Here is a 106,590-nt window from a genome sequence, read left to right as displayed (position 1 = left end):
GAATAATTCAAGTGAATTTGTTTGAAAGAAGAACTTTAAAAGCTTTATTTTCACCCGATAAAATACCCATAAAACAAGAGGAAGCTCATTTGAGCTTCCTCTTGTGAAAAATTGTGGGACAGCAATGGCTATGGCACCCTTTTTTAATAATAAGACTTTAACCATTAAAACGCATCGACAGGTCAATGGCTTTGACATCTTTGGTTAGTACGCCCATCGAAATATAATCTACGCCTGTACTCGCCACTTCACGTAAGTTATCAATGGTGATATTGCCTGAGGCTTCCAGTTTACAGCGACCAGCCACATGTTTGACCGCATCAATCATTTGCTGCTGACTGAAATTATCCAGCATCACGATATCAGCCTCGGCTTCTAGGGCCTGATTCAGTTCATCCCAGGTTTCAACTTCCACTTCAACTGGTTTACCCGGTGCAATCTGGTGGGCCATGGCAATCGCCTGGCGAATGCCGCCGGCTGCCATAATATGATTTTCTTTAATCAAAAAGGCATCGAATAGGCCCAGACGGTGATTCTGACCACCACCGACAGCAACAGCATATTTTTGGGCAATACGTAAGCCTGGCAGCGTTTTACGGGTATCTAAGAGCTTGGTATGCAGACCGTCCAACTCTTTGACATAGGTTGCTGTTTTGGTCGCAACTGCAGACAGCGTCTGTACAAAGTTCAGGGCAGGGCGTTCTACAGTCAGTAGGCTACGTGCAGAACCGGCCAGTTTTAGAAAAGCTTCATTGGCAGCGACATGATCGCCGTCATTTTTTAGCCAGATCACTTCTACACTCGGATCATAGGCCTGAATCAGGGCATTGACCCAAGGCTGACCAGCAAGAACCATTGCTTCACGGCTAATAATCGTGGCAGTCGCCTGTTCATCTTCAGGAGTCAGCAGGGCAGTAATGTCACCATCGCCAATATCTTCGGAGAGTGCCTGTTGAATATTGATCTGAATCGACTGTTCTAGCAAAGCCTGAGATATGCTCATGAGTATTTCCGTATCTTTTTTAGCCGTGAAAAATTGTGCGTTATCTTAACACCGTTACATTAAAATGAGCGATTTTTCATACAGCCTGCCGGGATGAATTGAGATTTGCCTATGAAAGTTTTAGCATTAAGCCGGCTGCAATCCTGATATTGCAGATTTTATTTTTGTACAGGACAGTTTTATGCAACAGGCAGCTGAGTTTCAAATCCGGGACGGGCAATTGCTCGGGGCGCGCCAGATCCCTTCTCCAAATTTTAATCAGCGGCCTGAACATACCGACATCCAGTTACTGGTGATCCATAACATCAGTCTGCCGCCGTCACAGTTTGGTGGTGGCTATATTGAACAGTTTTTTCAGAATCAGCTGGAGTGGTCAGTGCATCCGTATTTTCGGACTATTGAAGGCATGCAGGTGTCGGCGCATCTGCTGATTTTGCGTTCTGGTGAAGTGCTGCAGTTTGTGAATTTCAATGACCGAGCCTGGCATGCAGGTCGTTCTAACTATCTGGCCAAAAAAGAATGTAATGATTATTCCATCGGGATTGAACTGGAAGGCAGTGATGACCTGCCGTTTGAACAGGCACAATATGATGCCTTGGTCAAAGTCACCGCCTGTTTGCAAGACTATTATCCAAAAATGCAGCAGCATATTGCCGGACATTCGGATATTGCACCGGGACGTAAAACCGATCCGGGACCATATTTTGACTGGTGTGCTTTTCGTGCCCAGTTACAACATTATAAGAACCCATGACCCTTCAGGAAGTCATGTGATTAAGCAATGAACTTCTTTTGCAAGTTTCATTACAATAGGCCCAAATTAATTATTAGGTGAATAGGATGGCGCTTTGGCGTTCGACCGTAATTGTCAGTGCGATGACCATGTTGTCGCGGGTTCTGGGATTGGTCCGGGATGTGGTTTTACTGAATGTATTCGGTGCCGGTAAAGATTTCGATACCTTCGTGGTGGCATTTCGTATTCCAAACTTTTTCAGACGACTCTTTGCAGAAGGGGCATTCTCCCAAGCCTTTATTCCGGTACTGACTGAATATAAGACCAGTCGCACCCATGCAGAAGTGCAGATCCTGATCAGCCGGGTCTTTGGCTGTCTGGCTACCTTCATGACCACCCTGACCATGATTGCCATCATTGCCGCACCGGTGATCATGTATATCTATGCGCCAGGGTTTCATGGCGATGAAACAAAGTTTGCGCTGGCCACAGACATGTTCCGCCTGACCATTCCCTACCTGCTGTTTATGTCATTAACGGCTTTTGCCAGCAGTATTCTTAACAGTTATGGCTCTTTTAGTACGCCAGCCTTTGCTCCGGTTTTATTGAATATTGCCATGATTGCCGGTGCGCTCTGGCTCACTCCTTTTATGGCAGAGCCGATTATGGCGCTAGGCTGGGCCGTCGTCATTGCCGGGATTTTGCAGCTGGCAATCCAGATTCCAGAGTTATGGCGTAAAAACCTGCTGATTCCACCGAAAGTGGACTTCAAGCATGAAGGGGTGGATCGCATCATGAAACTGATGCTACCCGCTTTATTTGGTGTATCCGTCACCCAGATCAACCTGTTACTGAATACGGTTTGGGCTTCTTTCATGCAGGACGGTTCAGTGTCGTGGTTATATAGTGCTGAACGCATGACCGAGTTGCCATTGGGTCTGATTGGCGTGGCAATTGGTACCGTGATTCTGCCGTCTTTATCCACACAGCATACGGAAAAGAATCCGGAAAAATTCCGCGACATGATGGATTGGGCAGCGAAAGTCATTGTGCTGGTGGGTCTACCAGCCAGTATTGCCTTGTTCATGCTGTCAACACCGATTATTCAGGCATTGTTTGAACGTGGACAGTTTACCTTTGAAGATACCCAGATGACTGCCTTGGCACTGCAATGTATGAGTGGTGGTGTGATTGCTTTTATGCTGATTAAAGTCTTTGCTCCCGGCTTCTATGCCCAGCAGGATACCCGTACACCGGTACGCGTCGGTTTAATGGCGGTAGCAGCCAATGCGATTCTGAACGTGATCTTTATTGGTTTCTTTAAGCTGATTCATTGGGAAGCGGAGCATATGGCACTAGCACTGGCTTCGACCGGTTCAGCCATGGTCAATGCGGGTCTGCTGTATTTTTATCTGCATCAACGCAATATTTTCCGTTTTGGGGCACACTGGAAAAAAATCTTTATGCAATTCATGTTTGCCAATGTGGTGATGATTGCAGCCTTGGCCTATGCACTGAGCTGGTACAATGGTGATGTATCACAGTGGATGCGTGTACTGGAAGTGCTGATTTTATGTGTGGTAGGAGTCGTGGCGTATTTGGCCGCATTGGTCGCTGCTGGTTTCAGACCACGCCATATCAAACCGTAATTCATTTTGGGCGCATAAAAAAACAAGAGCCAAATGGCTCTTGTTTTTTCTGTAGGAAACTTTTCCTTAAGCAGAACTCAGTCGCTAGACCTTGCCGCGAGAAAGGAAACCAACAATGGCAAGAATAACGGCAATCACCAATAAGATAATTGCGAAATCCTTAGATAAGCCTGCTACTCCACCGAAACCAAGTAGACTGGCAATCAAGGCAATCACAGCAAAAATAATAGCCCAGCGAAACATATCAATTCTCCATGTGTTTTTATTCTCAAATCCAGTATAGGAATATTCGATTTTGGGCACTGTTAGTGTTTTGTTGATGTACTGTCTCTGATTTAACAATAGTTTACGTGATATTAATAAGATTCATGTCCCTACATTTCCTTTGTTGAGACTTGGTATAATAAGCTGATTTTTACCATAGCCGTTTTGATTATGTCTGATGCCTTACGTCCATACTTCTGGAAAAAATATAGTCTCACTGAGCTGACGCCAGAAGAATGGGAAGCGCTTTGTGACGGTTGTGGGCTTTGCTGCCTGATCAAGCTGGAAGATGAAGACACCCACGAAGTCGCCTATACCAAAGTGGCTTGCAAATTACTGGACTGCAAAACTGCCCGCTGTTCGGATTATCCGAACCGGCTGCAATATGTGCCGGATTGTATCCAGCTGACACCTGAGAAACTGGACACTATTCACTGGTTACCCTCAAGCTGTGCTTATCGCCGAGTTGCTGAAGGGAAAAGCCTGCCATCCTGGCATTATCTGAAGACGGGTTCACGACAAAGCGTGATTCAGGCCAAAAAATCCTCTGCTGGTCGCTGCTTAAGTGAAGTCGATATTGATGAAGATGAAATTGATGAATATATCGTGCGCTGGGTGCGCTAATGATTAGCGCAATCCAACCCCGTCAAATGATTAAATAAAAAAATTAAGCGGCCTGTTGTAGCAGTTGCTGTGCTGAAGACCCGGACATAGGACGATAAAAATAAAAACCTTGTCCGATCTGGCAATCACAATTGATCAGCGTGTCCAGTTGTTCAGTATTTTCAATACCCTCGACCAATACATCCAGAGAAATACTGGAACCAATCTGGGTAATGGCTTTGACAATGGCCAGCGCAGACGGATCATTGTTCATGCGTTCTACAAAGTTGCGATCAATCTTGATGCAGTCGACCGGATATTCCTGCAAACGGGTCAGGGAAGAATGACCGGTACCGAAGTCATCCAGAGAAATATGAATTCCATGTTTTTTCAGCAGGTTCAGTGCCCGGATCACATAATTGGCTCCGCCTTCAGACAAGCTCTGCTCGGTAATTTCCAGCTCAACCTTATGCGCAGGAATATTGAATCGGGACAGACGAGCCAGAAATTTCTCAGCATAGTCATCGCGCAGGAATTCAACTGGAGCTGCATTGATTGAAATTGGCAGTATATCCAGACCTTCGGCCTGCCAGCGGCTCATATCCTCAAAGACTTTTAGCTGCATGGTTTCACTGATGCGCGAAGCCAGATCATAGTCCTGGAACGCTGAAAAAATATGAGAGGGTAACTGGATCTGATGCTGTTGATCCTGCCAACGCAATAAGGCCTCAAAACCAATCACCTCACCATCGGAGAGACGGACCTTAGGCTGATAATAAGGAATGATCTGATCCGCATGAATAATCTTGCGTGCCAGCGTCAGTTGTTTGGTCATGTTTTCCAGTGACCGGAACATCTCCTGATTAAACATGCGAATCCCGCCACGACCACTATTTTTCAGATCATTCAGGGCAATATCGGCACATTTCAGCAGGTTGGAACTATTCTGGGCATCACGCGGATAAACGGTACAACCAATACTCATGCCGATACTCATACGATGGCCGACATAACTCACTGGTTGTTCTAGTTGAGCATAGGCCAGTTGTGCGGTATTAATCAGCTGGGCTTCGTTTTCCAAGTTTTTGACCAGAATGGCAAACTCATCTCCGCCCAGACGGGCAACGACTATATTGTTGGAGCCAAAACAGGCCTGAAAACGCTTGCCCAAGACATGCAACAAATGATCTCCGGCAATATGACTCAGGGTGTCATTGATATGCCGGAAATAGTCCAAGTCGATCAGGAGCAGGCCAACCATCATTTGCTGTTGCTTGGCTTTTAGCAGCACCTGTTTAAAGGTCTTATAAAAGGCATTACGATTATACAGTCCGGTCAGTTCATCACGCTGAATCACGGCTTTTAAACGGCTTTCGGCTATTTTTTGCTGGCTGATATTGCGTGAAACACACAAGATATTTTGGGGAGTATTATTTTCGTCCAGAACTGGAGTCAGCAAATGATCCCAATATTCTGGGTCCTCATTCTCCGTCTGGGCTTTTTCTACAAAACGGCTATTTAAGCCTTGAGCAGCCTGTTTTAAAGCGCGTTGTCCGGTTTTTTTAACTTCAGCGGGTAACAGGTTTAACCATAAATGCGGGGCAGGCTGCTGTTCAGGATCAATCCCTAACTTATGACAGGCCGACTGATTGATATGACGGATCTCGCCTTGTGGAGACATCACTTTAATACAGTCGACACTGGCATCCAGCATGTTTTTCTGGGTAGAAATGACCTGAGACAGCTGTTGCTGAATCTCAAAATATTCATGGATGTCTGTCAGTGATACCGACCATTGCAGCAGATGTTCCGCGGTATGCTGAAACTTAATAGCCAAGGCACACATACGGTAGCTGGAATCAGCCGATTTAATCCGGCACTGGGTATTAAAGCCTTGTTGCTGATTCAGTGCAGCATGCCATTGCTTAGAAAACGCTGGTTGATCATCTGGATGAATCAGGCTTTGCCATTCTTTAGGACCATATTTACTTAAATTGGTGCCTAAATAATCCGAAAGTGCCTGATTAAAATATTCAATATTATCTTTGCCCAGCACCCAGAGTGGATGTGGCACATCATTGATTAGGTCCTGTAATAATCTGTATTTTGCCTGTTGCTCATTAGAAGATTGTATCGAGGTTGAAATAAGCGACTCAGCGCATTCTGCAGTTGTTCGTCTAGATTTATTATGCTTCATGCATCCCCACCGATACCACCCAAAGAGCATCCAATCAGTTGCTCAAGTCCATTCTAATTAATATGAGACAATGTGAAATTTACAAGGTTATTCACCTGTAATTAATCATGTTCTATTTATCTACTTTTCATAAGATTAATCCATTCATTGTAAAAAAAATAGAGCTTTCTTACATAAATTAAATTTTTCTCATAAATGTTTGAAATATTGGAATCAAAACTACCGGTGTTAGAATGAAAGCAGAATTTAATTTGAGCCAATAATAAGATGTCAGACAGTCATATCCCGCTTCCAGAACGCTTGCGGCCTCGCGACCTTACAGAAATTATCGGGCAGGATCACTTGCTTGGAGAGAATGCACCTCTACGTCAGATGATTGACCAGGGGCATTTACCATCGATTATCTTCTGGGGGCCACCTGGAGTAGGTAAAACCACAATTGCCTTGCTACTTGCCCAAGCGGTGGACCGGCCATTTATCAGCCTGTCTGCACTTAATACTGGTGTGAAGGAGTTGCGTGAAGTCATTGCAGAAAGTGGTGATCTGCTGACGCCCGTGGTGTTTATTGACGAGATTCACCGTTTTAATAAATCCCAGCAGGATGCACTGCTGAATGCCGTCGAAAAAGGCAAAATTACCTTGATTGGTGCGACGACGGAAAATCCATCTTTTGAAGTCAATAGTGCCTTGCTGTCACGTTGTCAGGTCTATACCTTAAATGCGCTGAGTGATGAAGCGATTCAGACTTTACTGACTCAGGCGATTCAGACTGACAAATTTCTGCAGGAACGCTATATCCAGATTGAAGAATTTGACGTCTTATTGCAGTTTGCCGCTGGGGATGCGCGTAAGGCCCTCAATTTGCTGGATCTGATTGCCAGTACCTTTGAGGCTGACCAGGAAAATATCATTACCAATGCGATTGTGGTCAAAGTCGCACAGCAGAATATTGCCCGTTATGACAAATCTGGCGAACAGCACTATGATCTGGTTTCGGCCTTCATCAAGTCGATTCGTGGCAGTGATCCGGATGCTGCCCTGTACTGGATGGCGCGTATGCTCAAAGGTGGTGAAGATCCGGTCTTTATTGCCCGCCGTATGCTGATTGCAGCATCAGAAGATATTGGCAATTCCAATCCGAATGCCTTGTTGCTGGCGGGCGAATGCTTCCGCTCAGTTCAAGCGATTGGCATGCCGGAATGCCGGATTATTCTGGGACAATGTGCGGTTTACCTGGCGACTAGTGCCAAAAGTAATAGTACCTATCTGGCGATTAACAAGGCGATGGATCTGGCTGAAAAAACGGCCAATTTGCCAGTGCCTTTACATCTACGTAATGCACCGACCAAAATGATGAAAGAGCAGGGCTATGGGGTAAATTATCTGTATCCGCACAACTATCCGGAACATTTTGTCCTGCAAGATTACCTGCCGCCTGAGCTGAAAGGCACCAAGCTGTACGAATCGGCACGTAATAAGCGTGAAGTAGAAGGCGAACGTCTGCAACAACGTCGCTGGCAGCAGGAACAACAGCAGCAATAAGCAAAAAAAAGCCCAATTCAAGGAGAATTGGGCTGAAATAGGATGTCTTGGGGGAGATACATCCTAGAGGGTAAGGGTATAAATCTGGTCAGCAACATCAGATGGATTGCATCTGCTGGGGATGTTGCTGGGATGCAGTAATATTAAGGCATGCATTGAATAATGTAAAAACGATCATTTTTATTAATAAAATTCATTTTTTCGATCATAAGATTAGACAATAAAAAACCGGGTTATTAACCCGGTTCTTTGAAGCACTATTAGTGCTTAGATATCTTCAAGATTGATACCTAAACGTGCTGCAACTTCTTCGTACGCTTCAACCACGCCGCCTAGGCCTTGACGGAAACGGTCTTTATCCAGTTTTTTCTTGGTGTCTTTATCCCATAGACGGCAACCGTCTGGAGAGAATTCGTCACCCAGTACGATACGGTCGTGGAACACACCAAATTCAAGTTTAAAGTCAACCAGAAGCATATTACCCGCTTCGAATAATGCTTTAAGCACATCGTTCACTTGGTAAGTCAGTTCTTTCATTTTTGCCAGTTGTTCAGCAGTCGCCCAACCTAAAGCAATCGCTTGAGATTCGTTCACCATTGGATCGCCTAGCGCGTCATCCTTGAAGAACAATTCGAATGTAGGAGGCGTTAATTCTTTACCTTCTTCTACACCCAGACGACGGCATAAAGAACCCGCAGCATAGTTACGTACCACACATTCTACTGGAATCATTTTAAGTTTTTTCACTAACACTTCAGTTGGTGTCAGCAGTTTCTCAAAATGAGTTTCAATACCAGCAGCAGCCAGCTTTTCCATGATGAAGGCGTTAAAACGGTTATTCACCTTACCTTTACGATCCAGTTGTTCGATTTTTTCGCCATTGAATGCGGACGCATCGTCACGAAAAACTAAAATCAGGTGGTCTTCACTGTCCGTGGTATAGACAGATTTCGCTTTACCAGTATAGAGCAAGGTTTGTTTTAACATGAGGGAACCTTCTACAAAAAAAAATGCCTAGAAAATGTCTAGGCTGGCCAATTTTGGTAAATCTGGTTTAACAGTTCTGCTGCTTTTTCGCGGTCGGCAAAACTGTTATCGGGATTAAACACAGCCAGGGTGTTACTCGAACCTGCGGGAGAGAGTCTTAAAACATAGGTTTGCTGATCAACCTGAATCGTTACTTCATAACGATCTTTATTTTGACCAACGATAGAATGGTTAAGGCTGCTAAGCGTGGCAAGAGTGTATTGCCATATTGTAGCAGCATTTCCATCAATTTTGAGCAGTGGATTTTGATTTCCGTCAGTGACTAATTGCGGCTTTCCTGAAAAATTTTCTTGAGTTTCATCTGCTTGAGTTGAATTTACTGGCTGTGCAGTAGGGCGTGGCATCGCAAAGCGGTTACCACGCTGATTTTCAAGCTTTGGTGCATTTTCCAGGGCAAGCGGATCCACTGTCGGAGCAGGGTACAAAGGCGTTGCAGGACGAACCATTGACCCTTCAGGATATTGTAATGGTTGCAGCGTGGTTGTTTCTTTATAGTCCAAGGTACCGTTTTTAAAGGCCATTGAACTACAACCTGCTAAACTGAATACTGAAAGTGCCAGGGTAAGTCCTAAACGTAATTGCATAATCGTTGCTCTTTATTTAATGACGCTCGCTTCTACAAGTGCCTCATGAAGCGGAGCGCGATATTGTTCTGCAAGTGGTGTTAATGGAAGGCGAATACCTGTACCAATTAAGCCCATATCATGGAGAGCCCATTTCACAGGAATTGGGTTTGATTCGCAAAATAGAATATTGTGTAAATTTGCAACCTGAGCATTGAGCTCTTCAGCACGTGCAGCATCGCCTGCAATGGCTGCAGCACATACTTCACTCATGACTTTAGGTGCAACGTTGGCAGTCACAGAGATATTACCTTTGGCACCATGACCCATTAACTCATAGGCAGTTGCATCATCACCTGAGTAAACGGTCATGTTTTTACCTGCCAGACCTTCAATCAGGGCAGCACCACGGGCTACATCACCTGTTGCATCTTTAATGCCCACGATCTGTGGAATATCTGCCAGACGGATCACGGTTTCATTAGCCATATCCACGCCAGTACGGCCTGGAACGTTATAAAGAATTTGAGGTAGGTCAACCGCTTCAGCAATGGCTTTATAATGCTGGTATAAACCTTCCTGAGTCGGTTTGTTGTAGTAAGGAGTAACCAGCAGGGCAGCATCAGCGCCAAGTTCTTTGGCTTCCTGAGTCAGCTCGATTGCTTCACGAGTCGAGTTTGCGCCTGTACCGGCAATGATAGGAATACGTTTGTTGGCAACACGAATGATTTCTTTGATCACTTGAGTGTGCTCGCTCATGCTGAGCGTTGATGCTTCACCAGTAGTACCTACAGCCACAATGCTGTTAGTGCCTTCTGCAATATGCCACTCAACCAGCTTCTCGAGACCCTTCCAATCTACGCTGCCATCTTCAAACATGGGGGTGACGATTGCGACAATGGAACCCTGAATGGTCTGTGCTTGCTGAGTCATTTTAAAAAACTATCCTATTTGTCCATCCGAAGAGAATGAGAAAACATATTTGGGATGGGTTTGTATTTTGATTTGTAGCAAATTCAATAGATTTGCACTGAATTGAATATTGCTTATGCAAATTATGACTGATCAAACGCATAAGAACAATATGCTTTAGTAAAAGCCACTGAATTCTTTATACAAAGCCTCTAGGCAACAATCAAGTTTTAATCGTTATGATTTTTTGCTGTCCAAATCATCCTTTATCCTCCAGCAGTATGAAAGCTAATGAATTCATTTTTTCAGGAAAAAATACAAAGAATAAGTTACTTAAGTGAATTAAATAGATTTAGAAAACATTCTTTTATGGCGTTTTAGGGGAGTATTAATATTTATATTCGATGAATTAAGAGCTAAAATATATCGAACAATAAACCTCATTTATGAGGAATAAAAAGCAAAAATACCTGAACTAATCTTTTTTTCGTATTAGTGATCGGCCCCGAATTTTTCTCACTGTTGAATTTCCGGGTTTGATGTATAAGTCTAAATCCAAAAATACTGGGATTTTAATACTTCTCATTAATTGCTTTTTTGACTTTATCGAACAGCATCTTAAGGTCATCAATTTTCTGGATTTTTCAGTATATCCGAGCAAATTGTTCAACTTATTGGTAGTTAATTCTATTTGAGCGCTCATAGATGATGGCCTCTCTTTTGAACGCTGATTGAACAAGGATATTCCAATGGAAAAATCAGACAATAAGCACGCGATCATCACGGTAGGGATCTGCTTTCTGATCGCTGTGATTGAAGGCCTGGATATTCAGGCTGCCGGGATTGCCGCTGCTGGTATTCGTGAGCACTTTGGTCTGGATAGCTCACAATTGGGTGTGTTTTTTAGTGCAGGGATTCTGGGCTTATTGCCTGGTGCACTGGTCGGTGGTCGATTCGCGGACCGTATTGGTCGTAAGAAAGTTTTAATCTGGTCAACCGCAATTTTTGCACTATTTACCTTATGTACCGTGTGGGTGAACAGTTTCCACAGTTTGCTGGCAGTTCGTTTTCTGGCGGGTGCGGGTCTTGGCGGTGCAATGCCAATCTTAATCACGCTGGCTTCTGAAGCCGTGGCTCCACAAAACCGTGGACGTGCCGTGGGCCTGATGTACTGTGGTATGCCAGTGGGTGCTGCAATCTTGTCTTTAATCGCAGCAACTGAATTCGGTGCAAACTGGAAAAATGTTTTTTACTTAGGTGGTTTATTACCCATCATTGTGATTCCACTGATGATGTTGTGTCTGCCTGAATCTAAAGAATACATAAAGGCACAAAACAAGACAGCCGCAGAACGTGCAGCATCTCCTCAGGGTTCATTCAAGGATCTGTTTAACTCTGACAACTTGCTTCGTACGCTTTGCATCTGGGTGAGTTACTTCTTCACCCTGATGGTGGTGTACATTATGTTGAGCTGGTTGCCATCATTGTTCATGGAACTGGGCTTCACCCGTAAAGATGGTTCAACTGCACAGTTCTACTTTATGGTGACTGCAACGATTGGTACCGTGATTTTGGGTATGCTGACGGATCGCCTGAAAAAAGCGTATGTCATTCTATTGATGTACGGCGGTATCCTGGCGGGTCTATTAGCGTTGAACGGTGCAAGCTCACTTGAGCAAATGTACATGGCCGCAGCACTGGCAGGTGCCTTTGTGATTGGCTGTCAGGGTGTACTCTATGCCTTCGGTAGTATCGTTTACCCAACTGAAGTACGTGGTACAGGGGTAGGTGTTGCTTCCGCAGTTGGCCGTATCGGCGCCATGCTTGGCCCTGCAATTGCGGGTCAGCTACTGACAGCAGGCTTCGGTGCAGCAGGGGTGATCTCGGCAGCGATTCCATGTATCGTAATCTCTGCGGTATGTATGCTACTCCTGGTCAGCCGTACCAAGGTTTAAAAATAAAAAGATGAATATCCGAAAAGCCTGCACTGATGCAGGCTTTTTATTTTCCAGTATCAGTTCAGCTTAAGACAAATTCTTTCTATGTTTTGGAGAGCAATAGCTTTTACAGTTAACTCATCATGCGTTTTATCAGAATGCAGAGTCATTCTATTTTTACCTAAAGGGCTAAAAATTTTCTTTAGTTTTAAGCTATGCTTGGATGCAAACTCAGATTTCAAGGGATGAAAATGATGCAAAATGCGGCGCTGATTGTGGTGGATGTACAAAAAGGATTTACCCCAGGTGGAAATCTGGCTGTTACCAATGCCGATCAGATTATTCCGAATATCAACCGATTGGGGCAGTACTTTCAGAATATTGTACTGACTCAGGATTGGCATCCGGCAGAGCATATTTCCTTTGCAGACAATCATCCTGCTCAAGCAGCCTATGACACGATTCAGCTGGATTATGGTTCTCAGGTACTCTGGCCGAGTCATTGTGTACAAGGAACTGAAGATGCTGAATTACATCCGGAGCTGAACCTTCCACAAGCCCAACTGATTATCCGTAAAGGCTTTCATCAAAATATCGACAGTTACTCCGCCTTTATGGAAGCTGATCAAAAAACCAGTACCGGTCTGGCCGGCTATTTACGTGAGCGCGGTATTGATACCGTATTCATCGTGGGTATCGCGACTGATTTTTGTGTGGCCTGGACTGCGATGGATGCCTGCAAACTCGGCTTTAAGGCCTATGTCATTGCGGATGCCACCAAAGGTATAGACCTGAACGGTTCGCTACAACATGCCTGGCAGGACATGCTGGCACAGGGTGTAAAACGGATTTATCTGAAAGATATTATTAATGCTGCCTAAGCGCTGACTTAAGGCGATTAGGGCCATTTGCCATTATGCAATGGTTTGTTTACTTTGAGGCATCCACAGATGCCTTGATTTCTTTTTCATGACACTTGGATTTTCCCATGTCAGCACTTCTTCAATTTAGCCAGTTTGTCCAAAAGACCTTTGCTCTATGGGTCATTCTGTTTTCAGCCATTGCCTTGATGCTGCCGGATCTTTTTGTCTGGTTACGCGCCTATATTCCCTGGATGCTGGGTCTGATCATGTTCGGCATGGGCATGACCATGACGCCAGGTGATTTTAAAAGTATCTTGCAAAGTCCCAAGGCCGTTGCGATTGGGGTCGTGGCTCAGTTTATGGTGATGCCAGGGTTAGCCTTTTTGCTCTGTCAGCTATTCCAGCTTCCGGCTGAAATTGCGATTGGTGTGATTCTGGTAGGCTGCTGTCCAGGTGGTACGGCATCAAATGTGATTACCTATATGGCCAAAGGCAATACAGCCTTGTCTGTGGCGTGTACTTCGGTATCAACTTTATTGGCACCGCTTTTGACTCCGGCAATTTTTTATCTGCTGGCCAGCCAATGGATTGAAATTAATGCCTTATCCATGCTGATTTCGATTCTGCAAGTGGTGCTGTTTCCAATCATTTTAGGTTTGATTGTCCGTGCCCTTCTAAAAACCAGGGTAGAAGGCTATATCCAGGTAATGCCAGTAATTTCGGTGATTGCCATTGTCGCAATTGTGGCGGCAATTATTGCCGGCAGTAAAACCCAGATTCTGGAATCCGGGTTAATGATTTTGGGTCTTGTGGCTTTACACAATGGAATGGGCTACTTATTGGGTTATTGGGCAAGCCGAATATTGAAACTGGCAGAAATCGATTGTCGCGCGGTTTCGATTGAAGTGGGAATGCAGAATTCTGGTTTAGGGGTAGCGTTGGCTGCGACCCATTTTGCCGCGTCTCCCATCACTGCGGTTCCAAGTGCTATTTTCAGCCTATGGCATAACATTTCTGGACCCGCCTTGGCGACGTACTGGGCCGCCAAAAGTAAGACAATTGAATCTGCATCAGCACAAGATACTTCCGCAGATAGATAACATCCTGACTGCTGAAGATTTTATTTCTCTCATATAAAAAGCCCGATATTCAATCGGGCTTTTTGCTTTCTGTGACTTAGGACGCTTTAGACTGTTTCGATTTGAGAATCTCGGTTCTGAAGCTTTGCGCTAGTTCAGCACTTTCCGCATCCATCCCATTGACCACAAAGGCATGACGGGTCAGAACATTGGTCGGATTTGGCATGCTGACCAGCTCAAAGTGGTCCGCGATTTGTTTCAACAGGGCATTAGGAACATGCAGTGCACTTTCCTTAGCGACTAGTTGCTGAACCAGACGTTCTGCAGCCTGAACGGAATTAAGCTGCATTTCTTCAACGGCTGAAGAAATTGCGCTACGTGTCTGCAGGACAAAACGTTTTTCTTCACGATAACGCTTATACAGGACTTCCGAAAGCAACTGGAATACTGAACTGATCATGGTCAAACAGGCGAGGGCATCTGGCTTGTCTGCCGCAATACTGATACTGGCGCCTTTTTCATCAAACTTGTGCACGGTACAAATATCTGTGCTATTCAGTTTGTAATGCTGGATGCACAGTTCAGTCGCTTTATTCAGGAAAATCTGGCACAGGTTGAAATAAGGAACTGATACCGTTTTATTCACGCTATCCAGCAACTGTTTTGGATCATAGAACTGAATGTTCAAACTCAGGCTATCGGTATCCAGGACCACCGGTTTGCTGTCTTTTTCTTTCGGTTTGTTTTTCAGGGCTTGCTGTGCCTGGGCAATGGCGAGGGCAGCATTATGCTTTTCCTGTTCCAGTGCCTGAGTCAAGGTCTGAATCTCGAATTTCAGTCGCGATTCATTATTGATACGTGCCAGATACTCGGTACGGCTTGGACGCGCTACCGCACGATAACCGACCCAAAGCAAACCATGAATAATGAAAGAGAACAGAATGGCGAGCCATTGAGTCCGCAGAATTTCACCAATACTTGGCTCAATCAGGGTGATTTCGATCACACCGACTTTTTTCTCGTTTTGCAGGGCATCTCGGACAAAAACTTCCCCATCACGGGTCTTGGTCAGTCCACCAGTGGCTAAAACCTGACCATTCGCATCCAGGATACGAATTGAAGCAACGCTTGGGTTAGTCGCATAACGGTTGGCCAGAAGTGCCAGAGAAACGCGGTTCGCCGGTTCAAGCTCCGCCAGGCTGTCTGTGACCAGTTGGCTCGTCATGAGCTGTCCCTGGTTGGCACGGTTATCATTCAGTTGGTGAGTCGTTGCCAATACCAGTAAAAAGGTATGCAGAGCAAAACTTACAATCAGTAGGCTAGCAAATAGCCCTTGTCTAGGCGCATTCAACGTAAACTTCCAAGGCAATTCTGTTCAATTTCGATTATGATTCTAACAATAGTTGTAGCTCAGACCCGAGTCAATTCATGCGAGAAATCATTCTTATATCATTCTTAGGACCCGACCAGCCTAATCAATTTACACGATTAATGCAGGTTTTGTCCGCTCATTCCTTACAGATTCTAGATGTGGGGCAAGCGGTCATTCATAATCAACTGACCTTAGGTATTGTTGTATCGTCTGATGACCAAACTGCAACAGCATTAGCCATGAAGGAAATCCTGATTCTAGCACATGATATCGGGTTAACAGTGCGCTTTAAACCAATCTCTGCTGCTGAATATGAACAGTGGGTAAGAGAGGGTGGCCGCACGCGTTATATCGTAACGGCATTGGCCCCGGAATTAAATGCCTCTCATCTGCAAGCCGTGACCAAAATCGTGTCGAGTCAGGGCTTCAATATTGAAACCGTGACCCGTCTTTCTGGCCGTCCTGAGCTGGATGGTTCCAATACTGGCCCTAAACGTGCCTGTGTACAGTTTGGTCTGAAAGGCCAGATGCTGGATGCAGCAGCCATGCGTGCAGCCTGCTTAAGCCTGTCGAATAACCTGAATGTCGATGTGGCAGTACAGGAAGATAATGCTTACCGCCGTAACCGTCGTCTGGTCTGCTTTGACATGGACTCGACCCTGATCGAGCAGGAAGTGATTGATGAGCTGGCGATCGAAGCTGGTGTCGGTATCCAAGTCTCTGAAATTACTGAACGCGCGATGCAGGGCGAGCTGGACTTCCAGCAAAGTTTCCGTGCTCGTGTTGCTTTATTAAAAGGCATGGATGCATCGGTATTGCCAAAAATTGCTGAGCGTCTGACCGTGACTGAAGGTGCAGAACGCCTGATTTCAACCCTGAAAGCACTGGGCTACCGTACCGCAATTCTGTCTGGTGGATTCCAGTATTTTGCAGAATATCTGCAAGCCAAACTGGGAATTGATGAAGTTCATGCCAACGTTCTGGATGTGCAGGATGGCGTGGTGACAGGCGAAGTCAAAGGTCATATTGTGGATGGCGCACGCAAGGCTTTATTGCTCCGTGAAATTGCCGACAATATGGGAATTTCTCTGGAACAGACCATTGCTGTAGGTGATGGTGCCAACGACCTGCCAATGCTTTCAATTGCGGGCCTAGGTGTGGCTTTCCGTGCCAAGCCTTTGGTTCGTCAGAATGCCAATCAGGCCATTTCCAGCGTGGGTCTGGATGGTGTGCTCTACCTGCTCGGTGTACATGATAAAGATCTGAGCCGCGCGTAACACATAGCTTTTCGGTGAAATCCAACGCGGCCTTAGGGTCGCGTTTTTTTATATTTTTAGCTTAACTTTTATCGAGGGACGGCGCAGCTTGTCTATAAATACCCCGATCATCTTAAACGGAAAATATTTTTTTTAAGTCGATGAAAGGGCATATGATTTTGTAATGACACGCCAACATCGACGCAGCAATTGATCCACAAATACTGTGAAAATAAAAAATGTAATGACAAAATAATATCGCGACAGAGTATGTCGTAAGGGGAGAAAACAGGACTTTTTTTATGCAAAAAACTCAGCATAATGCATGCATAGAGATACAAATCGACACATTCCATTTTATTGATTTAACGAAATTCAATAGGTAGGACGGTTGCAATATCAAGCATACACACTATCCTTTTGGATGGAGGGGTTTATATGGTAACAGCGAATCTAGCAACTCTCGTAGGCTTTAGTTTAGTCGCCGCGGCTGTGCTTGCTGTTTTCTTCTCGCCTTATCGTCGCTGGTTAAGTTTTATGGCTGCGGGAATGCTAGCCTGGGGCCTGATCGAAGTGATTCGAGTAGGTACTCAAGCCTTGTTTGAGCTCCCGATGACATATAGCTATCTGACAGCTTTAACGGCCGTGATGGTCGTAGTGACCTTACTGTTATTGCGTGAAGATCGACGTGCAGAGCGTGCTTTGGCTAAACGCCGTTATATCGAACATACACCAGTGTATGAAGATGACCAGCAGCAGCTATCTAGCCGTTAAGTTCTCTAATATCAGCGAAATAATGCACCTGCGGGTGCATTTTTCGTTTAGAAATATGATACAAAGTCCTGCATCTGCCTGGCTTTGATCTATGCTAGGATATTTGTCAATTTTCGTACAATTAGAATAGGCATAATTCCATGAAACTGTCCTCCATTCCTGTGCTCAAACTTCCTTTGGTTGACCTCAGTACCGATCCACTTGATTTGCTGGTCGCAGGTCTTGCATTACGTATGAAGCAGTTAGCACGTACCAGCCCGAAATTTATTGAATTGGTACATGAACGCCAGTTCCGTATTCAGATTGGAACAGATGAAGGAATGGCACGTCAGATCGTTGTGAATAATGGTCATATTGATACTGTTTCAGGTGATGCAGAAAAAGCTGATTTTGTACTGCAATTTGCTGACAGTGAACAGGGCGTAAAAACGTTGCTCAAAGGTGATCCGACTGCATTCATGACCGGTATGCAAAGTGGCACGATTAAAATGGAAGGTGATTTTGGTCTGCTGGTCTGGTTTAACCAGGTTGCGAAAATGATTCCGCCTAAACTGCCAAAACCGGTCAAAGAAAAAGTGAAAATGGCACGCCAGTTTATTAAAGAGAAAACTGGTAAATAACTCCTAATCCCCCTGCTTTAATTAAAGGAGGGGCTAGGGAAGGATTATCATAAAAAAGCCCTCATCAAGAGGGCTTTTTTCATTTTGGAACAATGACGGTTTATTCAACTTCCAGATTAAACGTTACCGGCCCATCATTGACCAGATGCACTTTCATATCGGCCGCAAAAATACCGGTTTGTACATTTTCGAACTGGCTCTGCGCATATTCAACCAGCTGTTCATACAAGACCTTGGCATCGCTTGGCGGCATGGCGGGACCAAAGTCCGGACGTAAGCCTTTTTGGGTTTGCGCCATCAAGGTAAATTGGGACACCAGCAGTAAACCGCCACCGGCCTGACTGACATTCCAGCCCATCTTGCCCTGCTCATCATCAAAGAAACGGTATTTCAATATCTTATCAATCAGTTTTTTACCTTTTTCCAGATTGTCTTCTTTACCTAAACCTAGAAAAACCAGAATACCTTTGCCAATTTCTCCGGTGGTTTCACCATCGACCACGACTTTGGCTTCCAGTACCCGTTGTAATAATGCACGCATAATCAATTTTAGTCAGATTCAAAATTGCCGCCATTGTAGCAAGATCAGACTCATCTGTTATTAAGTTAATGTCTAAAAAATGGGCTTAATTGATTGATTAGCATTGATAATATTTTAAACTATCTAAAAACACGATCATAATCATAAAAATTATCTGTTTTATCTATTTTTTGCTCTCAAGTATCTTAGCTGCATGCAGGAAAGGTATTAAATTGAGAGATTTAGAAATGTTTAAGCGTTCATTACTTGTTGCAATGCTTGCAACGGTGACAGCTGCACAAGCTGCACCATTAACCAAAGATAACGGGGCACCAGTCGGTGATAACCAGAACTCGATCACTGCGGGTCCACAAGGTCCAACTTTGCTGCAGGATGTACAACTGGTTCAAAAACTGCAACGTTTTGGCCGTGAGCGCATTCCTGAACGTGTCGTACACGCACGTGGTACGGGTGCTTATGGTGAATTCGTTACGACGAAAGATCTGTCTGATTTAACAATTGCTTCTTTATTCAAGGCCGGTACCAAAACTCCAGTTTTTGTGCGCATGTCTACCGTCATTCATGGTAAAGGTTCACCAGAGACCCTACGTGACCCGCACGGTTTCGCCATCAAATTCTATACCCAGGAAGGTAACTGGGACTTGGTCGGTAACCAGACACCAGTCTTCTTTATCCGTGATGCGATCAAATTCCCGGACTTCATCCACGCGATGAAACCAAGCCCCGTCACCAACGTACAAGATGCCAACCGTGTGTTTGACTTTCTGTCTAGCCAGCCTTGGGCAACCAACATGCTGACTTATGTTTATGGCAAGCAAGGTGTCCCAACCAGCTACCGCGAACAGGACGGTTTTGGTGTACATGCCTACAAACTGTATAACGACAAAGGCGAATACAAGTACGTGAAATTCAACTTCCGCTCTAAACAGGGCGTGAAGGGCTTGAATGTCAAAGAAGCGGCTGCACAACAAGGTAAAGATTTCAACCACTTGACCAACGATCTTTATAACAACATCTATGCAGGTAATTTCCCGAAATGGGATCTGTATATTCAGGTGCTTGATCCTAAAGATCTGAACAGCTTTGATTTCGATCCGCTAGACCCAACCAAAATCTGGCCAACCAAACTGGTTCCAGAAGTGAAAGTCGGTACATTGACACTCAACCGTATGCCGAAGAACTTCTTCAATGAAACTGAACAGGCTGCATTTGCACCAGGTAATCTGGTCCCAGGTATCGAACCCTCTGAAGACCGTTTGCTTCAAGGCCGTATCTTCTCTTATTCAGATACACAAATGTATCGTCTAGGTGCGAACCATCAGCAAATTCCGGTAAACCGTCCTGTGGTGAATGTGAACAACAATAACCAGGAAGGTCACATGAATGTGTCTGAACGTGACTCTGATGTGAACTACGAGCCAAGCCGTAAAGAGCCTAAACCGGCGACTGAAAAAGCACGTGCAGTTGAAACACCATTGACTGGTCATGTTCAGCAGATCGCTACTAAAGAGCAAAACTTCAAGCAAGCAGGTGACTTGTACCGTTCATATACTGCCAAAGAGAAAGATGACCTGATCATGAACCTGGCGGCTGATCTGGGCAATGTCAAAGATTCAGAAACCAAGCACATCATGTTGTCTTACTTCTATAAGGCAGATGCTGACTACGGTATGCGCATGACTAAAGCTGTAAATGGTGACATCTCAATCGTTAAAGCCAAAGCTGCAAAATTAAAAGACTAATCCCGATTGGTCTTGAAGAACTGGTGACTAGGGCCTAGCGCATCACCTCCAAAAAGTCCTGTAATACTCCAAACCTTTCCTGCACCCTAGGGGGAGTTTTACAGGCACTCTGTTTTTTATTCCATCTCAGGTCAATTGAGTCTTTCAAGACTTAAATTTTCCTTTCGATTTCTGTTGGAGTTCATCATGAAAGTTCTGCCATATACATTTTTAGCCAGTATTCTTGCCTTTAGTTCCGCATTCGCAACTGCTGCTGAAGTGAAGAATGTCTCCCCTGCAAAAACTGCGGCAAGCGTTCAGATGACCTCACAACAGGAATTGATCGATCTGTTTTTTGCTGCGGCTAAAATCGGCAATAGCGAAGTGATCAATGAATTTTTAAAGCACGGCTTTCCAGTCGATGTACGCAATCAAGATGGTTATACCTCGTTGATGATGGCAACCTATTATGGCCATCAGGATATTGTGACCACCTTACTGGCCAAAGGGGCAGACCGCTGCGCCCGGGACAACCGTGGCAATACAGCCTTGATGGGTGCCTTGTTTAAAATGGAATTTGCCATTGCCAAACAGCTGCGTCAGGTCGACTGTGATGCCCAAGCCAAGAAAACCGGGCAAAAAACCACAGCTGAATTTGCCAAGGTGATCGGTCAGGAAAAGCAGCTACAAAAAATTATCAAGGAACAGGAAAACGGGCTGAAAGCAGTCAAATAACTGTGTGGGAAGCAGTTTATTTTCTTGAACTTTTGTCGATAATTCAGCTAGCTGTACGTAAATCCTGCAATATTGCCTAAACTTTTATGCTTTAATGCGGGATAAGCACAGCGATATTTCCCTTAGTTATGGCTCCAATTATCCACTCTTTGTTAGATACTGACTTGTATAAATTCACCATGCTACAAGTGGTATTACACAAGTTTCCACAAACGCATAGTGTCTATCATTTCCGTTGTCGCAACCTGGAAGATACGGAATATCCGCTGACGGATATTCTGGATGATTTGAATCACCAACTGGATTTGCTGTGTCAGCTCAAATTTAAAGAAGACGAATTACAATATTTACGCAGCCTGCGTTTTATCAAAAGCGATTTTGTGGATTATCTGGAACTATTCCAGCTCAAACGCCGTTTTATTAAGGCCACCATCGACAATGAAGGCCGCCTGGATATTACTATTGAAGGCCCCATGGTTCAGGCAATGATGTTTGAAATCTTTGTACTGGCCATTGTGAATGAACTGTATTTTAGCCGCATTCGTACATCTGAAGTGCTAGCTGAAGGTGAGCGCCGTTTAAAAGCTAAAATTGAACTTTTAAAACAGTATGATGCCGCGCAGAACCCGAATGATCCACCATTCCTGGTCTCGGACTTTGGTACCCGCCGTCGTTATAGTTTTGACTGGCAAAAGCATGTGGTCGAAGAATTTAATAAAGCTGCACCGCACGTATTCCGTGGGACCAGTAATGTGTATTTAGCCAAAGAGTTGGGTATTACCCCGATTGGCACCATGGCACATGAATTTCTGCAAGCCTTTCAGGCGTTAGATGTGCGTCTGCGTAATTTCCAGAAAGCCGCCCTGGAAACCTGGGTACAGGAATACCGTGGTGACCTTGGAATTGCCTTGACCGATGTAGTCGGTATGGATGCTTTCCTGCGTGACTTTGACCTGTACTTTGCCAAACTGTTTGACGGCTTGCGTCATGATAGTGGCGATCCCTATGAATGGGGTGACAAGGCTTATGCTCACTATAAAAAGCTGAAAATTGACAGCAAAACCAAAATGCTGACTTTTAGTGATGGCCTGAATCTGGAAAAAGCCTGGAAATTGCATCAATACTTTAAAGATCGCTTTCAGGTCAGCTTCGGGATCGGCACCAATCTGACCAATGACATGGGGCAGACGCCGCTAAATATCGTATTGAAACTGGTGGAATGCAACCGTCAGTCGGTAGCGAAAATCTCCGATAGCCCAGGAAAAACCATGACGGATAATGATACTTTCCTGGCATATTTGCGTCAGGTGTTCAATATCTCAGAACCTGCCTAAAAATCTCTGCTTGATTCAAAAAACCGCTTCAATCATGAGGCGGTTTTTTCTTGGATGATGGTCTTTCTTAAATCAGCTTTAGCTAAAATTATGCTAAGGATCTAGATAAAAACAACATAATTGAAAAAATGAGCTGTGCTAAGATCAAAAGGATTTGACCGCAATGACAACTACTAAGATGACAGCTTCCGCCTTTGACTTTGGTCTGCTGATTGAAGCAGAAGATTTGGTTCCACATTTGGGAAATGAAAAACTTCGAATTGTTGATTTAAGCCGGGCGTCGGTTTATGAACAATTGCATATTCCACATGCCTTACATCTGCAACCCAAGCTGCTGGTTCGTCAGGAAGAAACAGCCATGGGCCTGTTACCGGATGCAGAAGGGCTGGAAGCTTTAATTCGTTACCTGAATATTTCTCCTGAACATCATGTCGTAGCTTATGATGATGAAGGCGGTGCGTGGGCAGGGCGTCTGCTCTGGAACCTGCATTGCATGGGCTTTGAAAATACCAGTTTACTCAATGGCGGCATTCATGCCTGGCTGGGTGCGGGACTACCGACTTCATCAGATCAGGAAACGTTTATACCTGTCGATCATCTGGTTCCAGTCAATCTTGAAAGAAAGGCTGAGTTTCAGATTGATTATGATGAATTAAAACAACTCATTGAAAATGAAAAAATTCAGGTATGGGATTGTCGTACAGAAGATGAATACACTGGCCTGCGTCTGGCTGCGCGACGCGGTGGTCACATCCCGGGCGCACGTCATTTTGAGTGGAGTACTGCCCTTAACCGGCAAAATCATTTAAAATTACATCCTTTACCACATACTCAGCAGCGTCTGGAACAACTGGGATTTGATCTGGATCAGCCGGTTGTGGTGTATTGTCAGTCCCATCACCGTTCAGGTCTGGCTTATATTCTGGGTCGCTTATTCGGCTGGAATATTCGAGCCTATGATGGTGCGTGGAGTGAATGGGGCAACCGCCTCGATAGTCCAATCGCTACAGGAGAGGTGCCATCTTGAGCATCACATCGCGTCTAAAACAACAACTGTTTATCCAGGCCCAAAAAGTGGTGCCACAGCATCGCCTGTCCCGTGTGGTGGGAAAAATTGCAGCCAGCGAAAATCCGCTGGTAAAAACAGCCGTGATTGCAGCGTTCAAGACCAAATACGGGATTGATATGTCGATTGCTGAGCAAACCAATGCCCTGAAATTCAAATCATTTAATGATTTCTTTACCCGTGGATTAAGAACTGGAGTGCGTGCGGTCGATGCTGATTCAACTGCGATCGTATCTCCGGCAGATGGCGCGATTTCCCAACTGGGTAAAATTGAAAATGGCGATGTGTTTCAGGCCAAAGGCCAGAAGTTTACGGTTGAAAACCTGATTGCTGATCCGCAACTAGCAGAACCATTCAAGAATGGTGAGTTTGCGACGGTGTATCTGTCACCACGTGACTATCATCGTGTTCACATGCCATTTGCCGGAACTCTAACAGAAACTTTATATGTGCCGGGTGAACTGTTCTCGGTCAACCAGACCACAGCCGAAAATATTCCAGGTCTGTTTGCCCGTAATGAACGTATGGTATGTCTGTTTGATACCGAACTTGGTCGTATGGCAGTGGTTCTAGTTGGTGCGATGATTGTGGCTGGTATTGAAACTGTGGCGACTGGCAAGGTAAAACCATCTGGTCGTATCGAGCTAAACCAGCACAATTTATTCCTTGAAAAAGGCGCTGAACTGGGTCGTTTTTACCTAGGTTCAACCGCCGTTATCCTGTTTGAGGAAAACAAGATGCAATGGGATGAGAAATTTAAAGCCAATTCAACCGTATTGATGGGTGAGGCGTTGGGTCATACCCTATAAAAAGCTTTTAATCTCCTGTTATGTTGCTTCCCCCTTTGAAAAAGGGGGATTGAGGGAGATTAAATATTCTAATTTCCTCCTCTTGCGTTTCAATTCAAAGCAGTGCTTCAAAGCTTGCTTAGGAGGGAATCTCATGATAACAAATATCCCTTAGATTCTTTCCCTTTGAAAAAGGTGAGAAGCCTTGCTTCGCAAGAGGGAGTTAAAAAATTAAAATCCCTCCCAACCTCCCTTTAAAAAAGGGAGGAGATAAAAGATTCAAAAAAAAGCGCCATCTGGCGCTTTTTTATTTTCTAAACTTTATCGTTTGACAACGATCGAATCGATACCACTGTGCTGTAAGGTTTGCTGTGCAATAATCGCAGATTCTGCTGAATCATAAGGTCCAGACACGACACGATACCAAACCTTGCCATTTTCCACACTGCGGACTACATCTGCAGATAAACCGTTGAGAATGATTTCTGCACGGCGGGCATCTGCCTGATCCGGGTCATCAAAACTACGAACTTGTAAAATATAGCTTGCAGAAGCAGGAGTTGGGGCTTCGGTTGCATCCAGACCTGGCTCAGTTGCTGTTTCTGATTCATCAACTTCAGGCCTTGGTGCCTCTACAATCACCACTGCTTCCTGATTTTTTGCTTCAGGAACCGCCTCTTCAGGAATCGGTGTCACTTGCTGCTGTGGCAACAGATCATAAAAACGGTAGTCTTTATTGGTATCTTCTTCTTGAGAATGTTCAGCCGTAGCCTGGTTTTTAGGTTTAACAGGTTCCCATGGCTTCCACAGCATGAGTGCCATTAAAAAACTTAACACGATTAAAATGATCACGAGTGTGCCGAGCCAGGTAGGAATAAGTGGCTTTTTAGGCTTATTCGGTCTTTCAGATACACCGCGCTGCGTTTTTCCAAACACTTGGGATTTCCTCTTATTTATCGGGGCAAATAGAAAAGGCATAACAGCAGTTATGCCCCTACTATGACTTCATCCTATGTGATCGTGATAGAAAAGTCATTATCTAGATCACAAATCACACAGAATTTTAATTTATCTACATCTTCAAGCACATAGCTAAAGTTACAAAATATTTATTCAGCAGATAAACGGCAATGACTAGCATGCTGACTTCGAGCAGAGCTCTTCGTCTTGCGTTAATGTAAAAGCAGTGCTTTACATTTTTGCTTCGAGCGGAGCTCTTGCCTTGCGAGCATGCAAAACAGTGTTTTGCTTACATGCTCTCAGGCGCAGATACACCAAGCAGTTCCAGACCGTTACGCAGCACCTGACGAACATTTACAGATAACAGTAAACGTGCCTGAGTTAATTCTGCATCATCGCCCAGAACCTTGTTGTCGTTGTACCAGCCATGAAACAGCGCAGCCAGCTCTTTCAGGTAGTTACCAATCTGATGTGGTTCATAGCTGTTTGCAGCACGAACGACAATCTCTGGATAAGCTGCCAGTTTTGCCAGAATTTCAGTTTCTGCTTCCAGCTCAAGTTTGGCTGCCAGACCACGTGCAGTGGTTGCATCAAAGTTCACGCCTGTAGATGCTGCCTTTTCTAACATACGGCAGATCCGCGCATGCGCATACTGGATGTAATACACGGCATTGTCCTTGCTTTGAGATACGGCAAGGTCAAGGTCGAAGTCAATGTGCTGTTCAGATTTACGCATGACATAGTAGAAACGCGCTGCATCATTACCGACTTCTTTACGCAGGTCACGTAAAGTCACGAACTGGCCTGAACGAGAGGACATCTGTACCATCTCTCCACCACGCCACAGGCTGACAAACTGAACCAGAAGTACAGTCAGTTTTTTCGAGTCATAGCCCAGAGCATCAATCGCTGCTTTTACACGTGCGATATAACCGTGATGGTCTGAACCCCAGATATCAATGATATCGGTATAGCCACGTTGTAATTTGTTTAGGTGATACGCAATATCAGACGCGAAATAAGTGGTTTGACCATTACGGCGTTTCACTACGCGGTCTTTTTCATCACCAAATTCAGTCGACTTGAACCAGATGTTGCCATCTTTTTCATACAGGAAGCCTCGCTGATCTAGAGTTTGTAGCGCTTCATCAATTTTTTCAGTCAGAGTTGCTTCGCTGAACCACTGGTTGAAAGTCACCCCGAATTCACCGAGGTCATCTTTAATATCATCAAGGATGGCTTTTAACGCAGCTTGATGGAATACACGGTAACCTTCATTTAATAAAGTTTGTGAGTTGAAGATCAGGCCATCAATGTGTTTTTCTTTATCGCCTGAAACAACCACTTTATTGCCTTCAGCATCCGGTTCGGCAGCATACTGTACGTCTTCAGGGACATCTTTATAAACGTCTGCAACAGGGCGAACATAGATATCGCCGTCTTTATCAATAATGCTTTGTGCGATTTCTTTAACGTAATCACCTTGATAGGCATTTTTCGGGAACACCAGTTCCTGACCTGTCAATTCTAAATAACGCAGATAAGTTGAAGTCGCCAAAATATCCATCTGACGGCCAGCGTCGTTGACATAATATTCACGGTCAACTTTGGCACCTGTCGCTTCAAGCAGATTTGCAACAGTCATACCATAAGCAGCGCCACGACCATGACCTACATGCAGGCTGGAAGTCGGGTTCGCAGACACAAATTCAACCTGAACGCGTTTTTCCGCATTGGCCTGGGTACGACCATATGTTGCCTGTTGAGCCTGAATCTGATCCAGCACAGCAAAACGCTGGTCTGCATTTAAAAAGAAGTTAATAAAGCCTGGGCCTGCAATTTCTGCCTTGCTGATATCCGCCACTTCAGGCAGGGCAGCAAGAATTTTTTCTGCTAAATCACGCGGTTTCATACCCGCAGCTTTAGACGCGATCATGGCAATATTTGATGCAAAGTCACCGTGGCTGCGGTCTTTGGTACGCGTCAAATTACTTGTATTGTTCCAGTCAGATGGGAGTACGTTTTGTGCCTGTAAAGTTTGCACTGCATGATCGAGAGCTGCTTGGATTGCCGTATTCATAATCAGTCGAAAATAGATATCGCAGAAAAACAGCAAATATAGCAAATTTCCGACTCTTTAGGTAAAACCATTTATGGGGAATAAAAAATATACGATTAGTAGTCTATAGTTTCTATCCATCGGTCGGTCATCAATGAAGGATCACATGAGAAAGAGGGGAATAAATAAGTTGCAAATTTTGCTATAAAAAAATGAATCATCCAGCAATCAAAATGGCCTATATTAGCCTGATTGAAACTATAAAAAGAGTCAGCATGGATTCAAAACAGCGTCCGACCATCATCGGCAATATTCCCAAACTTCCAGCCAAATGGGCCTTGGTCATTGTGCCTTTTATCTTGTCCTGCCTGATGAGTGGAATTATTTCCATGATTAACATGCTGCGCAATCTGGGCTGGATTGAGGGCTTTATGGCCCTCTGGTTTCATAACTGGATGATTTCCTGGGCGATTGCTTTTCCGATTGTGGTGACGCTTTTACCTTTTGTACGCAAATTTGCCGGCTTGCTGGTCGATATGTCAGGAAATCAGCCACCCAAATAATTGTTTTCTATCCATGAGAATTAAGAAAGAAGTTCTAGAAGGTAAAAAGCATTCACTAACAGATGGGCTCTCTAACTAAAAATCAATTAAATCAGATGCTCGACTGCAGCACGGATGATCCCAAGGATCAGACCAATACAGGCCCCGACCACGACACCATTGACCCGGATCATATGCAGGTCACCACCGACTTCGTTTTCAATCTTGTCGATCATCTCAGTCGAATCCCATTCATGAATACGTTCACTGATAAAACGGATCACTTTCTCACTGTACTGGTCACTCAAATCGACAGCGATACCACTGAGACGGTTATTCAGCAACTCACGCACTGAAGTATTTGAAATAATATTTTCACCGACTTGCTGAATGGCGACTCGCAGATTCTCCGCAATCCCCGAATCCGACTTTTGCAAATCTGCTTTGATGGCATCGCATAAAATGACCACTGCACCACTGATAAAATTTAGCACTTGCGGACTGTCAAGCAGGGCATCTTTAGTTTCATTCAGTCGCTGGCTGGCCATACTTTCAGAATCTGCCAATTGCTGCATCAATTCTTGAGCTGTTTCTTCAATTTTAAGCCGCCACGGATGGTCGGGATCTGCCAGCATGGCTTCCACCCGCTGAATCACCGAATCGATACTGCGTTGCTGCACATCAATACCGATCCAGCTGGCGCCTTTAGCCAGACGCCAGACGCCCATTTCCTTGAATAAAGTGCGGGTCAGCTCACGGGTTTGTTCTGGATGTGAAGTCATCCAGGCATGTACCACATCTAGGCCGCGTTGCAGCACATCCTGATGGAAATCATTTTCCAAAACAGCGCGCAGCATTTCGCTGGCCAGGGTATTGATCTGGGTGTTTTTGACCCATTGCACACTGTTGCTCTGGATAAACCCGGCGATCTGTTCCTGCCCGACAAATTCAAATACTTTGGGTACGGTCTGCTGAATCACTTGTGTGACTTGAGCATTATTCTGCGGATTGGCCAGCCAGCGGCCAGCAGCCAGACTTAAATCGGTACTGGCCAGACTGCGCTGCACAATTTGCGGGGAAAGGAAATTTTCCTGCACAAAGCGCCCCATAGATTCGGCAATCCGGGCTTTATTGCGTGGAATAATTTCAGTATGGTCACGTAAAAATTTTGGAATCGGTAGCCGGCCAAAAGGATTGCGGAACAGCACGGTAATTGCATACCAGTCCGCCAGACCACCGACTACACCTGCTTCGGCAGAGAGCATCAGAATATGAATCAGCCAGACATATTCAGGCAGCAGTTTGGCAGTAATCATCAGCGCCAGCCAAGCCAGTACTGCGACGACCAGTGCAATAGTCGCAAAACGTTTACTGCGTTGTAAGCTCGGTGACGGCTGCTCTTTCTGCATAAATCATCCTGTTATTAGGGCGTGGCCGGCTGCGGTTGGAGTACTTGGCCGGATGGACTTACTCCATATTTAGCGCCAAGTGATTGTAAAATCAAGCGGGCATCAAAGGCATCTTTCGGCTCCTGACCGGCTTTAAAGCACTCAATGGTATAAGCCACTTGAGCAGGATCTAAAGTGACAGTATAGGGCTGGTCATAGAATGGATCGGGCCAGAATCCCGGATAGCGACGGGAATAACCATAAGGACGATAATAACCGTATGGATAGACGCTAGGCGCCGGATAGACAATCGCCTGACGCGGTGGTTGCTGGGTACGGTTGCTTGGATCGTTCAGTACCCGGAAAAACTGGAAACCGTTCTGAACTGTGGTCTGCGCGGCTTTCAGCAGGGTAATTTCTTCGGCTGTACCGAAACTCATATTAGGTCGCGCCTGAAAACTGATGCGATAAGTGTTGGCATTCAGTGGAGTAGTGCTGTACTGGCCGAGCTGGTCAAAGGTAAGCGGCTTGGACGGTGTCGTTGCACAGCCAGAAAGCAGGGCAGTCGTCGCAAGGGTCAGGGCAATGACGGTTTTTTTCATCTTCGTTCTCCTGATAGGATGATCCAGCGAGTTACAGACCTCTAGAAGCTGCTATCTGGCTGGGTCAGGAAACTCAATTCTTCCTCGGTGGATTCACGGCCCAGAATCTGGTTGCGATGTGGGTAGCGTCCGAAACGGTCAATAATGATTTTATGCTTGATTTCATATTCGAGGTTTTCTGGATTGCCGAGGCGCTGAAATAATTTTAGCGCAAATTCATGGATTAATTGAGACTCGCTATGCATGAAAGGCATATAAAGAAAGGAACGTTGCTCCGGACTCAGCTGTTTGTCCAGATCCTGGCTGATGGCTTCCTGAGCCAGTGCCAAAGCCAGACTGTCCTGAGCAAAAGCACGCGGCGTATCCCGAAAAATATTACGTGAAAACTGGTCCAGAACAAGGATTTCTGCTAACCGGCCGTCAGCATTCTTACGCCATGACCATAGTTCAGCTCTACTCGCCTGTTCCAGAATATCGCCAAATTTTTCCTTCAAACTTTGGTCGAACTGGTCACTTTTGGCAAACCAGTTGGGTTGAGTCTCAGGACTAAACCAGAAGTCTAAAATATCTTGATAATTCATATTGTTTACAATTTATTAGCATTTATTTGTCAATAAAATCACAAATTTCACATGTCTTATAGAGAAACTTTGTGTTAAAAATTTGCCCAACTAAAAATCAATGGTTTGCTTGAAAACTAGGCAGGGCAGCATGTGCTGTCTGGAAATCGCGGTATACTAAGCTAAACCGATGATTCTATTTTAATAGTTACCCCCATTAAGCGAGATTGTAATGAGTCAACCTGAATCGACTGCCCATGATGTATTACCGGAATGGGTAGATTCGTCGCTCATCAAAGGAATGCTGCGCGGTATCGAGCGTGAGAGCTTGCGTATGCAAAGCAATGGTTTCCTGTCGCAGGAACCGCATCCTCATGCCTTAGGTTCAGCTCTGACACATCCGCATATTACGACCGATTATTCTGAAGCCTTGATGGAGTTTATTACTCCACCGAAAGAGAGTATTACTGAAGCTCTCAACTATCTGACCGACATTCATGCCTTTGTACACCGTCATCTGAAAAATGATGAAAAGCTCTGGCCGATGTCTATGCCATGTATGCTCGACAGCAAGGATGAAAATATCCCGCTAGCGCAATATGGCAGCTCCAATATTGGTTTATTTAAAACGCTGTATCGTCATGGTTTAGGCGTGCGTTATGGCCGTCGTATGCAGACCATTTCCGGGGTTCACTATAATCTGTCTTTCCCGGATCATTTCTTTATAGCGCTCCAGGAACAGGAAACTGATGAAGAGCTGCGCGCTTTAAGTCTGCAGGATTATCGCAGCCATCGTTATATGGGGCTGATCCGTAACTTTATTCGTTTAACCCCATTGGTGATTTTTCTGGTTGGCGCCAGTCCAGCCGTTTGCCAGTGTTTTATGACCGGACGCGATCACCATTTATTCCCGCTGGTACGCGGTACTTTATATACGCCTTATTCGACTGCATTACGGATGGGTCGTTTTGGCTATCAGAATTCAGCGCAGAAACAGCTCGGTATTCACTACAATAATCTGCAGGATTATCTGGAAGGTCTGCAAAAAGCGGTCAGAACACCGTACAAACAATTTACCCGTCTGGGGCTGGATGATGCCAATGGTCAGCCAATTCAGATCAATGATCATGTGCTGCAGATTGAAAATGAATACTACAGTCTGGTGCGTCCAAAGCAGGTACCTAAAGAAGGTGAAACTCCATCGCAAGCCTTGCAAAATCGCGGGATCGGCTATGTTGAGCTGCGTGCTGTAGATGTCAATCCGTATAGCGCGATCGGGATCAATGAAGATACTGCCGGCTTCCTGGAAGTAGTGGCACTGTACTGCTTATTGCAAGACAGCCCGGCATTGCTGGATGCCGAACAGGAAATCATTGACCAGAATCAGGCTGAAGTGGTCAATCGTGGCCGCGCCTATAACGCTGCGATTATGGAAAATGGCCAGCGCTATATGATTGAAGACTGGTGTAATTTACATTTGCAACGTATGCAGCCACTGGCTCAATTGCTCGATCAGGCTTATGAAACTGATCTATATAGCAATGCTATGCAAGCCATGCAGATCCGTGTCGATGAAGTTGATGCGACCTTGTCAGCCCTGATTGTCGGAGATATTCGTAGCCACAGCAGCATGTGGCAGTTTGGTCAGCATTTGGCCCATCAGCATAGCAATCTCTATGAATCACATCGATTAAGCAAAGAAACACTTAAATATTTCAATGAATTGTCACAAAAGTCATTGCAGCAACAACAGCAGCTCGAGCAAGATAACACGATCAGTTTTACTGAATATTTAGCCCAATATCGATAATAAATAAGAGGATTAACCATGCAATGGGGTTATCGCTTCGTGAGTGGTGTGTTGTTTTTGGCATCTGTTGCCGGGATGGCATTTGCTTTATATCTTGAGCATGGACAGGGCCTGAACCCTTGCCCATTGTGTGTGTTTCAACGAATCGGATTGATCGGACTAGGGATTATTTCCCTGATTGCCTTGCTGCATAATCCGAAATCCAATGCCATGAAGCGTGGTTATGCTTTCTTAGGCTCGCTGAGTATCTTATGGTCAGTCGGTGTCGCTGCACGGCATGTCTGGCTACAGAACCTGCCCCCAGATCAAGTGCCGAGCTGTGGCCCAGGTCTGGATTACTGGCTGGAAACTTTGCCGATGAAATCGGTATTACAGCAGGTATTAAACGGTTCAGGTGAATGTGCCGCAATTGACTGGACGTTCCTGGGGCAATCTTTACCGGTCTGGTCATTGGTGTTCTTCAGTATTTTATTGCTGATCAGCCTGTGGCAGTTATTTCGCAAATATCAGACTGCGCCCGTCAAACGTCTAAGAGATAAATACTGATTTTCAAAATTGGAATCAAAAAAGCCAGTCTACAGACTGGCTTTTTTTTATCACTCTCTTAGAGGCGAACCAAATTTTTTACCTTCAATCAAGTTAGGGCAATGCCTTCAATACTGTCCAGATCGGTCACGTATTCATGAATTTGCGTATAGGTTTCATCTTCCACACTTGGATAGAACCAGCGCACAATCTGTTCGGCCACCAGTGGATGATACTGAATTTCAAAATGATTCAGTCCATAGAAAATCGCCTTATGTGCGTCGGGTACTTTCAGATCAAAACGCGGATGAGGATGTTCGCCCAAGGCACTTTTGACACTGACCAGATAATCGCCAATCACATTAAGCGTTTTGTTGGTATGGTGTTCAAACTCGATCGTACCTGCCACCAGATAGGCATCAATATGCGCAGGAATCGGGGCTGGTTTACGGTTGTCGTCCATAAAGCCAATCCGTACCGGATTATGTTCCCAGTCATCATCCCGGACGCTGCCATGACGTAAGTCTAGAATTCCGTTACTGCGAATATTCACCACATGTCCCACAATTTTCACTAAAGGAAAATGTCCGAGCTTTTCCTGCAAACTAAAACCAAAACGTTCCAGTACCGCACCATGATGCGGTGAGCCCAGACAGACCAGATTTTCTACCATCGGAATCCAGTCATAGACATTTTGTTTGCCATAGAATAAGGCGCTGCGTGACACCAGACCGCCCATACTGTGTCCGATCAGATCAATACTGGTAATTCCTGGATTACGTTTGACCAGATCCTGCAAGGCATTGGCCAGACTGCGGCCATTGGCTGAAATGCGGCGTCCGGTATTGTAGTTCAGGTACAGCATGGTGTTATGGTCACGCTGTGCCAGTAATTTTTCTCCAATGCCCGGATATTTGCGGGTTGACCAGTCCAGATGGTTCATGCACAGACCATGCACAAATAGGGTAATGCGTCCGGTTAGCTCACCTTGTTGCAGAGAACCATAATGATCGTAAATGAGCATCGGCAGGGCGAGAGGATTCTGATATTTCAGCAGATAATCGCCAATAATCCCGTTCAGGGCACTGACCATAAAATGCATGGTCGGGGTCAGGGGTTTATTATGTAATTTTGGGAACCTTTCAATAATACGACGCAGTCCAGGCGCAATCAGGGTATTGCCATAATGAAAGATCATGTCATAAGACATTTGATACAGACGTACGATATAAGGAATATTCTGGAAAGTTTTGGAATTTTTTTCACTCAGCCCGAATACGCTCATTAAAATTTCACGCTGAATCGATTTAATCAGCTCCTGTACTACATCACTAAAGCGCATGGTGACCAATTGTGCCAGGCCTTCCAGGACATCTGCCTGGCTAAGCGGAGTTCGATCCCATCGACAATAGGTTTCATGCAATGGCGTTAAACTTGGCATTTGATCCTATCCTTTATATGAGCCGTAGACATCTTTCTTTTTTGAGCACTTCGCGGTATAAATTCTTTTTTTCAGTATTCTTGATTCTCAATTTATTCGGAATACTCTTAAAATAGCGAGAATTGCATAACATTAAAGGCTTTTTTGTCAGACAATTTAAGCAATTAAGTGGTTATAAAATGAAGTGTATTTCACACTTTTAAATTAAATTTTGACATTTTGTTTGTTTTTATTGATTGCCGATGAATATCATTTACCTGCATGGGTTCAAGAGTAGTAGCAGCTCAATTAAAGGCCAGTTATTGGAACAATACTGTGCCAAGTACCCAGATATTCAGGTGCATTTACCGGATTTAAACATGCCGCCGATGGCTGCAATTCAGAAGATTGCTAAATTGATCCAGTCGATGGATCAGGTGGCATTGGTCGGCAGTAGTCTCGGGGGATTCTATGCGACATATCTGGTCGCTCAAGCACATGTGCCGGCTGTACTGATCAATCCGGCAATGCGACCATGGCAGCTGTTTCGTGAACTGTTTGATGATGAATTGCCCCTGCAGGTTCATCCGAACTGGTGCCTGAATGACGCAGATCTTGGCCAGCTCGAAGCCATGGCGCTACCAACTGCACAAGATGCAGACAAAATATTAGTGCTGTTACAACAAGGCGATGAAGTTTTGGATTATCGTGCAGCACATCGCTATTATAGTTCAGCTCGTCCACCTGCACTGCTGATGACCGAGGCCAATGGCAGCCATGGCATGGATGATTTTGCGGAGAAAATTCCGCTGCTCTTACAGTTTTTATCCGACTGCATAAAAAAGGAAACCGAATAACGTGTCTCAATATACGGCTCAATCTCTTGAAGTTTTATCTGGTCTAGATCCGGTCCGTCGTCGTCCCGGCATGTATACCGATACCTCTCGTCCAAACCACTTGGCGCAGGAAGTGATTGATAATGCGGTCGATGAGGCACTGGCGGGACATGCCAATAAAGTCACGGTCACGGTGTATAAGGATGGTTCATTATCGGTTGAAGATAATGGCCGTGGTATGCCCGTCGATATTCATCCGGAATATGGTCAGAGCGGGATTGAAATTATCCTGACCAAACTGCATGCCGGTGGTAAGTTCAGTACTGATAACTATCAATTTTCTGGCGGTCTGCACGGGGTGGGGATCTCGGTCGTCAACGCGCTTTCTAGCCGCGTAGAAGTTGAAGTTCAGCGTCACGGCAACCTGTATAAAATGGCCTTTGAAAATGGTGAACCGACTGCACCACTAGAAGTGCTGGAAGGCAAGGCACCGAAACGTGCCACAGGGACAACTGTTCATTTCTGGCCGGAAACCAAATATTTTGATTCTCCAAAATTCGCGCTTAAAGCCTTAAAACATAACTTAAAAGCCAAAGCGGTATTGGCTGCTGGTCTGCAAATTAACTATATCGACCAGATCAATGATGAAAAGATCACCTGGCAGTTTGAAAATGGTCTGGTCGACTATTTGATGGATGAGCTGGAAGACCGTGAAATCATTCCGGCTCCTGCTTTTGTGGCGACAGGTGATGCTGAGCGTGCCAGTGCAGAATTTGCCATCTGCTGGAACGTGGAAGGTGGAGAAAGTATTCAGGAATCCTACGTCAACCTGATTCCAACCGCACAAGGCGGTACTCACGTGAATGGCTTACGTTCAGGTGTGACCGATGCCATGCGTGAGTTCTGTGAGCTGCGTAACCTGTTGCCACGGAATATGAAACTGTCTGCAGAAGATGTCTGGGATGGGGTGAACTATATCCTGTCACTGAAATTCCAGGAGCCACAATTCTCTGGTCAGACCAAGGAACGTTTATCTAGTCGTGAAGCCTCAGGCATTGTGCAGAATATTGCCAAAGATGCGTTTGCGCTATGGTTAAACCAGAATTCAGACATCGCTATGCAACTGGCAGAAATGGCGATTTCTAAAGCGGGTCGCCGTCTGAAAGCGGCCAAAAAAGTTGAACGTAAGAAGATTGTCGCTGGTCCGACTTTACCTGGGAAACTGTCAGATTGTGTGGGACATGATCTGGATCAGTCTGAACTGTTTATTGTGGAAGGGGACTCTGCAGGTGGCTCGGCCAAGCAGGCACGTGACAAGAATTTCCAAGCGATCATGCCGATTCGCGGGAAAATTTTAAATACCTGGGAAGTCTCTTCGGATGAAGTGCTGGCCTCTCAGGAAGTGCATAACATTGCAATCGCGATTGGGGTCGATCCAGGTTCAGATGACCTGTCTGAACTGCGTTATGGCAAGATCTGTATTCTTGCCGATGCCGACTCGGATGGCTTGCATATCGCGACTTTGTTATGTGCGCTGTTTGTAAAACACTTCCCGATTCTGGTCGAAGAAGGACATCTGTTTGTGGCGATGCCACCCCTATTCCGTATCGATGATGCTAAAGATGTGCACTATGCGCTGGATGAAGATGAACTGGAAGGCATCCTGAAAAAATGTAAAACTAAGAATCCGCAGATCACCCGATTCAAAGGTCTAGGTGAAATGAATGCCAGCCAGCTTCGCGAAACAACTTTGGATCCAAATACTCGCCGTCTGGTGCAACTGGATCTGGATGATGTGCACCTGACTTCAGGTTTACTGGATAAACTGTTGGCCAAAAAACGTGCCAGTGACCGTAAAGACTGGCTGGAACAGAAAGGTAATCTGGCGGATATCGTTGTTTAAAATGATTTGCTGCTAATATCTATTAAAAAGCCCGCAATCGCGGGCTTTTTTAACAACTCAATTTAAGACTCAACTTTTAAATAGTGTCCATCTGCATAGACATTATGTCCAAAGCCACAACCTGAACTGCCATTGTCCTGTTTTAAAATCACCTGTTGTCCCTGTTTAGGATCAAAAGCAAAATTGAGATTAATTTTGCAGTCATCTGATCGATAGGTCGTTTGATTTTTATTAACAGGCATTGTGGTTTCAAATTCACCTATATTTGGACCATAAATCATGCTATTTAGTCCCATATAGAGGCCATTAAAATGAATCTGATAAGAATTTTTAATCCGTTTGACTTGAATGGTATTCCAGTGACCGAAGCCAGCATGCCGTATATAAATGCCTGCCAAGTTTTGAGTTTTTTGCGGAGGAGGAAGCTGTTTTAAATTAAATTGACTGCTTTTGGCCTGAGGAAAGACTGAAAACCAGGCCCGTGCCCATTGTGGCTTTCCTGATTTAAAATAGCTTAAGCCAACATTATTAAAAGCAGTGGTAATGGCATTCTCGGAAAAAGATACACCGCTATTTTCACTATGCATTGCACAAAAGGCAGACCAGGAAGCTTGCTGTTGAAATTGTCCTAGCGCATTTTGATACTGTTTCTGATCATAAAATTTTCTTCCCGAGTTGGCATAGCTTTTCACCTTGGCACATTCGGATCGGAGTTCAGTTTCAAAGTCTGAATTGGCGAAACTAAAACTACTCAGGGAGAGAATACTGATAAAGATAAGCCATTTATTCATAATTTTACTCAACTGACATTATTCTGGTTTTAATAGAAAATTTTATCTATCAGTAATTTTTCTAACAGATTATTGATCCAATTAGATTAAGTTTTACATAAAAAATAAAATATTTTGGTTTAATTCAGGTTGAGTTGCATCAATACCAGATCGCGCCATTGTCCAAATTTCTGTCCAACTTCCGGCATATAACCGGTTTGTTTAAAACCTAATTTCTCATGTAAGGCAATTGATGCATGATTTTCATGGTCAATGGCACCGACCATGACATGGATAGCATTTTGCCGCGCATGTTCAATCAGCTTGAGCATCAAAGCTTTACCCAGACCTTGCCCAATAAAGTCTGCATGAATAAAGACAGAATGTTCAACAGTGTGTTTAAAGCCCTGAATGGGTCGAAATATAGAATAATCCGCATAACCTGCAATTTGCCTGGATGCTGAATGCTCAGCTACTAATAAAGGAAATTGCTGAGCATTTAATTCATTCAGCATGTTCTGAAAATCCTGGATCGTTTTTGGCGTGCTATTCCAGGTTGAGGTTCCGTATAAGATTTCAGCATTGTAGATCGGGAGTAGATGTTCCAAATCTTGAATTTGAGTAGGACGAATAACAAAGCTCATAAGCAGATGCCAAAAAAGAAAGAGAATATCTAACCATAACCTGAATTTAGGCAATAAAAAAGCAGAACCGAAGTCCTGCTTTATTCATTCTAAAAACTTAGAAGTGGTATTTAACCAATGCGCTGACATCGTGTTGATCAACGTCAGTACCGAATTTGTTATTCCAAACAGAATGTTCAATACCAAGGTAAAGTTTAGTCTCAGGAGAGATATGCTTACCAACGTTCCATTTATATTGTGAAGTCCAGTTCAATTCGCTTTTGTGATCAGGACCTTCAGCGGTTGACCAGTCCAGGAAAGCATCTGCCAGGAACTCTTCGCCACCAATTTTAAATGGAACTGCATAAGTGATCGTCATTTGATAATCGTCTTTTTGCAGGTCATTGTCAGCTTTGTAGAAGTTAATATTCGCATAGCTAGTATATGGGATATCAAGTGCAAAACCGATCCCGTATAGGTAGTTATTAAAGTCACTCGCACCGCTATTGCCTTCCCAAGTAGTCGCAATAAGCACGTCTTTAATTGGGCCAAGCTCAAGCTTTTGACCAGTGACTGCACCTAAACTTAAACGCGGTGCAACTTCGAAGTAAGTTTCATTACCGAAGTCATTATTGGTACGGTCAGCAAAGGCAAAGATATCACCATATTTTAAACCAGCTGCATATTCAGCAGTAATGGTTGATTGATCAATTTTTTCATTACCAGCTGCAAATGGTGCTTTATAGTTTTCACCATATAAAGCTGACAGACTAAAATCCTGCCAAACTGCTGCCTGAGTGAAAGCTGCTGTTGAAGCCAATGCACAAAGTGCCGCGATTTGTGTAAATTTCATTTAAATATCTCCCCCGAGAAAGCAGCTTAAGGATACAGATTAATAAGTAAAAATAAAGTCAAAATTGATCACTGACAGAAATATTTCATCGTCCTGAGCTGATGATAATTTGAGATATTGGGAGAAGAAGGTTTATAGGATATTTGAAGCGAGTTAAATTTTTATATTTAAATTAATTTTAAGAATTGAGACTCAATTTTGAAGCTGATTAAAGTAATTACATAGATCTTTTATGAACAGGGCAAAGACTGCTTTAATTTTGGGAAGGTCATGTGAATAGTATTTCGATTGTTCCAAATCTGGAAGGTCAATCACGATCCGGTAAGCAGTTGTCACGATCGGTTGTCCTTTTGCTAAAAAAATCAAAATATCACTTGCATATTTTCAAGAGAGGACCGATATTCAAAGTATAGGAACACGGTTCTGCAGACTCAAAAATGTGTTCATCATTCAATCTGGAGGGTTTTATCCAAAGCGATTTGAAGATTTGAAATGCAATATAAAACAGCAAGCTATACACGTGCCAAGATAAAAATTCTGCACTAAAAAGTTAAAATGATTTGAGGATGGTATTTTATGAACATTGAACTCCGTACCGATAAAAACATTCGCAATAGTGATCGTCTAATTACTTACGTTCGTACCGAATTAAATCAGGAATTTCAGCGCCACAGTGAGCGTATTACCCATTTCTCAGTGCATCTTAGCGATGAAAATGCCGCCAAAGGAGGCGATGATGATATTCGCTGCATGATCGAAGCACGTCCTGCCGGCTTGAAGCCAATTGTCGTGAACCATCATGGTCATAATGTTGATACTGCCATTCATGGTGCCATCGACCGTTTAAAACGCAGTCTGGAACATGTGATTGAGAAAAAAGATAACGTACGTAGCACTCCGCTAAAACTTGCGGAAGAAGATACGGGTACAGATCTAGAACAATAAATAATTCGCAGATGAAAAAGGCCCCTACGGGGCTTTTTTCAATTTTAGATAAAATAAACGAATGAGAACAAAACAAATCCCGCTTTATTCGGCATAATAGTGAAAAACGAATTTGAAGTGAGCTCCATCATGTTAACTGCGCAACAACAGCTTTTTGTGCAAGCACTCGAAGAACTCAATCTGGGTCAGGTCAAACAGCTTTTGGCAGATGGACTTAACCCGAATTTTATTGATCTGGAAAAAGGCCCAGTTATTTCCATCTGGTCGGATGGTCTGTTCAAATGGTGGGAAGAAGTGTGCGAAGCTTATGAAGCGGGCAGTCCCTTAACTGCCGAAGAAAAACAGCAACGTCTGGACGTACATTTACAGATTCTGGAAGCGCTGATCCAGGCCAAAGTGAATCTGCATCTCTGGGATGCTGAAGAAGTTTATGGCCCGCTTTGGGATGCGGCCAGTGCAGCCTGTGTACCTGCAGTGCAGCGCCTATTAGAAGAAAAAGTCAATCCGAACAGCAAGGATGAAGAAGGATTAACCATTCTGTCATCGATTAGTGATTTATTCTTTGATTGTGATTTTGATGAAATTAACTGGGCAGAAGCACTGGAAGAAGAAAAACAGACCCTAGAATTATTGCGTAGTCATGGCGCAAAAATGACCAAGGAATTACATTAAATTTTAAGAAAGAGCTCCAGCAAGATGAAGACAACTTTAAGAATATTGGGTTTGATGGCACTGACGGGTGTAAGTGCACAGCTTTGTGCTGCAGTTGAATTTGACCGACCAGGTGAAGGTTTGGGTACCAGTACCGTGCCAGTGGGTCAGTTAGCTTGGGAACAGGGTTTACCGAGTTTCTCTTATAGCGAAGCGACTGTGGATGGAAGCAAGCTGAAACAAACCACTTTAAATGCCGACGTCTTGTTGCGTACCGGTTTGACTGATGATCTGGAATTACGTTTAGGCTGGGCTGGTCCGGCCTGGTCACAAACCAAGTTCAATGGTCAGACTGAAGAGGATGATGGTTTAGGCGATGTTAGTATTGGCCTGAAAAAAGCCATTGATCTGGATGATGAAAAACTCAGTATGGCGCTGATGGCTGAAGCTATTATTGCCACAGGTAATGCTAATTTTAGTAATGAAGAAGATATTTATAGCCTGAGCTCAGCAGTTGCTTATCAATATAATGATTTGGTGAATACTGCACTGACCATGCGTTATGAATGGCAGGATAGCAACTGGGCAATTACTGCGATTCCAGCTTTAGGCTATCAGATTACTGAGCGCTGGTCAGGTTATTCGGAACTGATTTATCGTAAAGCCGAAAGTCAGAATAATGAATATGCACTAGGGACTGGCGTCATGTATGCATTGAATGATCATGTACAACTTGATGCCAGTGTTGGGGTAGATCTGGAAGGTCAGAATAAAGGTTACTTCTCAGGCTTGGGCGTATCATTCCTATTCTAAGCTGCTCTTATTCCGATATGACCAAAGCACTACAGTTTAAGATCGGGAGAAAAGTTTTTTCTCCAGTCTTATTGGGCACAGTGTTGCTTAGTAATATTGCTCAGGCAGAAGCGCCTTTGCTTTCGCCTGAGCAGGCTTTTCCTCTGAGTATCAGTTCAGTCACTCAGCAACAGACTGAACTTAGCTGGGAAATTCCACAAAACTATTATCTTTATCAGCATAAGGTAGAGCTAAAGCAGGGAAGTCAGCCGATGACCTTGCAATTGCCACCTGCTGAAGATCTATATGATGAAAACTATGGTCATACCCAGGTTTATTATCAGCAATTAAAAGTTCAGATTCCGACACAGGCGGGTCAAACTTATCAGGTTAGCTGGCAAGGCTGTGCCAAAGACCGGCTTTGTTACCCACCCCAAACCATTAAATTCAAGACTGACCTATCTGGTCTGGTGCAATATGAATCTACTGGCTCGGGTAATAAACGGTTACTGGATCTAAGTAGCTCCTCCTCACAGCACAACCGAATTCTGGAAAATTCTGCTGATGATCTAGAATCAGGAAATACAGACAGTAAAATCGTTGAAGTCATTTCTACACGATCCAACAGCGACTCGGCACAAGACCAGCAATGGTCTACACGTCTGGCTGAAAGTTCGCTGGCTTATGGATTGCTGTTATTTTTCGGCTTGGGCATTTTGCTGGCATTTACGCCATGCTCTTTGCCGATGCTGCCAATTCTGACTTCATTAATTGTTCGTGATAGCAAAGGCATCAAGGCCTGGATGATTGCCCTAAGCTTTGTAAGCAGTATGGCCGCAGTCTATGCGGTATTAGGCTTGATCGCGTCTTCAGCCGGACTCAACTTTCAGCGCTGGTTACAGCAACCTGCCACCCTGATGGCATTTAGTGCATTATTTGTGGTATTTGCCCTCAACCTGTTTGGCCTGTTTGAAATTAAAATGCCACAGCGTCTGACGCAACGTCTGGACCGGGTTCAGGCGATGCAGCAAGGGGGAACTCTGGTTAGCGCTGCGATCATGGGATCTGTTTCTGCCTTGCTGGTTGGGCCTTGTATGACGGCACCATTAGCCGGTGCTTTATTATTTATTTCCCAGACTCAGAACCAGTGGCAAGGCGCAGTGCTGTTGTTTACGTTGGGTTTCGGTATGGGCACCCCGTTGCTGCTGGCCAGTATTATGGGGGCACGTATTCTACCTCGAGCCGGGCACTGGATGAATCAGGTGAAAGTGCTCTTTGCTTTCATTATGCTAGCTTTGGCCTTGTATTTTATTCGTCCGCTGATTTCAGAAGCGGCATTGCAGTGGCTGTCGCTAGGGCTGGGCTTAAGCTTTGTAGCCTATGTTCTGGCACGATTATTATGGAAAAATACCGGACTGCGCTGGCTCTATATCATCTGTTTGGCTATTGCAGTGCCTTATATTACATATAGTCAGTATCAGCATAGTCAGCGTTTTTTTGTTGAAACTGCCCAACAACAGGCGAGTTGGCATATAGCAAAAACGGCCACTGAATTTGAACAGTTATTGGCTACAGTACCGCAAGGGCAGAAGGTCATTATTGATGTCTATGCTGATTGGTGTGTGGCCTGTCAGCCGATTGAACATAAAGTATTAAAGGCAGTTGCTGTCCAGCAGGCCTTAGCCCCTTATTTTCTGATCAAGCTTGATCTTAGTCAGTATGATGCTACGCATCAGGCTTTACTTAACCGATGGGAAATTCTGGGACCACCGACCTATTTATTTCTTGATACTCAGCAGCAGGAGATTCGCAGCTTACGTTTGACTGGCGCATTTAGTAAAGCAGAATTATTGGCACAGCTACAGCTTTTAGAACAGCTCTAGCATTCACTTTAAAGCTTTTCTGGTACATGCTTTAAAGTGAATAAGGCCGATAAAAATATCAGGCTGGTTGAACTTTCAAAGGTTCCAGATAAGATTTCACCTGATTCCGTCCACTAGCTTTGGCCTGATAAAGGGCTTGATCGGCCTGGCTTAAAAGTTGTTGCGGGCGTAATTCAGGTTTTGAAATAGCAATGCCAAAGCTGGCCGTCACTGGGATCAATTGTCCTTCATCACTAAAAATCTGTAGTTGCTGGATCGCGCTTCGGCAACGCTCTGCAACCTGCTGAGCTTTTTCCAGGCTGGAATTATTCAGGACCAGAATAAATTCCTCACCGCCGAACCGTCCCACCACATCACTCTCACGCAATTGCTGGTTCAGTACCGCACTGACTTGTACCAGTGTTTCATCGCCCTTGTGATGTCCATAGTAATCATTAATCTTTTTGAAATGATCCAGATCCAGCAGCACCAGGGCATAGTTAAAAGTTGCAGTACTATTTAACTGATCCAGACATTGATTAATGCTACGGCGGTTAAACAGATTGGTCAGAGGATCGATCTGGCTGAGATGGTTAATCAGCTGTTCGCGATAGCGCCATTGACTGAGTAAAATCTCAAATAAAATCATGCAGATAGCAAGAATCGGCAGGATAAAATACAGCATTGATAACAGCCAGAAGCTATTATGGAAAAACTGGTCCTGAATATTAAAAAGTGGTGAATAAGGCAGTTGTTGGTTAAAGCTTAGATAGGCACAAGTTACCAGAAACAGTGAGGCCGGAATCAGCATGCTATAGACCAGTCTCCGGTGAAACAGGACTAGACCTACCGTCATCAGGCAAACATAGGCAATTGTGGCTACCGGGCTAATCACGCCTACGATATATGCATCCCGACACAGGGACACCACAAAGATGCCCACTGCCAGATAGGGAAAATATCGTTCTATCAGTGCATTGCCCTGAAATTTATAACAGGGATAAATCAGAAGAACCAGCGCCAGTAAAAATAGGCCATTCATGTGAATCTCTGAACGAACGACATCAATATGGACATGCTGCCAGTATTGCGGATGTGACAGGACAAACAGGTCCCAGCTTAGCCAGCTGATATGTATGCCACAGCCCAGTGCCAGCATCAGGATACACTTTTTCAAAATTCCCCAGTTCATCACCACTTCATCTTCGATCAGATATTTCTTGAGTCGATGATTCTGGAATTTTTGTAATACTGCTGACATTCGCTTCATACAACAGGTCTGACCTTTATTGTTATTGCTAAGTTTTTAAAAGATGGAAAAATATTGCTTTAATTATTTACAGAAATATAACATAAAATTAATTCATTGATAATCAGTAATATTTATCAAAAATTAAAAAAAAGGAGAAAAATTAAGCTGGAAATTTATTGTTCTAAATACGCAATGAAGTGTTTTATTTAAACCCATTATTTCATTATTTAAAGTTTATTAAGCTATGTCCATTCCCGAACAATGAACGGACCAGATTAAGCAATGAAAATTTTACAGATTGATTCCAGTATTTTAGGCGATGCCTCTATTTCCCGTCAGTTGACTCAAGCTATTGTGGGACAGCTTCAACAGAAACATGGTGAGGCTGTTGAGCTTGAATATCTGGACTTGGCTGCACAGCCGATTCCACATTTAACTGCCGAAATTTTGATGGGTCAAAATCTTGAGCAAGCGGCTTTAGGAGAACAGATTTTACAGCAGTACTTACAGGCGGATATCGTGGTGGTTGGGGCCGCTATGTATAACTTCGGTCTACCTTCTACCTTAAAAGCCTGGATTGACCGCATTAGTGTGGCAGGGCGTACTTTTAAATATACAGAAAATGGCCCAGTGGGTCTGGCAGGTGAAAAGAAAGTCTATATTGCCAGTAGCCGCGGTGGTGTTTATGGCGAACAAAGCCCAGTCGATTTCCAGGAAGCTTTCCTGAAAACTGTATTTAACTTTACTGGCGTAACTGATGTGCACGTAATTCGCGCTGAAGGCGTCAATATGGGTGATGTAGCGAAACAGCAGGCAATTGAAACTGCGATGACGCAAGTAAGCCTGATCTAAAAAGCGATAGATAATCACTAAACAGAAAAGGTCAGCAATCGCTGACCTTTTTTATGGCTTCTTTTAAATTTCTAGTCTTGATCTAGACGATGAGCAAATTCTGAAAGATCCGCTAGCGCTTGTCGAGCCTCTTCAAACCAGGCACTAAACATCTGAAAGTTATGCCACATCCCGGTATATAACTTGAATTCAACCTCGACACCAGCCTGTTCCGCTTTTTCCTTGAAGCGTGTGGCATCATCCAGCAGAATTTCTTTAGACCCCACCTGTATATGCATCGGTGGCAAACCACTGAGATCGGCAAAAAATGGGGAAATCTCTGGATCGCCACGATCCATTGCACTCGGTACATAATACTGAATCCCGGTCTTTAGGGTTTCAATCGACAGCAGGGCATCATGCTTTTGATTATAGCGTAGTGATTCACTGGTCAGGGTCAGATCAAGGAAAGGGGAAAGTAGAATCAGTCCACTCACCTGTGGCAGGCCTTCCTGCTGTAATTTGAGTGCCAACGCCAACGCCAGATTAGCGCCACACGAATCTCCGGACAGAACAATGTCCTTAGCCTGAATGCCCTGATCTAATAACAGGTTATAGACATCAAACACAGCTTCCAAAGGTTCAGGATAAGCAGATTCAGGAGCCAGAGGATAATCAATATGCAGTACCTGCATCTGGGTGCGAGCGGCAATCTGGGTCATAAAGGCACGATGGGTATTTAAGGAACCGAGATAAAAAGCACCACCATGAATATGGAAAATCAGCTGGCTGGATTCCTGCTGTGGTTTGATTTCCTCGGCATGTACACCTGCCAGCCGGAGCGAACGGATTTGTACGGACTTATCTTGCGGAAAAATCTTGCACATCTGCTCCAGTGCGACCCGTAAGGAGCTTGGAGGAAGATTGAACCGACTAGGCGCGCGGATGGTCGCTTTTAAAAGACTTTCTGTAATTAATTGTTTCGTCACGGGGCTAATCTTCATCTTCTTTCCATCTTTTTCTGCTTTTATTGATTATGTGGATTATTTACCAACAATATTTACAAGGTTACACTAAATAGTCACAGGTAAAAATTGCAAAAATGTTGTGACTTTTTAATACTACATCGGTCTATCTCAGACTAGGGAAATGAAGAAAAATGAAAAAAATTACGCTAATGTTAGGACTACTCGGCTTATCTGCGCTGGCCAATGCTGCAGATCCTTTAAATGGTACCGTTTGGAAAACGATTGACGACGAAACCAAACAACCAAAGGCTATAGTAAAATTTACTGAGCAAAAAAATGGGACATTATCTGCAAGCATCCAATCGGTATTAACACCGGGTGAAGAAAATGCTTGTACAAAATGTGAAGGTCCGTATCACAATAAATCGCTGAAAGGTTTAACGATTGTGAAAGGCCTGAAAAATACAGGCGGAACCAGCTATGACAGTGGTTCGATCCTAGATCCAAAATCTGGTAAAACTTATAAGCTGAAAGGCAACCTGACAGATGGTGGCAAGAAGCTTGAGCTGCGCGGTTATATCGGCGTGTCTGCTTTAGGTCGTAACCAAACCTGGATTCGTGCCAAATAATAGATCATGACCGTTCTCTAAAAACTACCATAAAAAAGCCTGACAGAAGTCAGGCTTTTTTTATTCTTCCAGATCATCTGGGATGATTAGTCTTTTAGCTTTTGATAAGCGGCTTCGTCAAAACCAGCGATAAAACCAGTTGCAGTCTGTAATACCGGACGTTTGATTAAGCTGGTATGAGTAGTTAAGGCGGTAATCAGATTATCTTCACTGGCAAGGGCATTTTCCTGCTCTTCAATAGTAAGTTTACGCCAGGTGGTGCCTTTCTTATTCAGTACCACATCTTGACCTAAAGCATCTAGCCAGGTTTTAACCGTATCCGCGTCGATCCCCTGTTTTTTATAATCATGAAATTCGTAAGCCAGTCCCAATTCATTAAGTAAATCAAAAGCTTTTTTCATTGAATTGCAGTTTTTAATGCCATAAATCTTGAGCATGCTCGCTGTATCCCAAACAGTTTATTTATTGATGGCTTAGCTTAGCTGAATTTATGCCGATCGCCTATGTGCTTCCAAGAAGCTTGTTTTTAAGCAATATTTAAAAGACATGTCATTCGATTGACATCGTTTAAGAGCAGAATGGGTATTAAAAAGTAAATGGTAAAGTTTAAGAATAAGAAAAAAATGAAGGTACTGAAATGAGAAAACCCGCATCTAATCATCCTGATTATGCGGGTCTCAATACAACGTCCGTTGTCACATCCATGAAAAACAAGCTAAATCTGATAGTTTGTTTTATTTTCTTCCTACGGCGTCCTGTCCTTATAGTGTCATCCTGACATATCCCTGTGCCGTGTGAGTATCATGCGCTGTTAGGGTCTGAAGATAAACCTGAAAATACGTCATGTAGTGTAGGTAATAAACCTTAATTGAGTGAACGAATGTTCACTCAATCTTTCGGTCAGTTTTAGATTTTATAGTCAATAATCACGGGTGCATGGTCACTAAACCATTCATCTTTATAGACCCAGGCATTTACAGTACGGTCTTTCCAGTCCGGTGAGCAGGCCTGATAGTCAATCCGCCAGCCCACGTTCTTGGCGCGGGCTTGACCACGATTCGACCACCAGGAATATAGCTCGGCTTCTTTACGGACTTCGCGGAACGTATCGACATAACCTAGTTCATCATAGATATGATCCAACCATGCACGTTCATGCGGCAAGCAGCCCGATGCTTTCTGGTTACCGGACCAGTTTTTAATATCGATACGTTTATGCACGATATTGTAATCACCACAGACAATGATGGATTTGTCTTCATCGCGCCATTGTTTCAGGATCTTTTTATACTCTTCCAGAAAGTGATCTTTACGTGCCTGCGCTTCATCGCCCGAAGAACCTGAAGGTAAATACAGCGAACAGATATGCGCTGTTTTTTCCAGACCCAAGTCAAATTCTGCCGAGATAAAGCGACCTTGAGAATCGGCCAGTTCAAAACCCAAACCATCGGTAATGGAAACAAATGGCAGACGGCTGTAAATCGCTGTACCCGCGTAACCTGGACGCTCGGCAGGGAACAGGTGGGTATACCAGCCTTCAGGCTTAAATTTATCAGTCCACTGCGCATGGGTGATCCGGCTTTCCTGCATGCAGATCACATCGGCATCAGACTGTTCGATCCACTCTAGCAAGCCCTTGCTGACAGAGGAACGTAAACCGTTGACATTAATTGAAACGACACGAAGAATTTTTTGATCACCTGGATAGCTACTCTTTGGTATCATGCGCAAGTCTTACCCTTAATTAATGGATTTAGGAGCACCTCATGTCAACGCCAGCTCAGTTTAACCCGCAAGCTTTTATCGAACTCGCATTATCACGTGGTGTGCTTAAATTTGGTGAGTTTACTTTAAAATCAGGACGTGTGAGTCCTTATTTTTTTAATGCTGGCTTGCTCAATGATGGTGAAGCCTTGTCACTACTGGCTTCTGGCTATGCTGCAAAATTAACTGAATGTGACAATGTTGAAGTGATTTTTGGACCAGCATACAAAGGCATTCCTTTTGTAGCAGCTACAGCAGTGGCACTATCGCAAAATCATGGCGTCAGCGTGCCATGGGGCTTTAACCGTAAAGAAGCCAAAGATCACGGTGAAGGTGGTGTGCTGGTCGGTGCTTCAGTGGAAGGGAAAAAAGTCTGGATCATTGATGATGTGATTACAGCCGGTACTGCGATTCGTGAAGTGGTCACTATCCTGAAAAATGCCGGTGCGCAAATTGCTGGTGTACTGGTTGCTCTTGACCGTCAGGAAAAAGGCCAAGGTGAATTATCTGCTATTCAGGAAGTACAAAAAGAGCTGGAAATTCCAGTACATGCACTGATTACTATGAAAGATTTAATGAATTACCTAGATGCAAAAGGCGATAGCGAAGCATTGGCGAAAATGGAAGCTTATCGTGTGAAATACGGAATCTAAAATCCAATTCACCACATGAAGATGTATAAGCCCTAGTAATCTAGGGCTTTACTTTTTATGGGAAGAGAAGTTCTGTTCAGGCGACTGTATTTAAAAGAAATATAAATAATAAGATAGAAATTTTGATCTAAATAAACCTTGAATTCGATAAATTATATTATCTTCTTCAAAATTAAATTCTATCTAAATATTCTTCTCAATATATAAATCTTGATCAAAATTATTTTATCTAAAAAGAACAATATTTTTAAAAGAAACTCATTAAAGAATGAATTACCCCCCATAAAGTCCCTTTACAAATAAAATGAATAAGGTAGTTATGGTCATTGTTTACAAATTGTAATCTGCCTATATTAAAATAAACATTACGTAATTAATTATAAGAATTTCATAATTTTAATTGATTTAAAATAAGAGTACTAGGAATGGATTACTGGAACAGTGTTTTATTTATATCGATTATAACGGTGGTAGGTTTAGCCATTATTGTCATGCTGGTGGGCTGCAAGATGTGGAAAAACCTGGTGGTGACTTTACTGATCTCGACAACGATTGGCTTTCTGATTATATGTACTATTAACTTTATCTTTGGGGAAAATCTGAATTTGTCCTGGATTCCTGATCAGAGCTGGCATCATAAGATCACTTTGGAAATTGCTCTGATGAGCTTACTGATTGGCGGGGTCAGTACCTTTATTATTATGCTGGGAACCATGATTTCGAAAAATAATCGTTAAATCATAAAATTAGATGTATTTAGTTGAAAGATAATGCATTTATAAGCAAGGTATTATTATTTTTATTCAGGTTTTAATCAATTTTCTAAACGAGATAAAATACTCAGGGTGAGTATATATACTGATTTGATTTAGAAGATATTAATCCTCGTGTATTTCACATTTTTTGCAGTCCAATAAGACGCCCAGTTTTTCTTTACGGCCTTGTTCGGTCATGACCCAAGGACGGTTTTGCCAAGGTGGATCATGCCGCACATGCTGACCATGACCACAGGCCAGTTCAGCGACCCAATGATTTTCTTCATCCAGATGAAAGCCGACAATTGCCTGCTGCATGATAAATGCTCTTGTTGATTAAAGTATTTAAGCATTTATACAAAATTAGTCATGCAAAATCACCATAAACAAAAGAAACTGCACAGGCTATACTCCTTGCTAATGTATTTTTAAGAAAGAGCACAGAGACATGCGCATACTTGTTGTGATGGATCCCATCGAAAATGTAAACCTGAAAAAAGATTCAACCATGGCCATGTTATGGGCAGCTGCACGCCGTGGACATGAACTGGGTTATGCATTACAGCAAGATTTATATATCGATCAGGGGAAGGCCTTTGGTTTGATCTCACCATTACAGGTGTTTGAAGATTATGACCATTATTATGAATTAGGTGAAAAGCGTAAGGAATCCATCGCGGCCTATGATGTGGTGTTGATGCGTAAAGACCCACCTTTCGACATGAATTTTGTTTATACCACTTATATTCTGGAACAGGCAGAACGTGAAGGAGCATGGATTATCAACAAACCGCAAAGCCTGCGTGACTGCAATGAAAAGCTGTTTGCTACTCAGTTCCCGCACCTGCAAGTTCCGACTTTGGTAACGTCGCAACAAAGCCTGATCCGTGAATTTTTAAAAGAGCATGTTGATGTGATTGTAAAACCATTGGATGGTATGGGCGGCACCGGAATTTTCCGTCTCTATCAGGATGGTATCAATATTGGCTCAACCATTGAGATTCTGACCAACAATGGTAACCAGCCGATTATGGCACAGCGTTATATTCCTGAAATTGTAGAAGGGGATAAGCGTATCCTGATGATCAATGGCGAACCAGTACCGTATTGTCTGGCCCGTATTCCGCAAAATGGTGAAGTGCGTGGCAATCTGGCAGCAGGTGGTTTAGGTCAAGCACGTCCATTAACTGAGAATGATAGAGCCATTGCAGCGCAAGTGGGGCCTTATCTCAGAGAAAAAGGTTTGGTATTTGTCGGTCTGGATGTGATTGGCAATTATGTCACTGAAATTAACGTCACCAGTCCAACCTGTATCCGTGAAATTGATACTCAGTTTGGTACCTCCATTGCAGATGACCTGTTTGATGTACTGGAAGCCGGTCTGGGTCAAGCCTAAGCTTTCAATAATAAAAAAGAGCCTCGTCTGAGGCTCTTTTTATTGGCCATAATGCTTGAATAAAAGCAGGGTCATTAAGATTCCTAATATAGAGAGGCTGGCGGTAACTGCCGCGATATAAGCCCAATTCTGTGTAGTCGAAACTAGTGCTGCGCTTAAAGGCGGCACAAAAAATTGAGCACAGGCTGAAAGCTGTAAAACCAGACCCACACTGGCTGCTGCGGCATTGGCACGCGGGGCATGCTGCAAAGTAATGGCAAAAACAGTGGTCGGGATAATTCCACCAATCAGTGAAAACAGTACAGCACTTATAAACTGTAAGTCGAACATGAGCCATGAACTGGCTGCAAAAGCCAGAAAGCTGCTGCACAGCATGGCTGTAAATCCGGTACTGAATAGCGTCTTGGGTTTCCAGCCACGTTGTAACAACATACCTGCGCCAAAAGTGCCGCCCAGATTGGCAAGTACCACGATTGAAACCAGAACGCCTGCAACTTTTAAATCAATACCATGTTCGACGTACATGCTGGGCAGGAACCCGGTCACGGTAATCCACTGACTGGTATAACAGGCAAAAATAATAGCTAAACACAGAATGGGTGGATGGGTAAGGGTAACTTTGACAATCTGCCAGAATGAAGTATTTGACGGTACTGGTTGAGGAATTGTGTTAGATGCAAATGCCATTGAATCTATTCGCAGGTATCGTTTAATGATGCCTGCAATAATCAAGCATAGACTGCCGAGAATAGCCCAAATATTCTGCCAGTTCAGGTATTCGAGTAAAACAGGAATACTAAAAACAGCAAGACTGACACCGACACCCATATAGGAACTCCAGAGTCCCATTTTAAAATTCAGTGTTTCAGGCCGACTGATCCGTTTTAAAATTGCAGGCGCGCACAAGGAAATAGTTAAAAATCCAATCCCTTCGGTAAAGCGGAAGAAATATAAGGCTGTGGCATGCTGAATCCAAAGGCCAGCGATACTGCTCAGTCCTAAAATGATTAACGCCAAAATCATGCAGCGCTTTAAACCCACTTTTTCCGAAAAAGCACCAATACAAAGGGCGAATAGCATCCCGGCCCCTTGTACTAAAGATAGGGAAAACCCGGCTTGCGTAAAACTTAAGCCTAAATCCTGTTGCAGAATAGGAATAATAGCAGACAGTTTGCCGACATGCATGGCCGCCAGATAACCGGCTAAAATAATCCATAGATCACGAATTGATATTTTTGACATCTATAATGCTTGAATCCATTTAAGGAATATGCAGATCAATTTGAAAAAAATTATATAGATATAGGGATAACATAAAATTTTATTCAGATTTATATGATTTAGGCATAAGTTAATAGGATGAATTAAATGGAAAAATAGCCAGTAATTAGTGAAAAATGTATAGATTTAGGAAGTAGGTATAAAAAGATTAAATGAAAAATATTTAAAAATTATGCTTATATTTCACTTAAGTCTAAGGAAAAATGCAGACCTTATAATAAAACTAGTTTAAACTTCAAATTAGTATGAAAAAAACAATGAAACGCTTGTTGAAATAAGGTAAATAAACTTTCAAGGGCAAGCGTTTGTGATTACAATTGATGACTTAAATTAGACCTCCTGTTTCATTTTTTAATTGAAGAATTAGACCGTGACCGACGCTCAGCAAAAACAGCCTAAACATGTCATGATGATGGCCGCAGGTACGGGTGGACATGTGTTTCCAGCGTTAGCCGTTGCAAAAGATCTACAACAACAAGGAATTGAAGTGTCCTGGTTGGCAACACCAGCGGGCATGGAAAACCGATTATTAAAAAACCATAATATTCCAATTTATCAAATCGATATTCAAGGTGTGCGTGGCAATGGTTTTGTGCGTAAAGTCTTGGCCCCGTTTAAAATTTTAAAAGCCACTCTTAGTGCTATGAAGCATATGAAACAGCTCAAAGTCGAAGCTGTTGCAGGCTTTGGCGGTTATGTGGCAGGACCGGGTGGTCTGGCAGCGCGGATCCTGGGTATTCCTGTAATTATTCACGAGCAAAATGCAGTCGCGGGTTTTACCAATACCCAGTTGTCACGGGTCGCTAAAACGGTATGTCAGGCTTTTCCTGATACTTTCCCGGCACAAGACAAAGTAGTGACCACCGGTAATCCAGTACGTAAAGAAATTACAGAAATTTTAAATCCGTCCTGGCGTTATCAGGAGCGGGAAAAAGCTGGCCAGCCACTACGAATTCTGATTGTTGGCGGTTCACTTGGGGCACAAGCCTTAAATGAACGTGTGCCGGAAGCCTTGAAACAGTTGAATGTGCCGTTAAATGTCTATCATCAGTGTGGTCAAAATCACGCTGAAGCAACGCGCGCACGTTATGCAGACAAACCCGCCTCCTTACAGGTTGAAGTTCAGCCTTTTATTGAAGATATGGCCCAAGCTTATAGCGACGCCGATCTGGTCATTTGCCGTGCCGGTGCACTAACGGTTACTGAAATTGCAACTGCCGGTGTAGCCGCGATTTTTGTACCGCTACCAAGTGCGGTTGATGATCACCAAACTGCGAATGCCAAATTCCTGGCCAATCAGCAGGCAGCCAAAATCTGCCCGCAGGCTACTTTGACGCCAGACAGTTTAAAAACCTTATTAGAGCCGATGCTTGACCGTCAGGTATTGATGGAAATGGCGGTAAAAGCACGCCGTCAGGCTCAACCCGATGCGACCCAGCATGTGGTCCGTTTAATTCAAGAATTGTAATCCGAGTAAATTATGTCTCCAGTAACCCCAGCAGACCAAGCAAAGAAATTAATTAAAGTCCCGGAAATGCGCCGGATCAAGCATATCCATTTTGTAGGGATTGGTGGTGCAGGGATGTGCGGGATCGCGGAAGTACTGAAAAACCAGGGGTATAAAGTTTCTGGTTCAGACATCAAGGCCTCTAAAACTACGGCTCAATTAGAAGAAAATGGTATCAAGGTCTATATCGGCCATGCAGCCAGCAATATTAAGGGTGCCAATGTCATCGTGGTATCTACCGCGATTGATAAGGAAAACCCGGAAATCAAGGCGGCTCTTGAAACCCGTACACCGGTAGTCCGCCGTGCAGAAATGCTGGGTGAGCTGATGCGTTACCGTCACGGGATCGCGGTTGCAGGCACTCACGGTAAAACCACAACCACCAGCCTGATCACCTGTATGCTGGCAGAAGAAAATCTGGATCCAACTTATGTGATCGGCGGTTTGCTAAACCGTACCGGTGTGAATGCCGCTTTGGGTGCAAGTCGTTATATCGTGGCAGAAGCCGATGAATCAGATGCCTCATTCCTTTATCTAGAACCAATGGCTGCCGTGGTGACCAATATCGATGCTGACCATATGGATACTTATGGCGGTAGCTTCGATGTTTTAAAAGATACCTTTATCCAGTTTCTGCAAAAACTGCCATTCTATGGTTTAGCGGTTGTGTGTGGTGACGATGCCAATATCCGTGAAATCATGCCACGTATTGGTCGTCCATTACTGACTTATGGTTTTAATGAAGATAATGACATTCGTGCCGTCGATGTCGTACAAGAAGGTATGCGCAGCCACTTTACCGTATTACGTAAAGATCGTGAGCCGCTACGCGTGACTGTGAATCAGCCGGGTCTGCACAATGTACTCAATGCCTTGGCTGCAATTGGGATTGCAACGGATGAAGGCGTATCCGATGCAGCTATTTGCCGTGCACTGGAAGGCTTCAGTGGTGTAGGTCGTCGTTTCCAGGTACAAGGTCAATTCGAACTTGAAGGCGGCGATGTGAAACTGGTCGATGACTATGGTCACCATCCAAAAGAAGTAGAAGCCACTATTAAAGCGGCTCGTGCCAGCCATCCAGATCGCCGTCTGGTGATGATGTTCCAGCCGCACCGTTTCAGCCGTACCCGTGACTGTTTTGATGACTTCGTAGAAGTGCTTTCACAAGTTGATCAGCTGCTCTTACTTGAAGTGTATCCGGCAGGGGAAAAGCCAATTGTAGGTGCAGATAGCCGCGCATTGGCACGTAGTATCCGTTTACGTGGGGAAGTTGAACCAATCCTGATTGATCCGGTTGAGGGGAACCTGAGCCAGGTGATGAAAAAGGTATTGCAAGCAAATGACTTGTTATTAACCCAAGGCGCAGGTAATGTTGGAGCAATCTCAATCGAACTTGCTCAAAATCATTTATATGTAAAGTAAAATAGTCATGTTATGACTGATTGAACAGATTCAAAAAGTTTAAGGATATAAACGTGTCAAATGCTTCAAAATTCGGAAAAGTTGCCGTATTGCTGGGTGGTAAATCTGCAGAGCGTGAGGTTTCGCTAGATAGTGGAACCGCCGTACTTGAGGCATTAATGCGTTCTGGGGTCAATGCAGAAGCGTTTGATCCACAAGAGCGTAGTGTTACCGAGCTGGTAAATTATGATCGTGCGTTTGTGGTATTGCATGGTCGTGGCGGTGAAGACGGTCAGATTCAGGGTGCGCTGGAATGGTTGAATATTCCATATACCGGTACAGGCGTACAGGGTTCTGCCATTGGTATGGATAAAGTCAAAACCAAACAGGTTTGGCAGGGTTCAGAATTACCTACTGCGCCATATCGTATCGTGACCAAGAACTCGAATGCGCAAGAAATTGTATCTGCTCTAGATTTGCCGCTGATCATTAAGCCTGTACACGAAGGTTCGAGTATTGGCATGAGTAAAGTTGAAAAAGTAGAAGACTTTGCTGATGCGATTGCCAAAGCCACTGAACATGATGCCGTGGTTATGGCAGAGAAATGGATCACAGGCCGTGAATTTACCATTGTAATTCTGAATGGTCAGGCCCTACCTGTCATTCGTCTGCAACCGCCAGAAGATGTGGCTTTCTATGACTATGAAGCTAAATATCAGCGTAATGATGTGGAATATGGCATTCCATGTGGCTTAAGCGAGTCTGAAGAGAAAGAATTGCAAGCCTTGGCTCTACGTGCCTTCCAGGCGGTGGGTGCAAGTGGCTGGGGCCGTATTGATGCAATGCAGGATGAACAGGGTAATTTCTGGTTGCTGGAAGTGAATACAGTTCCGGGGATGACCAGTCATTCTCTGGTACCAAAAGCGGCAGCAGCCGTCGGCTATAGTTTTGATGCGCTCTGTGTAGCGATTCTGGAACAAACATTAAACGGTGCGGCACACTAAGTTATGGCTCAACTCCCAGCAACCATGCGCCGTAAACGTGCTGCGATTACCTCAATTCACGACAAGCCGCCGACACGCAAAGAAAAACTGACCAACCTAGGTGGTTGGGCCTTGTTGTGTGTCGCGCTGGTGGTGCTAGCTTTTGGGATTTTTGGCCTGTATAAGGTGATGACGGATGCTCAGGTAGCAGAGCTGAAAGTGGCAGGAACGCGTACAGCAGCTGAAGAGCGTCAGGTCATGCAGTACGTTTCACCGATTGTGACTGAAAACTATTTTACTTCGGACCTGGAATCGATTCGTGACCGTGCACTGGAATTGTCTTGGGTGGATCGTGTCGTGGTATCTCGTGCCTGGCCAGACAAAATTCATGTCCGGGTAATGCCGCATCATGCCATTGCACGTTGGGGAACAGGGCGTTTACTAAGTGACAGTGGTGTGATTTTTACGGAAGTCACACCCAAGAATTATCAGGCATTACCGTTACTACATGGGCCGGCGAGCCATGCAGAAACCATGATGCGACGTTATAATGAAATCAATCAGTTATTTTTACCACAAGGTATTCGTTTAAAAGAATTATATTTAACTGAACGAATGACCTGGTTTATGCAGTTTGATTCAGGTTTGCGTGTGATTGTCGATAAAGACCAAACCATGAGCAAGTTGCAACGTTTGAGTCATCTGTCCTATAGCGAACTAAAACCGGTATGGTCGAAAATTTCAGCGATCGACCTGCGTTATCGCAATGGATTGGCGATTCAATGGAAAAATTCAATTCCGCCTAAAATTGTAAATGGTCAATTTATTGTAACCATTAATGACACGGGCGTTGAGAATAATGTAACAGTAAAGCCATAATGACCGGCTTTAAAAACTAGAGGCCTTATAAAGCCATAAATCTAACAAACACGTAATGGTAGTAGTTAATAATGAGTGAAGCTGTTCCCTCGGTTGTGGCGATTGACATTGGGACACACAAAGTTTCAGTTTTGATTGGTAAGGTACACGCGCCAGACAATATCCAAGTGATTGGGATGGCGACCGCTCGTAACCGAGGCATGAATAAAGGAAAAATTGTCAGTCTCGATAAAGTCATTACCGCCATTAAAAACGCCGTACAAGAAGCGGAAGATATGGCTGAATGTCGTGTGCATTCTGCGTGGATTTCGATCCCAAGTGCTGAATTAAAAAGCTTTTATGCCTCGGGTCGTACCACCATTGATAATAGTGAACATTCAATTACGACCAGTGAAGTGGTGCGGGCACTTGAGCTGGCCAAAGCCAGTCATGTCACCTCAGATCATTATCTGGTGAGTGCGGTGCCTTTGGGCTTCGAGCTGGATGATGCACCTGAGTGGGTACTCAACCCGATCCGTATGTCGGCACATAGCATGACCGGGCATTATCATTTGATGATGTTACCGATCAGCACCATGCAGAATATTGACCGCGCTTTAAAAGGGGCCAATATCGGTGTGGAGAAAATGGTGGTGTCCTGTCTAGCTACTGCTGAAGCCAGCCTGCTGAAAGATGAAAAAGAATATGGCGTGTGTCTGGTAGATATCGGTGCGGGAACCACCAATATTGCTGTTTATTTGGATGGCCGTTTGGCGTTAACCCATACTATTCAGCGTGGCGGTGAACATGTGACCCGTGATATTGCAGCAGTTTTACAGACCACGACAGAAGAAGCAGAACGTCTGAAATTGCTCTATGGCTGTGTTGACCTGAAAGTGGTTAAACCAGAGCATATGATTCAGTTCCAGGGCATTGATGGACCACAAACCATTAGCCGGATTGAACTGACTGAAATTATCATGGCGCGTTATGAAGAAATCATGGGTCTGGTGCGTGATGAACTGGTGAACCATGGCGCGATGCAGGGACTGTATCATGGTGTGGTGCTGACTGGTGATGCCAGTCAGATTGAAGGTATGGTCAGCTTTGTACGCCGTACCTTGGGTGTATCTGCACATCTGGGCAATCCGCCGGTACAGGTCTATGCAGATGAACAGCACCAGGCGGCTTTACGTCGTTCCCAGTACGCAACAGTGGCTGGTTTGCTGATGTTTAGCCAGAGTGATACCCAGGAAACCCTCGTTGAGACCGAAGACGGGGACAAGTTATCAGTAACACAGCGCATTAAACGGGCATGGTCAGGTTTTAACGAAACGTTAAAAGCGATCTTTTAAGCGATTTTTATTGTGAATATTGTTGGGAAGTTGTAGTTAATCGGGCTTGTACTTGACAAGTGCTTGCTTGAGCAGCATTCTTAAAAACAATTTTTATCAAGATTAAGGCAGTATACGGGCTTAGTGACTGCCAATTATGAATTAGGAATTTTATAGGTCATGGCCTCATTTGAATTTTTCGAAGAAGATCATAGCGATAGCAATGGTCAAGCCCGTTTCACTGTATTTGGTGTAGGTGGTGCGGGTGGTAATGCTGTACAGCATATGTTGCAGTCCGATATCCAGGGCGTAAAGTTCGTCTGTGCCAATACAGACAAACAGGCACTGGATCGCATGGAAGCCGAATTTAAAATTCAGCTGGGCGAGCAAAGTACACGTGGTCTGGGTGCTGGAGCAAATCCACAGGTCGGTCAAGCGGCAGCAGAAGAAAGCCGTGAACTGATCCGCCAGCAGCTTGAAGGTACCGATATGGTATTTGTCACCGCCGGTATGGGTGGTGGTACAGGTACCGGTGCTGCGCCAGTCGTTGCTGAAATTGCTAAAGAAATGGGTATCCTCACTGTTGGTGTCGTAACTACACCATTCAACTTTGAAGGTAAACGCCGTCTGCAATCTGCCGAGAAGGGGATTGAAGCGTTAGAACAGCATGTAGATTCTCTGATCATCATTCCAAACCAGCGTCTATTGAAAGTCTTCCGTGATATTTCAATGAAGGATGCATATAAAAAAGCGGATGATGTACTGTTGAATGCGGTACGTAGTATCTTTGACCTGGTGGTACGTCCTGGTCACATTAACCTTGACTTCGCCGATCTGAAAACTGCAATGAGTACACGTGGTTATGCCATGATGGGGGTAGGCTTGGGTCGTGGTGAAAACCGTGCACGTCAGGCAGCAGAACAGGCGATTCGCAGCCCATTACTGGATAACGTCACCATCATGAATGCCAAAGGTATTCTGATTAACGTGACGGGTGGTGATGACGTAACCTTCGGTGAAATCGAAGAAATTACTGATGTTGTAAACCAGATCGTGGATCTGGACGAAGGTCAGGTCTTCTACGGCACAGTATTTGACCCTGATGCTCGTGATGAAATCAGTGTAACGGTGATTGCGACTGGTTTGACTCGCCATGCTGCAGATTCGGTTGAGCCGACTAAACGCGCAAATGTACAGGCAGTACGTCCATCATCATCACAGGCAGTAGTTGAAGATGATGATGTACCGGCAATTCAGCGTCAGCAAAATGAAGCAGGTGCAGCAGCTAATCCTGCCGCTTCAGTTTCTAGTCCGCGTCCAACGCCAATGAGCATCCAAGATTATCTTAAAAATCAACAGCGCAAATAATATGTAACAGCATGTGTTTACGATGATTGCACAGAAAAGGTGGCTTTAGAGCCACCTTTTGTTTTTTATCAATGGCCAAATATGCTAACGTATAGCGGTTTTATTGGTGAACAGATGATAAAAAGCATGTTGAAACAACGTACCCTGCAACGTATCGTGAAAGCGAGCGGAATCGGTCTTCATAGTGGGCAGAAGGTTATGATTAACTTTGTGCCACACCACGCCGATGGGGGCATTGTGTTTCGTCGTATTGATCTGGATCCACCTGTCGATATTCCTGCAGATGCCTTATTGATCCAGGAAGCCTTCATGTGTTCGAACCTGGTTCAGTCAAATGCCAAAGTGGGTACGATTGAGCATGTGATGAGCGCCATTGCAGGATTAGGTATTGATAACCTGATTATTGAAGTGTCAGCTTCAGAAGTTCCCATTATGGATGGCAGTGCCGGACCTTTCATTTATCTGCTCATGCAGGGCGGCTTGCAAGAACTAGATGCACCAAAGAAATTTATTAAAATTATTAAACCTGTTGAAGCCCTGATCGATGATAAACGGGCGATTTTCAGCCCACATGACGGCTTTCAGCTAAATTTCACTATTGATTTTGATCATCCTGCCTTTAAAAAAGAACATCAATCTGCCAGCATCGATTTTTCTACAGAAACCTTTGTTTATGAAGTCAGTGAAGCGCGTACATTCGGCTTTATGAAAGACCTTGACTACTTGAAAGCCAATAATCTGGCTTTGGGTGCAAGCTTGGAAAATGCCATCGGTGTAGATGAAACCGGCGTAGTCAATGAAGAAGGTTTGCGTTTCTCGGATGAGTTTGTACGCCACAAAATTCTAGATGCAGTTGGTGATTTATACCTGCTAGGCCACCAGATTATTGCCAAATTTGATGGTTACAAATCAGGGCATGCTTTGAATAATCAACTATTGCGTAACGTGAAAAGTGACCCAAGCAGCTATGAAATTGTAACATTTGATGACGTAACTCAATGTCCAATTAGTTATGTAACTGTGACATAAGTCCTTGTCTTTGTGTCTTTGTGTTATAACTTAGCTGCATCTAATGTGACACCTGTCACATAAAAATAACATTGGAATTTATTACATCTCATTGCAATGTTACTTTTTATTGCTTGCCAAACGTAGTAAAGCTTGGCTAAGCTTAGGGTCGCTTATAAAGTCAGCAGCACCGCGAAGTAATTCCTGTGTTTCTGGACTCAAGGCTCTTTCAGATTTTTCTGGAACCGGTTGAACAGGGGATGGATTCCTTAAGCAAACCTGGATTTTAGTGAGATCTTTTAATTCGTTTATTTGAGAGAGTTGTGAGATGTATTGCTTTTGAAGATAGGCCAATTGAGAAATCATGGCTTGGTTTTCACCAGTAATCGTTAACACACCATTTTGATAGCAGGCAACTTGCCATTGTTCGGGTTGAGGCAATAGCGGTTGTACGAGTTTCGTAAGCTTCTGCCATGCAGAAACTTGTGATGAGAGAAACGAAAAGTTTCCTGTTTTTATCTGTTTTCTTGTTTTTTGAAAGACGTTGACAGGTTCCGACATACATAATTCCTACATGTTTATGTCTTAATCTTATGCGCTTCTTAAAGTGGATATCAAGGAAGAGATCTTCAAGAAACTCGATTAGCAGTTTAGAGAGGTTTTTTATGCATATGCCTATGCGACGTATCCTATTGGCATTTTCTATTTCGGTTTCAGCTGCTTCAGTAGCTTTTGCAGATTTAGTGGATCTGAATCAACAAGATGCTACACCTGACCGTCTTGAGCAGTTAACACGTACTTTATCGCAGGGTTCTTATACCCATCCTGAAGATATTGATATTCCCGCACAAACCAAATTAAATGTTCAGCTACGTGAAAAACCGGTTGAACTGAATAATCAGACCATTGCCCAAAAATATGGCAATTCTTCATCTAGATCTAGCAAAGTTGCATCTTCAAATAATCCTTATTCGTGGTTAGTGGCTCATCCATTACCCGACATGAAACGTGTCAGCTCAAATTTTGGCGGCCGTACCATGGGTGGTCGTGCTGAAAATCACTCAGGTCTAGATCTGGCTGCTGCAAGCGGTACCCCGATCTATGCAACTGGTCCTGGTATCGTAACCAAATCGGGTTGGGGTACAGGTTATGGTCAGTATGTCGAAATTAACCATGGTAATGGATACCTTACTCGTTATGCCCATGCTTCACGCTTGATTGCACGTGTGGGAGATCAGGTGCAAGCCGGTGATCATATTGCGAATGTAGGTTGTACAGGTCGTTGTACTGGTCCTCATCTACACTATGAAGTAGTAAAAGACGGTCAACGTAAAAATCCTTCAACTTATTTAGCAATGTTGCCTTAAGCGTAGCTTTGCTCAAAATAACTGAAATACTTTAATACGTCTGATACTTGATACTCATAAAAAATCAATCAAACCGCTTTTAAGGCAATTAGACTGAACATTTCTTCCAGGGAGTAGAGAAGGAGTTCGGTCTAATTGCTTTTAGATATTATATTATCACCGAGAATTATAACTGTCGTATAAAAAATCGCCATTATTGACTTCTTTTTGTTACTTTGTGTAAGAAAGTGTCAATGTATATTTAGATAATAAATAGTACTCCAGAACCGCATTCAGCCAAGGCCATACCTGTATAAGCCGTAAATATGATACATATAAGTGATCAATTTGGCTTTCAGGAACTGTAGATTATGGCGTTTTATGGAGATACCGACGCTCAAGAAACCCAAGAATGGCAAGACGCTTTTGACTCCGTTTTGCAACACATGGGAACCGAGCGCGCCGCCTTTTTACTTGAAAAACTTTATCAACGCGCAATTGCCAAACATGTTCCTATTCAGCGTTTAAATACTCCCTACTTAAACACTATTTCTGTAGAAGAACAACCTGCGATGCCGGGCGACCAGGACATGGAGCGCCGTATTCGCGCGCTGATCCGCTGGAATGCTTTGGCAATGGTGCTTCGCGCAAATAAAACCGGTGATGACCTAGGTGGTCACTTGGCCAGCTTTGCTTCATCTGCCACTTTATACGATGTGGGTTTTAACCATTTCTTCCGTGCCAATAACGACAGCTTCGGTGGCGACCTGATTTACTATCAAGGTCACTGTGCCCCGGGGATTTATGCCCGCTCATTTCTAGAAGGCCGCTTAACTGAAGAGCATCTGAATAATTTCCGTCGTGAAGTCGGCGGCAAAGGTCTGCCTTCTTATCCTCATCCTTACTTGATGCCAGACTACTGGCAGTTCCCGACGGTATCGATGGGCCTGGGTCCAATCATGTCGATCTATCAGGCGCATATTCAAAAGTATCTGATGAACCGTGGCCTGATTAAGGAAGAAGACCGTAAAGTCTGGGCTTATCTGGGCGATGGCGAAATGGATGAGCCGGAAAGCTTAGGCGCGATTTCACTGGCGGGTCGTGAGAAGCTGGACAACCTGATCTGGGTGGTGAACTGTAACTTGCAGCGTCTGGATGGCCCGGTACGTGGTAATGGCAAGATCATTCAGGAACTTGAATCATTGTTCCGTGGTGCTGGCTGGCGCGTGATTAAAGTTGTCTGGGGTCGTCATTGGGATCCGCTACTGGATAAAGACAAATCTGGTGCACTCAAAGCGATTATGGAAGAAGCAGTAGATGGTGATTATCAGCGCTATCAGGTGAAAGGTGGTGCTTATGCACGCGCACATTTCTTTGGTAAATATCCAGAAGCAGAAGCTTTGGTCAAAGACCTGAGCGATGAAGATATCGATAATCTGAACCGTGGTGGTCATGACCCGTACAAAGTCTTTGCTGCCTATGCAGAAGCGACCAAGGCCAAAGGTCAGCCAACGGTCATTCTGGCGAAAACCGTAAAAGGTTATGGTCTGTCTGATGAAATTGAAGCGGTGAATAAGACCCACCAAATCAAGAAAATGCAGCTGGAATCATTGAAATATGTACGTAACCGTTTCAACTTGCCATTTACTGATGAACAACTGGAAGAAATTCCATTCTACCGCCCAAGCGAAAACTCGCCTGAAATTAAATATATGAAGGCACGCCGTGAAGCACTGGGTGGTTATCTGCCAGCACGTCGCAAAGAAAGCGAATCTTTACCAATTCCTGAGCTCTCTGTTTTTGATGCTGTGCTCAAAGGTTCAAACGGTAAAGAACAGTCCACCACCATGGTCATGGTTCGTCTCATCTCTGCCTTATTAAAAGAGAAAGCAATCAAGGACCGTGTGGTACCGATCGTGCCAGATGAAGCGCGTACCTTTGGTCTGGAAGGGATGTTCCGTCAATTGGGGATCTATGCAGCGCATGGTCAACAATATACCCCTGAAGATCAGGAACAGTTGATGCATTACCGTGAAGCCAAAGACGGTCATATGTTACAGGAAGGGATTAACGAAGCCGGTGCGATGAGCGCATGGGCAGCCTTGGCGACCAGTTATTCAACCAATAACCTGCCAATGATTCCGATGTACATGTACTACTCGATGTTCGGCTTCCAGCGTATTGGCGATATTGCCTGGGCCGCAGGTGATGCACAGGCGCAAGGTTTCTTGCTGGGTGCAACCGCTGGCCGTACTACCTTAAATGGTGAGGGCTTGCAGCATCAGGATGGTCATTCGCATATTCTGGCCAACACCATTCCAAACTGTGTCTCTTATGACCCGTGCTTTGGCTATGAGCTTGCTGTGATCGTGCATGATGGTCTGCAACGTATGTATGTGAATCAGGAGCGTGTGTTCTATTATCTGACCCTGATGAATGAAAACTACGAACATCCGCCAATGCCGCAAGGTGCAGAAGAAGGCATCAAGCGTGGTATGTATCTGCTGGAAGAAGACGAAAAAGCGACGGTTCAGTTGATGGGTTCAGGCGTGATTCTGCGTGAAGTGATCAAGGCCGCAAAAATCCTGCGTGAGGAATATCAGATTCATGCCAATGTCTGGAGCGTGACCAGCTTTAACGAACTCGCTCGCGATGGTATGGCATGTGAAGAATATAACCGCCTGCATCCACTGGCTGAAGAAGCGAAAGAACCATGGGTATCTCAGCAGTTACGTGACAAGGACGGTATTGTGGTATCGGCCACTGATCACATGCGTGCCTATAGCGAACAGATCCGTGCCTATCTTCCAGATAGCCGTCCATTCGTAGCCTTGGGTACCGATGGTTATGGCCGTTCAGATACCCGTGGCAACCTGCGTAGCTACTTTGGTGTCGATGCTGCACATATTGTCGTAGCAACCTTGAAGAAGCTGGCAGATGAAGGTGAAGTCGATGCACGTTTAGTGAAAGATGCGATCTCTAGCTTTGAGTTAGATACTGATCGTCCGGTGGCTTGGGCGCCACAGGCGACCCCGGAACTGCATGCTGTTGCTGACTACAAAGAGGAGAACTAATCATGCAAATTACGACTCCAGATATTGGTGTAGATAAGGCAACTGTGGCAGAAATCCTGGTGAAGGTGGGTGACACCATCGCTGTAGATGAAAGTATTGTGCTGCTGGAATCGGATAAAGCCTCTGTTGAAGTGCCAAGCACTTCAGCAGGTGTGGTCAAAAACATCCTGATCAATCAGGGTGATGAAGTATCTGAAGGTACTGTCTTGATTGAACTGCAGGCTGAAGATGATGCCGGTACGGTAGAAAGTCAGGAAGCTGATGCTGCTGACAAAACTTCGGAAAATACCCCAACTGAATTGCCTGATGAGGAAATTCTGCAGGAAGTGGCGACACATCAGCCTAAAGCCTCTAGCCAAAGTGAACAGTCCTCTCAATCGGCTTCTACATCTACTGTAGAAGTGAAATTGCCGGATATTGGCGTAGAAAAAGCCCTGGTGGGTGAAATTCTGGTTCAGGTTGGCGATGAAGTTGAAGTTGATCAAAGCCTGGTCGTGGTTGAATCGGATAAAGCAACAGTTGAAGTACCAAGTACAGTTGCAGGTACTGTAGAAGCGATTCATATTCAGGAAGGTGATTCAGTCAAAGAGGGGGTGCTGATTCTGACAGTGAAAACTGCAGATTTAGCACCAGCTGCTGAGCAAGCAGCGCCTCAAGCAGAAGAAAAGCCAAAAGCTCAAGCAACACCTGAAGCCAAAACTGAAACAGCACCACAACAGGCGGCATCCCCTGCAGGCGATATTGAAGTAAAAGTACCTGACTTGGGTGTAGACAAGGCTGCTGTAGCAGAAATTCTGGTACAGGTCGGTGATACGGTGGAGAAAGACCAGAGCATCATCGTGGTCGAATCGGATAAAGCGACAGTAGAAGTGCCGAGCACGACTGCCGGAGTGATTAAGGCGATTCATGTTGAGCTGGGCCAGAGTGTTTCTGAAGGTGTGGCACTGATTACGATTAAAGCTGAAGGACAAGCATCACCTGCTGCAGCTCCAGCGACAAAATCAGAAGCACCTGTAGCCAAAGCTACACCTGCACCAGCCGCAGCGCCAAAAGCTGACACTGCTGCTGCGACGCCTGAAACGCATAGTGCAGACAAGCTCACCAAAGAGCAGAACGCTGCCAATGCCAAAGTTTATGCTGGTCCTGCTGTGCGGAAACTGGCTCGTGAACTGGGTGTGGTATTGGCAGAAGTGAAAGCTTCTGGTCCGCATGAGCGTCTAATGAAAGAAGACCTGTTTGCGTATGTGAAAGATCGCCTGACTGCACCGCAAACAACAGTTGCACCTGCGGTAGCTGCAGCTCCTGCTGGCTTGCCAAAACTGCCTGATTTCAGTGCTTTTGGTGGGGTAGAAGAGAAAGCCTTGACGCGTCTGCAACAGGTTTCGATTCCACAGTTATCTTTAAATAACTACATCCCACAAGTGACCCAGTTTGATGCAGCCGATATCACTGAGCTGGAAGCTTGGCGTAATGAGCTGAAAGGCAACTTCAAAAAAGAAGGTATTGGCCTGACCATCATGGCTTTCATTATCAAGGCTGTAGCTTATCTGCTCAAAGAAGAGCGTGAGTTTGCCGGTCACCTGTCTGATGACGGTAAATCGGTATTGCTACGGAATGAGATCCATATGGGCATTGCGGTTGCGACGCCAGATGGTCTGACTGTTCCTGTATTACGTAACCCGGACCAGAAGTCGATCAAGAAGATCGCTATTGAGCTCGGTGAGTTAAGCCAGAAAGCGCGTGATAAGAAATTATCACCTAAAGATCTGCAAGGTGCGAACTTCACCATCACCAGCTTGGGCTCAATTGGCGGTACAGCATTTACGCCGTTGGTGAACTGGCCGCAAGTGGCGATCTTGGGTATTTCTCCTGCGACCATGCAACCGGTATGGAATGGGGAGGGCTTTGATCCACGTTTGATGCTGCCACTGTCACTGTCTTATGACCATCGCGTAATTAATGGTGCCGATGCTGCACGCTTTACCAATAAGCTGACCAAGCTGTTAAAGGATATTCGTACACTCTTGATCTGATTCATGAATGTATGAAAATAAAAACCCTGCTCCGGCAGGGTTTTTTTATATGACAATTTGTAAATATAAACACGGTTGGCTATAATGGGCGCACTTCATTGGGGAGTAGCCGCCTTTTGCGCAAAGCAGAAGGGTGATGGTCAACATATTTGCTCAACAGGGCATGGTCATCATAGCAAAGAACCAAATAAGCTTCTCGAAGCTTTCTTTTGTTGGCAAGACCTTTGATTTACCATTCTGCAGATTTTGGCTGGCGGGAAGGGTGAATCATCGGTAGAAAATGCCAGCCAGAGAAAGACCGCATGTACGAATTCCTGCTTTCCACGGCCATCGTTGCACTTGCCGAAATGGGTGATAAAACCCAGTTACTGGCTTTGCTTCTTGCAGCACGTTTCCGCAAACCGACACCGATTTTAATTGCAATTTTACTGGCAACCCTGATTAACCATGGTCTTTCAGCAGCCCTGGGGCAATGGGTCACTACCGTTATTGGGCCAGAAATTTTGCTGTGGATCGTGTCAGTCGGTTTTATTGGGATGGCAATCTGGATGCTGATTCCGGATGAATTAGGGGATGAAAACGACAGTATCAATAAATGGCAAAAGTACGGCGTGTTTGGTGCGACTTTTGTGCTGTTCTTCCTGGCTGAAATTGGCGATAAAACCCAGATTGCGACAGTGGCACTGGCAGCACGTTTTGACAGTGTGCTTTGGGTGATGATGGGTACTACCGTCGGAATGATGATTGCCAACGCACCTGCGGTATTTATCGGTGATAAACTGGCGAATAAACTTCCAATCGGCCTGATTCATAAAATTGGCGCCAGTATTTTCTTGATCATCGGTGTCGGCACCTTGGCACAACATTATTTATTTTAAAAATAAAAATCAATTTCGTATAAATCCTGAGCTAAAAACTCGGGATTTTTTATTGTGAAATTGTGCTCAATTTGCTGATAAATAAAGTTATATATCCAGTTTTATTGATTGTAAGTTCATTTAATTCCCTATATGTTATATGCCTATAGAAAAACCATCCTAAACGAAAAAAATTGGGGATTACTGATGGCCTTCGAGCGCACCACATCGCAAGTCTTGTTTGATAATGGGACACATAAATGTATTAGTTTTACCAGTCTCGTTAAAGGTGAAGGTGTCCAGGCAAACCAATTTCTGATTTTAGACAATGAGCGTGCTGCAGTACTTGATCCGGGCGGTGATTTAACTTATGTACCGTTGACCATGGAACTGAACCGCTATACCCGGTTAAGCAATCTGGATTATGTGATGGCATCGCATCAGGATCCGGACATTATTACGTCCATGCCGCGCTGGCTGGTCTATACCGAAGCCAAAGTCGTAGCTTCCAAGCTCTGGGCGCGATTCTTGCCGCATCTGAATTCAGCCTTTATGAGTGACCGTATGAAAGGTAACTGGCTGGATCGTCTGATTGAATTGCCGGATCATGGTCAGATCATTCCACTCGGTCAATCCAGCATTATTGCTATTCCAGCGCACTTTTTACATTCAGTCGGTAATTTCCAGTTTTATGACCCGATTGCCAAGATCCTGTTTTCGGGTGATATGGGGGCGTCAATGGTCGAGGATGCTTCAAAGCCACTGGAAAATTTTGCAGCGCACATTCCGAAAATGAAAGGATTTCACCAGCGCTATATGTGCAATAACAAGGTGATTCGTTTATGGGTACAGATGGTACGTACCATGGATGTAGACATGATTGTGCCACAACATGGAACACCATTTGTGGGTAAAGAACAGATTAACCAGTTTCTGGACTGGATTGAAACACTGGAATGTGGCACTGATTTAATGGATGAAACTGTTTTTACTTGTCCTGAATAGTTCAAGAAAATTTTAAATTTTTTCTTGAGTAGAAAAACAACATTTTTTATATTTTCCGCCGGCAAAAAAACTGTTTTTGATGACGAGAATTTATAAGAAATGTTGTCTCAAGTTCCTACACAAGATGCATGTTTAAGTTGTGGCGCATGTTGCGCCTATTTCAGGGTTTCATTTTATTGGGCAGAGGGGATTCCCATGCCCGAGCACTATACTGAGCCTGTCACCTCGGTCTATTCATGCATGGCGGGAACCAATCAGAAAAATCCGCGCTGTGTTGCGCTAGAAGGCAAGATTGGCGAGCAGGTGAGTTGCGGCATGTACGAGCTACGTAGCTCATCCTGTAAAGAAGTGCAGATCGCTGATGCCCAGTGCAATAAAGCACGGATGGCACACAATATGATTCCATTCATCCAGATTGAGCCGGATGAAGCCGAAAATGATGATAAATTCGAACGGGTGAGCTAAATTCAAACTCAAGATTTAAAAAGCAGGGTATGGACTCTGCTTTTTTTATGGGAGAAAAAATTAGTAAGGGATTTTGTAAAGCAAATAAATATGATGACTACTCTGGCATATTTAAATTGTTGATTGAATAGTCAAATTTACAGGTTTAGATATTCGGATTAAATCTAAGTCCAGATTTAGACAAAATAAATTTTGCAATTGCAATGAAATTTAGAGCTAAATTTGTTTATAATAGCGCACGGAAATTACCAGTGAGACTGTTATGTTGACCATCGTTCAAGACGCGTTAACCTTCGATGATGTCCTATTACTCCCTGCCTACTCTACTGTTCTCCCAAAAGATGTCTCTCTAAAGACACGCCTGACTCGCGGCATTAACCTGAATATCCCACTTGTTTCAGCAGCTATGGATACTGTGACTGAGTCACGTATGGCAATTGCGATGGCACAAAATGGCGGTATCGGTATTCTGCACAAGAACATGGATATTGCTGCCCAGGCCGCAGAAGTACGCCGTGTGAAAAAATTTGAAGCCGGTATGGTGAAAGATCCGATCACAGTTACCCCAGAAACTACAGTACGTGAACTGATCGCTGTGACTCAAGCGAATAACATCAGCGGTGTACCCGTAGTTAAAGACGGTAAAGTGGTTGGTATCGTGACAGGCCGTGATACACGCTTTGAAACCAATCTGGAACAGCCGGTCAGCAATATCATGACTGGTCAAGACCGTCTGGTGACTGTGCGTGAAGGCGAATCGAAAGAAAACATTCAGGCCTTATTGCAAAAAAACCGTATTGAAAAAGTTATCGTTGTTGGCGAAAACAACGAATTAAAAGGCTTGATCACGGTAACTGATTTCCGTAAAGCGGAACTTTATCCAAATAGCTGTAAAGATGATTTAGGTCGTCTACGTGTAGGTGCAGCAGTCGGTACTGGCGCTGAAACACCAAGCCGTGTAGAAGCACTGGTTGATGCTGGTGTAGACGTGATTGTTGTGGACACTGCACATGGTCACTCTGCGGGTGTGATCGAGCGTGTACGCTGGGTCAAACAGAACTACCCACAAGTTCAAGTGATTGGCGGTAACATCGCCACTGGTGATGCTGCGCTTGCATTGCTTGATGCGGGTGCGGACGCAGTGAAAGTGGGTATCGGCCCTGGCTCAATCTGTACAACTCGTATCGTGGCTGGTATTGGTATGCCACAAATCTCCGCAATTGATTCTGTTGCGCGTGCATTGAAAGAGCAGATTCCATTGATTGCTGATGGTGGTATCCGTTTCTCTGGTGATATGGCAAAAGCGATTGGCGCTGGTGCAAGTACCATCATGGTAGGTTCATTAATGGCGGGTACTGAAGAAGCACCGGGCGAAGTTGAATTCTTCCAGGGCCGTTACTACAAAGCTTACCGTGGTATGGGTTCTTTGGGTGCGATGGCCGGTGCGACTGGTTCTGCTGACCGTTACTTCCAGGATTCTAAAGCCGGTGCTGAAAAACTGGTTCCTGAAGGTATTGAAGGTCGCGTACCGTACAAAGGCCCAATGGGCAATATCGTGCATCAGATGATGGGCGGTCTGCGTTCTTCTATGGGCTATACTGGTTCTGCAACCATTGATGATCTTCGTCAAAATGCCAAGTTTGTGAAAATCACATCTGCCGGTATGTCCGAGTCTCACGTGCATGATGTAACCATCACCAAAGAAGCGCCAAACTACCGTATGGGCTAACTTTCGTTGATTGTTTACTTTAAAAAAGCCGTCATCCTCATGACGGCTTTTTTGTTTTGGTGTACAGTGTTGCACAATGAAAAAGGATGATGTAAATCACCCGCTAAGAAGTGAGACAAAGCATGAGTTATTTTGGTACCGATGGTATTCGTGGAAAATTTGGTGAGTTACCCATTACACCTGAATTTGCCCTGAAATTAGGTTTTGCGGCAGGAAAAGTATTAAAACGAAATAGTAAAAAAAACAAACCATTGGTGGTACTGGGTAAAGATACCCGTTTATCTGGTTATATTCTGGAATCTGCGCTACAGGCAGGACTCAATGCGGCAGGTGTTTATGTGCATCTGCTTGGACCTTTGCCAACCCCAGCCATTGCCCATTTGACCCGTGCTTTGCATGCCAGTCTCGGTATTGTCATTTCTGCATCACACAATCCGTATTTCGATAACGGGATTAAGTTTTTCTCGAGTGAAGGTAAAAAACTGCCTGATGCTTTGCAGGATCAGATCAACCAGGAACTGGAAAAAGAACTGGTGATCGAAGATAACGCGAACTTGGGTAAAAGTTTCCGCGTGAAAGATGCCAATGGCCGTTATATCGAATTCTGTAAATCAACCTTCCCATACCATTTAGACCTGAATGATTTAACGATTGTGGTCGATTGTGCCAATGGTGCAGCTTACAGCGTTGGCCCTGCGGTTTTCCGTGAACTGGGTGCTAAGGTTATTTCCATCTATGATGAACCGACCGGTCTGAATATCAATGAGAACTGTGGTTCAACTCATCCGGAAAATCTGCAAAAAGCAGTGGTTGAGCATGGTGCTGATTTAGGCATAGCCTTCGATGGTGATGCTGACCGCGTGATTATGGTCGATAAAAACGGTGAGCAAATTACCGGTGATCATATTCTGTATATTCTTGCGACTCAGGCAAAAAATAAGCCAGCTGGGATTGTTGGTACCTTGATGAGCAACATGGCGCTGGAACTGGCCCTCGAGAAAGCTGGGGTAGAGCTGCTACGTGCCAAAGTCGGTGACCGTTATGTACTGCAAGGTCTGGAAGAAAAAGGCTGGTCGATTGGTGGTGAGCCATCAGGCCATATCCTGACTTTGGACAAGAGCACCACAGGCGATGCGATTATTGCTGCGCTGCAAGTCTTAACCGTGATGGTCGAGCAGAAGAAAGCACTGCACGAGTTAGTGGCTGATTTTAAATTATTGCCGAATGTCTTGGTGAATGTACGTCTGAATACCATGTTTGACCCGTACTCAGTGCCTGCTTTGACTGCAGAATTTAGCAAAGCTGAAGAACAGCTCAAAGGCCGTGGCCGTTTACTGATCCGTAAATCAGGGACTGAACCGGTGATCCGTGTCATGGTGGAAGGCGAGGATCTTGCAGAGGTAACCACACTGGCAAATTCATTGGCTGATGCGGTACGTGCCAACGCCGCTTAAATGGGGGAAGAGTGAATGAGCGATCTGATTAAGGATCTAAGTGAACTGCGTCTGAACTACCAAAAAGGCGAGCTACATGAAGATCAGGTCAATCCCAATCCGCATATGCAGTTTTTGCAGTGGTTTAACCATGCACTTGCTGCACAGCTGCATGAACCTTATGCCATGTCATTGGCAACTGCAAATGCACAGGGTCGTCCGCATGTGCGCACAGTGTTGCTGCGTGGTGCGACTGAAGCGGGTTATGATTTCTATACCAATTATGATAGTCAGAAAGGTCTGGATCTGGCCGAAAACCCGTATGCAGAATTGCTGTTTTACTGGCAGGAACAGGAACGTCAGATCCGGATTAGCGGTAAAGTAGTTAAAATTTCGGAAGAAGAATCAACTGATTATTATCATAAACGTCCGCGTGAAAGTCAGATCGCTGCTCATATCAGTACTCCGCAAAGTGGTGTGGTTGCGAGTCGTGAAGAACTACAGCAACGTTTCTGGAATCTGCATCAGCAGGTTGCCAATCAGGAAGAGCTGGATAAACCGGTATTCTGGGGCGGCTATCGTTTGCAGCCGGACTATTATGAATTCTGGCAGGGGCGCCCCAACCGTTTACATGACCGCCTGAGTTATGAAAAAATCGATGGGGCGTGGAAACTACAACGATTGATGCCATAACAATGCCTAAACTTGAAATCAAGCAAAGACCTTTACTGACACGCCCTGAATCTTTTCAGGGCGTGCCTTCATTTGTAGCTAACATTCTGGCACGCCGTGGCGTGGAATCTGAACAGGAGCTGGAGCTGAAACTCAAGCATCTGCTGGCTCCGACCATGAAAGGCTTAACGGAAGCGGTCCAGCTGATTGATCAGGCTATAGATGCCGGCCAGAAAATCGTAATTGTCGGTGACTATGATGCTGATGGGGCGACCAGTACCACACTGATGGTACTTGCTCTGCGTGATATGGGTGCTCATGTCGACTATCTGGTTCCTGACCGGTTTAAGTATGGTTATGGCCTGACACCTGCGATTGCGGATCTGGCTTTTGCTAATTTTACGCCGGATCTTTTAATCACAGTGGATAACGGGATTTCCAGTCATGAAGGCGTGAAACAGGCGCAAGATCATGGTATGCAGGTGATTATTACCGATCACCACTTAACTACCAAGCCTACCCCTGCAGCAGAGGCTGTGGTCAATCCCAATCAGCTGGGCTGTGATTTTCCAAGTAAGGCTTTGGCGGGAGTAGGGGTAGCTTTTTATGTCTTGGCGAATCTATCGACTCATCGTAAAAAGCTGGGTAAATCTTCAACGGTTATTACCAATTATCTGGATCTGGTCGCTTTAGGCACTTATGCAGATGTTGCAAGTCTGGACTATAACAACCGTATTCTGGTGGATGCCGGCTTAAAACGGATTCAGCAGCATCTTTGTCGTCCTGGCATCAGTGCCTTGCTGGAAATTGCTGGTCGTGATGCTGCCGCGCTCAAAGCGCAGGATCTGGGTTTTGTGCTTGGTCCACGTATTAATGCTGCGGGTCGTATGGAAACCATGGATATCGGGATTGAGTGTCTGCTCGCTCCTGATCTGGCAACCGCTTATCCACTCGCAGAACAGTTGAATCAGCTCAATGTCGAACGTCGTCAGGTAGAAGGCAAAATCAAGCAGGAAGCTTTGACTGAACTGGAAAAAATCCAGCTGGATGAGAATACTTTGCCAGCCGCGCTGATCATGTTTGAACAGCACTGGCATCAGGGTGTGATCGGGATTGTGGCGGGGCGTTTAAAAGAACAGTTCCATCGTCCAAGTATTGTGTTCGCAGCAGATGAAGATGGGATTCATATCAAAGGTTCAGCACGTTCCATTGAAGGGATTCATATCCGGGATAGTATTGAACGGATAGCAGAGCAGTATCCGCATCTGGTCAGCCATTTTGGTGGGCACGCGGCCGCAGCGGGACTAACTATTAAAAAACAGCATTTTGCTGAATTTAAACAGGTCTTTGAACAGCGGATTGCAGAGATGGATGAAAGCCTATTTACCGCTACGCTGTGGACTGATGGGGAACTACCGGCATCAGCTTTCCAAATTGAAACGGTCGATTTACTGCAAAACTTAAGTCCATGGGGACAAAAGTTTCCTCAACCGATTTTTGAAGGCATCTTTAAGATTCTGGATTACCGCTGGCTCAAGGATGTACATCTGAAATTACGTGTTGCCTTAGAGAATGGGCAGGTTGTGGATGCGATTGCCTTTAGTGCCATCGATAAATACAAGTTTGATCCGATGAAGCAGCATGTTCGTCTGGTTTATGAACTGGATAAAAATGTCTTTAATGGCAATGTCAGCCTGCAAATGCGGATTATCCATTTAGAGCAATAGGCCATAAAAAACCGCTCGAGTGAGCGGTTTTTTGACTTCTAATCGGAGAGATTAGAAGCGGAAAGTACCATTGATACCAAACGAGTCAATACCGTCAGTTGTGTGGTAATTTACACCTGCTGCAATAGTTGGCGTAAAGAATTTTTGAGCTTTAATACCGAACAGTGTATCTGAACCATCTGCAGTAGAATCAGCAATAGATAGACCTACACTGAGAGTTGGATCGATATAAAGATCAGCAGCTAAGCGATAGGTTGTTTCATCACCAATATAAGTTAAACCTTCAAAATTGGTGAAATGATTGCCAATTTGAGTCACGTATTTGGCACGTAAAGATAATGCAGTGTCATCACCTACAGTAAGTGCATTTGAAAGATTTGCGGTGAAACCATAGTTTGCCACTTGAACTGGGTCTACGCTTTCATTTGCGGCACCTACTGCTAGCAACAAGCCAGTAACTGGTAGGTAACCTACTTCAAGCGCATAACCGGTATTATCGTCACCTGCAAAATCAACTTGGTTAATAGTACCGCTTACATAAAATTGAGTATTTGGAATATAAAACTCACCACTTACACCAAACACATCAATATCTTCATCGCCATCACCGCTTGCATTTGCATAACCTAAGCCAATATTGCTTGCTTTATTTAGGAAAGCCGCTTCTGCAAGTGGAGAGTTCTTAACTTGAACATCATTTAAATAATATTTTCCATTGATGAAAAATGTATCTAGATCCCCAAGGTTATCGATATCAGTGTTTTCATACCCTACATTAAGTTCAGCTTGGTAAGCATGTGCAGTTCCTAGGCTAGCAAGAAGTGCTGTAGCAAGAGCAAGTTTCTTAAACATTTAGATTTTCTCTCTTTGTTATAAAATATGGCTGTTTTATTAACAGTTGTAACAAATTGTACAGATAATAATCGCCCCGTCAATGTGCAAAAACTACCTAAATGCTTGTTTAAAGTGCAATAAAAAACCCATCCGAAGATGGGTTTTTTATAATGAAATTTCTTAGTTTGGATTAGAAGCGGTATTTCGCAGCTAGACCAAATTTGTTGTAGTCTTGGTTACCAATTTCACCAAAACCTACACGGCCTTCTAAGCTCACTTGTTCATTAAAGAATTTACGTGCACTTACACCAAATTCATTTGAGTCATATGGGCCATTGTCTTTGCTTTGATAATCAGCACCAACACTTAAAGTTTTGTCGATGAAGTAGTCAGCTTTTAAGTTGTACTCATCCAGGTCGCCAAAGGCAGCGCCAGCTTCAAGGTTAATATCTTTACCATTGCTTAAGGTAGTCACATATTTAGCACGTAAAGTTGGATCTACACCGTCATCATAGTCATTGTCATAACCTTTCACACCTGCTGCAATTAACAGACCTGGTGCAGGTAAATAACCGACTTCAGCACTATAAACGGTTTCGTCAAAATCAGGTGCATAGTCGTATTTAGAATCATCACGACCTACGCTACCACTCAAATAAAAATCTGAGTTTGGTACGAAGTATTCAGCACCTACACCATAACGGTGACGTTCTGAAGAGTCGTAATCATCATATTGATATTGAGCTTTCACATTACTTGCACGATCAAGGAAAGCTGCTTCGGCTAATGGTGCATTACGTGTTTCAACTGGATTAAAGTAGTATGTGCCATCAACACCAAAAGAGCCGCTTGAGCTACCATTATCCGGGTCTGTTAGGCCTGCAGATGCACCCACTTCTACTTGATAAGCATGAGCTGCTGTACCTGTAAGAGCTACGGCTGAAAGTAATGCTGAAGCGATTGCTAGTTTTTTCATGCGGATACTCCCCTCTGAAAAATATGGCTAAAATTAATACACTTTTTGTTACAACTTTAAGTCTAGACCAATTCCAATAATCGTCAATCAAAGGAAAGTTACTACATTGTGAGTAAGGTAATATTATGTAATTTTCATTTAATAACTAATTGAATTTAAAAACTAAAAATGAAATGTTTTGTTTTATTAAAAGTGTGTAGATATTGTGGAATGTATTGAAAATGCTATTTTTTATCTTATTTTGTAGGGGTTTTAGGGTTTTAAAATGAATCAAAAACTGAGTATAAAAATACAGCGAAATATATTTAAGAATAGAATGAGAAAGTATTAAAAATAATATTTAGCTATTTTATCGGGCTGACAAATTTTGTAATTAAAAAATGTGCTAGTGACATTTTCTTGCTTAGCTTTAAAGATGGATTTATCGCTATAAATTGGCGAAATAGACTGTGATATAATATTAACCTAAGAATTTATACCTAATTTTGATTGAGAGTAATTCACGTGGAAATTAATCCGTATCTAAACCAATTAAAAGACTTAAACGAACGTGGTCAAACACTACGGGGGTATCTTTGACTACGATCTGAAAAAAGAGCGTTTAGAAGAAGTCCTGCGTGAATTAGAAGACCCGGCAATCTGGAATGACCAGAGTCGTGCTCAGGCCATGGCCAAAGAAAAAGGCGAGCTTGAAAATGTACTTAATGTACTGGACGGCTTAACGACCCAGCTTGAAGATGCCCAAGCAATGCTTGACCTTGCGGTTGAAGCAGATGAAGAGGCCATGCTGGAAGATGTGCAGGCTGAGCTGAATGCGGCTGAAGAAGGACTGGCGAAGCTTGAGTTCCGTCGTATGTTCAGCAATCCGATGGATCCAAACCCTTGCTATGTGGAAATTCAGGCAGGTTCCGGCGGTACCGAAGCACAGGACTGGGCATCTATGCTGCTACGTATGTACATGCGCTGGATCGAACGTCATGGTTTTAAAGCTGAACTGATGGAAGAATCTGATGGGGATGTTGCCGGTATTAAATCTGCGACGATTCGTGTCGAAGGTGAGTATGCTTATGGCTGGTTGCGTACCGAATCTGGTGTACACCGTTTAGTGCGTAAATCACCATTTGACTCGGGCAACCGTCGTCATACGTCATTTTCTGCCGTGTTTGTCTCACCTGAAGTAGATGACAATATCGAAATTGAAATCAATCCTTCAGATGTCCGTACCGATACTTACCGTGCATCAGGCGCGGGTGGTCAGCACATTAACAAAACTGACTCTGCCGTGCGTTTAACCCACATTCCAACCGGTATTGTGGTGGCTTGTCAGAACCAGCGTTCACAACATGCCAACCGTGACCATGCCTGGAAGCAATTACGTGCCAAGCTATATGAGCTGGAAATGAATAAACGTAATGAAGCTGCACAGGCATTGGAAGATTCCAAGTCTGATATCGGCTGGGGTAGCCAGATTCGTTCTTATGTCCTCGATGATTCACGTATCAAGGATTTGCGTACAGGGGTAGAAAACTCTAATACTGGCGCAGTTCTGGACGGTGATCTGGACAAATTTATCGAAGCAAGCCTGAAACAGGGCCTGTAAGAAATCGTTTAAAAGCTGGCGTAACAAAGCTTTAACAGACTGTGACTCTTATATCTAAATTATTCGATATATAAATCGAAAAAATACGATATAATGATCACAGACGCTGAATGAAGTTTCGTTGCGCCACTGATTGTGATGTGCCTATGGACCTTGATCTAATTTTTAAAGCCTTAGCCAATCCGACCCGTCGACAAATTCTGGAGTGGTTAAAATCTCCGGAGCAATATCTGTCTGCGGAAGAGTGTGGTGGCTTTCAACGTGGGGTCTGTGCAGGTCAAATTGAACGTTTGGGCCAGGTTTCACAGTCCACCATGTCCAATCACCTGTCGGTATTACAGCAGGCTGGCCTGATTACTGCGACCAAGCATGGACAGTGGTCATATTTCTCCCGCAATGAAACTTTGATTCAGCAATTTATCGAACACCTACAACAACACCTTTAACAGGTGGGAGTAACGATGGCTGAATTAAATTCTCCTTTAACGCTCGGTGCGTTAGAGCTTAAAAACCGTGTCATCATGGCGCCGTTGACCCGTAGCCGCGCAACTGCTGATCGCGTTCCAACCCCCATGATGGTTGAGTACTATGCGCAACGTGCAAGTGCTGGCCTGATCATTTCTGAAGCTACAGTGATTTCCGAAGAAGCCAACGGTTATTTAAATACTCCAGGACTGTTTACCGATGCTCAGGTCGAAGGCTGGAAAAAGGTCACTCAAGCGGTTCATGAGAAGGGCGGTTTAATCGTTGCCCAGCTTTGGCATGTTGGTCGTGTATCACATCCGGATCTGTTAAATGGTGAAACACCAGTGTCTGCAAGTGCAGTACAACAGGCGGGTCATGTCAGCTTGTTACGTCCAAAACGTCCATACGTTACGCCACGTCCCTTGGAAGTTTCTGAAATTCACGCGATTACCGAGCAATACAAACAAGCCGCGATTCGTGCTAAAGAAGCCGGTTTTGATGGTGTTGAATTACATGCTGCCAATGGTTATTTGATTGACCAGTTCTTGCAAAGCAAAACCAATCAGCGTGAAGATGAATACGGCGGTTCAGTCGAAAACCGTACACGGTTCCTGCTAGAAGCAACTGATGCACTGATTGAAGTATGGGGTGCGGATCGTGTAGGGGTGCATTTTGCTCCGCGTGGTGATGACCATGACATGGGTGATAATGATCCACGTGAAACATTTGGCTATGCCATGGAGCAGCTGGGCAAGCGCAAGATTGCCTTCTTCTTTACCCGTGAATATCTGGCTGAAGACAGTATTTCCGAATATATGAAAGAGCGTTCAGGTGGAGTACCTTATATTGCCAATATGCAACTGAGTCGTGAAGATGCGATTGAGCTGTTGGCAGCTGAAAAGGCAGATGCAGTCGCATTTGGTAAAGCCTACATTGCAAATCCTGATCTATACGAACGTCTGCTTGATAATGCACCGCTTAATGAGCTGAAAATGGAAAATATGATCGGCAGTCAGGTGGCTGAAGGTTATATTGATTATCCAACTTTGGCAGAAGTTAGAGTATTAAGCACCATAGAATAATTCGAAATAAGAGCCACATCGATTAACATGTCGATGTGGCTCTGTTATATTTTGCCGATTGAATCTGTTTTGGGGCGCAATGTGGCTACTCCATTCTGGTATAACGCAGCCTTGGCGCTAGCGAAACCGCTTTATCAATCCCGTATACGTAAACGTGCGACCAGTCCGGAACAATTAGAACAAGAACTGTTGGAACGTTTTGGTCCTTTCCAGTCCCCTAAAAATCTGCAGGCGATCTGGTTTCATGTGGTATCCGTAGGGGAAACCAATGCCGCTCAACCTTTAATTGAACATTACTTAAAACTTGGGCATCCGGTTCTAGTGACTAATACCACCAAGACTGGGCAGGCACGTGCTAAATCACTTTTCTTGAAAGAACCTTATTTAGACTTATTCCAGGCTGTATATTTGCCAGCTGACCAGAAAACCCTGATTCGTGATTTTTATCAAAAATATCAGCCTAAATTGCTGTTATTGATGGAGACTGAGCTCTGGCCAAATCTGATTGACCAGGCACCGAATTTTAATGTGCGTTGCCTATTATTGAATGCCCGTCTTTCTGAAAAATCTGCCAAAGGCTATGGCAAAGTCAAAGGCCTAACCCGTGGCATGCTTAAGAATTTAACCGGCCTTTTGGCTCAGGATACAGCAACCCAGCAGCGTTATATTGATCTAGGTATAGCTTCAGAAAAAACTCAGGTCTTGGGCAATATCAAGTTTGATATCACGGCACCGCAGCAATTTATTAATCATGCTGCCCAATTGAAACAGGAATGGTCTCTGCAAGGCCGGAAGATCATTACTCTCGCCAGTACGCATGCGCCTGAAGAACAGCAATTAATGGCTGAACTTAAATCTGCGTTAGATGCAGATTCGACATTAGTTTGTATCGTGGTGCCACGCCATCCGGAACGTTTCGATGAGGTGTTCCAAGCTGCACTATCCTTAGGTTTAAGAACCCAACGCCGTAGCCTGGAACAACGTATCGAAGAAGATACTCAGGTTTATCTGGCGGATTCCATGGGCGAGATGTGGCTCTGGTATGCCTTGAGCCAAGCCTGTTATGTTGGTGGTTCCCTGAATGAACCGGGTGGTGGACATAATATTCTGGAGCCGATTGCGCTGAATGTTCCAACGATTCTGGGTAAAAACTATTTTAACTTTCAGACGATTGTCGATGAGTTTGTCCAGGCGCATGCCGTAGAAGTGGTGCAGGATGCTAAGCAGGCTGCTGAGACTTTGCTAGAAATTCTGAATAATTCAACTAAAGCTGAAAGTTTGAATACTGCTGCACAAAAGATTATGCAGCAGAATCAGGGTTCACTTGAAAGGCATATTCAGGCGATTGATCAATATCTTTGATTATATTCTGATTTGTGAAGAAGCCGATTTTCATGGATTGACTGTATAAGGTTAAAACTAGGCTTTATCTTTATAGATTTAATGCTAGGAACTCTTCTTTCTTTTACTTTTGTTTCGGCAAAAGTAACAAAACCATTTGTCATCCACAAAACTCGTCATATACCATCTTTTTGCAAAGATATCGCAGAACCTATATCAGGCAAAAAGAGTCCTGCCTCGGACAGTTGTGGATGACGTTTCCGCGTATCCCGTGATGGATTTGTTGAGTTAATTTTTTATGAATATCGTCCTGCTTGATCCCCGCCAAACTGAATCTGAACTGTGGTCAATTACGTCAAAGCGGCAGCTGGAACATTTGCAACAGCACCTGGAGATTCAGGTTGGCGATACGTTGAAAGTTGGGATTCGGGAAGGGAAACGGTATTTAACTGAAGTTGTCGAAATTTCTGAAAAAGCAGTTTTATTGAAACCGATTCAAGAAGAATCAGTCCCTGCAAAGCTGCCTGTTACCTTGATTGTGGCCTTGCCACGCCCTAAAGTTTTGCGCCGTCTGATCATGGATGCTGTGACCATGGGCGTTGAGAAAATCATTTTATTGCATAGCTATCGGGTGGATAAAAGCTATTGGCAGACCCCATTTTTGCAGCAGCTGAATCATTATATCGATCTCGGGCTAGAACAGGCAGGAGATACGCTTGCTCCGAAAATTGAGCTGTATAAACGCTTTAAACCTTTTGTTGAAGATATTTTGCCGGGACTCATTACAGCAGACTGTCCAGCCTTTGTTGCACATCCTTATGCGGAACAGCCGATGCCATATGCACTTCAGCATACTTGCACGATTGTCATTGGCCCCGAAGGTGGCTTTATTCCGTATGAAGTTGATTTGCTCATAAAAAACGGCTGCCAAGCAGTGCGCCTTGGCAACCGTATTCTCCGTACTGAAACGGCGATTTCATATGTTTTAGGTCGACTGTTTAGCGCGAGCTGAGGCATCTTCATGGCCATCGCCACGATAGACTTTCACTTCCTGCACCGGATATGGAATCGAAATATTATGTTCAGCAAAGGCTTGTATCACCCGTTCCTGAACTGCACTGATTGAGGTGCCTATGCCTGTTTCAGTGGTATTGACCCACCATAAGGCTTTGAGAGTAATCGAGAAGTCTGCCAGTGCAATCACATTGACGCTAAATGCAGGTTGACTCAGGATGGTCGGATCTTTATCCAGAATTGCAGTAATAATATCCTTGGCTTTCTGGATATCATCTTCATAACCGATCCCGACCGAAAATTCACAGCGGCGACGGGTATAAGCAGTATTCACCGTGACTGCACTGGTATAGACCGTAGCATTTGGAATTACGATACGACGACCATCTGGCGAGCGTAAAAAAGTTGCACGAATCTGGATATCTTCCACGGTACCCTCCAGACCATTCACGATAATGTCATCGCCAATTTTGAAAGGTTCACCCAGCAAAATCAGTACACCTGAGAGCAGATTCTGGAAAATATCCTTAAATGCGAAACCGATCGCCACCGAACCAATCCCAAGCGCACTCATCAGCTGACCTGGGGTGAAACCTGGAATTGCAATCACCAGCCCGATTAAAACACCGAAGAAAACAATCACGGTACTACCGACACGGTTCAGCACCAGTACCAGATTCTGTCGGGTATAAGTACGGTTTTCTAAAGTCTTACGGACAAAAAACTTAAACAGTTTTGACAGTAACCAGAAAATGACAATGACTGTCAGTGCGATGCAGAAATAAGGCACACGCTCCCAGAAACCCTCCATGATCTTGTCAATGGTGCTATAGGCATCATTGTACTTGGAGGTATGTTCGATCACGGTTTGGGCAGTTTTTTCAGTCGCCTGATGCAGGAGCTCAGTCGTCCCTTCAGTTACCTGGCTTAAAGTATTCTCTTGCTCAGCCACAAAAACTCCACAATTTAAATTTCGCTTATTTTGCCTCAACTACAGCAAAAAATTAACAACAGCGAAATTTATACACAATATATTTATGCAAAACAGACACAACTGTCTTAAAAGAACTCAGTCGTTTTTTGTTTCACTTCACTTGGGATTCTTGAAGGTTCACCTTCACTCATATAAGAGAATAACGCAGTCGTCGCCAACAGGCTGAGTACGGTAAAAATGATTACCAGCCAGGCCACAATTTTTTCCCAGACGGGGCTTGTACGTATCGGGCCATACTGATTGCTGCCTCTTGTTCCTGGAAAAAGCAGGATATAAATCCAGACAAACAGATTGATCAAAGGCACGAAGAATAGCAGCATCCACCAGCCACTGCGGTCCAGATCGTGTAAGCGTCGTACTGTAATCACAATACCGAAATACAGATAGACCAGCATGATCGCTAAGGCAAACAGGCTGGACAGGCCGTGCAGGGAGATTTGCCAGTTTGAATCTACTGATAGGCTGGCAATGTTCACAATATCAATACTTAAACCTAGCGCAATACTGCTGCATAAGAAAATAAACTGTAAAAATGCAGACCAGGCAATAAAACTCAAACGTCCAAATCGGCCCCTGATCGATAGGGGATGATCTGCTGCAGGAAAAGGAGGAGGGAAATAGGAAGGTTCAGTTGAATTCATGGGCAAGATCCTAAGCCTGTATAAAATACAGCGAGAGTGGGCGACTCATTTTATTTGACGATAGCAATATCTAGCTGACTTTGGCCATAGCTGAGCATTATCCGAAGTTATTCTGATTGAATTTGAATAAATAATCTACGACGAAAGCATGATTGTCGGATTTGAAATATGCAGTACATACTGCCATTATGCATAAAAAACAATCAACAAAATGCCATCAAGCTCTCGTGATGAGATAGAACAAGATCAAGGAAGCGAACAATGAAAGAAATCTATCCAGTACCAGTAGAATTTAAGAAAACCGCACGTACCACTGATACAGAGTATTTTGAGCGTTATCAGCAATCCATTGAACAACCGGATCAGTTCTGGGCTGAACAGGCACAGCGCCTGGACTGGATCAAACCTTTTACCCAGGTTAAAAATACCAGTTTTGATAAAGACAATTTTAAAATTGAATGGTTTGCAGATGGCCAGCTCAATGTCAGTGCCAACTGTCTGGATCGCCATCTTAAGGAACATCCTTATAAACCGGCGATTATCTGGGAAGGGGATCATCCATCCCGTCACAAGATTATTTCTTTTCATGAGCTTTATGATGAAACCTGCCGTTTCGCCAATGTCCTGAAAAAGAACGGAATTAAAAAGGGCGACCGGGTGGTGCTGTATATGCCAATGGTCTCGGAAGCCGCAATTGCCATGCTGGCCTGTGCCCGGATTGGTGCAGTGCATTGTGTGGTGTTTGGTGGTTTCTCACCTGATTCTCTGGCCAGCCGGATTGAAGACAGTCAGGCCAAAATGGTGATTACCGCAGATTCGGGCATGCGTGGGGGCAAAGCCATTCCACTGAAAGCCAATGTGGATGAAGCCCTGAAAGTCGCCGGTACCGAATCGGTTGAACATGTCATCGTTGTACATCGCACTGGCAATCCGGTGGAAATGCAACAGGGGCGTGATCTCTGGTATCACATGGAAATTATGACCGTCAATGAGATCTGTCCGCCTGAGCCGATGAATGCGGAAGATCCGCTGTTTATCCTATATACCTCGGGTTCAACCGGAAAACCTAAGGGCGTACTGCATACCACAGGCGGCTATCTGACTTATGTGAACTGTACTTTCCGAGAAGTTTTTGACATCAAACAGGATGATGTGTTCTGGTGTACTGCCGATGTCGGCTGGATTACCGGGCATTCCTATGTACTGTATGGTCCGCTCTCTAATGGTACGACTACGGTCATGTTCGAGGGAGTGCCGCAATATCCGAGCTGGGCACGTACCGGACATATCGTCGACAAGCACAATGTGACCATTCTCTATACTGCACCGACAGCCATTCGTGCCATGATGCGTGAGGGGGATGCCTATGTACGGGAAAGTGATCGTAGCAGCCTGAGAATTTTAGGTTCGGTCGGTGAGCCGATTAACCCGGAAGCCTGGAACTGGTATTACTCGGTAGTCGGTGAAAGCCGCTGTCCGGTGATTGATACCTGGTGGCAAACCGAAACTGGTGGCTTCATGATTACGCCTTTACCAGGTGCGACCGACCTGAAACCGGGTTCTGCAACCCGGCCATTCTTTGGTGTGCAACCCGCCATTGTCGATGCAGAAGGCAAGGAAATTGAAGGGGTGGCAGAAGGGAATCTAGTAATTAAGGATTCCTGGCCAGGTCAGATGCGCACCATCTGGGGTGACCCAGACCGCTTTATTGACGCCTATTTCTCGACCTATCCAGGTACCTATTTTACCGGTGATGGTGCACGTCGTGATGAAGATGGCTATTACTGGATTACTGGTCGTGTCGATGATGTACTCAATGTTTCCGGTCATCGTCTGGGTACGGCAGAGATTGAAAGTGCACTGGTGGCCCATGAAGCGGTTGCCGAAGCGGCTGTTGTCGGTATGCCGCATGACATCAAAGGTCAGGGGATTTGTGCATTTGTCACCTTGCAGGCAGGGACTGAAAGTACTGAACAGCTGCGCGGTGAACTGGTAGCTTGGGTACGTAAAATTTTAGGGCCAGTGGCAACGCCAGACGCCTTGCACTGGGCACCTGCTTTACCTAAAACCCGTTCAGGTAAAATCATGCGCCGGATCTTAAGAAAGATTGCTGCCAATGAGCTGGACAGTCTGGGCGATACCTCGACTCTGGCTGAGCCACAAGTCGTGGATCAGTTAATTGCTGAAGTGCAGCGTAATCAGGCATAAGTTTAAGACTTTTAAATACCGGCATTATTTGCCGGTATTTTGTCTCAGGAATAAGCTCTGCATGCTTTCGAATATAGTGCCAAGCTGCAATCTGCTAAGCTAAAACCATGCTGAACTTAGGTCAAAAGAATGAATGTACGACAACAATATCTAGATCAATCTCCACTGCAAATTGCCCAGCAACTGACAGAAACTTTTGCCCAAACAGCCGCAGCTCGTGACAAGCAGGGCGGTAATCCTAAAGCCGAGCGTGATCTGATTCGTCAGAGCGGTTTACTGGGCCTGTCTATTCCAAAACAGTACGGCGGTCAGGAAGCAGACTGGCAGACAATTTTTAAAACCATTCAAATTATTGCCCGAGTCGATAGTTCATTAGCACATGTTTATGGGTTTCATCATTTGCTGATTGCAACGGTTCAATTATTTTCCCAACCGGAACAATATGGCCCATGGTTTGAACAGACCGCTCGGGAAAACCTGTTCTGGGGCAATACCCTAAATCCACTGGACCGTCGTACTACCGCAATAAAAGTTGCTGAAAAAGAATATATTTTTGATGGGCATAAAAGCTTCTGTTCGGGCTCCATTGATTCCGATATCTTACTGTGCTCAGGCTATAACGACGCTGGAAAATTACTGATCGGGGTAATTCCAACAGCACGTAAGGGTGTAAGTTTTCTCGGTGACTGGAATAATATGGGTCAACGCCAGACCGATAGCGGCACCAGCCATTTTGAGCAGGTCAGAATTCATGAAAATGAATTGCTGTTAAATCCCGGTCCACTGAGTTCACCGTATTCAAGCTTACGTCCTTTGATTGCCCAGCTGATCTTTGTACACATGTTCCTCGGTGTAGCAGAAGGTGCGTTTGAAGTGGCTAAACAAACCGTACAGACTCAAAAAGCCTGGTCTAAATCACTGGTAGAAGAGGCTGTGAATGACCCTTTTACCCAGAAGCATTTTGCCGATTTTTATGTGCAGCTGGAAAGCGTGCGTTTGCTGGCTGATAAAGCGATTCAAACCTTACAAGCTGCTTGGGATCTGGGCAATGATCTCACTGCCGAGCAGCGTGGTGAAGTTTCAGTGGCGATTGCTACAGCCAAAATCGCGGCCACCAATACATCTCTCTATATCACCCAGAATATTTTTCAGGTGATGGGCGCGCGTGCGACCACAGCCAAACTGAATCTGGACCGTTTCTGGCGTAATGTTCGCACCCAGACCTTGCATGATCCGGTAGATTATAAATATCAGGAAGTTGGGGAATGGATACTGACCGGGAAAGTGCCTGATCCAAGTTTTTATTCTTAATATGAAAATAAAAAGCCTCCAATATTGGAGGCTTTTCATATTAGATGAAGTGATAGTTTCTTCTAAATCTGCTTAAAGGCTTCTATGGCTCGTACACGAGAGGCTTTTAAATCGACAATCGGTTTTGGATAATCCAGTTCCAGATCAGGATTTTTGGCATAAGGTTCATGAATGGATTTGGCATCCAGATGCGCCAGTTCAGGCACCCACTCGCGGATATAGTCTCCATTGGGATCAAACTTCAGGGACTGGCTGACCGGATTAAAAATCCGGAAGTAGGGCACAGCATCCATGCCGGTTGATGCGCACCATTGCCAGCCGCCATTATTCGCAGCCAGATCGCCATCAATCAGATGCTGCATAAACCAGCTTTCACCCAGTCGCCAGTCGATCAGCAAGTTCTTACACAGGAACATCGCAGTAATCATCCTGACCCGGTTATGCATCCAGCCAGTTGCCAGCATTTGCCGCATGCCAGCATCGACAATTGGAATTCCGGTCTGGCCTTGCTGCCAGGCAGCTAGATCTTCGGGGGCATTGCGCCACTGGATCTTATTGGTATTTTGCTTAAATGGTTGGTGTTTGGAGACACGTGGAAAATCAAACAGGGTCTGTAGATAGAATTCCCGCCACAAGAGTTCATCTAACCAGGTCTGCTGACCCACATCCTCAATCTGGAAATAGCCATCCTGAAAAAGAGCTTGCATACATTGGCGAATGGAGAGAATACCGATATTCAGATAAGGGGAAAGACGGCTGGTGCCATCAACTGCTGGCAGATCACGAGCGGTTTTATAATGAACCATTTTGTCCTCGATAAAATCATCGAGCAGATCCAAGGCAGTTCGATCCTCCGCAGGCCAAAGTTGGGCAGCATGCTCTACCACATAATCCGCTGAGAATTTTTCAAGATCAACATTGGGGAGCTTAGTTGATAATTGGATTGGATCTTGAGTTTCAATCTCAGGATAGCAGGTGGGTACATCCAGAATTAGCCGTTCATAGCACTTTTTCTTAAAGGCACTATAGACCTGATAGGGTTGATTGGACTGGTTCCGGATACTGCCGAGGGGAAACAGGGTGCGGTCATGATAGAGCTCGATCCTGATTTGCTGCTGTTCTAGTAATTGCTGCACCTGAGCATCACGTTCCAGTTCATTGACGCCAACTTCGATATTGGCATGCAAGCTTTCAATTTTCAGGGTTTGACACAGATTCAATATTTCTGGCGCTAAATTTTCCCACAAAGGAATATTCAATATGATCAGCGGGATATTCAGTTGCTGTAGCTGCTGTTTTAAATATTTGAGCCGACGCAGATAAAAATCAGTTTTGATCCGGGCATCCTGATGCAGTTGCCATTGTTCGGGAGAGAGGACTGCTAGCGCAATGCAAGGTCCTTGCTGAGTAGCATGCCAGAGTGCGGCATGGTCATGTATACGGAGGTCTTGGCGGAACCAGATCAACTGCATGGGAATAACGTTCTGAATCGGAATCAGATTATTTTATTCATTCCACCTGAAAATTCTGTATAGAAACGTAGATATGGGCAGAATGATCAGTTAAAAAACCGCCTATGGTATAAGCGGCTCTTTCATTTAACGCTGGTGAATATTTTCTAAGGTATCCACCAAGGTACGCGTGGTCTGGTCAATTTCATAATTGACTTCATCACCTACTTTGGCATTTTTCCAGGTGGTCAGACGCAAAGTTTCGGGAATCAGATCAATCGAAATTTCACTATTGGCGCGATCGACGCGATTGATGGTCAGGCTGCAGCCGTTCAGACCAATAAACCCTTTCAGGAAAAAGTATTTGATATTGCCATCTGGGATCTGAATATCGATATGGTAGGTTTCACCGCGATGTTCCAGATTTTTAATGATCGCTGTGCCTTCAATATGTCCATACAGATTATGCCCGCCATTTTCTGCACCGACTTTGGCAGAGCGTTCGACATTCACTTCATCACCTACTTGAAGAGATTTTAAGGTGGTGAGGGCAAGGGTTACATCGGAGATATCGAAGTGAATCTGGTTTAGCTTCTGATCAATAGTCGTTACGGTGAGGCAGACGCCGTTGATCGCAACACTGGCGCCAATAAAGACATCCTGAAAAAACTGATTTTCGTTGCTCACGATAATGGTAATGAAGCCATTGCCCTGGCGAATATCCACGACTTTTTCCAAGCCTTGTACGATACCGGTATACATAATTTAAATTTCTATCTCATCGAGTTTGGCTTCATTCTAGTCAAGAATGAAGCAGGCGGCTATCTCTATGCCGAGAACACTGTGTTGCACAAAAAAATCCCTCAAGCCGAGCCTTGAGGGAATGAATCGTTATGCTGAGCATTATTATAGTTTAAACGAGCTCAGCTTCTTGTTCTTCTTGTTCTTCTTGTTGCTGTTCAGCTTGCTGCGTTTCGAGTTCACGCACGAGTGGCAAGACTTTTTCACCGAAGTATTCCACTTCTTCAATAAAGTGCAGGAAGCCTGAAAGAACCAGATCAACACCGACTTTTTTCAGTTCGATGATACGTTCCGCAATCTGCTCTGGCGTACCGATCAGGTTGGTACGGAAGCCATCGTTATATTGCACCAGATCTTCAAACGTAGATTTGGCCCAGTTACCTTCACCTTCTTTACTGGCTGCGCCCGCTTCACGCGTTGCCTCACCGAAAGATTTCACCGCCTGAACATTGGCCTTGGCCACGATTTCTCGCAGTACTGCTTGCGCTTCCTCTTCGGTATCACGTGCAATCACAAATGCATTTACGCCAATTTTCACAGAGTGGTTGTTCGCTTTGGCTTTTTCACGAATATCATCGATCTGTTTTTTCAGCTCTTTAGGTGTATTGCCATTGGTGAAGTACCAGTCAGACACGCGAGATGCCATATCGCGTGCTGCCCGGGAACTTCCCCCCTGGAAGATTTCAATATACGGTTTTTGTACCGGTTTTGGACTCAAGGTATAGTCTTGGAACTGGTAGTATTTACCATCAAAACTAAAATTGTTTTGGGTCCAGACCCCTTTCAGGCTGCGAATAAATTCTTCTGAACGTGCATAACGTTCGTCATGTTCCGGCCATTCTTCACCAATTGCATCAAACTCGCCACGGAACCAGCCACTTACGACATTAATCGCAATCCGGCCATTGGTGAGATGGTCAATGGTGGCCAGCTGCTTCGCTGCCAGCGCAGGCTTCCATGGGCCCGGCAAAATCGCGGCAATCACTTTTAAACGTTCAGTTTTCGCCAGGATGCCATGACTGAAACTCACTGATTCATGCTGGTTTTCAGCGTTATAGCCCGCAGTAAAACGGATCTGGGTCAGGGCATAGTCAAAACCTGCTTTCTCAGCAGTTTGCGCCAGACGGACATTATAGTCATAGCTCCAGTCAGTACGCTGTTCAATGTCGCTGACCACCAGACCGCCACTGACATTTGGAACCCAGTAAGCAAATACAATATTTTTATCTTGAGACATTATTCTTACCCTCTGAATGAAGCGGCTATTAAGCCACTTGAGTCTTTGGCACTTTCTTGCTGTGCAAACGGGATTCTGCGGCATCCAGACTTGGTACTGCAGCTGAAGGTAAAACTTCTTCCTGTTCGATTTGCTTGTTGATGCCTAGGTTCTGGTTGGCTTGCTGAGATTTTTCTTTAATAACCTCAGCACGCTGCCCCTTTGCTGGCGCCCATTCAAGGATTGGTAGGGCACGAGCCACTGCCAGGGTAATACGGGCACGGAGTAATTCGCTGTGAATGGTGTATTCAGGCGTAAAGTCACGATCTGTGGCATACACCCCGATTGGCAGAGTTTGTGCCTGGAAGAAGCTGAACAATGGGCGTAATTGGTGTTCAAGAACCAGCGCATGACGGTCACTACCACCAGAAGCTGCTAAAAGAACCGGTACATCTACCAGCGCCGTTTGTTCTACGAAGTCAAAGAAATGCTTGAACAAGCCCGTAAATGAAGCGCGGTAAACAGGCGTACCGACAATCAGGGCATCTGCTGCTTCAACAGCTGCCAGATCATCCTGCACGCGTTGCGGTAGCTGGTTACGGTAAATTGCACCACCTAAAAGCTGGCCAATTTCACTGAACTTGATGAAATGTACATTGATTGGCGTCGCTTCACCCAGTTCATCCAGAATGGCTTGAACCAGTGCTTCGGTTTTAGATGGGTGATTCAGGCCGCCAGAAACAGCCACGATGTTTAAAGGTTTTTGCTCGGAAAAATGGGACATGTGAAGTACCTAAAAATGGTTAAGCTCGGAATGACCCTATTAATCCCGATTGCCGCAGTAGGTGTAAAATAACGAAATGCTGAAAAGTTATCTGATTTTTCTATATAAGCGGAAAATGTGCTTCTGAAACGGATAGAGCTGGATAAATGATTGATAACTATATTTATATTGAATAGAGATAAGCTATGCAGAATAGGAATAAATCATATATAAAAAAGTGATGAGAATTAAAGAATTATTGAAATAAGCCAAAATTTAAAAAAATTAAAGAAAAACTCCACATTATTTAAAAAATTGGTGATCTTGCATATCCATAAACTGGCTTGTGTGGTTAGAATAGGAGCTACTGTGCACAAGATCTCTCTCACGTCCTATGAATATTTTAATCGTTGATGATCATCCACTGTTTCGTCATGCTCTGATCCAAGCTGTTCGTTATAGTCTGCCACAAGCGCAGATTCATGAAACTGCAGCAGTCAATGAATTTTATGAACGTCTAGAAAATGGTCCTGAGCCTGATCTTGTCCTTCTGGATTTAAACCTGCCAGGTGCATCGGGCTTTTCTGCTCTGGTCCACGTTCGCGCCCAATATCCTTCGATTCCAATTATTGTCGTTTCTGCTCACGAAGAAGCCAGCATTATCCAGCGTGCGATTGCACATGGTGCGATGGGCTATATTCCAAAATCTGCGCATCCAAGCCATATTGGTGAAGCGATTCGTGAAGTCCTCGAAGGGGAAATCTGGTTACCACCCAATCTGCCAGCCAACATGAATTTCGATCCGCGTGCTGCAGATGAAACTGCATTGGCAGAACGGATTCAGTCACTGACACCGCAACAGTTCCGTGTCTTGATGATGGTGGCCGAAGGCTTGCTGAACAAACAGATTGCTTATGAACTGGATGTTTCAGAAGCCACCATTAAAGCGCACGTAACAGCAATCTTCCGTAAGCTGGGTGTACAAAACCGTACCCAGGCGGTGCTTGCTATTAATGCCTTGAATATTGAAGAAAAGAAAATGTAAGTGATACAGCTTACAAAATAAAAAAGACCTCAATTGAGGTCTTTTTTATTATGAGAATATTGCCAGATTAAGCAATATAATCCTGTTTTTGGGTGACATCGGTACAGAACATTGGATTCAATGCGGACTGCAATTCATCAATCTGTTCTTGAGTGACATAGCCTTTGGAGATCAGGTATTCTGCCACGCGGTCATCACGCAGACTCAGGAAAGTTGCATCATAAACCCCCAAGTCTACAAACAGGGCAGCAGTTTCCAGACTGTTAAAACGGTCCAGATAAACTTCATCTTCATACATCAGGAACACATGCTCGTCTGTGCTATTCGGATCGACCTGTAGGTGCTCTGCCAGTTCATGCGGGCAGGTTTTGATAAAGAGCAAGTCAGAGAGTTCATCAAACTGGGTGGTATCCAGGCAATCTTCTTCATTTTTCACTTTGCCGAGCCACGCTTTAAAGACCAGTACGGCACCACCACGCAGCAGCATACTCCAGATCTGATGACGGGTTTGTACAGGTAAATCTTCAGCTTCTGCTTCCAGAGATTCAATCAGCTTGTTTTCCTGTTCAGCCAAACGTTCAAATAAACCTAAACCTTGCGGTTTGTAGGCATAAGGTTCAAAGACATCAAAATGCAGTTCATCAAAAACTTGCAGGGCTAAAGGAACCGCATGCTGATACAGGGTTTCAAGTGCCTGAATCTGGGTATCGTCGAGTTTGCTGTATTTAAACATTTGCGCCCAGTCGATGCTGGGTAATAAGGCATTAGCACCATATTGGCGATGGAATTGCTGAGTCTGTGCGGGAAGCTGAGCAATTGATTCATCGAGTTTCATTTTTATAACTCCTATCTAGCAGTGCAAATAGACCAGCTGCCAAAAGGATTTAGGCATTGTCAGATGGAAACTGATCGCTTCTTATATTGTCTATTTTTAGAACTAAGCCTGTTGTATTAAAAATACGACCAAAGTTCTATCTGCCATAAAATAGGATTAAAAATTAATTTAAAACAGCAACTTAAATAATTGTAACTAGGTGTACACATGTATATTAATAGATTTGGTGGCTTTTGCCATAGAGAATGCTGAAATGATAATTTTGAGCAATTTATCAGCAAGAATTATGTGAAATTTGGTGCTTTTGGCACATTGGCCAATTTTTTTTGCCAGTCAGGTAAAGATAGGTATTTATTCAGTATAAAAAATGCCCATCTTAAATCATTAAAATGGGCATTGAGATGAAAATAAAAAGTTCTAGCTGCCCGAGATTTTCAGACCGGATAACCAGGAACGGAGTGAAGCAGGCTTCAACGGTTTTTTCAGCAGGACAATATTTAAATCCTTCAGGCGCTGTGGCAGTTCCGGATCAGAATCTGCGGTAATCAATGCCACCGGAATATCACTACTACGATGTTCCAGAATAAAGTCCAGACCGATCTTGTCCTGGTTTAAATGCTGATCGACCAGCCAGACCTGAATATTTTCCTGCTGAATCATCTCGGCGGCCTGTTCTGGTTCGGTGGCTTTAAAGACCTGATAACCCCATTTGGTCAATAAGGTCGACATGCCTTCCAGAATGGTTTCATCATTGTCCAGACATAGAATCTTAAAGGCCTTGGACTTCAACGGCACAGCCTGAACAGGGGCGGCAACGACTTTCGGTGCTGCGGTCAGTGGCACTTCAATCATGAAGCAGGAACCTTTGCCCAGCTCGGAAGAAACATGAACTGGATAATCCAATAGACCAGTCATACGTTGCACGATGGCGAGACCAAGCCCCAGACCCTGTTCACCCCAAGGCGAAGTATGGCCACATCGCTCGAATTCCTGGAACAGCTTGATCCGCTGTTCTTCAGCAATACCGGGACCGGTATCCCAAACCCCGATCCGGATATGATTTGGCCGGTTGCTAGAACGCAGTACACCGACCACGACCTTACCTTTGGCGGTATAACGTAGGGCATTGCTGACAAAGTTCTGGATAATCCGGCGAATCCATTGTGGATCGGTGTCAATCCAGAACTGGGCATCATGCACTCGCAGTTTGATGCCACGTTGTGCCGCAATGGATTTGAATTGCAGTTCCAGATCACTTAATAAATCATGCAGTGGATAAGCCTGGCGTTTCGGCTGAATCGTACCGCCCTCCAGTCGGGCAATATCCAGCAGAGCTGAGAGCATGCTTTCTGCCCCATGCAGGGCACGATCCAGTTGCTGCAGGGTCTTGCGATCTTCTTCGCTTTGTACACTTTGCTCCAGCGCCGTACTGAACAGACGTGCAGCATGCATTGGCTGTAACAGGTCATGACTGGCGGCAGCAATAAAGCGGCTCTTGGACATATTGGCTTTGTCGGCTTGTTCACGCGCCAGTTGCTGTTCAGACAGGGCATCAGCGAGCTGCTGGGTACGATCCTGAACCCGGGCTTCCAGTAATGCTTCATTTTCACGGAAGGCAGTAATATCGGCAAAGGTCGTCACGAAACCACCGCCTTCAATTGGGTTACCCCGCATCTGAATCACGCGGCCATCTTTACGGATCCGTTCAAATTCATGCGCACTGCCGACCTGCATCCAGTGAATCCGTTTACGCACATGTTCTTCGACCGAGCCCGGACCACATTCACCGCGTTCAGCGTTATAACGGATTAGGTCAGCGATTGGACAGCCGACATAAACAATATCTTTTGGATAGTCGAACAGTTTCAGGTATTGGTTGTTCCAGGCGACCAGACACATATTTTCATCAACCACACTCACCCCTTGGGTCATATGGTCGATCATGGTCATGATCAGGTTCTGGTTAAAACGCTGCCATTGTGAGGCCTGATCCAGAATATTCGCCACCTGACCGAGGGCCAGGCCATTATTCACCATCGCGGTAGTCAGCAGGGTACGTGCCGAGGCTGCACCAATGGTACCGGCCAGATACTGCTCGGTAAAACGCCACCACATGCCATTGGCACTGCTATTTTCATTCAGTTCCACACTATTTTGAGCACAGAACTGCTGGAAGGCCTGCATGGTTGGACCTTCACCGGTAATGCGCTTGGCCAGCGTAATCAGGTCACCAACTTTTAAACGGGCCACATCCTGATGCGAGTAGCTGACATCAGTAGATGGACTTTGAGAAGGAAGCGGCTTGGTTTCATAGTAGAAGAAACTTTCCGCCTGAATCTGTTCAGCCACACTTGGACGGAACATCCGGGAAACCCAGATATATAGGAATGTGTTCAGACCTAGTGCCCAGACCACACCATGCGTTAAAGGATCAAAAGATTCGAAACCGATCAGGGCTTCAGGACGTAACCAGTTCCAGCCCAAAGGACCCTGTTCCAGAAAACTCTGGCTGAACTGCTGATAGGCTTCTGGCAGGCTGCGCAAAATCGTTGGTAATAGCAGGGTATACGACCATAAAGCGAAACCGGTCAGCAGGCCAGCATATACACCTTGCTTACTCCCGCCACGCCAATACAGACCACCAATCAGGGCAGGGGCGAATTGTGCCACGGCACTAAAGGCCAGCAGACCAAAGACTGAGAGCTGGTCAATATCATTAAAAAAGTTGAAGAACAGAAAGCCCATCAACATCACGGCTAGGATACAGATCCGGCGGGTAAATTTGAGTACCAGTGGCAAACGCTTGTCATGCCGTGAGATCAGGTTTAAGCGCCAGAGCGCCGGCATGATCAGGTCATTACTTAGCATGATCGACAGGGCGACTGAAGATACCAGCAGCATGCCGGTGGAAGCCGAGAAACCGCCTAAGAAGGCCAATAAGGTCAGCCAGTCCTGATTATAGCTAAGCGGTAAAGACAGTACCGCGACATCTGGAATCGCTAAATATTGGGGAGCCGCATGCAGTGCCCAGCTGGCAATCGGGATAATTGCCAGTGTGGTCAGAATCAGATAAATGGCAAACCAGCGACGTGCACCACGGATATGTTTTTCATCCCGTAATTCAACCACTGCTACGTGGAATTGACGTGGCAAGCAGATAATCGCCAGTGCAGCCAACAGGGTCTGTACCCAGAAACTTTCCGGTACGCCAAACAGCTGTACATCATGGAAGGTTGACTGAATATCGCTACTGATCTGAGGCAGATTTTCTGGTGCTTCAAAAATAAAGAAACAGGCTACGGCCAGCAAGGCAAATAACTTAACAAAAGACTCAAAGGCGACAGCCAGCATCAGACCGCCATGCTGTTCGGTGTTGGCAATCTGCCGGGTACCGAAAATCATTGCCAGGATTGCCAGGACGCCGGTCAGGAACAGTACGCTATTAGTCGTACTGGCAATCCCTGCGGACGGTTCCAGAATTACTGCGGCACTTAAAGCAATTGCACGTAACTGCAAAGCCAGATAGGGAATGATGGCAATCACCGCCAGAATGGTGACCAGCGAAGCCAGAGGCCCACTCTTACCATAACGTGCAGCGACGAAGTCGGCGATCGATGAAATGGCATGATGCTGGCGTACCCGTCCCAGACGGCGCCAGATATCGTAACCAATCGCGACAAAGAGCAGGGGACCAAGATAGATCGGCAGGAAAATAATTCCTTCACGAACTGCAGCGCCAGTCGCGCCATAAAATGTCCAGGAAGAACAATAGACGCCTAAAGTTAAACTAAACAATAGCATACGGCCACGGGTACTGAGCCGGCTGGCATGTTTTTCCCCATAGAAAGCGCAAGTAAAGAGTAAAGTGATATAGAGGGCGAGCACCCCTATGATGAGCCAACTGTTCATATAGCCTGATGTGTACTGTGCATGACGCTATGATACCGCATCATGCACTCAGCAGTTTAAATTGATCATTTTTTAACGACCAAAGTCTAAATTACAAGTCATTCTAAATGTTGTTATTTTGCAACAGTGATAATTCGAATTAAAAAATAGTAAGCCCATGGTGGGGCTACAGGAGTGTAACTATGGATGAGGCTCAAGTAGAAAGAATTCTACAGAATCCCAAATTCAAAGAAATGGTACGTAGAAAAAGTACGCTGAGCTGGACCTTAACCGGCATCATGCTATTTGTCTATGTCGGTTTCATGTTGCTTGTTGGCTACAACAAAGAATTTCTATTGTCTTCAATTTCTGGCGGTGTAACGACCTGGGGTGTACCTCTAGGTATCGGTATCATTATTTTGTCTTTTATATTGTGCTGGGTGTATTCCTACATTGCCAATAACAAACTTGATCAGCTGAACAGAGAAGCAATTCAGGAAGTGGAAGCGATTACAAAAGAAAAGGGGCAACACTAAGATGAAAGGGATTTCATATCAAGCGCTTGCTGCTGCAGCGCTGACCTTGCTCAGCTCGGCAATGGCATTTGCTGGACCAGATCTGGGTGCTGCGGAGCAGCAAGCGACCAACTGGCACGCGATTATCATGTTTGTGATTTTCGTTGGAGCAACCTTGTTTATTACCAAATGGGCTGCCAAACAAACCACAAATACTAATGATTTCTATACTGCCGGCGGCGGGATTTCTGGCTTCCAGAACGGTCTGGCCATTGCTGGTGACTTCATGTCTGCAGCATCTTTCCTCGGTATTTCCGCGATGGTATTCCTGTCCGGTTTTGACGGATTGCTGTACTCACTAGGCTTTATGGTGGGTTGGCCAATCGTTTTATTCCTGGTGGCAGAACGTTTGCGTAACCTGGGTAAATTTAACCTGTCTGATGTAGTGTCGTTCCGTCTGGAAGAAAAACCGGTGCGTACTCTAGCTGCATTAAGTTCACTGGTTGTGGTTGCGTTTTACCTGATCGCACAGATGGTAGGTGCAGGTCAGTTGATCAAGTTACTCTTCGGTCTGAACTACAATATTGCTGTGGTGATTGTTGGCCTGTTGATGATGGCTTACGTAATCTTCGGTGGCATGCTAGCGACCACTTGGGTACAGATCATTAAAGCAGTAATGCTGTTGTCTGGTGCGACATTTATGGCTTTCATGGTAATGAAGGGCGTAGGTTTCAGCTTTACCAATATGTTTGAACAATCGATTCAGGTTTACTCTAAAGTACATGACTTGAGCCTTGCAGATGCAACCAAGATTATGGGTCCGGGTAATCTCGCTTCGAATCCGGTCGATGCGATTTCTCTTGGTCTGGCGCTGATGTTTGGTACAGCAGGTCTGCCACATATCCTGATGCGTTTCTTTACAGTAAAAGATGCCAAAGAAGCACGTAAATCAGTGGTGGTTGCAACAGGCTTTATCGGTTACTTCTATCTGTTAACCTTCATTATCGGTTTCGGTGCGATTCTATACGTAGCGAACAACCCGCAGTTCCTGGACATTGCAAAAATGGCAATCACAGGCAAGCTAGAGCTGGTGGGCGGTAACAACATGGCCGCGGTTCACCTGGCAGATGCTGTGGGTGGTGACCTGTTCATGGGCTTCATTTCTGCAGTGGCATTCGCAACCATTCTTGCGGTAGTTGCAGGTTTGACCTTGTCAGGTGCTTCAGCAATTTCACATGACTTGTATGCAAACGTATTCAAGAAAGGCCGTACTACACCTGAATCTGAACTGCGCATGTCTAAAATTGCAACTCTTGGTCTTGCTATCTTTGCGATGATTCTGGGAATCCTGTTCGAGAAGCAAAACGTTGCCTTCATGGTAGGTCTGGCATTCTCGGTAGCCGCATGTGCCAACTTCCCGGTACTAGTACTGTCTATGTTCTGGAAAGGCCTGACCACACGTGGTGCTGTCATTGGTGGCGTGGTTGGTCTGGTGACTGCGGTAGTGCTGATTGTACTGTCTAAAGCCGTTTGGGTAGATACTTTCGCGATTTCAGATACACCAGTCGTTCCATTTAATGGTCCTGCATTATTTGCAATGCCATTGTCTTTCTTCTGCTGCTGGTTCTTCTCCATCACAGACCGCTCAGTGAAAGCACAGGCAGAACGCAAAGCTTTCGATGCACAGTTTGTTCGCTCACAAACAGGTATTGGAATCTCAGGTGCATCTGATCATTAAGATCTGATGTCCTAAAAAAGCCTCCTGATGGGGGCTTTTTTTATAGCGATAAAATACGTAAGCTACCCAATGAAGAAGACATTGGGATAGTTTATCTAAAATTAAATACGACCATTTTTAACTGAGATTTCAATGATTTTTATACAATCCTGTTTCTAACCATCAGCTAGATCATGCTATGTTAAGCCAGCGATAACAATAATGATGCTCGACAGGACATCAAGACAAATCTCATGAAGCACTCCCTGCTACGATTCTGGACCCATTTTAAGTATCTGCCTTCTGCGTGGCTGCTATGCCTGCAGTTACTGATTCTGATCCTGTCGATGCTGAGTTATGACAGCGTTTCTTATCGCGCGGGTACATGGATGCTGGGGGTGGTGGTCTTGCTGGTGATTGCCAAGGTAATTCGTCAGACTCCGATGTTTACCATTCTGGGACTCATCTTTGTCGCAGGGGCCATCTTCTTTTCGTCATTAATTGTGTTGGGGCTGCGCTATACCTGGATCATGATCGTCGCGCATCTGTTTGAAGCCAGTGCCTACTTCAGTGCAGCGTATGGCCTGTTACGTTATATGTTTCATGACCGTTATCTGACCAAAGACGAACTATTTGCAGCGGGAGCAGTTTTCACATTGCTGGCTTGGGGCTTTGCTTTTCTCTATAGCATTTGCCAGTTATGGGTACCTTACAGCTTTTCGGACCCAGATCTAAAAGCTTATCAGCCGTGGCTGGATCTGCTCTTTCTGAGCTTTAGTGTGCAGTCTGCTACAGGATTATCTGATGTGATGCCGGTCAGTCCGGTCGCACGGATGCTGGCCATTATCCAGATGTTTGTCGGGGTAATGTATCTGGCCTTAATAGTCTCGCGTCTGATTGCCTTACAGTATATTTCTCATCTTCCTAAACAGACTCATATACAACATAAGCATAGAAAGCCTGAGGAATAGAACGTACAGAGCTGCATAGCTTGGTTACAGTAACTTAACGGCTTTATTTTCCTGAATATTTTAAAATCTTAAGGTCCAAAACGTATCTTTGATCGTAATTCTCTCGATCAGAATGTTTTTACTTATCAATAATGATTCAAGCCTCCCGGCATTCAATCTATTAAAAAAATGGGGGATCTATGCCTTCCAAACCTTCATCCTGGTTTGCCAATATCAATCCGAATGTCTTTATTAGTACAGTGGTGATTATCGCCATTTTTTTGGGACTGGTAATACTGGCACCTGATTCATTTGACCTGTTGACCAAACAAATGAATGCGTGGATTACCACTTCATTTAGCTGGTTTTATGTCCTCTCCGTGGCGATCTTCCTGATTGTCCTGATTTATATTGCCCTGTCCGATATGGGGAAAATTAAACTCGGGCCCGACCATAGTCAGCCAAAATATAGCCAGGCATCCTGGTTTGCCATGCTGTTTACCGCAGGCATGGGGATCGGCCTGATGTTTTTCGGTGTTGCCGAACCGGTTATGCACTATGTCACACCGCCTGCTGGTGACCCGGAAACTGTACTGGCCGCACAGCAGGCTATTCGCGTGACCTTCTTCCACTGGGGCCTGCATGCCTGGGCGATTTACACCATTGTGGGTCTGTCATTGGCCTATTTTGCGTATCGACATAACCTGCCTTTAAAAGTTCGCTCTGCCTTATATCCATTGATCGGTAACCGGATTCATGGCCCGATCGGAGACGGGGTAGATACTTTTGCCACCTTAGGGACAGTATTTGGGGTTGCGACAACTTTAGGTTTTGGGGTGACTCAGATTAATTCGGGTCTGAATTACCTATTTGGAGTTGAGCAGACCCCCAGTACTCAGGTCATTTTGATTATTGCCGTCACTGTAATGGCATCAATGTCCGTATTTTTTGGTTTGGATAAGGGCATCAAACGCCTAGCTGAACTGAATCTGCTGCTTGCCTTACTGCTACTCATCTTTGTTTTTGTTACCGGTCCAAGCATCTATCTTCTGCAGACCACTATCCAGAATTCTGGCCAGTATGTTGCAAACCTGTTCAGTATGACCTTTAATCTGTATGCCTATCAGCCTAGTGGCTGGATTGGTGGCTGGACCATTATGTATTGGGCCTGGTGGATTTCCTGGTCGCCATTTGTCGGGATGTTTATTGCCCGAGTATCCGAAGGCCGCAGTATCCGTGAGTTCATTGTTGGGGTTCTACTGATTCCTACCGGATTTACCCTGATCTGGATGGGCTTTATGGGCAATGCTGCATTATTCAGTATCATGCATGAAGCCAATACTAATCTGCTTGAGGCAGTACAACGTGACTCTTCTGTAGCGCTATTCGAATTTTTAGGTAATCTGCCATTTAATTCAGTCACCAGTATTATTGCTACGGTATTGGTCATCCTATTCTTTGTCACTTCAGCAGATTCAGGATCATTAGTCACGGATTATCTCACTGCCAAAACCGAGAATTCACCGACTTGGCAGCGTCTGTTCTGGACCGTGTTAATGGCTTTATTGGCCATCATTCTGTTACTGGCAGGTGGGCTGGAAGCCTTGCAGTCGGCTACGATTATGAGTGCCTTGCCGTTTACATTTATTATGCTGCTGATTTGCTGGGGACTGATTAAGGCCCTGCATCTGGATGTAACGAAAATGCATGCGCTACAAGCTGCACGTATTACCCCGCGGGCCATTCAGAACCCGCGTAGCTGGCAACAGCGACTCGGTTTAATTATGCATTATCCGCATACGCATGATGAAGTACGTGATTATATTGATACGATGGTCAGCAAAGCTTTTAACAGTTTTCAGGTTGAACTGAAACGTCGTCACATCCAGGTGAAAATCTTTAAACTGGAAGATGGGATCGAGTTACGTGTCGATCATCAGAATGAAATGAACTTTATTTATCAGGTCATTGCTACCCAGACTCTGGCACCGAGCTTTATGCCGGATGCAGATTCTCCGCAATCTTATCAGGCAGAAGTCTTTTTAAGGGAAGGGGGGCAAAATTATGATGTGATGGAATGGACTCAGGAAGATTTAATCCAGGACATCATTGACCAATATGAGCGCCATTTGCATTTTTTAAGTCTGGTCCGTTCTCCAGAATAAATATTTGATCCAATAAAAAAGGACGCTGATGCGTCCTTTTTTTATTCAGTCACTAATTCAGAAATTAGAAACGGAATTTAGCATTTAAGCCTACAGTTTGTGTATCACGAACTACAGCATTTTGAGCAAGATTTGCTTCGTAGTTTGAGTTCACATAACTAGCACCTACAGCAACTGCTGGAGTGATGAAGTAGTTTACGTTTGCGCCCCAAGCTTTGTCTGGAGAGTTAGCGTAGCTAGATTCCATATAAGATGCACCAACGCTTAATTTAGGGTTGATGTACAAAGTAGTACCTAGGTTGTAAGCAGTATCTTCACCATAAACCAAGCCGCTTTCGAAGCCAAGTGACATGTTAGTGCCGTCAATTGCGCCTACATATTTAGTACGAGCAGTGATTGCATCTTGGTCTTCATCGATTGTGCGAGACTCAAGAGCAGCTTTAGCAACGCCGTTGTTGAACATATTGAAAGCGTCATAAGAAGTTTGGTCTGCAACGCTTGTGTAACCTACAGCTACCAGGAAGTTAGGAATAGGGAGTACACCTACTTCTAATGCATAACGGTCGCCATTGTCATCATTTTGGCCACCTTTACCATCAGTAATTGTATGGCTATAAGAAGCGCTTGCATAAGCAGGAACAACTTTAGTTGGGATGTAAGCTTCACCTTTCACACCGAAAGTATGAGAAGTCTGGTCTCTATCATCAGCATCTACATCATATTCGCCATATGTATAAGCAGCAGAAACGTTAGATGCCTGGTTGATGAAAGCAGCTTCAGCTAAAGGGCCTTTAGAAGCGTCTACATCTTTGAAGTAGTAAGTACCTTGAACAGCACCAGTGAAATCTTTGTCATTTACAGTGTTGTCGATGAACTCTGATTGACCTTGAACTTCGAATTGATATGCTTGAGCACCGGTCATGGCTAATAATAAAGCAGTGGCTAAACCGAGTTTTTTCATGATATTTACCATTTTGTTACAAAAGATGTACAACAGGAACGTATTGTATTGTGACAATTTATTAAGTCAATCCAATTCGAAATCGCTATTTTTTTGTACAAAATCATTGTATTGATTTTGTTTAATAGTCTTTTAATTAGAAAATTTAGTTATTTTAGAAAAAAGCTTAAATAACAATGTTGTATACTAAATAAATTGTTACATCTAATCAGGAAAATGAATTAATAAAGGATTTTTTGATTGTTTAATTAAGTTGAATAGTGGATTTTAATTCAAAAAACCAATTTATTTATCATGAAAATAATCATGTTTATTACACTGAATTTAAGAGAGGCGTAAAAACTGTAATATAAAGCAAATTTATGAAAGAATTGATCGGTTTAGCGACAAAATCAGGGTTATAATGTGATGTATTTCACTATTTTGTCTATAAATTGTGATATGTCATAAATCCTAGTAAATTAATGTGCTTTACATTGTTACCAAATTGACTGATAATAAAAAAATCAGGTTAGAGTTCATGTTTTTACATGATAATTTGACTGATTCTCCACATATTTTTGTTTTTATCGGCCCAGCTTTCCCCAAGGTTGGGCTTTTTTTTGCCAGAATTTTTTAGAAGCATCAGTCTACGGATTAGTTCATAAAAGAAGATTAGAAAAACTAGTATAGAAAGCCGTCAAAGATGATTCTTAAATGCACATTAATGGTGCATTAATTGAATTTAAAACTAGCCTTATTTTATAAAATTGCAAAAAAAAACCTCAATTTCTATAAAGAATTGAGGTTTTTTCGCCAAAATTTGCGGGTAAATCAAAAAATCTGCTGAGGAATAATTTAACTCGCCCTAATGCGGTGCATTATGCACCTAATTGTTGCACGTGTAAATAGTTCAGAAAGCGAGTTTTTTAATTTTCTTATATTTTAAATTATGAAATTTTCATTCCTATTTATGTTTTAGTGATAATAGATGGAAAATCCTGAAAATATAAAGAGCTAAAACCTTCTGAAAATCAAGGTAATTGGGAAGAAATATTGATGATGAGTAGACGTTTATTTGTATAATCTATCTACTATTAAATGGGGAGTCCTTGATCCATGTGAAGGACTAAAAATCAAGATGAATACTTTACACTCTGAGAAAATCAGCAAACATCTGTACTGGTCGATGTCGATCATTATTTTATGTTTATTGTGTATTTGTATTCCCTTTATTATTGATAGTACTCAACATTATTTAAAATCGCAGATTCAAATCCCAAGTGCAACACATTTGTAGTTAGTTGAAAAAGTTAGGTGTATTCATAGAATCATTAGACTTTTTCAACTCGCAATTGGAAAGCACACAATGAAGAAATACACCCAACTTTCTCAAGATGAAAGATACGAAATTTATGCTACTTTGAAAAGTAAAAGTTCAATCGCTACCCTTGCTCGGGAATTAGGACGTTCACGATCAACCATCTACCGTGAATTAAAAAGAAATACTGGGCAACGTGGATATAGAGCTCAACAGGCAGCTAAATTTGCAAGTCAAAGACGGTACCGTCCTTCATCATCAATGACAGCATTTGCCTTCGCTTATATTGATTATTTGATTGGTTTGGACTGGTCACCCGAACAAATTTCAGGTGCTTTAACACAACGCGGTTGGCTGGATATACCTTCACATGAGTGGATTTACCAGTACATTTATCAAGATAAATCAAAAGGCGGTAAACTTCATCTACATTTAAGGCATCAGAAGAAATATCGAAAACGCGGTTACAAAAACACGGATCGTAGGGG

The 106,590-nt window shown here is 44.4% G+C and carries 95 protein-coding genes and 1 riboswitch; of the genes, 59 read left to right on the top strand and 36 right to left on the bottom strand.

The window, feature by feature from the left end; all coding sequences use genetic code 11:
* Positions 1–157 precede the first annotated feature (157 nt).
* Entirely contained in the window at positions 158–1,003 is an 846-nt protein-coding gene (nadC, locus tag FTV14_RS05565) for a carboxylating nicotinate-nucleotide diphosphorylase (RefSeq protein ID WP_034704010.1), read from the bottom strand.
* A gap of 181 nt (positions 1,004–1,184) precedes the next feature.
* Between nadC and ampD the strand changes: the two genes are divergently transcribed.
* Both ampD and murJ read left to right on the top strand, forming a co-directional pair.
* Positions 1,185–1,757 (top strand): 1,6-anhydro-N-acetylmuramyl-L-alanine amidase AmpD, encoded by a 573-nt coding sequence (ampD, locus tag FTV14_RS05560; RefSeq protein ID WP_159124180.1) that lies wholly within the window; start codon positions 1,185–1,187, stop codon positions 1,755–1,757.
* 77 nt (positions 1,758–1,834) lie between these two features.
* Positions 1,835–3,385, top strand: coding sequence for a murein biosynthesis integral membrane protein MurJ (gene murJ, locus FTV14_RS05555; protein ID WP_180053494.1), 1,551 nt, complete (start codon positions 1,835–1,837; stop codon positions 3,383–3,385).
* A gap of 84 nt (positions 3,386–3,469) precedes the next feature.
* Here the strand turns inward: murJ and FTV14_RS05550 are convergent, their stop codons facing one another.
* Entirely contained in the window at positions 3,470–3,628 is a 159-nt protein-coding gene (locus tag FTV14_RS05550) for a DUF1328 domain-containing protein (RefSeq protein ID WP_004647174.1), read from the bottom strand.
* 192 nt (positions 3,629–3,820) lie between these two features.
* Here FTV14_RS05550 and FTV14_RS05545 point away from each other — a divergent pair, with 192 nt between their 5' ends.
* Positions 3,821–4,273: a YcgN family cysteine cluster protein gene (locus FTV14_RS05545; RefSeq protein WP_180053493.1), complete on the top strand. Its 453-nt coding sequence runs from the start codon at positions 3,821–3,823 to the stop codon at positions 4,271–4,273.
* A 43-nt stretch (positions 4,274–4,316) separates the two neighbouring features.
* Here the strand turns inward: FTV14_RS05545 and FTV14_RS05540 are convergent, their stop codons facing one another.
* Positions 4,317–6,449, bottom strand: coding sequence for a bifunctional diguanylate cyclase/phosphodiesterase (locus FTV14_RS05540; RefSeq protein WP_180031980.1), 2,133 nt, complete (start codon positions 6,447–6,449; stop codon positions 4,317–4,319).
* Positions 6,450–6,716: 267 nt separating this feature from the next.
* On the opposite strand from FTV14_RS05540, the gene FTV14_RS05535 reads away from it, so the two are divergent.
* Positions 6,717–7,991, top strand: a complete 1,275-nt coding sequence (locus FTV14_RS05535) for a replication-associated recombination protein A (protein WP_180031978.1) — start codon at positions 6,717–6,719, stop codon at positions 7,989–7,991.
* A 267-nt stretch (positions 7,992–8,258) separates the two neighbouring features.
* On the opposite strand, the gene purC is transcribed toward FTV14_RS05535, so the two are convergent.
* From purC to dapA, 3 genes are read right to left on the bottom strand one after another with little or no spacing between them, the layout of a single operon-like run.
* Positions 8,259–8,978, bottom strand: coding sequence for a phosphoribosylaminoimidazolesuccinocarboxamide synthase (gene purC, locus FTV14_RS05530; RefSeq protein ID WP_004781395.1), 720 nt, complete (start codon positions 8,976–8,978; stop codon positions 8,259–8,261).
* A 38-nt stretch (positions 8,979–9,016) separates the two neighbouring features.
* The gene (locus FTV14_RS05525; protein ID WP_034703997.1) at positions 9,017–9,622 is read right to left on the bottom strand and encodes a lipoprotein-34 precursor (NlpB); all 606 of its coding nucleotides are present in this window, start codon (positions 9,620–9,622) and stop codon (positions 9,017–9,019) included.
* A gap of 12 nt (positions 9,623–9,634) precedes the next feature.
* Positions 9,635–10,534, bottom strand: coding sequence for a 4-hydroxy-tetrahydrodipicolinate synthase (gene dapA, locus FTV14_RS05520; protein WP_125278859.1), 900 nt, complete (start codon positions 10,532–10,534; stop codon positions 9,635–9,637).
* A gap of 728 nt (positions 10,535–11,262) precedes the next feature.
* Between dapA and mhpT the strand changes: the two genes are divergently transcribed.
* The 3 genes from mhpT to FTV14_RS05505 all read left to right on the top strand — a co-directional run bounded on the left by mhpT (position 11,263) and on the right by FTV14_RS05505 (position 14,413).
* Positions 11,263–12,468 carry a 3-(3-hydroxy-phenyl)propionate transporter MhpT gene (gene mhpT / locus FTV14_RS05515; RefSeq protein WP_180002565.1) on the top strand — a complete coding sequence of 402 codons (1,206 nt, stop codon included), beginning with the start codon at positions 11,263–11,265 and terminating at the stop codon, positions 12,466–12,468.
* A 233-nt stretch (positions 12,469–12,701) separates the two neighbouring features.
* Positions 12,702–13,331 carry a bifunctional nicotinamidase/pyrazinamidase gene (gene pncA, locus FTV14_RS05510; RefSeq protein WP_180002566.1) on the top strand — a complete coding sequence of 210 codons (630 nt, stop codon included), beginning with the start codon at positions 12,702–12,704 and terminating at the stop codon, positions 13,329–13,331.
* 107 nt (positions 13,332–13,438) lie between these two features.
* Complete coding sequence (locus tag FTV14_RS05505; RefSeq protein ID WP_180031976.1) at positions 13,439–14,413, top strand: bile acid:sodium symporter family protein; 975 nt, start codon at positions 13,439–13,441, stop codon at positions 14,411–14,413.
* 76 nt (positions 14,414–14,489) lie between these two features.
* On the opposite strand, the gene FTV14_RS05500 is transcribed toward FTV14_RS05505, so the two are convergent.
* Positions 14,490–15,743: a hypothetical protein gene (locus tag FTV14_RS05500; RefSeq protein ID WP_180014874.1), complete on the bottom strand. Its 1,254-nt coding sequence runs from the start codon at positions 15,741–15,743 to the stop codon at positions 14,490–14,492.
* A gap of 77 nt (positions 15,744–15,820) precedes the next feature.
* Between FTV14_RS05500 and serB the strand changes: the two genes are divergently transcribed.
* The 3 genes from serB to FTV14_RS05485 all read left to right on the top strand — a co-directional run bounded on the left by serB (position 15,821) and on the right by FTV14_RS05485 (position 18,414).
* Positions 15,821–17,041 (top strand): phosphoserine phosphatase SerB, encoded by a 1,221-nt coding sequence (gene serB / locus FTV14_RS05495; protein ID WP_166137537.1) that lies wholly within the window; start codon positions 15,821–15,823, stop codon positions 17,039–17,041.
* A gap of 417 nt (positions 17,042–17,458) precedes the next feature.
* A complete protein-coding gene (gene aciT / locus FTV14_RS05490) occupies positions 17,459–17,794 on the top strand; it encodes a ciprofloxacin tolerance protein AciT (RefSeq protein ID WP_034703185.1) in 336 nt (111 codons plus the stop codon).
* Between the two features lie 140 nt (positions 17,795–17,934).
* Positions 17,935–18,414, top strand: coding sequence for an SCP2 sterol-binding domain-containing protein (locus FTV14_RS05485; RefSeq protein ID WP_004281258.1), 480 nt, complete (start codon positions 17,935–17,937; stop codon positions 18,412–18,414).
* A gap of 100 nt (positions 18,415–18,514) precedes the next feature.
* Here the strand turns inward: FTV14_RS05485 and dtd are convergent, their stop codons facing one another.
* Complete coding sequence (gene dtd / locus FTV14_RS05480; RefSeq protein ID WP_004281259.1) at positions 18,515–18,955, bottom strand: D-aminoacyl-tRNA deacylase; 441 nt, start codon at positions 18,953–18,955, stop codon at positions 18,515–18,517.
* Between the two features lie 227 nt (positions 18,956–19,182).
* Here dtd and FTV14_RS05475 point away from each other — a divergent pair, with 227 nt between their 5' ends.
* From FTV14_RS05475 to asd, 5 genes are all read left to right on the top strand, one after another.
* Positions 19,183–20,697 (top strand): catalase, encoded by a 1,515-nt coding sequence (locus tag FTV14_RS05475; protein ID WP_180031974.1) that lies wholly within the window; start codon positions 19,183–19,185, stop codon positions 20,695–20,697.
* Between the two features lie 186 nt (positions 20,698–20,883).
* On the top strand, positions 20,884–21,411 hold the full coding sequence (locus FTV14_RS05470; protein ID WP_180031972.1) for an ankyrin repeat domain-containing protein: 528 nt from the start codon (positions 20,884–20,886) through the stop codon (positions 21,409–21,411).
* A gap of 128 nt (positions 21,412–21,539) precedes the next feature.
* Positions 21,540–22,745, top strand: coding sequence for a nicotinate phosphoribosyltransferase (gene pncB, locus FTV14_RS05465; protein ID WP_180031970.1), 1,206 nt, complete (start codon positions 21,540–21,542; stop codon positions 22,743–22,745).
* A gap of 178 nt (positions 22,746–22,923) precedes the next feature.
* Positions 22,924–23,772, top strand: a complete 849-nt coding sequence (locus tag FTV14_RS05460; protein ID WP_180031982.1) for a sulfurtransferase — start codon at positions 22,924–22,926, stop codon at positions 23,770–23,772.
* On the top strand, positions 23,769–24,620 hold the full coding sequence (asd, locus tag FTV14_RS05455; RefSeq protein WP_180031968.1) for an archaetidylserine decarboxylase: 852 nt from the start codon (positions 23,769–23,771) through the stop codon (positions 24,618–24,620). Before FTV14_RS05460 ends, asd begins: the two co-directional genes overlap by 4 nt.
* 300 nt (positions 24,621–24,920) lie before the next feature.
* On the opposite strand, the gene FTV14_RS05450 is transcribed toward asd, so the two are convergent.
* Both FTV14_RS05450 and argS read right to left on the bottom strand, forming a co-directional pair.
* Positions 24,921–25,535 (bottom strand): SPOR domain-containing protein, encoded by a 615-nt coding sequence (locus tag FTV14_RS05450; protein WP_159124212.1) that lies wholly within the window; start codon positions 25,533–25,535, stop codon positions 24,921–24,923.
* Between the two features lie 313 nt (positions 25,536–25,848).
* Positions 25,849–27,639: an arginine--tRNA ligase gene (argS, locus tag FTV14_RS05445; protein WP_180031966.1), complete on the bottom strand. Its 1,791-nt coding sequence runs from the start codon at positions 27,637–27,639 to the stop codon at positions 25,849–25,851.
* A gap of 254 nt (positions 27,640–27,893) precedes the next feature.
* On the opposite strand from argS, the gene FTV14_RS05440 reads away from it, so the two are divergent.
* Positions 27,894–28,181: a DUF2798 domain-containing protein gene (locus tag FTV14_RS05440; protein ID WP_125278848.1), complete on the top strand. Its 288-nt coding sequence runs from the start codon at positions 27,894–27,896 to the stop codon at positions 28,179–28,181.
* A gap of 86 nt (positions 28,182–28,267) precedes the next feature.
* On the opposite strand, the gene FTV14_RS05435 is transcribed toward FTV14_RS05440, so the two are convergent.
* The 3 genes from FTV14_RS05435 to FTV14_RS05425 are packed head-to-tail and all read right to left on the bottom strand — an operon-like array spanning position 28,268 to position 30,731.
* A complete protein-coding gene (locus tag FTV14_RS05435; RefSeq protein WP_159124210.1) occupies positions 28,268–29,569 on the bottom strand; it encodes a DUF445 domain-containing protein in 1,302 nt (433 codons plus the stop codon).
* A 14-nt stretch (positions 29,570–29,583) separates the two neighbouring features.
* On the bottom strand, positions 29,584–30,150 hold the full coding sequence (locus FTV14_RS05430; RefSeq protein ID WP_159124209.1) for a hypothetical protein: 567 nt from the start codon (positions 30,148–30,150) through the stop codon (positions 29,584–29,586).
* Between the two features lie 41 nt (positions 30,151–30,191).
* Positions 30,192–30,731, bottom strand: a complete 540-nt coding sequence (locus tag FTV14_RS05425; RefSeq protein WP_180014864.1) for a DUF924 family protein — start codon at positions 30,729–30,731, stop codon at positions 30,192–30,194.
* 211 nt (positions 30,732–30,942) lie between these two features.
* Here FTV14_RS05425 and gshA point away from each other — a divergent pair, with 211 nt between their 5' ends.
* Together gshA and FTV14_RS05415 are read left to right on the top strand one after the other, a co-directional pair.
* Positions 30,943–32,520: a glutamate--cysteine ligase gene (gene gshA, locus FTV14_RS05420; RefSeq protein WP_159124207.1), complete on the top strand. Its 1,578-nt coding sequence runs from the start codon at positions 30,943–30,945 to the stop codon at positions 32,518–32,520.
* Between the two features lie 18 nt (positions 32,521–32,538).
* Positions 32,539–33,066: a disulfide bond formation protein B gene (locus tag FTV14_RS05415; RefSeq protein WP_159124206.1), complete on the top strand. Its 528-nt coding sequence runs from the start codon at positions 32,539–32,541 to the stop codon at positions 33,064–33,066.
* 88 nt (positions 33,067–33,154) lie between these two features.
* On the opposite strand, the gene FTV14_RS05410 is transcribed toward FTV14_RS05415, so the two are convergent.
* Positions 33,155–34,486: an alpha/beta hydrolase gene (locus FTV14_RS05410; RefSeq protein WP_166137513.1), complete on the bottom strand. Its 1,332-nt coding sequence runs from the start codon at positions 34,484–34,486 to the stop codon at positions 33,155–33,157.
* Positions 34,487–34,728: 242 nt separating this feature from the next.
* Between FTV14_RS05410 and FTV14_RS05405 the strand changes: the two genes are divergently transcribed.
* A complete protein-coding gene (locus tag FTV14_RS05405) occupies positions 34,729–35,322 on the top strand; it encodes a YqiA/YcfP family alpha/beta fold hydrolase (protein ID WP_180030972.1) in 594 nt (197 codons plus the stop codon).
* A gap of 1 nt (position 35,323) precedes the next feature.
* Entirely contained in the window at positions 35,324–37,204 is a 1,881-nt protein-coding gene (gene parE, locus FTV14_RS05400; RefSeq protein ID WP_166137506.1) for a DNA topoisomerase IV subunit B, read from the top strand.
* Between the two features lie 62 nt (positions 37,205–37,266).
* Here the strand turns inward: parE and FTV14_RS05395 are convergent, their stop codons facing one another.
* The 4 genes from FTV14_RS05395 to FTV14_RS05380 all read right to left on the bottom strand — a co-directional run bounded on the left by FTV14_RS05395 (position 37,267) and on the right by FTV14_RS05380 (position 39,786).
* A complete protein-coding gene (locus tag FTV14_RS05395) occupies positions 37,267–37,995 on the bottom strand; it encodes a hypothetical protein (RefSeq protein WP_180030974.1) in 729 nt (242 codons plus the stop codon).
* A 119-nt stretch (positions 37,996–38,114) separates the two neighbouring features.
* The gene (locus tag FTV14_RS05390; RefSeq protein WP_180030976.1) at positions 38,115–38,618 is read right to left on the bottom strand and encodes a GNAT family N-acetyltransferase; all 504 of its coding nucleotides are present in this window, start codon (positions 38,616–38,618) and stop codon (positions 38,115–38,117) included.
* Positions 38,619–38,715: 97 nt separating this feature from the next.
* Entirely contained in the window at positions 38,716–39,450 is a 735-nt protein-coding gene (locus tag FTV14_RS05385; protein ID WP_180017282.1) for an outer membrane protein OmpK, read from the bottom strand.
* Positions 39,451–39,642: 192 nt separating this feature from the next.
* Complete coding sequence (locus FTV14_RS05380; protein WP_159124199.1) at positions 39,643–39,786, bottom strand: hypothetical protein; 144 nt, start codon at positions 39,784–39,786, stop codon at positions 39,643–39,645.
* Between the two features lie 240 nt (positions 39,787–40,026).
* On the opposite strand from FTV14_RS05380, the gene FTV14_RS05375 reads away from it, so the two are divergent.
* The 4 genes from FTV14_RS05375 (at position 40,027) to dsbD (ending at position 43,721) form a co-directional block, all read left to right on the top strand.
* Positions 40,027–40,395 (top strand): HPF/RaiA family ribosome-associated protein, encoded by a 369-nt coding sequence (locus FTV14_RS05375; protein WP_005232722.1) that lies wholly within the window; start codon positions 40,027–40,029, stop codon positions 40,393–40,395.
* 129 nt (positions 40,396–40,524) lie between these two features.
* Complete coding sequence (locus tag FTV14_RS05370; protein ID WP_004781453.1) at positions 40,525–41,067, top strand: ankyrin repeat domain-containing protein; 543 nt, start codon at positions 40,525–40,527, stop codon at positions 41,065–41,067.
* Between the two features lie 24 nt (positions 41,068–41,091).
* A complete protein-coding gene (locus tag FTV14_RS05365) occupies positions 41,092–41,859 on the top strand; it encodes a transporter (RefSeq protein WP_180030978.1) in 768 nt (255 codons plus the stop codon).
* A 17-nt stretch (positions 41,860–41,876) separates the two neighbouring features.
* Positions 41,877–43,721, top strand: a complete 1,845-nt coding sequence (dsbD, locus tag FTV14_RS05360; RefSeq protein ID WP_180030980.1) for a protein-disulfide reductase DsbD — start codon at positions 41,877–41,879, stop codon at positions 43,719–43,721.
* 58 nt (positions 43,722–43,779) lie between these two features.
* Here dsbD and FTV14_RS05355 read toward each other — a convergent pair whose 3' ends face one another.
* Positions 43,780–44,970, bottom strand: coding sequence for a GGDEF domain-containing protein (locus tag FTV14_RS05355; RefSeq protein WP_180030982.1), 1,191 nt, complete (start codon positions 44,968–44,970; stop codon positions 43,780–43,782).
* Between the two features lie 264 nt (positions 44,971–45,234).
* Here FTV14_RS05355 and FTV14_RS05350 point away from each other — a divergent pair, with 264 nt between their 5' ends.
* Complete coding sequence (locus tag FTV14_RS05350; protein WP_180030984.1) at positions 45,235–45,804, top strand: FMN-dependent NADH-azoreductase; 570 nt, start codon at positions 45,235–45,237, stop codon at positions 45,802–45,804.
* Positions 45,805–45,875: 71 nt separating this feature from the next.
* Here FTV14_RS05350 and FTV14_RS05345 read toward each other — a convergent pair whose 3' ends face one another.
* A complete protein-coding gene (locus FTV14_RS05345) occupies positions 45,876–46,787 on the bottom strand; it encodes an alpha/beta hydrolase (protein ID WP_180030986.1) in 912 nt (303 codons plus the stop codon).
* Between the two features lie 155 nt (positions 46,788–46,942).
* On the opposite strand from FTV14_RS05345, the gene FTV14_RS05340 reads away from it, so the two are divergent.
* Entirely contained in the window at positions 46,943–47,380 is a 438-nt protein-coding gene (locus FTV14_RS05340) for a DUF2147 domain-containing protein (protein WP_004781465.1), read from the top strand.
* 86 nt (positions 47,381–47,466) lie between these two features.
* Here the strand turns inward: FTV14_RS05340 and FTV14_RS05335 are convergent, their stop codons facing one another.
* Both FTV14_RS05335 and FTV14_RS05330 read right to left on the bottom strand, forming a co-directional pair.
* Positions 47,467–47,817 (bottom strand): Spx/MgsR family RNA polymerase-binding regulatory protein, encoded by a 351-nt coding sequence (locus FTV14_RS05335; protein WP_180030988.1) that lies wholly within the window; start codon positions 47,815–47,817, stop codon positions 47,467–47,469.
* A gap of 469 nt (positions 47,818–48,286) precedes the next feature.
* Entirely contained in the window at positions 48,287–49,105 is an 819-nt protein-coding gene (locus FTV14_RS05330; protein ID WP_159124217.1) for an exodeoxyribonuclease III, read from the bottom strand.
* Positions 49,106–49,146: 41 nt separating this feature from the next.
* Between FTV14_RS05330 and pyrE the strand changes: the two genes are divergently transcribed.
* Together pyrE and FTV14_RS05320 are read left to right on the top strand one after the other, a co-directional pair.
* Complete coding sequence (pyrE, locus tag FTV14_RS05325; RefSeq protein WP_125279724.1) at positions 49,147–49,797, top strand: orotate phosphoribosyltransferase; 651 nt, start codon at positions 49,147–49,149, stop codon at positions 49,795–49,797.
* 425 nt (positions 49,798–50,222) lie between these two features.
* The gene (locus FTV14_RS05320; RefSeq protein ID WP_180030990.1) at positions 50,223–50,534 is read left to right on the top strand and encodes a hypothetical protein; all 312 of its coding nucleotides are present in this window, start codon (positions 50,223–50,225) and stop codon (positions 50,532–50,534) included.
* Between the two features lie 141 nt (positions 50,535–50,675).
* On the opposite strand, the gene FTV14_RS05315 is transcribed toward FTV14_RS05320, so the two are convergent.
* Positions 50,676–50,870 (bottom strand): DUF3565 domain-containing protein, encoded by a 195-nt coding sequence (locus tag FTV14_RS05315; RefSeq protein ID WP_004781474.1) that lies wholly within the window; start codon positions 50,868–50,870, stop codon positions 50,676–50,678.
* 130 nt (positions 50,871–51,000) lie between these two features.
* Here FTV14_RS05315 and gshB point away from each other — a divergent pair, with 130 nt between their 5' ends.
* Positions 51,001–51,948, top strand: a complete 948-nt coding sequence (gene gshB / locus FTV14_RS05310; protein WP_180030992.1) for a glutathione synthase — start codon at positions 51,001–51,003, stop codon at positions 51,946–51,948.
* A gap of 39 nt (positions 51,949–51,987) precedes the next feature.
* Here gshB and FTV14_RS05305 read toward each other — a convergent pair whose 3' ends face one another.
* Entirely contained in the window at positions 51,988–53,190 is a 1,203-nt protein-coding gene (locus tag FTV14_RS05305) for a CynX/NimT family MFS transporter (RefSeq protein ID WP_180002590.1), read from the bottom strand.
* Between the two features lie 409 nt (positions 53,191–53,599).
* Between FTV14_RS05305 and murG the strand changes: the two genes are divergently transcribed.
* From murG to lpxC, 7 genes are all read left to right on the top strand, one after another.
* Entirely contained in the window at positions 53,600–54,697 is a 1,098-nt protein-coding gene (gene murG, locus FTV14_RS05300) for an undecaprenyldiphospho-muramoylpentapeptide beta-N-acetylglucosaminyltransferase (protein WP_034703617.1), read from the top strand.
* 12 nt (positions 54,698–54,709) lie between these two features.
* On the top strand, positions 54,710–56,158 hold the full coding sequence (gene murC, locus FTV14_RS05295; protein ID WP_005232692.1) for a UDP-N-acetylmuramate--L-alanine ligase: 1,449 nt from the start codon (positions 54,710–54,712) through the stop codon (positions 56,156–56,158).
* 53 nt (positions 56,159–56,211) lie between these two features.
* Positions 56,212–57,141: a D-alanine--D-alanine ligase gene (locus FTV14_RS05290; RefSeq protein ID WP_166137467.1), complete on the top strand. Its 930-nt coding sequence runs from the start codon at positions 56,212–56,214 to the stop codon at positions 57,139–57,141.
* Between the two features lie 3 nt (positions 57,142–57,144).
* Positions 57,145–57,999: a cell division protein FtsQ/DivIB gene (locus FTV14_RS05285; RefSeq protein WP_179991919.1), complete on the top strand. Its 855-nt coding sequence runs from the start codon at positions 57,145–57,147 to the stop codon at positions 57,997–57,999.
* Positions 58,000–58,070: 71 nt separating this feature from the next.
* Positions 58,071–59,333 carry a cell division protein FtsA gene (gene ftsA, locus FTV14_RS05280; RefSeq protein ID WP_159123790.1) on the top strand — a complete coding sequence of 421 codons (1,263 nt, stop codon included), beginning with the start codon at positions 58,071–58,073 and terminating at the stop codon, positions 59,331–59,333.
* Between the two features lie 159 nt (positions 59,334–59,492).
* Complete coding sequence (ftsZ, locus tag FTV14_RS05275) at positions 59,493–60,680, top strand: cell division protein FtsZ (protein WP_179991920.1); 1,188 nt, start codon at positions 59,493–59,495, stop codon at positions 60,678–60,680.
* A 126-nt stretch (positions 60,681–60,806) separates the two neighbouring features.
* A complete protein-coding gene (lpxC, locus tag FTV14_RS05270; protein WP_034170289.1) occupies positions 60,807–61,709 on the top strand; it encodes a UDP-3-O-acyl-N-acetylglucosamine deacetylase in 903 nt (300 codons plus the stop codon).
* A 99-nt stretch (positions 61,710–61,808) separates the two neighbouring features.
* On the opposite strand, the gene FTV14_RS05265 is transcribed toward lpxC, so the two are convergent.
* Positions 61,809–62,249: a DciA family protein gene (locus tag FTV14_RS05265; protein WP_004781492.1), complete on the bottom strand. Its 441-nt coding sequence runs from the start codon at positions 62,247–62,249 to the stop codon at positions 61,809–61,811.
* Positions 62,250–62,359: 110 nt separating this feature from the next.
* Between FTV14_RS05265 and FTV14_RS05260 the strand changes: the two genes are divergently transcribed.
* The 10 genes from FTV14_RS05260 (at position 62,360) to recJ (ending at position 76,029) form a co-directional block, all read left to right on the top strand.
* Complete coding sequence (locus FTV14_RS05260; protein ID WP_180031070.1) at positions 62,360–63,055, top strand: M23 family metallopeptidase; 696 nt, start codon at positions 62,360–62,362, stop codon at positions 63,053–63,055.
* Between the two features lie 350 nt (positions 63,056–63,405).
* Complete coding sequence (gene aceE / locus FTV14_RS05255; protein ID WP_180011097.1) at positions 63,406–66,108, top strand: pyruvate dehydrogenase (acetyl-transferring), homodimeric type; 2,703 nt, start codon at positions 63,406–63,408, stop codon at positions 66,106–66,108.
* 2 nt (positions 66,109–66,110) lie between these two features.
* Complete coding sequence (locus tag FTV14_RS05250; protein WP_180030996.1) at positions 66,111–68,141, top strand: 2-oxo acid dehydrogenase subunit E2; 2,031 nt, start codon at positions 66,111–66,113, stop codon at positions 68,139–68,141.
* An 88-nt stretch (positions 68,142–68,229) separates the two neighbouring features.
* Positions 68,230–68,370: riboswitch (yybP-ykoY riboswitch) on the top strand.
* Positions 68,371–68,443: 73 nt separating this feature from the next.
* The gene (locus tag FTV14_RS05245; RefSeq protein WP_159123792.1) at positions 68,444–69,019 is read left to right on the top strand and encodes a TMEM165/GDT1 family protein; all 576 of its coding nucleotides are present in this window, start codon (positions 68,444–68,446) and stop codon (positions 69,017–69,019) included.
* 186 nt (positions 69,020–69,205) lie between these two features.
* Entirely contained in the window at positions 69,206–70,003 is a 798-nt protein-coding gene (locus tag FTV14_RS05240) for an MBL fold metallo-hydrolase (RefSeq protein WP_180030998.1), read from the top strand.
* Positions 70,004–70,102: 99 nt separating this feature from the next.
* Positions 70,103–70,468, top strand: coding sequence for a YkgJ family cysteine cluster protein (locus FTV14_RS05235; protein ID WP_180031000.1), 366 nt, complete (start codon positions 70,103–70,105; stop codon positions 70,466–70,468).
* A 262-nt stretch (positions 70,469–70,730) separates the two neighbouring features.
* Positions 70,731–72,197, top strand: coding sequence for an IMP dehydrogenase (gene guaB, locus FTV14_RS05230; protein WP_034170242.1), 1,467 nt, complete (start codon positions 70,731–70,733; stop codon positions 72,195–72,197).
* Between the two features lie 122 nt (positions 72,198–72,319).
* Complete coding sequence (gene glmM, locus FTV14_RS05225) at positions 72,320–73,651, top strand: phosphoglucosamine mutase (protein WP_180031004.1); 1,332 nt, start codon at positions 72,320–72,322, stop codon at positions 73,649–73,651.
* Between the two features lie 15 nt (positions 73,652–73,666).
* Positions 73,667–74,323 carry a pyridoxamine 5'-phosphate oxidase gene (pdxH, locus tag FTV14_RS05220; protein ID WP_159123794.1) on the top strand — a complete coding sequence of 219 codons (657 nt, stop codon included), beginning with the start codon at positions 73,667–73,669 and terminating at the stop codon, positions 74,321–74,323.
* 2 nt (positions 74,324–74,325) lie between these two features.
* Positions 74,326–76,029 (top strand): single-stranded-DNA-specific exonuclease RecJ, encoded by a 1,704-nt coding sequence (recJ, locus tag FTV14_RS05215; protein WP_180031006.1) that lies wholly within the window; start codon positions 74,326–74,328, stop codon positions 76,027–76,029.
* 51 nt (positions 76,030–76,080) lie between these two features.
* On the opposite strand, the gene FTV14_RS05210 is transcribed toward recJ, so the two are convergent.
* The gene (locus FTV14_RS05210) at positions 76,081–76,881 is read right to left on the bottom strand and encodes a putative porin (protein ID WP_179991927.1); all 801 of its coding nucleotides are present in this window, start codon (positions 76,879–76,881) and stop codon (positions 76,081–76,083) included.
* Positions 76,882–77,053: 172 nt separating this feature from the next.
* On the bottom strand, positions 77,054–77,839 hold the full coding sequence (locus FTV14_RS05205) for a putative porin (RefSeq protein ID WP_034703585.1): 786 nt from the start codon (positions 77,837–77,839) through the stop codon (positions 77,054–77,056).
* Positions 77,840–78,343: 504 nt separating this feature from the next.
* On the opposite strand from FTV14_RS05205, the gene prfB reads away from it, so the two are divergent.
* The 5 genes from prfB (at position 78,344) to FTV14_RS05180 (ending at position 83,339) form a co-directional block, all read left to right on the top strand.
* Positions 78,344–79,439 (top strand): peptide chain release factor 2 gene (gene prfB / locus FTV14_RS05200; protein ID WP_153561931.1). Its coding sequence is split into 2 segments (ribosomal slippage): positions 78,344–78,415 and positions 78,417–79,439, totalling 1,095 coding nucleotides; the frame shifts between segments, so codons are not numbered across the junction.
* Positions 79,440–79,585: 146 nt separating this feature from the next.
* Positions 79,586–79,885, top strand: a complete 300-nt coding sequence (locus tag FTV14_RS05195) for a helix-turn-helix transcriptional regulator (protein WP_121979733.1) — start codon at positions 79,586–79,588, stop codon at positions 79,883–79,885.
* Positions 79,886–79,900: 15 nt separating this feature from the next.
* Positions 79,901–80,986 (top strand): alkene reductase, encoded by a 1,086-nt coding sequence (locus FTV14_RS05190; protein ID WP_166139484.1) that lies wholly within the window; start codon positions 79,901–79,903, stop codon positions 80,984–80,986.
* Positions 80,987–81,067: 81 nt separating this feature from the next.
* Positions 81,068–82,348, top strand: coding sequence for a 3-deoxy-D-manno-octulosonic acid transferase (locus FTV14_RS05185; protein ID WP_180053495.1), 1,281 nt, complete (start codon positions 81,068–81,070; stop codon positions 82,346–82,348).
* Between the two features lie 277 nt (positions 82,349–82,625).
* Positions 82,626–83,339, top strand: a complete 714-nt coding sequence (locus FTV14_RS05180) for a 16S rRNA (uracil(1498)-N(3))-methyltransferase (RefSeq protein ID WP_180053492.1) — start codon at positions 82,626–82,628, stop codon at positions 83,337–83,339.
* Here the strand turns inward: FTV14_RS05180 and FTV14_RS05175 are convergent.
* On the bottom strand, positions 83,313–84,293 hold the full coding sequence (locus FTV14_RS05175; RefSeq protein WP_159123798.1) for a mechanosensitive ion channel family protein: 981 nt from the start codon (positions 84,291–84,293) through the stop codon (positions 83,313–83,315). The genes FTV14_RS05180 and FTV14_RS05175 overlap by 27 nt on opposite strands.
* Before the next feature lie 107 nt (positions 84,294–84,400).
* Positions 84,401–84,976, bottom strand: a complete 576-nt coding sequence (locus tag FTV14_RS05170) for a DUF805 domain-containing protein (RefSeq protein WP_034170236.1) — start codon at positions 84,974–84,976, stop codon at positions 84,401–84,403.
* A gap of 261 nt (positions 84,977–85,237) precedes the next feature.
* Here FTV14_RS05170 and acs point away from each other — a divergent pair, with 261 nt between their 5' ends.
* A complete protein-coding gene (gene acs, locus FTV14_RS05165) occupies positions 85,238–87,184 on the top strand; it encodes an acetate--CoA ligase (protein ID WP_180011081.1) in 1,947 nt (648 codons plus the stop codon).
* 129 nt (positions 87,185–87,313) lie between these two features.
* A complete protein-coding gene (locus tag FTV14_RS05160) occupies positions 87,314–88,495 on the top strand; it encodes an acyl-CoA dehydrogenase family protein (protein WP_180053491.1) in 1,182 nt (393 codons plus the stop codon).
* Between the two features lie 62 nt (positions 88,496–88,557).
* Here the strand turns inward: FTV14_RS05160 and FTV14_RS05155 are convergent, their stop codons facing one another.
* The 4 genes from FTV14_RS05155 to msuE form a co-directional block, all read right to left on the bottom strand.
* Positions 88,558–89,967: a deoxyribodipyrimidine photo-lyase gene (locus FTV14_RS05155; RefSeq protein ID WP_180034024.1), complete on the bottom strand. Its 1,410-nt coding sequence runs from the start codon at positions 89,965–89,967 to the stop codon at positions 88,558–88,560.
* Positions 89,968–90,093: 126 nt separating this feature from the next.
* Positions 90,094–90,708: a riboflavin synthase subunit alpha gene (locus FTV14_RS05150; protein WP_125279183.1), complete on the bottom strand. Its 615-nt coding sequence runs from the start codon at positions 90,706–90,708 to the stop codon at positions 90,094–90,096.
* A 151-nt stretch (positions 90,709–90,859) separates the two neighbouring features.
* Entirely contained in the window at positions 90,860–91,984 is a 1,125-nt protein-coding gene (sfnG, locus tag FTV14_RS05145; protein WP_180034025.1) for a dimethylsulfone monooxygenase SfnG, read from the bottom strand.
* Between the two features lie 28 nt (positions 91,985–92,012).
* Positions 92,013–92,747: an FMN reductase gene (msuE, locus tag FTV14_RS05140; protein WP_180002606.1), complete on the bottom strand. Its 735-nt coding sequence runs from the start codon at positions 92,745–92,747 to the stop codon at positions 92,013–92,015.
* Between the two features lie 373 nt (positions 92,748–93,120).
* On the opposite strand from msuE, the gene FTV14_RS05135 reads away from it, so the two are divergent.
* Positions 93,121–93,771 carry a response regulator transcription factor gene (locus tag FTV14_RS05135; protein ID WP_004781530.1) on the top strand — a complete coding sequence of 217 codons (651 nt, stop codon included), beginning with the start codon at positions 93,121–93,123 and terminating at the stop codon, positions 93,769–93,771.
* Between the two features lie 67 nt (positions 93,772–93,838).
* Here FTV14_RS05135 and FTV14_RS05130 read toward each other — a convergent pair whose 3' ends face one another.
* Positions 93,839–94,606 carry a hypothetical protein gene (locus tag FTV14_RS05130; RefSeq protein ID WP_159123806.1) on the bottom strand — a complete coding sequence of 256 codons (768 nt, stop codon included), beginning with the start codon at positions 94,604–94,606 and terminating at the stop codon, positions 93,839–93,841.
* 417 nt (positions 94,607–95,023) lie between these two features.
* Positions 95,024–98,515, bottom strand: a complete 3,492-nt coding sequence (locus tag FTV14_RS05125; RefSeq protein ID WP_159123807.1) for a PAS domain-containing hybrid sensor histidine kinase/response regulator — start codon at positions 98,513–98,515, stop codon at positions 95,024–95,026.
* A gap of 182 nt (positions 98,516–98,697) precedes the next feature.
* Between FTV14_RS05125 and FTV14_RS05120 the strand changes: the two genes are divergently transcribed.
* From FTV14_RS05120 to FTV14_RS05105, 4 genes are all read left to right on the top strand, one after another.
* Entirely contained in the window at positions 98,698–99,030 is a 333-nt protein-coding gene (locus FTV14_RS05120) for a DUF485 domain-containing protein (protein WP_004781535.1), read from the top strand.
* 1 nt (position 99,031) lies between these two features.
* The gene (locus tag FTV14_RS05115) at positions 99,032–100,747 is read left to right on the top strand and encodes a cation acetate symporter (protein WP_180011055.1); all 1,716 of its coding nucleotides are present in this window, start codon (positions 99,032–99,034) and stop codon (positions 100,745–100,747) included.
* A 233-nt stretch (positions 100,748–100,980) separates the two neighbouring features.
* On the top strand, positions 100,981–101,697 hold the full coding sequence (locus tag FTV14_RS05110; protein ID WP_159123809.1) for an ion channel: 717 nt from the start codon (positions 100,981–100,983) through the stop codon (positions 101,695–101,697).
* A gap of 179 nt (positions 101,698–101,876) precedes the next feature.
* Positions 101,877–103,841 (top strand): choline BCCT transporter BetT, encoded by a 1,965-nt coding sequence (locus tag FTV14_RS05105; protein ID WP_180011053.1) that lies wholly within the window; start codon positions 101,877–101,879, stop codon positions 103,839–103,841.
* A gap of 64 nt (positions 103,842–103,905) precedes the next feature.
* On the opposite strand, the gene omp33-36 is transcribed toward FTV14_RS05105, so the two are convergent.
* Positions 103,906–104,802, bottom strand: coding sequence for a porin Omp33-36 (gene omp33-36, locus FTV14_RS05100; protein WP_005232638.1), 897 nt, complete (start codon positions 104,800–104,802; stop codon positions 103,906–103,908).
* 1,348 nt (positions 104,803–106,150) lie between these two features.
* Here omp33-36 and FTV14_RS05095 point away from each other — a divergent pair.
* A partial coding sequence (locus FTV14_RS05095; protein ID WP_180048238.1) for an IS30 family transposase occupies positions 106,151–106,590 on the top strand: 440 nt, incomplete at its 3' end.

It is taken from the genome of Acinetobacter sp. YH12236, assembly GCF_013417645.1.
Classification (GTDB): domain Bacteria; phylum Pseudomonadota; class Gammaproteobacteria; order Pseudomonadales; family Moraxellaceae; genus Acinetobacter.
This window is presented reverse-complemented; position numbering and strand designations above follow the sequence as displayed.

Bases quoted from the DNA above. Each gene is read 5' to 3' on its own strand.
- nadC (WP_034704010.1), bottom strand. From the start codon at position 1,003: ATGAGCATATCTCAGGCTTTGCTAGAACAGTCGATTCAGATCAATATT.
- ampD (WP_159124180.1), top strand. From the start codon at position 1,185: ATGCAACAGGCAGCTGAGTTTCAAATCCGGGACGGGCAATTGCTCGGG.
- FTV14_RS05550 (WP_004647174.1), bottom strand. From the start codon at position 3,628: ATGTTTCGCTGGGCTATTATTTTTGCTGTGATTGCCTTGATTGCCAGT.
- FTV14_RS05545 (WP_180053493.1), top strand. From the start codon at position 3,821: ATGTCTGATGCCTTACGTCCATACTTCTGGAAAAAATATAGTCTCACT.
- FTV14_RS05540 (WP_180031980.1), bottom strand. From the start codon at position 6,449: ATGAAGCATAATAAATCTAGACGAACAACTGCAGAATGCGCTGAGTCG.
- FTV14_RS05535 (WP_180031978.1), top strand. From the start codon at position 6,717: ATGTCAGACAGTCATATCCCGCTTCCAGAACGCTTGCGGCCTCGCGAC.
- purC (WP_004781395.1), bottom strand. From the start codon at position 8,978: ATGTTAAAACAAACCTTGCTCTATACTGGTAAAGCGAAATCTGTCTAT.
- FTV14_RS05525 (WP_034703997.1), bottom strand. From the start codon at position 9,622: ATGCAATTACGTTTAGGACTTACCCTGGCACTTTCAGTATTCAGTTTA.
- dapA (WP_125278859.1), bottom strand. From the start codon at position 10,534: ATGACTCAGCAAGCACAGACCATTCAGGGTTCCATTGTCGCAATCGTC.
- mhpT (WP_180002565.1), top strand. From the start codon at position 11,263: ATGGAAAAATCAGACAATAAGCACGCGATCATCACGGTAGGGATCTGC.
- pncA (WP_180002566.1), top strand. From the start codon at position 12,702: ATGATGCAAAATGCGGCGCTGATTGTGGTGGATGTACAAAAAGGATTT.
- FTV14_RS05505 (WP_180031976.1), top strand. From the start codon at position 13,439: ATGTCAGCACTTCTTCAATTTAGCCAGTTTGTCCAAAAGACCTTTGCT.
- serB (WP_166137537.1), top strand. From the start codon at position 15,821: ATGCGAGAAATCATTCTTATATCATTCTTAGGACCCGACCAGCCTAAT.
- aciT (WP_034703185.1), top strand. From the start codon at position 17,459: ATGGTAACAGCGAATCTAGCAACTCTCGTAGGCTTTAGTTTAGTCGCC.
- FTV14_RS05485 (WP_004281258.1), top strand. From the start codon at position 17,935: ATGAAACTGTCCTCCATTCCTGTGCTCAAACTTCCTTTGGTTGACCTC.
- dtd (WP_004281259.1), bottom strand. From the start codon at position 18,955: ATGCGTGCATTATTACAACGGGTACTGGAAGCCAAAGTCGTGGTCGAT.
- FTV14_RS05475 (WP_180031974.1), top strand. From the start codon at position 19,183: ATGTTTAAGCGTTCATTACTTGTTGCAATGCTTGCAACGGTGACAGCT.
- FTV14_RS05470 (WP_180031972.1), top strand. From the start codon at position 20,884: ATGAAAGTTCTGCCATATACATTTTTAGCCAGTATTCTTGCCTTTAGT.
- pncB (WP_180031970.1), top strand. From the start codon at position 21,540: ATGGCTCCAATTATCCACTCTTTGTTAGATACTGACTTGTATAAATTC.
- FTV14_RS05460 (WP_180031982.1), top strand. From the start codon at position 22,924: ATGACAGCTTCCGCCTTTGACTTTGGTCTGCTGATTGAAGCAGAAGAT.
- argS (WP_180031966.1), bottom strand. From the start codon at position 27,639: ATGAATACGGCAATCCAAGCAGCTCTCGATCATGCAGTGCAAACTTTA.
- FTV14_RS05440 (WP_125278848.1), top strand. From the start codon at position 27,894: ATGGATTCAAAACAGCGTCCGACCATCATCGGCAATATTCCCAAACTT.
- FTV14_RS05435 (WP_159124210.1), bottom strand. From the start codon at position 29,569: ATGCAGAAAGAGCAGCCGTCACCGAGCTTACAACGCAGTAAACGTTTT.
- FTV14_RS05430 (WP_159124209.1), bottom strand. From the start codon at position 30,150: ATGAAAAAAACCGTCATTGCCCTGACCCTTGCGACGACTGCCCTGCTT.
- FTV14_RS05425 (WP_180014864.1), bottom strand. From the start codon at position 30,731: ATGAATTATCAAGATATTTTAGACTTCTGGTTTAGTCCTGAGACTCAA.
- gshA (WP_159124207.1), top strand. From the start codon at position 30,943: ATGAGTCAACCTGAATCGACTGCCCATGATGTATTACCGGAATGGGTA.
- FTV14_RS05415 (WP_159124206.1), top strand. From the start codon at position 32,539: ATGCAATGGGGTTATCGCTTCGTGAGTGGTGTGTTGTTTTTGGCATCT.
- FTV14_RS05410 (WP_166137513.1), bottom strand. From the start codon at position 34,486: ATGCCAAGTTTAACGCCATTGCATGAAACCTATTGTCGATGGGATCGA.
- FTV14_RS05405 (WP_180030972.1), top strand. From the start codon at position 34,729: ATGAATATCATTTACCTGCATGGGTTCAAGAGTAGTAGCAGCTCAATT.
- FTV14_RS05395 (WP_180030974.1), bottom strand. From the start codon at position 37,995: ATGAATAAATGGCTTATCTTTATCAGTATTCTCTCCCTGAGTAGTTTT.
- FTV14_RS05390 (WP_180030976.1), bottom strand. From the start codon at position 38,618: ATGAGCTTTGTTATTCGTCCTACTCAAATTCAAGATTTGGAACATCTA.
- FTV14_RS05385 (WP_180017282.1), bottom strand. From the start codon at position 39,450: ATGAAATTTACACAAATCGCGGCACTTTGTGCATTGGCTTCAACAGCA.
- FTV14_RS05375 (WP_005232722.1), top strand. From the start codon at position 40,027: ATGAACATTGAACTCCGTACCGATAAAAACATTCGCAATAGTGATCGT.
- FTV14_RS05370 (WP_004781453.1), top strand. From the start codon at position 40,525: ATGTTAACTGCGCAACAACAGCTTTTTGTGCAAGCACTCGAAGAACTC.
- FTV14_RS05365 (WP_180030978.1), top strand. From the start codon at position 41,092: ATGAAGACAACTTTAAGAATATTGGGTTTGATGGCACTGACGGGTGTA.
- dsbD (WP_180030980.1), top strand. From the start codon at position 41,877: ATGACCAAAGCACTACAGTTTAAGATCGGGAGAAAAGTTTTTTCTCCA.
- FTV14_RS05355 (WP_180030982.1), bottom strand. From the start codon at position 44,970: ATGAAGCGAATGTCAGCAGTATTACAAAAATTCCAGAATCATCGACTC.
- FTV14_RS05350 (WP_180030984.1), top strand. From the start codon at position 45,235: ATGAAAATTTTACAGATTGATTCCAGTATTTTAGGCGATGCCTCTATT.
- FTV14_RS05345 (WP_180030986.1), bottom strand. From the start codon at position 46,787: ATGAAGATTAGCCCCGTGACGAAACAATTAATTACAGAAAGTCTTTTA.
- FTV14_RS05340 (WP_004781465.1), top strand. From the start codon at position 46,943: ATGAAAAAAATTACGCTAATGTTAGGACTACTCGGCTTATCTGCGCTG.
- FTV14_RS05335 (WP_180030988.1), bottom strand. From the start codon at position 47,817: ATGCTCAAGATTTATGGCATTAAAAACTGCAATTCAATGAAAAAAGCT.
- FTV14_RS05330 (WP_159124217.1), bottom strand. From the start codon at position 49,105: ATGATACCAAAGAGTAGCTATCCAGGTGATCAAAAAATTCTTCGTGTC.
- pyrE (WP_125279724.1), top strand. From the start codon at position 49,147: ATGTCAACGCCAGCTCAGTTTAACCCGCAAGCTTTTATCGAACTCGCA.
- FTV14_RS05320 (WP_180030990.1), top strand. From the start codon at position 50,223: ATGGATTACTGGAACAGTGTTTTATTTATATCGATTATAACGGTGGTA.
- FTV14_RS05315 (WP_004781474.1), bottom strand. From the start codon at position 50,870: ATGCAGCAGGCAATTGTCGGCTTTCATCTGGATGAAGAAAATCATTGG.
- gshB (WP_180030992.1), top strand. From the start codon at position 51,001: ATGCGCATACTTGTTGTGATGGATCCCATCGAAAATGTAAACCTGAAA.
- FTV14_RS05305 (WP_180002590.1), bottom strand. From the start codon at position 53,190: ATGTCAAAAATATCAATTCGTGATCTATGGATTATTTTAGCCGGTTAT.
- murC (WP_005232692.1), top strand. From the start codon at position 54,710: ATGTCTCCAGTAACCCCAGCAGACCAAGCAAAGAAATTAATTAAAGTC.
- FTV14_RS05285 (WP_179991919.1), top strand. From the start codon at position 57,145: ATGGCTCAACTCCCAGCAACCATGCGCCGTAAACGTGCTGCGATTACC.
- ftsA (WP_159123790.1), top strand. From the start codon at position 58,071: ATGAGTGAAGCTGTTCCCTCGGTTGTGGCGATTGACATTGGGACACAC.
- ftsZ (WP_179991920.1), top strand. From the start codon at position 59,493: ATGGCCTCATTTGAATTTTTCGAAGAAGATCATAGCGATAGCAATGGT.
- lpxC (WP_034170289.1), top strand. From the start codon at position 60,807: ATGTTGAAACAACGTACCCTGCAACGTATCGTGAAAGCGAGCGGAATC.
- FTV14_RS05265 (WP_004781492.1), bottom strand. From the start codon at position 62,249: ATGTCGGAACCTGTCAACGTCTTTCAAAAAACAAGAAAACAGATAAAA.
- FTV14_RS05260 (WP_180031070.1), top strand. From the start codon at position 62,360: ATGCCTATGCGACGTATCCTATTGGCATTTTCTATTTCGGTTTCAGCT.
- aceE (WP_180011097.1), top strand. From the start codon at position 63,406: ATGGCGTTTTATGGAGATACCGACGCTCAAGAAACCCAAGAATGGCAA.
- FTV14_RS05250 (WP_180030996.1), top strand. From the start codon at position 66,111: ATGCAAATTACGACTCCAGATATTGGTGTAGATAAGGCAACTGTGGCA.
- FTV14_RS05245 (WP_159123792.1), top strand. From the start codon at position 68,444: ATGTACGAATTCCTGCTTTCCACGGCCATCGTTGCACTTGCCGAAATG.
- FTV14_RS05240 (WP_180030998.1), top strand. From the start codon at position 69,206: ATGGCCTTCGAGCGCACCACATCGCAAGTCTTGTTTGATAATGGGACA.
- FTV14_RS05235 (WP_180031000.1), top strand. From the start codon at position 70,103: ATGTTGTCTCAAGTTCCTACACAAGATGCATGTTTAAGTTGTGGCGCA.
- guaB (WP_034170242.1), top strand. From the start codon at position 70,731: ATGTTGACCATCGTTCAAGACGCGTTAACCTTCGATGATGTCCTATTA.
- glmM (WP_180031004.1), top strand. From the start codon at position 72,320: ATGAGTTATTTTGGTACCGATGGTATTCGTGGAAAATTTGGTGAGTTA.
- pdxH (WP_159123794.1), top strand. From the start codon at position 73,667: ATGAGCGATCTGATTAAGGATCTAAGTGAACTGCGTCTGAACTACCAA.
- recJ (WP_180031006.1), top strand. From the start codon at position 74,326: ATGCCTAAACTTGAAATCAAGCAAAGACCTTTACTGACACGCCCTGAA.
- FTV14_RS05210 (WP_179991927.1), bottom strand. From the start codon at position 76,881: ATGTTTAAGAAACTTGCTCTTGCTACAGCACTTCTTGCTAGCCTAGGA.
- FTV14_RS05205 (WP_034703585.1), bottom strand. From the start codon at position 77,839: ATGAAAAAACTAGCAATCGCTTCAGCATTACTTTCAGCCGTAGCTCTT.
- FTV14_RS05195 (WP_121979733.1), top strand. From the start codon at position 79,586: ATGGACCTTGATCTAATTTTTAAAGCCTTAGCCAATCCGACCCGTCGA.
- FTV14_RS05190 (WP_166139484.1), top strand. From the start codon at position 79,901: ATGGCTGAATTAAATTCTCCTTTAACGCTCGGTGCGTTAGAGCTTAAA.
- FTV14_RS05180 (WP_180053492.1), top strand. From the start codon at position 82,626: ATGAATATCGTCCTGCTTGATCCCCGCCAAACTGAATCTGAACTGTGG.
- FTV14_RS05170 (WP_034170236.1), bottom strand. From the start codon at position 84,976: ATGAATTCAACTGAACCTTCCTATTTCCCTCCTCCTTTTCCTGCAGCA.
- acs (WP_180011081.1), top strand. From the start codon at position 85,238: ATGAAAGAAATCTATCCAGTACCAGTAGAATTTAAGAAAACCGCACGT.
- FTV14_RS05160 (WP_180053491.1), top strand. From the start codon at position 87,314: ATGAATGTACGACAACAATATCTAGATCAATCTCCACTGCAAATTGCC.
- FTV14_RS05155 (WP_180034024.1), bottom strand. From the start codon at position 89,967: ATGCAGTTGATCTGGTTCCGCCAAGACCTCCGTATACATGACCATGCC.
- FTV14_RS05150 (WP_125279183.1), bottom strand. From the start codon at position 90,708: ATGTATACCGGTATCGTACAAGGCTTGGAAAAAGTCGTGGATATTCGC.
- sfnG (WP_180034025.1), bottom strand. From the start codon at position 91,984: ATGTCTCAAGATAAAAATATTGTATTTGCTTACTGGGTTCCAAATGTC.
- msuE (WP_180002606.1), bottom strand. From the start codon at position 92,747: ATGTCCCATTTTTCCGAGCAAAAACCTTTAAACATCGTGGCTGTTTCT.
- FTV14_RS05135 (WP_004781530.1), top strand. From the start codon at position 93,121: ATGAATATTTTAATCGTTGATGATCATCCACTGTTTCGTCATGCTCTG.
- FTV14_RS05130 (WP_159123806.1), bottom strand. From the start codon at position 94,606: ATGAAACTCGATGAATCAATTGCTCAGCTTCCCGCACAGACTCAGCAA.
- FTV14_RS05125 (WP_159123807.1), bottom strand. From the start codon at position 98,515: ATGAACAGTTGGCTCATCATAGGGGTGCTCGCCCTCTATATCACTTTA.
- FTV14_RS05120 (WP_004781535.1), top strand. From the start codon at position 98,698: ATGGATGAGGCTCAAGTAGAAAGAATTCTACAGAATCCCAAATTCAAA.
- FTV14_RS05115 (WP_180011055.1), top strand. From the start codon at position 99,032: ATGAAAGGGATTTCATATCAAGCGCTTGCTGCTGCAGCGCTGACCTTG.
- FTV14_RS05110 (WP_159123809.1), top strand. From the start codon at position 100,981: ATGAAGCACTCCCTGCTACGATTCTGGACCCATTTTAAGTATCTGCCT.
- FTV14_RS05105 (WP_180011053.1), top strand. From the start codon at position 101,877: ATGCCTTCCAAACCTTCATCCTGGTTTGCCAATATCAATCCGAATGTC.
- omp33-36 (WP_005232638.1), bottom strand. From the start codon at position 104,802: ATGAAAAAACTCGGTTTAGCCACTGCTTTATTATTAGCCATGACCGGT.